Annotated in this window: 100 protein-coding genes and 2 tRNA genes (2 of these 102 cut by a window edge); 43 read left to right on the forward strand and 59 right to left on the reverse strand. The window is 72.3% G+C overall.

Annotated elements, in window-relative coordinates:
• Both BMX97_RS05365 and BMX97_RS05370 read left to right on the forward strand, forming a co-directional pair.
• Positions 1-622, forward strand: the 3' portion of a protein-coding gene (locus BMX97_RS05365; protein ID WP_060849734.1) for an adenylosuccinate synthase. 671 nt of this gene lie to the left of the window's left edge; the window shows 622 of its 1,293 coding nt (coding positions 672-1,293); the start codon falls outside the window, past its left edge; it ends in the stop codon at positions 620-622.
• A gap of 73 nt (positions 623-695) precedes the next feature.
• Positions 696-2,045 carry a histidine kinase gene (locus BMX97_RS05370; protein WP_091746285.1) on the forward strand — a complete coding sequence of 450 codons (1,350 nt, stop codon included), beginning with the start codon at positions 696-698 and terminating at the stop codon, positions 2,043-2,045.
• 327 nt (positions 2,046-2,372) lie between these two features.
• Here BMX97_RS05370 and BMX97_RS05375 read toward each other — a convergent pair whose 3' ends face one another.
• Complete coding sequence (locus BMX97_RS05375) at positions 2,373-4,151, reverse strand: PQQ-dependent dehydrogenase, methanol/ethanol family (protein WP_091746288.1); 1,779 nt, start codon at positions 4,149-4,151, stop codon at positions 2,373-2,375.
• A 60-nt stretch (positions 4,152-4,211) separates the two neighbouring features.
• Positions 4,212-4,871 carry a QcrA and Rieske domain-containing protein gene (locus BMX97_RS05380; protein WP_091746291.1) on the reverse strand — a complete coding sequence of 220 codons (660 nt, stop codon included), beginning with the start codon at positions 4,869-4,871 and terminating at the stop codon, positions 4,212-4,214.
• A gap of 466 nt (positions 4,872-5,337) precedes the next feature.
• Here BMX97_RS05380 and BMX97_RS05385 point away from each other — a divergent pair, with 466 nt between their 5' ends.
• Positions 5,338-5,727 carry a hypothetical protein gene (locus tag BMX97_RS05385; protein WP_091746294.1) on the forward strand — a complete coding sequence of 130 codons (390 nt, stop codon included), beginning with the start codon at positions 5,338-5,340 and terminating at the stop codon, positions 5,725-5,727.
• Positions 5,728-5,785: 58 nt separating this feature from the next.
• On the opposite strand, the gene BMX97_RS05390 is transcribed toward BMX97_RS05385, so the two are convergent.
• Positions 5,786-7,477, reverse strand: a complete 1,692-nt coding sequence (locus BMX97_RS05390) for a methyl-accepting chemotaxis protein (RefSeq protein ID WP_091746298.1) — start codon at positions 7,475-7,477, stop codon at positions 5,786-5,788.
• A 402-nt stretch (positions 7,478-7,879) separates the two neighbouring features.
• On the opposite strand from BMX97_RS05390, the gene BMX97_RS05395 reads away from it, so the two are divergent.
• Positions 7,880-8,812: an AEC family transporter gene (locus BMX97_RS05395; RefSeq protein WP_091746301.1), complete on the forward strand. Its 933-nt coding sequence runs from the start codon at positions 7,880-7,882 to the stop codon at positions 8,810-8,812.
• A gap of 66 nt (positions 8,813-8,878) precedes the next feature.
• Here the strand turns inward: BMX97_RS05395 and rpoH are convergent, their stop codons facing one another.
• Both rpoH and BMX97_RS05405 read right to left on the reverse strand, forming a co-directional pair.
• Positions 8,879-9,769 (reverse strand): RNA polymerase sigma factor RpoH, encoded by an 891-nt coding sequence (gene rpoH, locus BMX97_RS05400; RefSeq protein ID WP_060849727.1) that lies wholly within the window; start codon positions 9,767-9,769, stop codon positions 8,879-8,881.
• A gap of 285 nt (positions 9,770-10,054) precedes the next feature.
• Positions 10,055-11,044, reverse strand: a complete 990-nt coding sequence (locus BMX97_RS05405) for an RluA family pseudouridine synthase (RefSeq protein WP_244538295.1) — start codon at positions 11,042-11,044, stop codon at positions 10,055-10,057.
• A gap of 101 nt (positions 11,045-11,145) precedes the next feature.
• Between BMX97_RS05405 and BMX97_RS05410 the strand changes: the two genes are divergently transcribed.
• A tRNA-Glu gene (locus BMX97_RS05410) sits at positions 11,146-11,221 on the forward strand.
• Between the two features lie 71 nt (positions 11,222-11,292).
• Positions 11,293-11,368 (forward strand) — tRNA-Glu (locus BMX97_RS05415).
• Positions 11,369-11,699: 331 nt separating this feature from the next.
• Here BMX97_RS05415 and BMX97_RS05420 read toward each other — a convergent pair.
• Positions 11,700-12,878, reverse strand: coding sequence for a pyridoxal phosphate-dependent aminotransferase (locus BMX97_RS05420; protein WP_091746307.1), 1,179 nt, complete (start codon positions 12,876-12,878; stop codon positions 11,700-11,702).
• A gap of 216 nt (positions 12,879-13,094) precedes the next feature.
• Positions 13,095-13,307: a hypothetical protein gene (locus tag BMX97_RS05425; RefSeq protein WP_060849724.1), complete on the reverse strand. Its 213-nt coding sequence runs from the start codon at positions 13,305-13,307 to the stop codon at positions 13,095-13,097.
• Between the two features lie 226 nt (positions 13,308-13,533).
• Between BMX97_RS05425 and BMX97_RS05430 the strand changes: the two genes are divergently transcribed.
• The 5 genes from BMX97_RS05430 to denD all read left to right on the forward strand — a co-directional run bounded on the left by BMX97_RS05430 (position 13,534) and on the right by denD (position 19,623).
• Complete coding sequence (locus tag BMX97_RS05430) at positions 13,534-15,345, forward strand: IlvD/Edd family dehydratase (RefSeq protein WP_091746310.1); 1,812 nt, start codon at positions 13,534-13,536, stop codon at positions 15,343-15,345.
• 469 nt (positions 15,346-15,814) lie between these two features.
• A complete protein-coding gene (locus BMX97_RS05440; protein WP_091746317.1) occupies positions 15,815-16,666 on the forward strand; it encodes an isocitrate lyase/PEP mutase family protein in 852 nt (283 codons plus the stop codon).
• Complete coding sequence (locus BMX97_RS05445) at positions 16,663-17,823, forward strand: GNAT family N-acetyltransferase (protein WP_091746320.1); 1,161 nt, start codon at positions 16,663-16,665, stop codon at positions 17,821-17,823. Before BMX97_RS05440 ends, BMX97_RS05445 begins: the two co-directional genes overlap by 4 nt.
• Positions 17,824-17,879: 56 nt before the next feature.
• Positions 17,880-18,626, forward strand: coding sequence for an SDR family oxidoreductase (locus BMX97_RS05450; protein ID WP_091746323.1), 747 nt, complete (start codon positions 17,880-17,882; stop codon positions 18,624-18,626).
• Between the two features lie 13 nt (positions 18,627-18,639).
• The gene (gene denD / locus BMX97_RS05455; protein ID WP_091746326.1) at positions 18,640-19,623 is read left to right on the forward strand and encodes a D-erythronate dehydrogenase; all 984 of its coding nucleotides are present in this window, start codon (positions 18,640-18,642) and stop codon (positions 19,621-19,623) included.
• A gap of 564 nt (positions 19,624-20,187) precedes the next feature.
• Here denD and gltA read toward each other — a convergent pair.
• Both gltA and gltX read right to left on the reverse strand, forming a co-directional pair.
• The gene (gene gltA, locus BMX97_RS05460) at positions 20,188-21,480 is read right to left on the reverse strand and encodes a citrate synthase (RefSeq protein WP_091746329.1); all 1,293 of its coding nucleotides are present in this window, start codon (positions 21,478-21,480) and stop codon (positions 20,188-20,190) included.
• 243 nt (positions 21,481-21,723) lie between these two features.
• Positions 21,724-23,142 carry a glutamate--tRNA ligase gene (gene gltX / locus BMX97_RS05465; RefSeq protein ID WP_091746333.1) on the reverse strand — a complete coding sequence of 473 codons (1,419 nt, stop codon included), beginning with the start codon at positions 23,140-23,142 and terminating at the stop codon, positions 21,724-21,726.
• Between the two features lie 198 nt (positions 23,143-23,340).
• Here gltX and BMX97_RS05470 point away from each other — a divergent pair, with 198 nt between their 5' ends.
• The 3 genes from BMX97_RS05470 (at position 23,341) to BMX97_RS05480 (ending at position 26,321) form a co-directional block, all read left to right on the forward strand.
• Positions 23,341-25,611 carry a ComEC/Rec2 family competence protein gene (locus tag BMX97_RS05470; RefSeq protein WP_091746336.1) on the forward strand — a complete coding sequence of 757 codons (2,271 nt, stop codon included), beginning with the start codon at positions 23,341-23,343 and terminating at the stop codon, positions 25,609-25,611.
• A gap of 78 nt (positions 25,612-25,689) precedes the next feature.
• Positions 25,690-26,007, forward strand: coding sequence for a type II toxin-antitoxin system RelE/ParE family toxin (locus tag BMX97_RS05475; protein ID WP_244538296.1), 318 nt, complete (start codon positions 25,690-25,692; stop codon positions 26,005-26,007).
• A complete protein-coding gene (locus BMX97_RS05480) occupies positions 26,004-26,321 on the forward strand; it encodes a helix-turn-helix domain-containing protein (protein WP_091746340.1) in 318 nt (105 codons plus the stop codon). Before BMX97_RS05475 ends, BMX97_RS05480 begins: the two co-directional genes overlap by 4 nt.
• A gap of 25 nt (positions 26,322-26,346) precedes the next feature.
• Here BMX97_RS05480 and otnK read toward each other — a convergent pair whose 3' ends face one another.
• From otnK to ltnD, 3 genes are all read right to left on the reverse strand, one after another.
• Positions 26,347-27,615 carry a 3-oxo-tetronate kinase gene (gene otnK / locus BMX97_RS05485; RefSeq protein ID WP_091746343.1) on the reverse strand — a complete coding sequence of 423 codons (1,269 nt, stop codon included), beginning with the start codon at positions 27,613-27,615 and terminating at the stop codon, positions 26,347-26,349.
• On the reverse strand, positions 27,612-28,409 hold the full coding sequence (gene otnI / locus BMX97_RS05490) for a 2-oxo-tetronate isomerase (protein ID WP_091746350.1): 798 nt from the start codon (positions 28,407-28,409) through the stop codon (positions 27,612-27,614). Before otnI ends, otnK begins: the two co-directional genes overlap by 4 nt.
• Before the next feature lie 162 nt (positions 28,410-28,571).
• Positions 28,572-29,483: an L-threonate dehydrogenase gene (gene ltnD, locus BMX97_RS05495; RefSeq protein WP_091746356.1), complete on the reverse strand. Its 912-nt coding sequence runs from the start codon at positions 29,481-29,483 to the stop codon at positions 28,572-28,574.
• A gap of 265 nt (positions 29,484-29,748) precedes the next feature.
• Here ltnD and BMX97_RS05500 point away from each other — a divergent pair, with 265 nt between their 5' ends.
• Together BMX97_RS05500 and BMX97_RS05505 are read left to right on the forward strand one after the other, a co-directional pair.
• Positions 29,749-30,756: a LacI family DNA-binding transcriptional regulator gene (locus tag BMX97_RS05500; protein WP_091746362.1), complete on the forward strand. Its 1,008-nt coding sequence runs from the start codon at positions 29,749-29,751 to the stop codon at positions 30,754-30,756.
• 14 nt (positions 30,757-30,770) lie between these two features.
• A complete protein-coding gene (locus BMX97_RS05505) occupies positions 30,771-31,433 on the forward strand; it encodes a 3-oxo-tetronate 4-phosphate decarboxylase (RefSeq protein ID WP_091747007.1) in 663 nt (220 codons plus the stop codon).
• A gap of 268 nt (positions 31,434-31,701) precedes the next feature.
• Here the strand turns inward: BMX97_RS05505 and BMX97_RS05510 are convergent, their stop codons facing one another.
• Positions 31,702-32,544 carry a DUF1206 domain-containing protein gene (locus tag BMX97_RS05510; protein ID WP_091746369.1) on the reverse strand — a complete coding sequence of 281 codons (843 nt, stop codon included), beginning with the start codon at positions 32,542-32,544 and terminating at the stop codon, positions 31,702-31,704.
• Positions 32,545-32,556: 12 nt separating this feature from the next.
• A complete protein-coding gene (locus BMX97_RS05515) occupies positions 32,557-33,126 on the reverse strand; it encodes a DUF533 domain-containing protein (protein WP_091746375.1) in 570 nt (189 codons plus the stop codon).
• Positions 33,127-33,225: 99 nt separating this feature from the next.
• Between BMX97_RS05515 and BMX97_RS05520 the strand changes: the two genes are divergently transcribed.
• Together BMX97_RS05520 and BMX97_RS05525 are read left to right on the forward strand one after the other, a co-directional pair.
• Positions 33,226-34,023 carry a DUF3750 domain-containing protein gene (locus BMX97_RS05520; RefSeq protein WP_091746381.1) on the forward strand — a complete coding sequence of 266 codons (798 nt, stop codon included), beginning with the start codon at positions 33,226-33,228 and terminating at the stop codon, positions 34,021-34,023.
• An 87-nt stretch (positions 34,024-34,110) separates the two neighbouring features.
• Positions 34,111-34,326, forward strand: a complete 216-nt coding sequence (locus BMX97_RS05525; RefSeq protein WP_091746387.1) for a hypothetical protein — start codon at positions 34,111-34,113, stop codon at positions 34,324-34,326.
• Between the two features lie 37 nt (positions 34,327-34,363).
• On the opposite strand, the gene BMX97_RS05530 is transcribed toward BMX97_RS05525, so the two are convergent.
• Entirely contained in the window at positions 34,364-35,359 is a 996-nt protein-coding gene (locus BMX97_RS05530) for a LacI family DNA-binding transcriptional regulator (protein ID WP_091747010.1), read from the reverse strand.
• 47 nt (positions 35,360-35,406) lie between these two features.
• Positions 35,407-36,447 (reverse strand): L-idonate 5-dehydrogenase, encoded by a 1,041-nt coding sequence (locus BMX97_RS05535; protein WP_091746393.1) that lies wholly within the window; start codon positions 36,445-36,447, stop codon positions 35,407-35,409.
• A gap of 163 nt (positions 36,448-36,610) precedes the next feature.
• Here BMX97_RS05535 and BMX97_RS05540 point away from each other — a divergent pair, with 163 nt between their 5' ends.
• Positions 36,611-37,378: an SDR family oxidoreductase gene (locus tag BMX97_RS05540; protein ID WP_177202129.1), complete on the forward strand. Its 768-nt coding sequence runs from the start codon at positions 36,611-36,613 to the stop codon at positions 37,376-37,378.
• Between the two features lie 162 nt (positions 37,379-37,540).
• Here BMX97_RS05540 and BMX97_RS05545 read toward each other — a convergent pair whose 3' ends face one another.
• The gene (locus BMX97_RS05545; protein ID WP_091746399.1) at positions 37,541-38,245 is read right to left on the reverse strand and encodes a DNA-binding protein; all 705 of its coding nucleotides are present in this window, start codon (positions 38,243-38,245) and stop codon (positions 37,541-37,543) included.
• Positions 38,246-38,392: 147 nt separating this feature from the next.
• Between BMX97_RS05545 and BMX97_RS05550 the strand changes: the two genes are divergently transcribed.
• Together BMX97_RS05550 and BMX97_RS05555 are read left to right on the forward strand one after the other, a co-directional pair.
• Positions 38,393-39,061, forward strand: coding sequence for a response regulator (locus BMX97_RS05550; RefSeq protein ID WP_091746403.1), 669 nt, complete (start codon positions 38,393-38,395; stop codon positions 39,059-39,061).
• Complete coding sequence (locus BMX97_RS05555; RefSeq protein ID WP_091746406.1) at positions 39,058-40,383, forward strand: sensor histidine kinase; 1,326 nt, start codon at positions 39,058-39,060, stop codon at positions 40,381-40,383. The genes BMX97_RS05550 and BMX97_RS05555 overlap by 4 nt, the downstream gene beginning before the upstream one ends.
• A 277-nt stretch (positions 40,384-40,660) precedes the next feature.
• Here BMX97_RS05555 and BMX97_RS05560 read toward each other — a convergent pair whose 3' ends face one another.
• From BMX97_RS05560 to argE, 12 genes are all read right to left on the reverse strand, one after another.
• Positions 40,661-41,407, reverse strand: coding sequence for a YebC/PmpR family DNA-binding transcriptional regulator (locus BMX97_RS05560; RefSeq protein ID WP_048434141.1), 747 nt, complete (start codon positions 41,405-41,407; stop codon positions 40,661-40,663).
• Between the two features lie 204 nt (positions 41,408-41,611).
• A complete protein-coding gene (phnE, locus tag BMX97_RS05565) occupies positions 41,612-42,481 on the reverse strand; it encodes a phosphonate ABC transporter, permease protein PhnE (RefSeq protein WP_091746409.1) in 870 nt (289 codons plus the stop codon).
• Positions 42,478-43,362: a phosphonate ABC transporter, permease protein PhnE gene (phnE, locus tag BMX97_RS05570; protein WP_091746412.1), complete on the reverse strand. Its 885-nt coding sequence runs from the start codon at positions 43,360-43,362 to the stop codon at positions 42,478-42,480. The genes phnE (BMX97_RS05565) and phnE (BMX97_RS05570) overlap by 4 nt, the downstream gene beginning before the upstream one ends.
• A 278-nt stretch (positions 43,363-43,640) precedes the next feature.
• Positions 43,641-44,567, reverse strand: coding sequence for a phosphonate ABC transporter substrate-binding protein (phnD, locus tag BMX97_RS05575; protein ID WP_091746414.1), 927 nt, complete (start codon positions 44,565-44,567; stop codon positions 43,641-43,643).
• 32 nt (positions 44,568-44,599) lie between these two features.
• Positions 44,600-45,427: a phosphonate ABC transporter ATP-binding protein gene (gene phnC, locus BMX97_RS05580; protein WP_091746417.1), complete on the reverse strand. Its 828-nt coding sequence runs from the start codon at positions 45,425-45,427 to the stop codon at positions 44,600-44,602.
• Positions 45,428-45,501: 74 nt separating this feature from the next.
• On the reverse strand, positions 45,502-46,119 hold the full coding sequence (locus BMX97_RS05585; RefSeq protein ID WP_091746420.1) for an LbetaH domain-containing protein: 618 nt from the start codon (positions 46,117-46,119) through the stop codon (positions 45,502-45,504).
• 4 nt (positions 46,120-46,123) lie between these two features.
• Positions 46,124-46,801 (reverse strand): DUF1045 domain-containing protein, encoded by a 678-nt coding sequence (locus BMX97_RS05590; protein WP_091746423.1) that lies wholly within the window; start codon positions 46,799-46,801, stop codon positions 46,124-46,126.
• Between the two features lie 147 nt (positions 46,802-46,948).
• Positions 46,949-48,460, reverse strand: coding sequence for a fumarate hydratase (locus BMX97_RS05595; RefSeq protein ID WP_091746426.1), 1,512 nt, complete (start codon positions 48,458-48,460; stop codon positions 46,949-46,951).
• 226 nt (positions 48,461-48,686) lie between these two features.
• Positions 48,687-49,832: a CaiB/BaiF CoA transferase family protein gene (locus tag BMX97_RS05600; protein ID WP_091746428.1), complete on the reverse strand. Its 1,146-nt coding sequence runs from the start codon at positions 49,830-49,832 to the stop codon at positions 48,687-48,689.
• A 5-nt stretch (positions 49,833-49,837) separates the two neighbouring features.
• Complete coding sequence (locus BMX97_RS05605) at positions 49,838-51,274, reverse strand: aldehyde dehydrogenase family protein (protein ID WP_091746431.1); 1,437 nt, start codon at positions 51,272-51,274, stop codon at positions 49,838-49,840.
• A 146-nt stretch (positions 51,275-51,420) separates the two neighbouring features.
• Entirely contained in the window at positions 51,421-51,732 is a 312-nt protein-coding gene (locus tag BMX97_RS05610; protein ID WP_091746433.1) for a hypothetical protein, read from the reverse strand.
• 89 nt (positions 51,733-51,821) lie between these two features.
• The gene (argE, locus tag BMX97_RS05615; RefSeq protein ID WP_091747016.1) at positions 51,822-52,964 is read right to left on the reverse strand and encodes an acetylornithine deacetylase; all 1,143 of its coding nucleotides are present in this window, start codon (positions 52,962-52,964) and stop codon (positions 51,822-51,824) included.
• A 326-nt stretch (positions 52,965-53,290) separates the two neighbouring features.
• Here argE and BMX97_RS05620 point away from each other — a divergent pair, with 326 nt between their 5' ends.
• The 6 genes from BMX97_RS05620 (at position 53,291) to BMX97_RS05645 (ending at position 61,515) form a co-directional block, all read left to right on the forward strand.
• The gene (locus BMX97_RS05620) at positions 53,291-54,913 is read left to right on the forward strand and encodes an ABC transporter substrate-binding protein (RefSeq protein ID WP_091746436.1); all 1,623 of its coding nucleotides are present in this window, start codon (positions 53,291-53,293) and stop codon (positions 54,911-54,913) included.
• A gap of 192 nt (positions 54,914-55,105) precedes the next feature.
• Positions 55,106-56,062: an ABC transporter permease gene (locus BMX97_RS05625; protein WP_091746439.1), complete on the forward strand. Its 957-nt coding sequence runs from the start codon at positions 55,106-55,108 to the stop codon at positions 56,060-56,062.
• 76 nt (positions 56,063-56,138) lie between these two features.
• The gene (locus BMX97_RS05630; protein WP_091747019.1) at positions 56,139-56,930 is read left to right on the forward strand and encodes an ABC transporter permease; all 792 of its coding nucleotides are present in this window, start codon (positions 56,139-56,141) and stop codon (positions 56,928-56,930) included.
• A gap of 2 nt (positions 56,931-56,932) precedes the next feature.
• Complete coding sequence (locus BMX97_RS05635) at positions 56,933-58,594, forward strand: ABC transporter ATP-binding protein (RefSeq protein WP_091746442.1); 1,662 nt, start codon at positions 56,933-56,935, stop codon at positions 58,592-58,594.
• Positions 58,595-59,035: 441 nt separating this feature from the next.
• Positions 59,036-60,415, forward strand: coding sequence for an aspartate aminotransferase family protein (locus BMX97_RS05640; RefSeq protein WP_091746444.1), 1,380 nt, complete (start codon positions 59,036-59,038; stop codon positions 60,413-60,415).
• A gap of 14 nt (positions 60,416-60,429) precedes the next feature.
• Positions 60,430-61,515, forward strand: coding sequence for a tartrate dehydrogenase (locus BMX97_RS05645; protein WP_091746447.1), 1,086 nt, complete (start codon positions 60,430-60,432; stop codon positions 61,513-61,515).
• 109 nt (positions 61,516-61,624) lie between these two features.
• Here BMX97_RS05645 and BMX97_RS05650 read toward each other — a convergent pair whose 3' ends face one another.
• Positions 61,625-62,020 carry a rhodanese-like domain-containing protein gene (locus tag BMX97_RS05650; protein WP_091746450.1) on the reverse strand — a complete coding sequence of 132 codons (396 nt, stop codon included), beginning with the start codon at positions 62,018-62,020 and terminating at the stop codon, positions 61,625-61,627.
• Between the two features lie 103 nt (positions 62,021-62,123).
• Here BMX97_RS05650 and ftrA point away from each other — a divergent pair, with 103 nt between their 5' ends.
• A complete protein-coding gene (ftrA, locus tag BMX97_RS05655) occupies positions 62,124-63,119 on the forward strand; it encodes a transcriptional regulator FtrA (protein ID WP_244538297.1) in 996 nt (331 codons plus the stop codon).
• Here the strand turns inward: ftrA and BMX97_RS05660 are convergent.
• Positions 63,102-65,591 (reverse strand): hybrid sensor histidine kinase/response regulator, encoded by a 2,490-nt coding sequence (locus BMX97_RS05660; RefSeq protein ID WP_244538298.1) that lies wholly within the window; start codon positions 65,589-65,591, stop codon positions 63,102-63,104. The genes ftrA and BMX97_RS05660 overlap by 18 nt on opposite strands.
• 207 nt (positions 65,592-65,798) lie before the next feature.
• Here BMX97_RS05660 and BMX97_RS05665 point away from each other — a divergent pair, with 207 nt between their 5' ends.
• Positions 65,799-66,278, forward strand: a complete 480-nt coding sequence (locus BMX97_RS05665) for a MarR family winged helix-turn-helix transcriptional regulator (RefSeq protein WP_244538299.1) — start codon at positions 65,799-65,801, stop codon at positions 66,276-66,278.
• 136 nt (positions 66,279-66,414) lie between these two features.
• Here the strand turns inward: BMX97_RS05665 and BMX97_RS05670 are convergent, their stop codons facing one another.
• A complete protein-coding gene (locus BMX97_RS05670; RefSeq protein WP_091746458.1) occupies positions 66,415-68,151 on the reverse strand; it encodes a methyl-accepting chemotaxis protein in 1,737 nt (578 codons plus the stop codon).
• A 207-nt stretch (positions 68,152-68,358) separates the two neighbouring features.
• The gene (locus tag BMX97_RS05675) at positions 68,359-69,300 is read right to left on the reverse strand and encodes a LysR family transcriptional regulator (RefSeq protein ID WP_091746461.1); all 942 of its coding nucleotides are present in this window, start codon (positions 69,298-69,300) and stop codon (positions 68,359-68,361) included.
• Between the two features lie 63 nt (positions 69,301-69,363).
• Here BMX97_RS05675 and BMX97_RS05680 point away from each other — a divergent pair, with 63 nt between their 5' ends.
• The 3 genes from BMX97_RS05680 to BMX97_RS05690 all read left to right on the forward strand — a co-directional run bounded on the left by BMX97_RS05680 (position 69,364) and on the right by BMX97_RS05690 (position 73,310).
• Entirely contained in the window at positions 69,364-70,320 is a 957-nt protein-coding gene (locus BMX97_RS05680) for an NAD(P)-dependent oxidoreductase (RefSeq protein ID WP_280142787.1), read from the forward strand.
• A 15-nt stretch (positions 70,321-70,335) separates the two neighbouring features.
• Positions 70,336-71,865: an aldehyde dehydrogenase family protein gene (locus BMX97_RS05685; RefSeq protein WP_091746485.1), complete on the forward strand. Its 1,530-nt coding sequence runs from the start codon at positions 70,336-70,338 to the stop codon at positions 71,863-71,865.
• 62 nt (positions 71,866-71,927) lie between these two features.
• Positions 71,928-73,310 (forward strand): DUF3100 domain-containing protein, encoded by a 1,383-nt coding sequence (locus BMX97_RS05690; protein WP_091746488.1) that lies wholly within the window; start codon positions 71,928-71,930, stop codon positions 73,308-73,310.
• Between the two features lie 345 nt (positions 73,311-73,655).
• Here the strand turns inward: BMX97_RS05690 and BMX97_RS05695 are convergent, their stop codons facing one another.
• From BMX97_RS05695 to BMX97_RS05710, 4 genes are all read right to left on the reverse strand, one after another.
• Complete coding sequence (locus tag BMX97_RS05695) at positions 73,656-74,300, reverse strand: L,D-transpeptidase (protein WP_091746491.1); 645 nt, start codon at positions 74,298-74,300, stop codon at positions 73,656-73,658.
• A 113-nt stretch (positions 74,301-74,413) separates the two neighbouring features.
• Positions 74,414-76,873 (reverse strand): putative bifunctional diguanylate cyclase/phosphodiesterase, encoded by a 2,460-nt coding sequence (locus tag BMX97_RS05700; protein WP_177202130.1) that lies wholly within the window; start codon positions 76,871-76,873, stop codon positions 74,414-74,416.
• Between the two features lie 124 nt (positions 76,874-76,997).
• A complete protein-coding gene (locus BMX97_RS05705) occupies positions 76,998-78,548 on the reverse strand; it encodes an acetolactate synthase large subunit (protein ID WP_091746494.1) in 1,551 nt (516 codons plus the stop codon).
• Between the two features lie 159 nt (positions 78,549-78,707).
• Positions 78,708-79,643, reverse strand: a complete 936-nt coding sequence (locus BMX97_RS05710) for a glycine reductase (RefSeq protein ID WP_091746497.1) — start codon at positions 79,641-79,643, stop codon at positions 78,708-78,710.
• A 126-nt stretch (positions 79,644-79,769) separates the two neighbouring features.
• Between BMX97_RS05710 and BMX97_RS05715 the strand changes: the two genes are divergently transcribed.
• The 3 genes from BMX97_RS05715 to BMX97_RS05725 all read left to right on the forward strand — a co-directional run bounded on the left by BMX97_RS05715 (position 79,770) and on the right by BMX97_RS05725 (position 83,455).
• Positions 79,770-80,831 carry a zinc-binding metallopeptidase family protein gene (locus BMX97_RS05715; protein ID WP_091746500.1) on the forward strand — a complete coding sequence of 354 codons (1,062 nt, stop codon included), beginning with the start codon at positions 79,770-79,772 and terminating at the stop codon, positions 80,829-80,831.
• A 142-nt stretch (positions 80,832-80,973) separates the two neighbouring features.
• A complete protein-coding gene (locus BMX97_RS05720; RefSeq protein WP_091746503.1) occupies positions 80,974-81,972 on the forward strand; it encodes a fumarylacetoacetate hydrolase family protein in 999 nt (332 codons plus the stop codon).
• Between the two features lie 226 nt (positions 81,973-82,198).
• On the forward strand, positions 82,199-83,455 hold the full coding sequence (locus BMX97_RS05725) for a pilus assembly protein TadG-related protein (protein ID WP_091746506.1): 1,257 nt from the start codon (positions 82,199-82,201) through the stop codon (positions 83,453-83,455).
• Positions 83,456-83,476: 21 nt separating this feature from the next.
• On the opposite strand, the gene BMX97_RS05730 is transcribed toward BMX97_RS05725, so the two are convergent.
• Positions 83,477-84,811, reverse strand: coding sequence for an aminotransferase-like domain-containing protein (locus BMX97_RS05730; RefSeq protein ID WP_091746509.1), 1,335 nt, complete (start codon positions 84,809-84,811; stop codon positions 83,477-83,479).
• Between the two features lie 105 nt (positions 84,812-84,916).
• Here BMX97_RS05730 and BMX97_RS05735 point away from each other — a divergent pair, with 105 nt between their 5' ends.
• From BMX97_RS05735 to BMX97_RS05745, 3 genes are all read left to right on the forward strand, one after another.
• Entirely contained in the window at positions 84,917-85,114 is a 198-nt protein-coding gene (locus BMX97_RS05735; protein WP_091746512.1) for a DUF1127 domain-containing protein, read from the forward strand.
• Positions 85,115-85,231: 117 nt separating this feature from the next.
• Entirely contained in the window at positions 85,232-85,675 is a 444-nt protein-coding gene (locus tag BMX97_RS05740; protein ID WP_091746515.1) for a VOC family protein, read from the forward strand.
• Positions 85,676-85,831: 156 nt separating this feature from the next.
• A complete protein-coding gene (locus BMX97_RS05745) occupies positions 85,832-87,154 on the forward strand; it encodes a pilus assembly protein (RefSeq protein WP_091746518.1) in 1,323 nt (440 codons plus the stop codon).
• 10 nt (positions 87,155-87,164) lie between these two features.
• Here the strand turns inward: BMX97_RS05745 and BMX97_RS05750 are convergent, their stop codons facing one another.
• The 4 genes from BMX97_RS05750 to BMX97_RS05765 all read right to left on the reverse strand — a co-directional run bounded on the left by BMX97_RS05750 (position 87,165) and on the right by BMX97_RS05765 (position 92,025).
• Positions 87,165-87,926, reverse strand: a complete 762-nt coding sequence (locus BMX97_RS05750; RefSeq protein ID WP_091746521.1) for an SDR family NAD(P)-dependent oxidoreductase — start codon at positions 87,924-87,926, stop codon at positions 87,165-87,167.
• 113 nt (positions 87,927-88,039) lie between these two features.
• Entirely contained in the window at positions 88,040-88,486 is a 447-nt protein-coding gene (locus BMX97_RS05755) for a Crp/Fnr family transcriptional regulator (protein ID WP_091746525.1), read from the reverse strand.
• Complete coding sequence (locus BMX97_RS05760; RefSeq protein WP_091746528.1) at positions 88,483-91,674, reverse strand: ABC transporter transmembrane domain-containing protein; 3,192 nt, start codon at positions 91,672-91,674, stop codon at positions 88,483-88,485. The genes BMX97_RS05755 and BMX97_RS05760 overlap by 4 nt, the downstream gene beginning before the upstream one ends.
• 132 nt (positions 91,675-91,806) lie before the next feature.
• Positions 91,807-92,025 (reverse strand): hypothetical protein, encoded by a 219-nt coding sequence (locus BMX97_RS05765; protein WP_091746531.1) that lies wholly within the window; start codon positions 92,023-92,025, stop codon positions 91,807-91,809.
• Positions 92,026-92,327: 302 nt separating this feature from the next.
• Here BMX97_RS05765 and BMX97_RS05770 point away from each other — a divergent pair, with 302 nt between their 5' ends.
• On the forward strand, positions 92,328-92,522 hold the full coding sequence (locus tag BMX97_RS05770; protein WP_048429096.1) for a con-10 family general stress protein: 195 nt from the start codon (positions 92,328-92,330) through the stop codon (positions 92,520-92,522).
• Between the two features lie 209 nt (positions 92,523-92,731).
• Here the strand turns inward: BMX97_RS05770 and BMX97_RS05775 are convergent, their stop codons facing one another.
• The 3 genes from BMX97_RS05775 to BMX97_RS05785 form a co-directional block, all read right to left on the reverse strand.
• Entirely contained in the window at positions 92,732-92,938 is a 207-nt protein-coding gene (locus tag BMX97_RS05775; RefSeq protein WP_091746534.1) for a hypothetical protein, read from the reverse strand.
• A 37-nt stretch (positions 92,939-92,975) separates the two neighbouring features.
• Complete coding sequence (locus BMX97_RS05780; RefSeq protein ID WP_091746537.1) at positions 92,976-93,479, reverse strand: hypothetical protein; 504 nt, start codon at positions 93,477-93,479, stop codon at positions 92,976-92,978.
• 720 nt (positions 93,480-94,199) lie between these two features.
• Positions 94,200-95,003, reverse strand: a complete 804-nt coding sequence (locus tag BMX97_RS05785; RefSeq protein ID WP_060847017.1) for a response regulator — start codon at positions 95,001-95,003, stop codon at positions 94,200-94,202.
• 228 nt (positions 95,004-95,231) lie between these two features.
• On the opposite strand from BMX97_RS05785, the gene BMX97_RS05790 reads away from it, so the two are divergent.
• A complete protein-coding gene (locus BMX97_RS05790; RefSeq protein ID WP_091747027.1) occupies positions 95,232-95,507 on the forward strand; it encodes a NepR family anti-sigma factor in 276 nt (91 codons plus the stop codon).
• 162 nt (positions 95,508-95,669) lie between these two features.
• Here the strand turns inward: BMX97_RS05790 and BMX97_RS05795 are convergent, their stop codons facing one another.
• Entirely contained in the window at positions 95,670-95,846 is a 177-nt protein-coding gene (locus BMX97_RS05795; RefSeq protein ID WP_091746540.1) for a DUF1328 domain-containing protein, read from the reverse strand.
• 199 nt (positions 95,847-96,045) lie between these two features.
• Here BMX97_RS05795 and BMX97_RS05800 point away from each other — a divergent pair, with 199 nt between their 5' ends.
• The gene (locus tag BMX97_RS05800; protein ID WP_091746543.1) at positions 96,046-96,243 is read left to right on the forward strand and encodes a hypothetical protein; all 198 of its coding nucleotides are present in this window, start codon (positions 96,046-96,048) and stop codon (positions 96,241-96,243) included.
• A 122-nt stretch (positions 96,244-96,365) separates the two neighbouring features.
• Here the strand turns inward: BMX97_RS05800 and BMX97_RS05805 are convergent, their stop codons facing one another.
• The 8 genes from BMX97_RS05805 to murB all read right to left on the reverse strand — a co-directional run bounded on the left by BMX97_RS05805 (position 96,366) and on the right by murB (position 106,947).
• Positions 96,366-96,557, reverse strand: a complete 192-nt coding sequence (locus BMX97_RS05805; RefSeq protein WP_244538300.1) for a hypothetical protein — start codon at positions 96,555-96,557, stop codon at positions 96,366-96,368.
• A gap of 217 nt (positions 96,558-96,774) precedes the next feature.
• Positions 96,775-98,448 carry a DNA repair protein RecN gene (recN, locus tag BMX97_RS05810; protein WP_091746549.1) on the reverse strand — a complete coding sequence of 558 codons (1,674 nt, stop codon included), beginning with the start codon at positions 98,446-98,448 and terminating at the stop codon, positions 96,775-96,777.
• 124 nt (positions 98,449-98,572) lie between these two features.
• Positions 98,573-99,475, reverse strand: coding sequence for an outer membrane protein assembly factor BamD (locus BMX97_RS05815; RefSeq protein WP_091746552.1), 903 nt, complete (start codon positions 99,473-99,475; stop codon positions 98,573-98,575).
• A gap of 245 nt (positions 99,476-99,720) precedes the next feature.
• Positions 99,721-100,668, reverse strand: coding sequence for a UDP-3-O-acyl-N-acetylglucosamine deacetylase (lpxC, locus tag BMX97_RS05820; RefSeq protein ID WP_091746555.1), 948 nt, complete (start codon positions 100,666-100,668; stop codon positions 99,721-99,723).
• 432 nt (positions 100,669-101,100) lie between these two features.
• On the reverse strand, positions 101,101-102,945 hold the full coding sequence (gene ftsZ, locus BMX97_RS05825; RefSeq protein ID WP_091746558.1) for a cell division protein FtsZ: 1,845 nt from the start codon (positions 102,943-102,945) through the stop codon (positions 101,101-101,103).
• Positions 102,946-103,060: 115 nt separating this feature from the next.
• Positions 103,061-104,386, reverse strand: a complete 1,326-nt coding sequence (gene ftsA / locus BMX97_RS05830; RefSeq protein WP_091746561.1) for a cell division protein FtsA — start codon at positions 104,384-104,386, stop codon at positions 103,061-103,063.
• An 85-nt stretch (positions 104,387-104,471) separates the two neighbouring features.
• Complete coding sequence (locus tag BMX97_RS05835; RefSeq protein ID WP_091746565.1) at positions 104,472-105,464, reverse strand: cell division protein FtsQ/DivIB; 993 nt, start codon at positions 105,462-105,464, stop codon at positions 104,472-104,474.
• A gap of 565 nt (positions 105,465-106,029) precedes the next feature.
• The gene (gene murB / locus BMX97_RS05840) at positions 106,030-106,947 is read right to left on the reverse strand and encodes a UDP-N-acetylmuramate dehydrogenase (protein WP_091746568.1); all 918 of its coding nucleotides are present in this window, start codon (positions 106,945-106,947) and stop codon (positions 106,030-106,032) included.
• Between the two features lie 74 nt (positions 106,948-107,021).
• On the opposite strand from murB, the gene BMX97_RS05845 reads away from it, so the two are divergent.
• Entirely contained in the window at positions 107,022-107,276 is a 255-nt protein-coding gene (locus BMX97_RS05845) for a type II toxin-antitoxin system RelE family toxin (RefSeq protein ID WP_244538301.1), read from the forward strand.
• Between the two features lie 10 nt (positions 107,277-107,286).
• Entirely contained in the window at positions 107,287-107,670 is a 384-nt protein-coding gene (locus BMX97_RS05850) for a helix-turn-helix transcriptional regulator (RefSeq protein WP_091746574.1), read from the forward strand.
• A 10-nt stretch (positions 107,671-107,680) separates the two neighbouring features.
• On the opposite strand, the gene murC is transcribed toward BMX97_RS05850, so the two are convergent.
• From murC to BMX97_RS05875, 5 genes are all read right to left on the reverse strand, one after another.
• A complete protein-coding gene (murC, locus tag BMX97_RS05855; RefSeq protein ID WP_091746577.1) occupies positions 107,681-109,096 on the reverse strand; it encodes a UDP-N-acetylmuramate--L-alanine ligase in 1,416 nt (471 codons plus the stop codon).
• Between the two features lie 42 nt (positions 109,097-109,138).
• Positions 109,139-110,254: a UDP-N-acetylglucosamine--N-acetylmuramyl-(pentapeptide) pyrophosphoryl-undecaprenol N-acetylglucosamine transferase gene (locus tag BMX97_RS05860; protein ID WP_091746580.1), complete on the reverse strand. Its 1,116-nt coding sequence runs from the start codon at positions 110,252-110,254 to the stop codon at positions 109,139-109,141.
• 184 nt (positions 110,255-110,438) lie between these two features.
• On the reverse strand, positions 110,439-111,578 hold the full coding sequence (locus BMX97_RS05865) for an FtsW/RodA/SpoVE family cell cycle protein (protein ID WP_091746583.1): 1,140 nt from the start codon (positions 111,576-111,578) through the stop codon (positions 110,439-110,441).
• A gap of 121 nt (positions 111,579-111,699) precedes the next feature.
• Complete coding sequence (locus BMX97_RS05870) at positions 111,700-111,942, reverse strand: hypothetical protein (protein ID WP_091746586.1); 243 nt, start codon at positions 111,940-111,942, stop codon at positions 111,700-111,702.
• 189 nt (positions 111,943-112,131) lie between these two features.
• Positions 112,132-112,418, reverse strand: the final stretch of a protein-coding gene (locus BMX97_RS05875; protein WP_091746589.1) for a ParB-like protein. The gene runs 331 nt beyond the window's last position; 287 of the gene's 618 nt are visible here — the last part of the coding sequence; the start codon falls outside the window, past its right edge — the gene reads right to left on this strand; its stop codon occupies positions 112,132-112,134.

Genomic DNA, 112,418 nt, shown 5'->3' on the forward strand with positions numbered 1-112,418 from the left:
AGGAGCGCTCCTCGACGTCGACCACGGCACCTACCCGTACGTGACCTCCTCCAACATCGTGGCCGCGCAGGCGGCGACGGGGTCGGGCCTCGGCCCGGGCGCGATCGGCTACGTGCTCGGCATCGTCAAGGCCTACACCACCCGGGTCGGCGAGGGCCCGTTCCCGACCGAGCTCACCGACGCGATCGGCGAGCGGATCGGCGAGCGCGGCCGCGAGTTCGGCGTCGTCACCGGGCGCAAGCGCCGCTGCGGCTGGTTCGATGCCGCCCTGGTGCGCCAGACCGTGCGGACCTCCGGGATCAACGGCATCGCGCTCACCAAGCTCGACATCCTCGACGGCTTCGAGACGATCCAGATCTGTACCGGCTACCGCCTCGACGGCCGCGTGATCGACCACCTGCCGGCGAGCCAGGCCGACCAGGCCCGGGTCGAGCCGATCTACGAGGCCTTCGAGGGCTGGAGCGAGACCACCGCGGGCGGCCGCTCCTGGGCAGACCTGCCGGCCCAGGCGATCAAGTACGTGCGCCGCATCGAGGAGCTGATCGGCGCGCCGGTGGCGCTGCTCTCGACCTCGCCGGAGCGGGACGACACCATCCTGGTCCACAACCCCTTCGAGGATTGAGCGGAATCCCGCGCGCATCCCGGCGGGCGAAGCTTGACGCCCGCCGCCCCGCACGACAAGGCATGCGGCGACCATGGCCGACTATTACCCCCTGCTCGCCCGCGCCCTCGAGGCCCTGCCGGACCGTTCGCCCGATTTGCGGCACACGGTCTACGAGCGCGCCCGCGCGGCGCTGATCGGCCAGCTCCGCTCCCTCGACCCGCCGCTGTCGGAGGCCGACATCGAGGCCGAGCGGGTCTCGCTCGACCGGGCGATTGCCCGGCTCGAGACCGAGCATGGCGGCCAGCCGGAGCCCGCCCTCCCGGAGCCCCCGAAGGAGGCCGCGAAGGAACCCCCGCGCGACCCCGAGCCGGTCGCCGCGCAGGCGACCCCGCCGGCGGCGGCGGAGGCGAACGGCCTGCCCCGCGCCACGCCGCCCGCGCCGCTCCCCGCTCCCCCGGTCGCGCCGCCCGCCCCCTTCACCGCCGACGCCCTGCCGGAGGCCGGCCCCCCGGTCGAGCTGAAGCTGCCGCCGTCCCGCCCGCGCACGCCCGAGCCGGCCGCCGAGGACCCGGCCGGCGAGGCCGCCGGCTCCGGCCCGCAGCGCCCGCGCCTCGACGTGGTGGCGCCCAAGCGCGACCGCTCGCGGCTGGTGCGCAACGGCATCGTGGCGGCGGTGCTGGCGGCGGTGGTCGGCGCCATCGCGGTCACCGCCTGGTCCCTGCGCGACAACCCGGCCGCCCTGCCGACGGGCTTTGCCGAGAACGGCCCCAACCGGCCGGCCGAGAACCAGGATTCGAAGTTCGCCGACCGGGTCGGGGGCGATCGGGCCGCCCAGGCGCCCACTTCCCCACCGGCCGCGCCGCAGGGCGGGGCTGCCCGGCCCGCGCCGACGCCTGACATCGCGGTGGCGCAGCGCGGCACGCTCTACGAGGAGAACGGCCCGCAGGGCTCGGCCCCGAAGGCGACGCAGGCCCGGGTGGTCTGGCGCCTGGATGCCGTCAATGCCGGCCAGGGCCAGCCGCTCCAGACCGTGGTGCGGGCGACGATCGACGTGCCGGAGGCGGGCCTGAACCTCGCCCTGGTCCTGCGCCGCAACACCGACGCGACCCTGCCGGCCTCGCACATCATCGAGCTGACCTTCACGGCGAGCGACGCCAACCGCACGGTGCGCGACGTCGGGCTGATCCAGTTCAAGGACGACGAGACCGGCCGCGGCTCGCCGGTCTCCGGCCTGCCGGTGCCGGTGCGCGACAACCTGTTCCTGATCGGCCTGTCGAACCTGAAGGCCGACATCGAGCGCAACACCGACCTGCTGCTCAAGCGCAACTGGATCGACCTGCCGATCCGCTACGCCAACGGCAACCGGGCGATCCTGACCTTCGAGAAGGGCAATGCCGGCGAGAAGGTGATGCGCGAGGCGTTCGAGCAGTGGCAGCCGTGAGGCACCGGCGCGCCTGATCGCGCGCCCGCCACCGTTCCAAGGCAACGAGCGGCAGCGCCGTCGCGGGTTCCGGGGATCCGTCCCGAGCCGGCCTCGATTCCGCCCTCGCGCGGGCCCGGGTCGGTCGACGATCGACGGCTTCGCCAAGGCAGTCCGGCGGGCGGGCTTTCTCTGCAATCCGCACGCCGGGGCGGCCCGCCACGGGGACCGGGGGCCGGCCCCGGGCGAAGAAAAAAGGCGCCGGCCTCCGCTCTCCCCGCGGGCGCGAGGCCGTACGGGGAGAGCAGGAGGTCCGCGCGTCTCACGTCTCCGGGATACCGCGCCGGACTACCGGGTGGACGACCCGGCCTCGGCCCGCTTCTCCGGCGCCTTCTCGTCGTCGACGGCGAAGACCCAGACCGTCCCGCCCTGGGGGATGTCCTTCTCCCAGCCGTGCTCGTCGGCCATGATGCCCTGGACCAGGGCGGAATCGACGCCCCAGCCCGAGACGACCGCGATGTACTGCTTGCCGTCGATGGCGTAGCTGATCGGCGGCGAGATGATCCCGGAATTGGTCTTGAAGCTCCACAGCTCCTTGCCGGACTTGGCGTCGTAGGCCCGGAACATCCGGTCGCTGGTGCCGCCGGTGAAGATCAGGTCGGTGGCCGTCGACAGGATCGAGCCCCACATCCACGACTTCGCGTAGGTGTCGCGCCAGACCTCCTTGTTGGTGTTGACGTCGATGGCCTGGATGCCGCCGATATATTTCACGTCCTTGTCGATCAGGAGCTTGATGTCGGTGATGTCGACGCCGGCCGACCACTGGCCGGGGACCCGCTCCTGGACCTTGCCCTCGTAGGTCATGCAGTGGTTGTCGTTGAACGGGACGTAGAGCATCCCGGTCTTCGGGTTGAAGGACTCGTAGGGCCAGTCCTTGCCGCCCCACACGCTCGGGCAGTAGGTGCCGGCCCGGCCGGTGCCGGGCACGCCGGCCTGGTTGTAGGTCGGCCGGCCGGTCTTCGGGTCGACGCTAGAAAAGACCGTGTTCTTCACGAAGGGCCGGGCGTCCAGGAAGCTGATCTGGCCGCCATCGGTGCGGCCGAGACGGTAGAGATAGCCGTTGCGCTGGGCGCTGATCATCGCCGGCACCTTTTTGCCGTCGCGGTCGAGCTCGATCAGGGTCGGGGCGTTCATCGCGGCCCAGTCCCAGGAATCGTTCCAGTGGTACTGGAAGTGGCTCTTGATCGTGCCGTCCGCCGGGTTCAGCGCGACGACCGAGGCGACATAGAGGTTGTCGCCGGGCCGCTGGTCGCCGAGCCAGGGCGAGCCGTTGCCGACGCCCCAGTACAGCACCCCATTCTTGGCGTCGTAGTTGCCCGGCATCCACATCGTGCCTCCGCCGATCTTCCAGGCGTCCTTCCAGCGGCCCTCCTTCGGCCAGGTCTCGGAGCCCGGCTGGCCGGGAGCCGGCACGGCCCAGAAGGTCCAGTCCTCCTTGCCGGTCTCCGCGTCGAAGGCCTTCAGGAAGCCGCGCACGCCGAACTCGCCCCCGGACGGGCCGATCATGATCTTGCCGTTCACCGCGACCGGGGCCGAGGTGATGTAGGCGCCCTGCGTCCAGTCGCAGACCTCGGCCTCCCACGCCACCTTGCCGGTCTTCGCGTCGAGGGCGACGAGCCGGCAATCGAGGCCGGCGACGTAGACCTTGTCGCCCCACAGGGCGACGCCGCGATTGGTGTAGTGGAAGGCGCTGAAGCCCTCGGGGAAGTCGCGCTTGTAGCGCCAGACCGACTCGCCGGTCTTCGCATCCATGGCGATGACCTGGTTGTAGGGCGTGGCGACATACATGACGCCGTTGTTGACGATCGGCGGCGCCTCGTGGCCGGAGGTCACGCCGGTGGAGTAGCTCCAGACCGGCCGCAGCGACTTGACGTTGCCGGCATTGACCTGATCGAGCGGCGTATAGCTCCAGCCGGCATAGTTGCCCTTGGCCATCAGCCAGTTCTCGGGCTCCGGGTTGGAGAGCCGTTCCTGGGTGACCGTCGAATAGGTCTTCAGCGGCGCCGCCACGGCGAGGGCGGGCACGAGGACGGAGCCGAGCAGGGCCGCGGACAGGGTCTTGATCATGGCGTCGATCTCCCAGAAGCGTCGTTGTGGCGAAGGCGTCTGTCCGGTTCTCGCGACCGGTTATTGCTGCGACGGGGCCGCGCCGAGGGCGCCGACGAACCCGCCCGCGACCGTGACCGCCCCGTCGGTCACGGCGATCGGCAGTCCGGCGAGGCGGCGGGTGGCCGGGCCGGTCAGCACGGTGCCGTTGTCGGCGAGATCGAAGCGCGAGCCGTGGCAGGTGCAGACCACCGACCGGCCGTCCTCGTTGAGGAGCGTGATCGGGCAGCCGTTGTGGGTGCAGATCGCCGAATAGGCGACGAGGCCGTCAGCCCCGCGCGGCGCCGTGGCCGCGGTCAGGGCGGCGGGATCGGTGCGGATCAGCAGGATCTGGTTGACCCGCGAACCGCTGCGGATCGTCCCCGTCGCCGGATCGACCGGATAGACGAGGCGCGGCGGATCGCCGACCTTGAGGTCGGCCGCCATGACCTTCTGGTCCTTGGCCTCGCCGCTGAGATACGCGAAGGTATCGCCGGGCTGCGGGCGCATCGCCTTGGGATTCGGCGCCTTGACGGTCGATGCGTTGGCGGCCGGGACTTGGCCGCCGGCCGGCTCTCCGGCGGCGAGGGCGTCGGCGGGGGCGAGGAGCAGCGCGAGCCCCGCCGTGAGGAGGCTTCGGCGCGGCAACGGCGCCCCGGTGCATCCGCCCGCGCACGGCTCCTGCGTCGTCTCGTCGGTCATGGGTCCTCTCTCCGCGCAGGACATGTCGGGGAAGGGCCTCGGCCCCGCATCAGCGTGCGGTCGCCCGGCACGGCGCGCGTCAATGGACGCACGGTCGTCGCGGCCTCGACCCCGCAGCGCAACATGATGAGTTCAAGAAATATGTGCGTCGCACACGCGATCATGCCCGACTTATGCGGTTCTCGCGCATTCTATCCTCCCTGTCGTCTCGTCGGCCGGACGTGTCTCCGCCGGCTGGCGCCGCTTGAGGCGCCTTAAACGGACGATATCACCGCGATTTTCTTTCTTGCAACAATTCGAGACATAACAGATCCGACAATCTTATCATAATAAGATTATGATAAATCTATAATAATATAATAAAAACTGGTGACGCACTTTCCATTTGCGGGGCGTCTCTCCGCCCGGCAGGCTCGCGACGACGCGCGCACCGATACCTCGGCAGCGCCCCTGCGAAGGACCGAGCATGACGTTCCGACACGCGCTGGCCGGCCTCGCCCTCGTGCTCCAGCCCGTCGCGGCGCAGGCCGTCGAATGGAGCCGGCACGACCTCCTGACGGAGGCCGGGCGGCCGCTGCAGGTCGCGGCGACCGACGGCGCCGACGAGAAGGTGGGCATCGGCGAAACCCCGGCCTTCTTCCGGCGCATCACGGCCGGGGGCGCGGAATGCGAAGCCAAGGACGGCAAGACGGGTCGCATCCGGATCGTCTGCACCGGCGCGGGCGGCCATCCGGTCACCGTCTATATCGGGACGTTCGTCGGCGCCGGGCAGCTCCTGATCCAGCAGGTCGCCGTCGAGACGCGGATGCTCCCGGCCGCGGAGCGCGTCGCGCATATGCGCGCCGTCATGCGATGAAGGGCCGGCCCGACCGGCCGGCCCTTCATCGTGCAATCGCCGCGACGAGGCGGAGGGCCTACGCCGCCCGCACGGTATCGAGGAAGCGGTGGACCTCCGCCGAGAGCTGCTCGGACTGGCGCGACAGCTCGGAGGCCGAGGCGAGGACCTGCGTGGCGGCCGCGCCGGTATCCTCGGAGGCGCGGGCGACGCCCGCGATGTTGCCGGTGACCTCGCTCGTGCCGCTCGCGGCCTGGCTGACGTTGCGGACGATCTCCTGGGTCGCGGCGCCCTGCTGCTCCACCGCCGCGGCGATCGAGGCCGCGACGCCCGAGATCTCCTCGATCCGCCCGGCGATGCTGCCGATGGCGCCGACGGCCTGGGCGGTCACGCCCTGCACCTGTCCGATGCGCTGGCCGATCTCCTCGGTCGCCTTGGCGGTCTGGCTGGCGAGTTCCTTGACCTCGGCGGCGACGACCGCGAAGCCGCGCCCCGCCTCGCCGGCCCGCGCCGCCTCGATGGTGGCGTTGAGCGCGAGCAGATTGGTCTGCCCGGCGATGCCGGAGATCATGCCCACCATGGCGCCGATCTGCTCGGCGGCGCGACTGAGCTCCTGCACCAGCTGCGCGGTCCGGTCGGCCTCGGTCACGGCGGACCGGGCGAGATCGGCCGAGCCGGCGACCTGGCGGCCGATCTCCTGCACGGCGGCGCCGAGTTCCTCCGCCGCGGCCGCCACGGTGTTGACGTTGGCGGCGGCCTCCTCGGCGGCGGCCGCGACCGTGGTCGACTGGGACGCGGTCTCGGCGGCGGTCGAGGTCATCTGCTGGGCGGTCGCCTGCAGCTCGGTGGCGGAGGAGGAGACGACGCCGACGATGCCGCCCACCGCACGCTCGAACCCGTCGGCGAGCTCGACCATCGTGCGCTTGCGCTCGCGGGCGGCCGCCTCCTCGGCGATGCGCTCGATCTCGGCCTGCTCGGCCGCCTTGCGGGCCACCATCGCCTTGATGTCCTGCACGGCGCGGCCGACGGCGCCGATCTCGTCGCCGCGCGCCGCCTCCGCGATCTCGGCCTCGGCGTCGCCGCCGGCCATGCGCTGCAGCACCGCGACGAGCCGCCCGAGCGGACGGGTGATGCCGAACAGGCTGACGAGGAGCGCCGCCAGGAGCCCGACGAACAGGCCCGCGGCGCTGAAGGCCATCAGGCTGCGGCGGGTGGCGTTGGTCTCGTCGGTCAGGTCGTCCGAACGCTTCTCCATGTAGACCCGGATGTCCTCGGACAGCTGGGTGGCGCCCGCGACCATCGCCCTGAAGGTCGGGTCGACCTCCCGGTGCACGAGGGCGAGGGCCTCGGCGTTCCGCTTGGCGAGGCCGAGGCGGCGTACCTCTGCGACGGTCTCGACGAAGCGGGCGATGCGCGCGGCCTGCTCGTCGCTCCGGGTCGTGAAGGTCGGGGCTTCCCGGCGCAGGTCGCCGAGCATCTGGTCGATTTCGGGCAGGGCGGCCTCGAAGGCCGCATCGGCCTGCCGCATCTCCTGCGCATCGGTCTCGGCGATGATCCGGTAGACGTTGTAGTTGAGCTCGAAGACGACGCGGTTGAGGCGCCGTGCGGTGGCGACGGCGCGGGCCTCCCGCACGAGGAACAGGCTGTAGGCGTCGTCGATGTCGGTCATGCGCGCCTGCGCGTACCAGATGCAGCCGCCGACGATGGCCCCGATCAGCGCGATCACCCCTACCAGCTTGTGCAGGATCTTGATGTTGTGCAGGCCGGCCATGATTCCGCTCCGTGGGATCCAGCCCGCATAATTTTCATCGTCTAAAAAATTCCTAACGATGGATAACTGGCAGCGACATCGATCTCTTTCGACACCGAAAGCCGCGAGATCGTCGGTCATGCAGGAACAAAACTCGGATGAACAATTTATGCTCAATCGAATTACACGCCGGTCGTTCGACCTAGGCCGGTCGCACGGCGGCATGACCGGCCTGTGCAGGCGGGCCCGACCGCGTCCGGTGGCGGTTCGCACGACGCCCGCGGCGGATCGCCCACCGGGAGCGCATGGCCGCCTGCTCTGCGCCCGTCTGGGAGACCGCGCCCGACCGGGCTAAGCCTGCGGTGACGCCGGACGACCGGCCGCCCCTCCCGCCGAAGGCAGCCCTGCATTGACGCTCCCCTCATGACCGGCGCCGTCCTGCTGGCCCTCCTGCCGGTCGTCCTCCTCACCGCCCTCGGCTTCGCCCTGCGCCGCCGGCGCTTCCTCGCCGACGCGTTCTGGCCGCAGGCCGAGCGGCTGGGCTACTTCGTGCTGCTGCCGAGCCTGTTCTTCCACAGCCTCGCCACCGCCCGGGTCGAGGCGGTACCGGTGGGGGCGCTGGCCCTGACGCTCATCCTCTCGACGCTCCTTGTCGCGGGCCTCGCCGTCGCCCTGCGGCCGGTCCTCCGGGTCGACGGGCCGGCCTTCACCTCGGTGTTCCAGGGCAGCGTGCGCTTCAACAACTACGTCGGGTTGACGCTCGCCGCCGGGCTGTTCGGGCCGAAGGGCATCGCGCTCGCGGCGATCTGCAACGCGGCGATCGTGCCCACCGTCAACGTCCTGTGCGTGCTGGTCTTCGCACGCCACGGCGCGGCGCGGCTGACGCCGCGCGCCGTCGCCCGGCAGTTGGCGACGAACCCGCTGATCGTGTCGTCGCTCGCCGGCATGGCGGTCCAGCTCCTCGGCGGGGGCCTGCCGCCGGGGCTGGAGCCCGCTCTGCGCAGCCTCGGCGCCGCCTCGCTACCGATCGGCCTGCTCTGCGTCGGCGGCGCCCTCGATTTCTCGGGAGCGCGGCGCTGGGTCGGACCGGTGCTGTCGGCTTCGGCGATGAAGTTCCTGGCGATGCCGGCCGCGACCGTGCTGGTGGCGTACGGCCTCGGGCTGCACGGGCCGGCGCTGACCACGGCCGTGCTGTTCCAGGTGCTGCCGACCGCATCCTCGGCCTACATTCTGGCCCGCCAGCTCGGCGGCGATGCCCCGCTAATGGCCGGCATCACGGCGGTGCAGACCGTGCTGGCGCTCGTGGCGATGCCGCTGGTGCTGATCGGCCTCTCGGCCTTCGTGCCGATGGGATGAGGCCGATCCTGCAGATCGGGGCCGGCCCATGCGGGCCGGGCAGGTCCCGATGGCCGGTGCCGGCTTTCAGGCCGGCACCCCCGCCCGCGGCGCCTCGCGGGAGGCGAGGTTGCGCTTGACCGCGTCCTGCACCTTCTCGAAGGCCCGCACCTCGATCTGCCGCACCCGCTCGCGGGAGACGCCGAACTCGCTCGACAGGTCCTCGAGCGTGATCGGGTCGTCGGCCAGCCGCCTCGCCTCGAAGATCCGGCGCTCGCGCGGGTTGAGCACGCCCAGCGCGTCCTTGAGGGCGGCGAGGCGGTTCTGCCCCTCCTGCTCGCGGGCGAGCACCGTCTCCTGGGTCGGGCTGTCGTCGACGAGCCAGTCCTGCCACTCGCCCTCGCCCTCCTCGCGCAAGGGGGAGTTGAGCGACGCGTCGCCGCCGAGGCGACGATTCATGTCGATCACGTCCTGCTCGGGCACGCCGAGGCGGGTGGCGATCTGCTTGACCTGATCGGGGCGCAGGTCGCCCTCGTCGAGGGCGGAGATCCGGCCCTTGGCCTTGCGCAGGTTGAAGAACAGCTTCTTCTGGTTCGCGGTCGTGCCCATCTTCACGAGCGACCACGAGCGCAGGATGTATTCTTGAATCGCCGCCTTGATCCACCACATCGCGTAGGTGGCGAGGCGGAAGCCCTTGTCGGGGTCGAAGCGCTTGACGGCCTGCATCAGGCCGACATTGCCCTCGGACACCACCTCGCCGATCGGCAGGCCGTAGCCGCGATAGCCCATGGCGATCTTGGCCACGAGCCGCAGGTGGGAGGTCACGAGCTTGTGGGCGGCGTCGCGGTCGCCATGTTCGCGCCAGCTCTTGGCGAGCATGTACTCTTCCGTCGGCTCCAGCATCGGAAACCGGCGGATCTCGTCCAGGTAGCGCGACAGGCCCCCTTCATTGGCGAGCACGGGAAGTGCAGCAGCCATTCCAACCTCCTCAAAGCTCCCCTCGGTCAGGCGAGCGCGAACGGCCTCCCGTTGGCCGGCCGTTCGATCCGCCTTCTTAGCAGAGCGCGGCACAGCCGGGTAGCGACGGGTGTCGCCACTAACGCGCGAGGGGCCGTTTGGTGCGGCCGTGGCGGTTCGCCGCGTGCGGTCCCGCACGCTCCGGACGAGGCGGGCGCCGTCCCTGCCGGGCATCCTTGACTATAGAACGTACGAGCAGAGGCTTTCGTCCCCGTCGCCGGGCGCGACGCCTGTCCTACGACGGTCCTACGGTGTCAGCGCGGCGATGAGCCGGGCCATGTCGGCCGGCGGCGGGCTCTCGAACCGCAGCGTCTCGCCGCTGCGGGGATGGCGGAAGCCGAGGAGCGCGGCGTGCAGCGCCTGGCGCCCGAGATCGGCGAGGGCCTGGCGGGCCTCCGGCTCCAGGCGGTTGGCCTTGGTGAGGAACGCCGCGCCGTAGACCGCGTCGCCGAGCAGCGGATGGCCGCGATGGGCGAGGTGGACGCGGATCTGGTGGGTGCGCCCGGTCTCGAGCCGGCAGCGCACCAGGCCGACCGCCTCGCGCGCGCCGAGCACGTCTTCGGTGCGGTAATGGGTGATCGCGTGGCGCCCGCGGCCCTCGCGCACCACCGCGATCTTTTCCCGGTTGCGCTCCGAGCGGGCGAGCGCCGCGTCGATCGTGCCGTTGGCGGGGTCGGGCACGCCCCAGACCAGCGCCAGGTAGGCCCGCTCCAGCGGGCCGGTGCGGCCGTGATCGGCGAACTGCGCCGAGAGGTCCTGGTGGGCGAGGTCGGTCTTGGCCACGACCATCAGGCCGGTCGTGTCCTTGTCGAGGCGGTGGACGATGCCCGGCCGCGCGACGCCGCCGATGCCCGACAGGCTGGCGCCGCAATGCGCCAGCAGCGCGTTGACCAGGGTGCCGCTGTCGTTGCCCGCGCCCGGATGCACCACGAGGCCGGCCGGCTTGTCGATGACGATCAGGTCGTCGTCCTCGTACGCCACCGCGAGGTCGCGGGCCTCCGGCTCCGGCTCGGCCGGTCGCGGCGCCGGCACCGTCACGGCGACGCGCTGGCCGCCCACGACCTTGGCGGAGGGATCGCCCGCAGGGGCCGCGTCCAGCCTCACCTGGCCCTCGCGGATCAGCGCCTGCAGGCGGCTGCGCGACAGGTCCGGCCACAACCGCGCCAGGGCCCGGTCCAGGCGCTCGCTCCCCTCCCCCGGCGGGATCACGTCCTCCCGCACTTCGCCGTCGCTCAAACCCATCTCTCCCGTCGCGTCTCCGGAAACGCCGCCGGGATACGATTTCGGGCTTGTGCCCGTCCAGGCCCGTCGCTATACCGCCGCCATCCCGCCGGCAAGCTCCCATCGTCTAGCGGTCCAGGACGTCGCCCTCTCACGGCGAAAACAGGGGTTCGAGTCCCCTTGGGAGCGCCACGGGTTTCCTGACGACGGATGAAGTTCCGGTTTTCCTCGCGAAGACCTGTTCTCCGTGGTCCGGCCGGTCAGCTCCCATCGTCTAGCGGTCTAGGACGTCGCCCTCTCACGGCGAAAACAGGGGTTCGAGTCCCCTTGGGAGCGCCATTCCATCCTTCGGGGTGACGACGGCCTCATCGGCAGCCATCTTTCTCAGCCGCCATCGTTGTCGTGCCGTTGCTGCTTTACTGCGTCCTGCGCGAGCCATGCGCGTTTCCGCCAGTATTCGCCGGACTTGCAGCCTCGCTCCGGGACGCTCGCGATCGGCTGTGACGGCTTCGGCTCGATTCATCCGAAAAAAGACAAGGCGCCTCTCCCGTGTGGGAGAGGGGATCCCGGGCTTTGTTCGTCCCGGGGCGAAGCAGGCGGAAATCCTGCGTGCGCCCACAGGTCGGCGTCTCCCGATCTCGAACCGTCGTCGCGCCTGTCGACCGGGCTCTCAGCGCCGGTTTTGCTCCAGGAACGCCCCGATCCGCTCCAGGGCCCGAGAGATGTTCTCCGCCGAGTTGGCGTAGGACAGGCGCAGGTAGCCCTCGCCGTGGACGCCGAAATCCGGCCCGCCGATCGTCGCGACGCCGGCCTCCTCCAGGAGCGCCGAGGCGAGCGCCTTGGCCTTCCAGCCGGTCTGCCCGATGTTCGGAAAGGCGTAGAAGGCGCCTTTCGGGGTGATGCAGGAGACGCCCGGCAGCCGGTTCAGCCCCTCGACCACCAGGAGGCGGCGGCGGTCGAACTCGGCCATCATCGCGGCGACGCAGTCCTGCGGCCCGTCGAGGGCGGCGATGCCGGCCCATTGCGTCGCGGCGTTGACGCAGGAGAACGAGTTCACCGCGAGCTTGCGGGCGGCGTCGTAGAGCGGGGCCGGCCACACCGACCAGCCGAGGCGCCAGCCGGTCATCGCGTAGGTCTTCGAGGCGCCGTCGAGGTAGATCAGGCGGTCGCGAATCTCCGGATAGGCGAGCAGCGTGTGGTGGCGCTCGCCGTCATAGGTCATCGTGCCGTAGATCTCGTCCGACATAATCGCGACGTTCGGGTGCGCCGCGAGGCCGGCGACGAGCGTGTCGATCTCGGCCTTCGGGGTCACGCCGCCGGTCGGGTTGGCGGGAGAGTTGAGGATCAGCAGGCGGGTGCGCGGGGTGATCAGCCCCAGGGTCTCCTCGGCCGAGAAGGCGAACCCGTTCGCCTCGCGGATCGGCACCGGCACCGGCGTCGCGCCGGTGAACTCGATCATCGAGCGGTAGATCGGGAAGCCCGGATCCGGGTACAGGATCTCGGCCCCCGGCTCGCCGAACATCAGGATCGCCATGAACATGGTGACCTTGCCGCCCGGCACGATCATCACGCTGTCGGGCGAGACCTGGACGCCCAAGCGCCGGTCGAGGTCGCGCGACACTGCCTCGCGTAAAGGCAGGATGCCGGTCGCCGGAGTGTAGCCGTGGTGCCCGTCCTGCAGCGCCTTCACCGCCGCCTCGACGACGTGGGGCGGGGTCGGCATGTCGGGCTGGCCGATGCCGAGATTGATCACGTCGCGGCCGGCCTGGGCCAGCGCCGTGGCGCGGGCGAGGACCGCGAAGGCGTTCTCCTCCCCGATGCGCGAGAAGGCGGGAACGACGACGGGCATGGGCTTCTCTCGTTTCCTCGAAGGACGCCCGGTGCGGCGGGATCGGGCCCCGCCGCCGCGGCGTCGTCAGGGTCCCGCGGCCTTCCCGTGCCGTCGGGACGGATCGTCCGGGCCGTAAGCAGAGTTGCGCTGGCAGGCCGACGCCTCGCCCGCTCAAGTTCTTGTTCCGTCGCAGATTCTCGGTGTCGAACCGGCAACCGCTTCGGCGAAATCCGCTCAGCGCGAGCCGTTGCGCTCGGAGAGCCGGCTGACGCCGAACGACAGCGCGCCGCCGAGCACGATCAGGATGATGCCGGTCTTGATCGCGGCCCAGAGCAGCGAGCGCTCGATGCCCTGGTCGGTCAGCATGATGATCAGGCAGACGAGGACCGGGATCGACACCACGATGGCGATCGGCACCAGCGGGTTGGACGTCTTCTCTTGGCTCATTGGGCGGCTCCCCCGAACGATCGAGCGGTATGGTTCAGCCGGCCTCATAGCACCGCTCGACGGCGTTGCGACAGCGGCCGCGTGACAAACTTTAGGCTCGTCGGGGTCGCAGGACGCGGGGGCCCGGGCATGCACGCGGCGGTGTTGCCTTCCTGCACCGGGCGGGTCCATAGCTTCCCGAGAACGGTTCTCGACAAGAACGGACTTCGGGAAGGACGACCCCGCCATGGCCCAGACGCCGCGCCCCCGCATCGACGCCAGCCGCCTGCGTTCGCGCCTCTGGTTCGACAACCCGGACAACCCGGGCATGACCGCGCTCTACCTCGAGCGCTACCTCAATTTCGGCCTGACCGTCGGCGAGCTGCGCGGCGGCAAGCCGCTGATCGGCATCGCCCAGACCGGCTCCGACCTGTCACCCTGCAACCGCCACCACCTCGAGCTCGCCAAGCGCGTGCGCGAGGGCATCACGGCGGCCGGCGGCGTGGCGTTCGAGTTCCCGTGCCATCCGATCCAGGAGACCGGCAAGCGGCCGACGGCGTCCCTCGACCGCAACCTCGCCTACCTGTCGCTGGTCGAGGTGCTGTACGGCTATCCCCTCGACGGGGTCGTGCTGCTCACCGGCTGCGACAAGACCATGCCGGCCTGCCTGATGGCGGCCGCTACCGTGAACATCCCGACGATCTCGCTCAACGTCGGCCCGATGCTGAACGGCTGGAGCCGCGGCGAGCGCACGGGCTCGGGCACCGTGGTGTGGAAGGCCCGCGAGCGCCACGCCGCCGGCGACATCGACTACCAGCAGTTCCTCGACATCGTGGCCTCCTCGGCGCCCTCGACCGGGCATTGCAACACGATGGGCACCGCCTCGACCATGAACGCGCTGGCGGAAGCGCTCGGCATGGCGCTGCCGGGCTCGGCGGCGATCCCCGCGCCCTACCGCGAGCGGGGCCAGGCCGCCTACGCCACCGGCCAGCGCATCGTCGACATGGTGTGGGAGGACCTGAAGCCCTCCGACATCCTGACCCGCGAGGCGTTCGAGAACGCGATCGTCGCCAACACCGCCATCGGCGGCTCGACCAACGCGCCGATCCACATCAACGCCATCGCCAAGCTGATCGGGGTGCCGCTCTCCTGCGACGACTGGGAGCGTGTCGGCTACGACATCCCGCTCCTCGTCAACATGCAGCCCGCCGGCCAGTATCTCGGCGAGGAATATTATCGCGCCGGCGGCCTGCCGGCGGTGATGTCGGAGCTGCTCGAGGCCGGCAAGCTCCACGGCGAGGCGCTGACCTGCAACGGCCGCACCGTGGCGGAGAACTGCCAGGGCGCCCACACCTGGGACCGCGACGTCATCAAGCCCTACGGCGAGCCGATGCGCGAGCGCGCCGGCTTCCTCAACCTCAAGGGCTCGCTGTTCGATTCCGCGATCATGAAGACCAGCGTGATCAGCCGCGAGTTCTACGACCGCTACCTCGCCAACCCCGAGGACCCCTACGCCTTCGAGGGCCGGGTCGTGGTGTTCGACGGGCCGGAGGACTACCACCACCGCATCGACGATCCCGCACTGGAGATCGACGAGCACACGGTGCTGATCATGCGCGGCGCCGGCCCGATCGGCTATCCGGGCGCGGCCGAGGTCGTGAACATGCAGCCCCCGGGCGAGCTGATCCGCAGGGGCGTGCTGTCGCTGCCCTGCATCGGCGACGGGCGCCAGTCCGGCACCTCGGGCACGCCCTCGATCCTCAACGCCTCGCCGGAAGCCGCGGCCGGCGGCGGCCTCGCCTTGCTCCAGAACGGCGACCGGGTCCGGATCGACCTCAACAAGCGCACCGCCGACATCCTGCTCCCCGCGGAGGAGATCGCACGCCGCCGCGAGGACCTGGCGGCCCGGGGCGGCTACGCCTACCCGGCGAGCCAGACCCCCTGGCAGGCGATCCAGCGCGCGATGGTCGACCAGCTCTCCGAGGGCATGATCCTCAAGGGCTCCGAGGCCTTCCAGCGCATCGCCCAGACCCACGGCGTGCCGCGCGACAACCACTAGAGCATTTGCCGACGAAGTGGATACCGGTTCGTCGCAGAAAATGCGGCAAAAACAAGTGCTTAGAGAGCTTCGCGATTGCAGCGCGATCGTGAAGTGCTCTAAGACGTCCGGTTCCCGGATCCCGCCGGCGGGTGCGCATCTCCCCCTCTCCCCGCGGGCGGGGAGAAGGCTTTGGTGACCTTGCCGTTACCGAAGCGAGGCGGCAGCCGAGGGTGAGGGGGCGGCTCCGGATAAGCCTCTTCCGGAAATCCCCCCTCACCCTCGCCCTTCGGGCTACCTTCACCCCCGACGAGGGGGGTGAAGGCCTCTCCCCGCCCGGCGGGGAGAGGAGATCTTTCCGTACCTCATCCGGCCGGCTCGGATCGCGGTCCGCCCCGAAAGCCGGCAGGACCGATTTCGCCCGCCCAGGCGATTTACAGCCGCGCTCGCGGCGTGTGAGGAAGAATCCGGAACCCGGAGGGGAGCCCCGATGACCGATCTCGCCGCACGCCGCGCCGCCTTCCGGCGGCTCCACGACTCCGGCTGCTTCGTGATGCCGAACCCGTGGGACATCGGCACCACCCGCTACCTCGTGGCGATGGGGTTCCCGGCGCTCGCCACCACCAGCTCGGGCTTCGCCTTCACCCGGGCGCTCCCGGACACCGACTGGGCGGTGCCGGTCGACGCGATGCTGGCCCACGTCGCCGAGATCGTCGCCGCCACCGACCTGCCGGTGAACGCCGACTTCGAATCCGGCTACGCGCACGACCCCGAGGGCGTCGCCCGCAACGTGGCGGCCTGCGTCGCCACCGGGGTCGCCGGCCTGTCGATCGAGGATGCCACCGGCGATCCCGCCCGGCCGCTCTACGACATCGCCGAGGGCGCCGAGCGCATCCGCGCCGCCCGCGCGGCGATCGACGCCGCGGGCGCCGACGTGATGCTGACCGGCCGGGCCGAGTGCTACCTTACCGGCCATGCCGAGCCGCTGCCGGAGGCGATCCGCCGGCTCCAGGCCTATGCCGAGGCCGGCGCCGACGTGGTCTACGCGCCGGGGCCGAAGCGCCGCGAGGAGATCCGCACCCTCGTCGAGGCCCTGGCGCCGGTACCGGTCAACATCCTGATGAGCACCAATCCGGGCCTCAAGGTCGCCGACCTCGAAGCGCTCGGCGTGCGCCGGATCAGCGTCGGCTCGTCCCTGGCGCGGGCGGCCTGGACCGGCTTCATCCGTGCGGCCAGGCGCATCCACGACGAAGGCAGCTTCGGCGGCTTCGACGGCTCCGTCAGCTTCTCGGAGATCAACGGCTTCTTCCGCAAGGACCTTAAGGAACGGGATCCCGCATGAGCCCCGACCGCGATCCCGTCACCGGCCTGCCGATCGGCAGCCCCATCGCCGCGACCGGCCCGGCCCCCGCGCCGGAGCGCCTGCGGCTGGAGGGGCGCCACGTCACGCTCGTCCCGCTCGATGCGGGCGCCCACGCGGACGACCTCGCGGAGGGCGCGGTCGGGCCGGGCCGGGAGGCCCTGTGGCAGTACATGGCCGCCGGCCCGTTTCCCGACCGCGCCGGCTTCCGGACGTATCTCGCGGCCTGCGCGGCCTCCGCCGATCCGCTGTTCTTCGCCATCCTCGACGCGCGGACGGGCCGGGCGCTCGGCTACGCCTCGCTGATGCGGATCGACCGGGCGAACCGGGTGATCGAGGTCGGCAACATTCTCTACACCCCGGCGCTCCAGCGGACCCCCGGCGCCACCGAGGCGATGCGGCTCCTGGCCGGGTACGCCTTCGACCTCGGCTATCGCCGCTACGAGTGGAAGTGCAACGCCCTCAACGCGCCGTCGCGCGGCGCCGCGCAACGCCTCGGCTTCTCCTACGAGGGGCTGTTTCGCCAGGCGATGATCGTGAAGGGCCGCAACCGCGACACGGCCTGGTTCTCGATGCTCGACGGCGAGTGGCCGCAGATCCGCCAGGGCTTCGACCGCTGGCTCTCGCCCGAAAACCTCGAGGGAGGCCAGTCCCTGCGCCTCGGCGCGCTCAACCGGGCGACGATCCCGGGGCACGGCTTGCGCCGGGCGACCGCCGCCGACGAGGGCGCCCTCGCGGCCCTGCAGGAGGCCGCCTACGCGCCGAACCGTCCGCTCCTCGGCGTCGAGCCGGTGCCGCTCCTCACCCCCGCCGCCGAGGTGCTCGCGCGCTACGAGGTCTGGCTCGCCGACCATGAAGGCGCCCCAGCCGGCGCCCTGGTGCTCGATCCGCGGCCCGATCACCTGATGATCTGGAGCGTCGCGGTCGATCCGGCGCATCAGGGCTCGGGCCTCGGCAACGCCCTGCTGGCGGCGGCCGAGAGCCGGGCGCGGGACCTCGACCTGACAGAGCTGCGCCTCTACACCGGGGACAGGCTCGCGCGGAACATCGACTGGTACGCCCGGCGGGGCTACGCCACGGCGCGGGTCGAGACCCTGCCCGACCGGCGCCTGGTGCACATGCACAAGCGCCTCGGCTGAGCACGACACCAAGCCCCGCCGGACGAGCAGGGCACGACACGACGGGAGGATGAGACATGGCGGGACGGCTGACGGGCAAGCGCGCGGTCGTGACGGCGGCGGGACAGGGGATCGGCCGCGCCATCGCGGCGGCGTTCCTGGCCGAGGGCGCCGAGGTGCTGGCGACCGACCTCGACGCGGGCAAGCTCGACGGGCTGGCGGGCGCCCTCCCCTCCTCCCTCGACGTGCGCTCGGACGCGGCGGTGGCGGAGTTCGCGGGACGAGCCGGGCGGGTCGACGTGCTGGTGAACGCGGCGGGCTTCGTCCATCACGGCACCATCCTCGACTGCACCGATGCCGAGTGGGAACTGGCGTTCGACCTCAACGTACGCTCGATGCACCGCACCATCCGGGCCTTCCTGCCCGGCATGCTGGAGCGCGGCAACGGCTCGATCGTCAACATCGCGTCGGCGGTCGGTGCCGATGCCACGGCGCCGAACCGCTACGTCTACGGCGCCTCGAAGGCGGCGGTGGTGGGTCTCACCAAGGCGGTGGCGCGGGACTTCATCCGCAGCGGCGTGCGGGCCAACGCGATCTGCCCCGGCACGATCCAGTCGCCGTCCCTCGACGAGCGCATCGCGGCGCTCGCGGAGATGAACAAGACCTCGGTCGAGGCCGCCCGCCAGGCCTTCATCGACCGCCAGCCGATGGGCCGGCTCGGCACCACCGCGGAGATGGGGGCGCTCGCCGTCTACCTCGCCTCCGACGAGTCGCGCTTCACCACCGGCCAGACCCACGTCGCCGACGGCGGCTTCACGCTCTGAGGGAGACGGTTCGATGCATATCCTCATCCTCGGCGCCGCCGGCATGGTCGGCCGCAAGCTCCTGGCGCGGCTCGTCCAGGACGGCAGCTTGGGCGGCGAGACCATCTCGCGCCTGACCCTGCACGACGTGGTGCCGCCGGAAGCCCCGCCCGGCACCGCGATCCCGGTCGCGCTCTCGGCCTCCGACTTCTCCGAGCCCGGCGAGGCCGAGCGCCTGGTCGCCGGCCGGCCGGACGTGATCTTCCACCTCGCGGCCATCGTGTCCGGCGAGGCCGAGGCCGATTTCGACAAGGGCTACCGAATCAACCTCGACGGCACCCGCCGCCTCTACGACGCCGTGCGGGCGATCGGCGAGGGCTACAAGCCACGCTTCGTCTTCACCTCGTCGGTGGCGGTGTTCGGCGCGCCGATGCCCGAGCCGATCCCCGACGAGTACCTGACGGCGCCGCTCACCAGCTACGGCACCCAGAAGGCGATCGGCGAATTGCTGCTCTCCGACTACTCGCGCCGGGGCATCTTCGACGGCGTCGGCATCCGGCTGCCGACCATCTGCGTGCGGCCGGGCAAGCCCAACAAGGCGGCCTCGGGCTTCTTCTCGGGCATCATCCGCGAGCCGCTCGCCGGCCAGGACGCCGTCCTCCCGGTCTCCGACCAGGTCCGCCACTGGCACGCCTCGCCGCGCTCGGCGGTCGGCTTCCTGATCCACGCCGCGACGATCGACACCAAGCGCCTCGGCGACCGCCGCAACCTGACCATGCCGGGTGTCGGCGCGACCGTCGCCGAGCAGATCGAGGCCCTGCGCCGCGCCGCCGGCGACGCGGCGGTCGCCCGCATCCGCCGCGAGCCCGACCCCACCATCGAGCGCATCGTCGCCGGCTGGCCCCGCACCTTCGACGCCCGGCGGGCGCTGGAGCTGGGCTTCCGGGCCGAGCCCGACTTCGATGCCATCGTGCGGGCGCATATCGAGGACGAGCTGGGCGGGAAGGTGCCGGCGTAAGGGGCTCTCTTTCTCGAGAAGACGAGGCACGGGCTTTCCCCTCCCCCCTCTGCGGGGGAGGGTGCCCGGCTGCGAGTGCGAAGCACTCGTGCGCCGGGCGGGAGAGGGGCAGCGCGACGCTGATCCAGGGAGCGCCCGTCACCACGGTCACGATATCTCCGGAAGCGGCGTCCCCTCTCCCGGCTCTCTTGCGCTCGCCACCCTCCCCCGCAGAGGCAGGGCTGTCCGGGGGAAATCTCTTTAAGAATCAAGCGCGGGATTCCCTCTCCCGTGTGGGAGAGGGGTAGGGGCGATCGAAGATCGCGCGAGGGTGACACGTCTCCGTTTGAAGCGAAGAGCGTGGTGCTAGTAGCTGGACCTTCAGAGCCAGACACAGAACCGTAGCACCCTCACCCCCTGCCCCTCTCCCACACGGGAGAGGGGAGCCGCGCCACTTCTTTCCCCGGACAGCCCCGCCCCGCGGGGAGAGGCGCAACCCGCGCCAGACCTGCAAACCCTGCGAAGCACAAAAAGAAACGGGCGGCACTCGCGTGCCGCCCGTTCTCATGTCGCTGATTGGCAGCCTCAGCCGCGCTGGGCCGTCGTCACGTAGTCGCGCTTCGGAGCGCCGGTGTAGAGCTGGCGCGGGCGGCCGATCTTCTGGGACGGGTCCTCGATCATCTCGGCCCACTGGCTGATCCAGCCGACGGTGCGGGCAAGCGCGAACAGGACCGTGAACATCGAGGTCGGGAAGCCCATCGCCTTGAGCGTGATGCCCGAGTAGAAGTCGATGTTCGGGTAGAGCTTCTTCTCGATGAAGTACTCGTCCTTGAGGGCGATCTGCTCCAGCTCCATCGCGACGTCGAGCAGCGGATCGTCCTTGATGCCGAGCTCGCTCAGCACCTCGTGCGTGGTCTTCTGCATGATGCGGGCGCGCGGGTCGTAGTTCTTGTAGACCCGGTGACCGAAGCCCATCAGGCGGAAGGGATCGTTCTTGTCCTTGGCCTTGGCGACGTACTCGCCGACGCGCTCGGGCGTGCCGATCTCGGCCAGCATCTTCAGCGCCGCCTCGTTGGCGCCGCCATGGGCGGGGCCCCACAGGCAGGCGATGCCGGCGGCGATGCAGGCGAAGGGGTTGGCGCCCGAGGAGCCGGCCAGACGCACCGTCGAGGTCGAGGCGTTCTGCTCGTGGTCGGCGTGCAGGATGAAGATCCGGTCGAGCGCGCGCGACAGCACGGGGTTCGGCTGGTACTCCTCGCACGGCACCGCGAAGCACATCCGCAGGAAGTTCGAGGTGTAGTCGAGGTCGTTCTTCGGGTACACGAACGGCTGGCCGATCGAGTACTTGTAGGCCATGGCCGCGAGCGTCGGCATCTTGGCGATCATGCGCATGGAGGCGACCATGCGCTGCTTCTCGTCCGTGATGTCGGTCGAGTCGTGATAGAACGCCGAGAGCGCGCCGACGCAGGCCACCATCACCGCCATCGGGTGGGCGTCGCGGCGGAAGCCCTGGAAGAAGCGGTTCATCTGGTCATGCACCATGGTGTGGCGCGTGACGCGGTAGTCGAAATCGGCCTTCTGGGCCGCGGTCGGCAGCTCGCCGTACAGCAGCAGGTAGCAGGTCTCGAGGAAGTCGCCGTGCTCGGCCAGCTGCTCGATCGGGTAACCGCGATAGAGGAGCACGCCCTCGTCACCGTCGATATAGGTGATCTTGGACTCGCAGGACGCCGTCGAGGTGAAGCCCGGGTCGTAGGTGAACTGTCCGGTCTGCGCGTAGAGCTTGCTGATGTCGACGACACCCGGGCCGACCGTGCCGGCCTTGGTGGGCAGCTCGACCGTGCGACCGTTCACCGTGAGGGTGCTGGTGGGGAGGCTCATGGGGTTGCGGACCCTTTCCATCAACGTGACCGAGCGTCGGAGCCTCGACCGCGGCGCCCCGGGGGCAGGCGGCGACTTTGCTGCGGGTGCTCACTCGCCGTCCGGGTTAGCGGATCACCGCACCGGCATCAACCACACGTCCCCGCCCGGATGACAGAATTCAGATTCTGTTCAGGGGTCGTCGGGTCGGGCCGGCGAATCCCCCGCGAACCGGGCTCGCGGGAGTATCGGCCTGGTTGCGCCTCAGGCGGCCTGCTCGCGCAGGCGCTCCAGGCTCTCCTGGCGGCCGAGCACCGCCATCACGTCGAAGAGCGGCGGCGAGGTCGCCCGGCCGGTCAGCGCGGCACGCAGGGGCTGGGCGACCTGCCCGAGCTTGACCCCGGCGCTCTCCGCGAAGTGCCGCACCGCACCCTCGGTCGAGGCGGCGGACCACTCGGTCAGCGCCTCGAGGTGCGGCAGCGCCCCGGCGAGCCGCTCGCGCCCGCCGTTGCCGAGGAGGCCCGAGGCCTTCTCGTCGAGGGCGAGCGGGCGCGGCGCGTAGAGGTAGTAGGCGCTGTCGACGAGCTCGATCAGGGTCTTGGCCCGCTCCTTCAGCCCCGGCATCGCGGCGATGAACTTCTCGCGGATCTCCGGGGACAGCGGCGCGGAGAGGCCCCAGCGCGCGCCTTGCGTCGGCAGGATCGCCTCGATCGCCTCGACCAGCGCCTCGTTCGAGGACGAGCGGATGTAGTGGCCGTTCAGGTTCTCGAGCTTGGCGAAGTCGAACCGGGCCGGCGAGCGGCCGACCTGGGCGAGGTCGAAGGCCGCGACCATCTCGTCGGTAGAAAAAATCTCCTGGTCGCCGTGGCTCCAGCCGAGGCGCACGAGGTAGTTGCGGAGCGCCGCCGGCAGGTAGCCGAGGTCGCGGTAGGCATCGACGCCGAGGGCGCCGTGGCGCTTGGAGAGCTTGGCCCCGTCCGGCCCGTGGATCAGCGGGATGTGCGACATGTTCGGCACGTCCCAGCCCAGCGCCTGGTAGATCTGGGTCTGGCGGGCGCCGTTGGTCAGGTGGTCGTCGCCGCGGATGATGTGGGTCACGCCCATGTCGTGGTCGTCCACCACCACCGCCAGCATGTAGGTCGGCGTGCCGTCCGAGCGCAGCAGGACGAGGTCGTCGAGGTCCTTGTTCTGCCAGACCACCCGGCCCTGCACCGCGTCCTCGACCACGGTCTCGCCGTCGGTCGGCGCGCGCAGGCGAATGACCGGCTTGACGCCGGCCGGCGCCTCGGACGGATCGCGGTCGCGCCAGCGGCCGTCGTAGCGGATCGGCCGGCCCTCGCGACGCGCGCTCTCGCGCATCTCGGTCAGTTCCTCGGGCGTGGCGTAGCAGTGATAGGCCCGACCCGTTGCGAGCAGGCCCTCGGCCACCTCGCGGTGCCGGCCTGCCCGGGCGAACTGGTAGACCACGTCGCCGTCCCAATCGAGGCCGAGCCAGGCCAGCCCGTCGAGGATCGCGTCGATGGCGCCCTGCGTCGAGCGCTCGCGGTCGGTGTCCTCGATGCGCAGCAGCATCCGGCCGCCGTGCCGGCGCGCGTAGAGCCAGTTGAACAAAGCCGTGCGACCCCCGCCGATGTGGAGGAAGCCCGTGGGCGACGGGGCAAAGCGGGTGACGACGGAGGACATGCGCTTCGAGAACCGGGGTGAGAGCGAAAAAAAACGATGTGGCCGGGGCCGTCGGGGCAGGGTCGGGCGAGTCGACCCGCCGGCGCCGGGTCCTGTAGCATGCGCGAGACGAGCCGTTAAGAAACCGTCATCGGGGCCGGGCTCACGCCCGGGGCCCGGGGGAGCGGCGGTTGCGCGCAGCCTCGTCGGGGCGGGGCGATGGCGGGGCCGGGCGCAGGAACGGGGATCGTGGCACGCGCCGCCGGCGCGCTGCCGGCGCCCGTGCTGCTCTTGCCCGCGCTCGGCGCCCGGATCGCCGGCTGCCTCGCCGCGGAGGCCGCGCAGCGCCGGCTGTTTCCCTGGCTGGCGGTGGCCTTCGGCGCCGGCGCGCTCCTGTTCCTCACCGTCGCGGACGGGCCGGTCGTCCTCGCCGCCCCGCTGGGCGCCGGGCTCGCGCTGGCGGGCGGCGCGGTGGCGCTGCGGGCCAGGGCGGTCGCGCCGGCCCTGTTGCTCGCGGCGTCCTTCGTCTTCCTGGGCTTCGCGGCCGCCGCCTACCGCACGACGAGCGTCGCCGCGCCGGTCCTCGCCCGCACGGTGATCGCGCCGCTGCACGGCTTCGTCGAGGCGCTGGAGGAGCGGGAGGAGGGCGCGCGGCTGGTGGTGCGGGTCCTGCGCCTCGGCGAGATGCCGGCGGCCGAGCGCCCGGTGCGGGTGCGCGTCTCCTACCGCCGCGGCGACGCGCTGCGGCCGGGCGACTACATCGAGGCCAAGGCGCGCCTGCTGCCCCCACCCGAGCCGGCGCGGCCCGGCGGCTACGATTTCGCCCGCGACGCGTATTTTCGCGGCATCGGCGCGGTGGGCTCGCTGCTCGGCGCCGCCGCCGTCAAGCCGCCGCCCGAGCCGGCGCCCTGGAGCCTGCGGCTCGCCGCCGGCCTCGACGACGCCCGCAACGCGCTGACGCGGCGCATCGCCGAATCGAACGGCGACAAGGGCGGCGTCACCCAGGCCGGCGCGGTGGCGGCGGCCCTCGTCACCGGCAAGCGCGGGCTCATCGACCAGGACACCAACGACACCCTGCGGGCGGCCGGGATCTATCACGTCGTCTCGATCTCGGGCCTCCACATGGTGCTGGCGGCCGGGGTGGTGTTCTGGCTCGTGCGGGCGCTGCTCGCCCTCGTCCCGGGCCTGGCGCTGGCCTGGCCGATCAAGAAGATCGCGGCCTTCCTGGCGATGATCGCGGTCACCGGCTACTGCGCCTTCTCGGGCTGGGACCTCGCGGCCGAGCGCTCGCTCGTCATGACCCTGGTGATGCTCGGCGCGGTCCTGGTCGACCGGCCGGCGCTCAGCCTGCGCAACCTGGCGCTGGCGGCGCTGATCTCGCTCGTCCGCGAGCCGGAAGGGCTCTTGGGCCCGAGCTTCCAGATGTCGTTCGGGGCGGTGGCCGGGCTCGTCGCCTGCGCCCGGCTGATCGAGGGGCGGCTGTGGAACCCGGAGGGCGGCGGGCCGATGACCCGGGCGCTCGCCTGGGGCCTCGCGACGGTGGTCGGCACGCTCGCCACCACGCTGGTCGCCCAGATCGCCACCGCGCCCTTCGCCACCTACCATTTCCAGACCGTCCAGCCCTTCGGCGTCGTCGGCAACGCACTCACCCTGCCGCTCGTCTCGCTGGTGGTGATGCCGGCGGCGGTGCTCGGCATGCTGGCCCATCCCTTCGCCCTCGACCGGCCGGTCTGGTGGGCGATGGGGCTGGCGGTGCGCGGCATGCTCGACATCTCGGCCTGGATCGAGGGCTTCGACCGCGCGACCGTGGTGCTGCCGGCCTTCGGACCCGGCGCGCTCGGGCTGATGACGGTGGCCCTCCTGCTTCTGGTGCTGCCGGTCTCCGGCCTGCGCTGGCTCGGCCTCGCCCCCGGCCTCCTCGGCGTGGCGCTCGCGGCCGCACCGGTGCGGCCCGACCTCTACGTCGACCGCGAGGGCGGCGGCGCGGCCCTGCGCGGGGCCGACGGGCGCCTCGTGGTGCTGGGCAAGCCCCCCGGCTTCGTGCTGGAGCAGTGGCTCAAGGCCGACGGCGACGGCCGCTCCCGCGACGATCCCGGGCTGGGCACGCAAGCCCGCTGCGACAAGCTCGGCTGCGTCGGCCGCGGGCCGCGGGGGATCAGCGTGGCGCTGGTGCGCGACAAGCGCGCCTTCCCGGAGGATTGCGCCCGCGCCGACGTGGTGGTGAGCCGTCTCGAGGCGCCGCCGGGCTGTGCGGCCAAGCACGTCCTCGACCGCACCTTCCTGGCGGCGCACGGCGCGACCACCCTGCGCTTCACACCGGAGGGCCCGGCGGTCGAGACCGCCAAGCGGCCGGGGGAGACGCGGCCGTGGCGACCGGCGAAGGCGCCCGCGAAGCCGGTGCCCGCCGCGCCGGGGCCGACCACGCCCGCTGCCCCGTCGCCCCCACCCGCGCCGGAGGGCGACGAGGCGGAGGCGGGAGCGGAGCCCTGACGCCGCATCGTTCCCTTGCGTCACGTTGACAAGTTCGTCATCGCCCGCCTCATGCGTGACACGCGGCCGATCTCGTGGGTGAAGGGAGCGCTGAAGGCGTTCGAGGGATTTCCGACCGCCGTGCAGGACGAGATCCTGGACGCGCTGACCCTCGTGGCCGACGGTGGACTGCCGGATACGGCAAAGCCGTTCAAAGGTGTGGGCAGCGGTGTCTTCGAGATCGCGATACGGCACCGCGGCGACGCCTATCGCTCGATCTACGCCGTCCAAATCGCCGATGCGGTCTGGGTCATCGATGCGTTCCAGAAGAAGTCGACTCGCGGGATCAAAACGCCGCAGGTCGACGTCGAACGGATCAAGCAGCGTCTGAAGAGGGTGCAGGAGGCCTTGCGATGAGCGACGACGATCTCGACCTCGTCCATGGAAGCGGCAACGTCTATCGCGACCTGAAACGGCCGCACGCGGATCTCGCGCAGGCGCGCGCGCTCGTCGCCGCACAGATCGTGCGGTCGCTCGATGCGCGCGGCCTGACCACCCGCGACGCCGAGGCGGCGACCGGGGTGGCGCACAGCGAGTTCTCCCGCATCCGCAACGCGCAGCTACGGCGCTTCACCCTCGACCGCCTGATGACGATTCTGGACAAGCTCGACGGCGACCTGGAGGTGAGGCTGGTGGTCCGGCCCCGCCGCCCGGAGGCGCGCGCGTCCTGACCGGGCGGCGTCCGGCCAGGACGGGTCACGGCATCAGCCGCAGCGCGTCGGCAAAGAAGTCCGGCCCGCCGAAATTGCCCGACTTGAGCGCCAGCCACATGTCGCGGTCGGTGGTGCGCAGGACCGGCACGCCGGCGGCGATCTCGGGGCCGACCCGGAAGGCCGGCAGCCCGAGGCGGTCGACCACCGCGCCCGAGGTCTCGCCGCCCGCCACCACGAGGCGGCGCACCCCGTGGGCCACCAGCCCCTCGGCGATCCGCGCCATGGCGGCCTCGATGGCGTGGCCGGCGGCGTCGCGGCCGTAGCGCGCCTGGACCGCCGCCACCTCGTCGGGGCCGGCGCTGCTGGCGATCAGGACCGGGCCGTCGCCGATCCGCTCCATCGCCCAGGTCAGCGCCGCCCCGGCCTCGTCCTCGCCGGCGAGCAGCCGCGCCGGATCGAGGCGGCGCACCGGCATCGCGGCCTCGGCCCGGGCGATCTGGCCGAGGGTCGCCTGCGAGCAGCTGCCGGCGAGGCAGGCCGCCGGGCCGCCGATCGGCCCGCCGAGATCGGCCGCCGTGGCGGCGGGCGCGACGCGCCCGGCCGCCACCAGGGCGCGGGCGAGCCCCAGCCCGAGGCCCGAGGCGCCCGTCGAGACCTTGCGGGTGAGCGCCGCGGCGCCCAGCACCGCGAGGTCGCGGTCGAGCACCGCATCGGCGATGGCCGCCCCCTTGCCCTCGCGGGCGAGCGCGTCGAGCCGGGCGCCCACCGCCTCGGCGCCCTGCGCCACCGTGGCGAGGTCGATGAGGCCCACCTCCGCCCGGCTCTGGCGCGCCAGCACCCGCACGAGGTTCGAATCCCGCATCGGGTTGAGGGGATGGTCCTTGAGCGGGCTCTCGGCGAGCGGGACCATGCCGACGAAGAGGTGGCCGAGATAGACCGTGCGCGCCGTCTCCGGGAAGGCCGGGGTGACGAGCGCGATGGCCTCGCCGGCATCCTCGCGCAGGGCGTCGGTAACCGGGCCGATATTGCCGGCATCGGTCGAATCGAAGGTCGAGCAGACCTTGAACAGCAGGTGGCCGGCGCCCCGGGCGTTCAGCCACGCGGCGGCCTCGCGCGAGCGGGCCACCGCCTCCCCGGCGGGGATCGACCGGCTCTTGAGCGAGACCACCACGGCGTCGACCTCGGGCAGCGCGAGATCGTCCGCCGGCACCCCGATGGTCTGGACCGTGCGCAGGCCCGCCTTGGTCAGGGTGTTGGCGAGGTCGGAGGCGCCGGTATAGTCGTCGGCGATGCAGCCCAGTGCCAGGGTCATGCGCGGGCTCCCTTGGAGGCGTCGGACTTGTAGGCGTCGAACCAGCCCAGGCCCTCGCGGGTGCCGGCGCGCGGGTTGTACTCGCAGCCGACGAAGCCGTCGTAGCCGAGGCGGTCGAGCTCGGCGAACAGGAAGGCGTCGTTCATCTCGCCGCTGCCGGGCTCGTGCCGCTCGGGCACGCTCGCGGTCTGGACGTGGCCGACCATCGGCATCAGGGCCCGCAGCCGCATGGTCACGTCGCCGTGCAGGATCTGGCAGTGGTAGAGGTCGAACTGCAGCTTCAGGTTCGGCAGCGCCAGCGCGCGGATCAGGTCGGCGGCATAATCGAAATCGTCGAGGAAGTAGCCCGGCATGTTGCGGGCGTTGATCGGCTCGAGCACGAGGTCGAGCCCCTCGCGGCCGACCCGCTCCGCCGCCCAGGCGACGGCGCGGCGGTAGGAATCCCGCGCCGCGGCATCGTTGCGGTCGGCCATGCCGGCCATCAGGTGCAGGCGCTTCACGCCGGTGGCGCGGGCGTAGGCGAGCGCCGTCTCGACGCCGGCCTTCAGCTCCTCGAACCGGTCGGGCAGGGCCGCCAAGCCCCGCTCGCCCGCCGCCCAGTCGCCCGGGGGCAGGTTGAACAGGGCCTGGGTCAGGCCGTTCGCCCTCAGGCGCTCGCCGATCGCCTCGGGCGGATGCTCGTAGGGAAACAGGAACTCGACCGCCTCGAACCCGGCCTCCGCGGCCTCGGCGAACCGGTCGAGGAACGGGACTTCGGTGAACATCAGGGTCAGGTTCGCGGCAAAGCGCGGCATGAAGGTTCTCCCTCCCGGGCGTCTTGATGGGCTTATCCTGGCAGGCCGGCAAAGCCGGTCCAGCGGCCACTCGCATCACCACCTCTCGGGGCCATCCCGGGGCTGCGAAGCGGAGCCCGGAACGACCCGGTGGATGTCATTTCGGTGGATGGGAGCCGACAGTCACCCCGCCCCGCCCGGCAGCGTGGTCCCGGTCACCTGGGCGTAGATCCGCGCCACCGAGGCGTCGTCGTCCCGGCCCATGCCGGCGCCGGAGGCCATCAGGAACATCTGCAGGGCCGCCGCCGCCACCGGCACCGGGAATTTCTGCGTGCGGGCCATGTCCTGCACGATGCCGAGATCTTTCACGAAGATGTCGACGGCGCTGCGCGGCGCGTAGTCGCCGTCGAGGACGTGCGGCATCCGGTTCTCGAACATCCAGGAATTGCCGGCCGAGGCGGTGATCACCTCGTAGACGCGCCTCAGATCGAGCCCCTGGCGGGCCGCGAAGGCCATCGCCTCGCTCGCCGCCGCGATGTGGACGCCGGCGAGCAGCTGGTTGATCATCTTGAAGGCCGCGCCCGCGCCGGCGGCGTCGCCGAGCTCGTAGAGCTTGGCCGCCATGGCGTCGAGGGCGGGCTTGGCCCGGGCGAAGGCCGCCGGGCTGCCCGAGGCCAGGATCGTCAGCTCCCCTTGCGCGGCGCGCTGGGCGCCGCCGCTGATCGGTGCGTCGAGGTAGTGCCGGCCGGTGGCTTCGAGCCGGGCGGCCAGCCGCCGGGCGACCTCCGGGTCCATGGTGGCGCAGGAGACGAAGACCGCGCCCTCGGGCATGGCGGCGGCGACGCCGTCGGGCCCGAACAGGACCGCCTCGGTCTGGGCGGCATTGACGACGACGCAGACCACGATGCCGGCATCCGCGGCGGCCCGGGCCGGGCTCTCGGCCCCCCGGCCGCCCTCGGCGGCGAAGCGCGCGACGCTCTCGGACGAGACGTCGCTGCCGGCGACGTCGAGGCCGGCGCGCCGCAGGGCCTGGGCCATGCCGTAGCCCATCGAGCCGAGGCCGATCACCGCGACGCGGGCGGGTGTGTCGCTCATGCCGTTTCCTCCTGCGGATCGATCCAGCGATCCGCTGTCCCGCGCGATCTGGCGCCGCGCCCTCGTCCCAGGCTCTAGCACCGTATTGGCAGCGCTGCCAATACGGACCAACGATCCGTTGAGCCGGCCCGGGAACCATGACATCGTGGCGCTGCCGCGCGGCGATGACAAGACGCGGCGCGTCGGGGGACGAGGGATGGACGAGGGAGGCAACGAGGCCTTCGCGAGGGGGGACTTCGGGAAGGGAGACTCTGTGACGGGGGACATGGAGCCGTTCGACGGGGCCGGCCGGCGCCCGATCACCCTCGCGGACGTCGCCCGCGAGGCGCGGGTCGGCGAGAGCACGGTGTCGCGGGTCCTGCGCAGCCACGGCTCGTTCTCGGAGAAGACCCGGGCCCGCGTCGAGGCGGCGGTGGCGCGCCTCGGCTACGTACCGAACCGGATCGCCGGCACCCTCGCCTCGACCGGCTCGCGGCTGATCGGCATCGTCATCCCGTCGCTCACCAACATCGTGTTTCCCGACCTCCTGCGCGGCGCGACCGCGGCCCTGGAGCAGGAGGGCTTCCAGTCGGTCATCGCGGTGACCGACTACGACCAGGACCGCGAGGAGGCGGTGGTCGGCTCGCTCCTGAGCTGGCGTCCGGCCGGGCTGATCGTCACCGGGCTCGAGCACAATCCCGGCACGCGGCGGCGCCTCGCGGCGAGCGGCGTGCGGGTGGCCGAGCTCCTTGACACCGACGGGCCGGGCCTCGACATCGTGGTCGGCTATTCGAACCGCGCCGCCGGCGAGGCGAGCGCCCGCCACCTCGTCGGCCGCGGCTACCGCCGCATCGGCTATATCGGCCACGACCTGACCAAGGACCGGCGCGCCGCCAAGCGCTACGCGGGCTTTCGCGATGCCCTGCGCGAGACCGGAATGGGGCCGGCCGGCGAGGAACGGGTGGCGAGCCCATCCTCGGTCGAGGCCGGGCGGCAGGGTCTCGCCGCCCTGCTGGAGCGGGTGCCGGACCTCGACGCGGCCTATTTCTCGAACGACGACATGGCGCTCGGCGGCTATTTCCACTGCCTGGCCCACGGCATCGCGGTGCCGGGGCGGCTCGCCCTGTTCGGCTATAACGGCCTCGACGTCGGCCGGCTGATGCCGCAGCCGCTCGCCACCATCCGCACCCCGCGGGTCGAGGCCGGCGCCACGGCGGCGCGGCTGCTCTGCACGGGGAGCCCGGCGGCGGTGGTGGATCTCGGCTTCGAACTGATCGAGGGAGCGACCGCGTGACGGACGTGTCGACCATGGGCGAGTCCGCCCTGCGCGAGGCGATCTGCCGGTTCGGGCGCTCGCTGTTCGAGCGCGGCCTGACGCCCGGCTCGTCGGGCAACATCTCGCTGCGGCTCGACGACGGCGGCTGGCTGGTGACGCCGACCAACGCCTCGCTCGGCTTCCTCGACCCAGCCCGGATCTCGCGCCTCGACCGCGACGGCAAGCTCCTGTCGGGCGACAAGCCGACGAAGGAGATCCCGCTCCACGGCGCTCTCTACGACAGCCGCTCGTCGGCCCGGGCGATCGTCCACCTGCACTCGACCCATGCCGTCGCGGTCTCGATGCTGCCGGAGATCGACCCCCGCGCCGTACTGCCGCCGCTCACCCCCTACAGCCTGATGCGGGCCGGCGCGGTGGCGCTAGTGCCCTATTTCCGCCCCGGCGACCCGGCGGTGGCCGACGCGATCCGGGGGCTCGCCGGGCAATATTCCTCGGTGCTGCTCGCCAATCACGGCCCGGTGGTGGCCGGCGACACCCTGGAAGCCGCGGTCTTCGCCACCGAGGAGCTGGAGGAGACCGCCAAGCTCTACCTGCTCCTGCGCAACCTCAACCCGCGCCACCTGACCCCGGCCCAGGTCCAGGACCTGGTGGCGCATTTCGGCCTGACGCTGCCGGAGCACGGGCACGACCATTGAGGGCTCGTTCGCCGCAAAAACCAGGTTTTCGATCGTTCCTCCATCCCTCCTCGACCTCGTCCTGAGCCGTTGGCGATCGGAGCTGGATCGACCTCGAAAGGCGAGGTCGAGCGTGGAACGAGGTCCTCGACTCGGATCGATCGGGCTCCGGCATCCGCCCTCGGTCCCAAGCGGACTTGCGTTGGCAGGCCAGCGCTTCGCCCGCTCAGGCTGTTGGTCTGACGCAGATTTTCTGCGCCGAACCGGTCACCACTTCGGCGAAATCTGCTTATCGCGCGATCTCCGTCACGGCCCGACGCGCGGCGTCGAGGTCCGGCGGGTCGATGTGGCGGTAGCGGGCCTGGACGAGGCCGAACATCCCGAAGGCCGCGAGGCCGGCCGCGGTCAGCCCGAGGAGCACCCAGCCGTAGGGCTCGTCGCGCAGGGCCTGGAGGGCGCCGCCGAGGCCCTTCACGTCGCTCGACCGGCTCTCGACCGCGGCCGCGATCAGGAAGCCGCCGATCAGCCCGAAGGTCAGCGCCCGGGCGGCGTAGCCGAAGCGGCCGACATGCCGGACCCAGTCGCGGGCGTCGTGCGGTACCGAGAGACGCTTGCACACGTCGCCCTTCCAGGCCTTGGCCGCGAAGGCGAGGCCCGCGCCGATCACCACGAGGCCGACCGCGCCGACGAGCCACTGGCCGAAGGGCTGCTGCAGCAGCCAGGCGGTCCAGTCGCGGGCGCCCTGGTCCTCGGCCTGGCGCGCCGTGCCGCGGCCGAGCGCCGCCGTCATCATCGAGAGGCCGAGGCCGCCATAGGTCACGCCGCTGACGAGGTGCCCGGCCCGGGTCGCCAGTCCCTTGGCCGAGCGGCCGTAGCGGTCGGCGTCGGTCACCGCCTCGACCACGCGCCACAGCGCGAAGGCGGCGAGCCCGAGGGCCACGACGCCGAGCAGGATCCAGCCGAACGGCCGCTCCAGCAGGATCAGCAGGGCGCTGCGGCTGCCCCCGGTCTGGCCGCCGACGCCGATGGCCGCCAGCACCGCGAGGCCGCCGACGAGGCAGTAGGTGACCCCGCGGGCGCCGTAGCCGAGGCGGGCGAGCAGTTCGAGGGCTTGCCGGCCGTCGAGGCGCATCGGGGTTGCCGATCAGGCCGCGAGGCCGGATTCGACCCGGGCGACCGCGTCGTCGTCGAGGTCGAGGGCGTCGGCCAGCATGCGCAGGAAGGCGCGCTCCTGCATCGTGTCGGGATCGATGGCGAGGCGGGCCGCGGCGTAGACCCGGGCGCCGGCTTCGGGAGTGGCGACCCGGTCGGCGATCTCGTCGATGGTCGCCGGATCCTCGAGTTCGCGGGCGAGCCACTGGCGGCCGGCGAGGTCGAGACCGGATTCGGCGACCGCGGCGTCCAGCCGCTCGCGCTCGCGGGCGTCGATCACCCCGTCGGCGGCGGAGGCCGCCACCATGATCCGCAGGCACAGCGTCGCCTCGTCGTCGCTGAGCGCGCCGGCCTCGAAGGGCGTCGCGGCCGGGGCGCGGACCGTGTCCGGGGCCTGCGGGGCTCCCGCCCCTCGCGCCGGCTCCGCCCCGGGCTCGCCGCGCTGCGTCGCCCGCACGGCGAGGCCGGCGATGAGCGCCAGACCGCCGAGGGCGGAGGCCGCCGCGAGCCCGCCGCTGCGGCTGCGCACCAGGGCGTCCAGCACCCGCTTCACCTCGGCCATCGCGTTCTCCCGTACCCGTCCGCAGTACTCGTTGCAGGCCGACAACGGTCTCACCCGGCCGCGGTTGCGCCGCCCCGCTCCGACGACCATCTTCACGTCATGCTGCTCGCCCTGGCCTGGTGTGCGCGCACCCTGGTGCTGGCGCTCGTCCTCCTGTTCCTGCTGCCGCTCGCCGCCCACGCCCTGTGGTGGTGGAGCCGCGACGACCTCGCCCCCGACTGGGCCACCGCCGACTGGTCGAGCGCGCGGCTCCTGCCCGCACCCGCCGCGGCGCCAGAGGCCCTGGTGCGGATCTACGCCGCCCGGGTCGGGCGCTGGCGGGGCATCTTCGCCCATCACACCTGGATCGTGGTCAAGGAGGCCGGCGCCCCGCGCTACACCCGCTACGACGTGGTCGGCTGGGGCCTGCCGGTGCGCAAGGACGCCTACGCGGCGGATGCGCGCTGGTTCGGCAACCCGCCGCAGGTCGTGCTCGCCCTCGACGGCGAGGCGGCGGCCGCCGCGGTGCCGCGGATCCACGCCGCCGTCGCGACCTACCCGCACCGGGCGGCGGGCAGCTACAGCGCCTGGCCGGGGCCGAACTCCAACACCTTCGTGGCCCATGTCCTGCGCGCCGTGCCCGACCTCGCCGTCGCGCTGCCGCCGACGGCCCTCGGCAAGGACTTCTCGGAGCGCACCGTCGCCTGGACGCCGAGCCGCACCGGCCTGCAGCTCTCGGCCCGGGGCTATCTCGGCCTGACCCTCGGCTGGGTCGAGGGGTTCGAGGTCAACGTGCTCGGCGCGGTGGCGGGACTGGACCTGCGCCGCCCGGCCCTGAAGCTCCCGGGCTGGGGCCGCATCGGCATGGATCCGGCCGGCGCCGCCGAGACCTTGATCGCCCCGACGCCGAGCCGCTGAAGGCCGGCCCGGCGATCGTCGGGCCTGCGCGTTGAACCAAATCGTGTTGCGGCGCGTTAACGCTCACCCACAGGTTTGCAGTGCGACATGTCCAGCTCCCGTTTCGTCAAGGCCGACACGGCCCCCTCCCCGTTCGCCGGTCCCTTCGCGCCGGTGCTCGCCGGCGTCTCGCGCGGGTTGCAGGACCTGTTTCCGCTGGTCGAGCAGCCCCGGGCCGCCCAACGCAGCCCGGCGGACGAGGAGCACGACGCCGTCGCCCCGGTGCTGCGGCCCCGCCCGGCGCCCCGGCCGCGCCTGGCCTGATCCGCGAGGGCCGCGACCTCGGCGCCCATCGCCAACCCTACCCGGTGCTCTCCCGCAGGAGCAGCCTGAACCCGAGGTCGATCACCGCCGGCTCGCCCGCCCCGCCGTCGAGGAGCCCGAGCAGCAGCGCGCCGGTGCGCCGGCCGATCTCGTCGGGATCGACCGCGATGGTGGAGAGGCGCGGCACGCTTTGGCGGCCGATCTCGAAATCGCCGAAGCCCAGGAGCCTCACGTCCTGCGGCACCCGGATCCCGCGGCGCTGGCACTCCATCAGGGCCCCGAAGGCCGAGATGTCGGAGACGAGGAAGACCGCCTCGGCGCCGCCGCGGGCGACGAGTTCCGCCAGCGCCTCGGCCCCGTGCGCGAAGGCGCCGGCCGCGCGGCCGTGATGCAGGACCAGGTCGTCCGGACGGCCCGCCTCGGCGAGGCCGTCGCGAAAGCCGCGCAGGCGCTCCTCGCCGCGGAAATCCCGGACCTCGCCGGTGCGCTCCGGCCCGAGGCCGGCGATGCGGGCGGCGCCGAGACCCGCGAGGGTCTCTGCCGCCAGCCGTCCGACCTCGTAGTTCGAGAAGCCCACCGCCCGGTCGATCGGCGCCTCCGGCCGGTCCCAGATCTCCACCACCGGCACGCCGGCCCGGGCGAGGAGGTCGCGGGCGCGCGACGAGCGGTGCATCCCCGACACCACGATCGCGTCCGGGCGGCGCGACAGCATCGCGCGCAGGACCGCCTCCTCCTCCGCGACCGAGTAGCCGGTGACCCCGATCAGCGGCTGGTAGCCGCGCGGGCGCAGCACGGCGGTGAGGCCGGCGGCGGTGTCGGCGAAGTTCGGGTTGGTCAGGGTCGGGACGATCAGGGCGACGAAGCCGGTGCGCCGCGACGACAGGCTCCCGGCGCCGCGGTCCGGCACGTAGCCGAGCCGGTCCACCGCCGCCAGCACCCGCGCCCGCGTCTCCTGCGAGACGCGGGCGGGCGCGGCCAGCGTGCGCGAGACCGTCATCGGCGAGACGCCGGCGAGGCGCGACACGTCGCGCATCGTCGGCGCCCGGCGCGGGGGCGTGGACCCGTCGGCCACGGCGGCGCCTAGAAGGCGAGGTGGACCTTGATCGCCCGGCTGCGGTCGGCGGCGAGCGCGAAGGCCTCGTCGGCCCGGGACATCGGCAGTTCGGCCGACAGGATCGGCGCGACGTCGATCCGGCCGGAGGCCAGGAGCGCGATGGCGGTGCGGTACTCCTCGTGGAAGCGGAAGGCGCCGACGAAATCGATCTCGCGGGCCATCAGGAGGTTGGCCGGCACCGGCACGTCGCCCGGCGGCATCATGCCGAGTTGCACCACCCGGCCGCCGGGCCGCACCACCCGGAACAGCGAGGCGAGCGCCGCGGGCGCGCCGGTGGCTTCCAGCGCGACGTCGAAGGTGCCCTTGTCGGCCTCGTAGGCGGCGAGCCGCTCGGGCTGCGAGGCGACGTCGATGGTCTCGGCCGCGCCGATCTCGCGGGCGATGGCGAGCGGCGCCTCGGCGAGATCGGTGCAGACGATCCGGCGCGCGCCCGCGAGCCGCGCCGCCATCAGGCACAGGAGCCCGATCGGCCCGGCCCCGGCGATGAGGACGTGGCGGCCCAGGAGCTCGCCGGCCCGCCGGATCCCGTGGAGCGCCACCGCCAGGGGCTCGCCGCAGGCCGCGACCCGCATCGGCATCGCGTCGGGGATCGGCACGCACTGGTCGGCCCGGGCGAGGAAGAGCTCGCTGAAGCCGCCCTGGACATGCGGGAAGATCGCCGCCGAGCCGAAGAACCGCATGTTGCGGCACAGGTTCGAGCGGCCGGCGCGGCAATAGTCGCAAGCCAGGCACGGACGGCTCGGATCGACCGCGACCCGGTCGCCCGGCTTCACGCCGGTGACGGCCTTGCCCACCCGCGTCACCGTGCCGGCGACCTCGTGGCCGAGCACCATCGGTTCGCGCAAGCTGAAATCTCCGACCCGGCCCTTGCCGTAATAGGACAGGTCCGAGCCGCAGATGCCGCCCGCGCCGAGCGCGACCACGACCTCGTCCGCCTCCGGCTCGCGCAGGGAGATCGTCTCGACCCGCAGGTCCTTGGCGGCGTGGATGCGCGCGGCGAGCGTCATGGCCAAACATCTCCTCCCGGTGGGCTCGCTGGCGGCCGGATCACCGGCGCCGCGATGCCGCTTGCCTTGGTATCGGTACCATGCTTCCCTTCCGGCACGAGCGCAACTGCAAGGAGCGGCCCCGAAGGTCGCCGGCCGGAGCGCGTCGGGGAGGAGTTCGCCGGTGTCGACCGCCTTGTTCGATCTGTCGGGCCGCCGTGCCCTGGTGACCGGCTCCAGCCAGGGCATCGGCCTGTCGCTGGCGCTCGGCCTCGGCCGCGCGGGAGCGGCGATCGTGCTCAACGGCCGCGATGCGGCAAAGCTCGACGGCGCCGTGGCGGAGCTGCGGAAGGAAGGGATCGCGACGCAAGCCGCGGCCTTCGACGTGTCGGATGCGGCCGCCGTGAAGGCGGGCGTCGACCGGATCGAGGCCGAGATCGGCCCCCTCGACATCCTGGTCAACAATGCCGGCATCCAGCGCCGCGCGCCGCTCGAGGAGTATTCCGTCGAGACCTGGCACGAGCTGATGCGGGTCAACCTCGACAGCGTGTTCTATGTCGGCCAGGCGGTGGCCCGGCACATGATCGGGCGCAAGCGGGGCAAGATCATCAACATCGCCAGCCTCCAGAGCGAGGCGGCGCGCTACTCGATCGCGCCCTACACCGCCTCGAAGGGCGCGGTGAAGAACCTGACCAAGGGCATGTGCACCGACTGGGCCCGCCACGGCCTGCAGGTGAACGGCATCGGCCCGGGCTACTTCGCGACGCCGCTCAACCAGGCCCTGATCGACAACCCCGAATTCGACGCCTGGCTGAAGAACCGCACCCCGGCCGGGCGCTGGGGCCGGGTGGAGGAGCTGCAGGGCGCGGCGATCTTCCTGGCCTCGTCCGCCTCGGATTTCGTCAACGGCCAGATCCTCTACGTGGACGGGGGCGTGCTGGCGACGTTGTGACGGGGCCTTACCCGGCCGGGCGCCGCCGACAAGCCCCTGCGCCGACGCGGGTTTCCCCCTCTCCCCGCGGGCGGGGAGAGGAGAAGCCCGCGCCTCTCCTTCGTCGGACGGCCCGCTTCAGCTATGCTGCCCGACACTGTCGGGCCGGGCCCGCCGCGCCCCTCAGAACACCCGCTTCTCGCGGATCTGCCCGTCGAAGCCGACATGGAGCATCCGCTCCTTGCCGTCCTGGCCCTTGGCCGCCACGTCGAGGTGGCGCGGGCCGCGGCCGGCGACGCGCACGTCCGAGTAGCCGGCATCGGTGACCGCCTTGGTGAGGGCCGGGACGTCGATGGTCGGCCCCAGGCCGGCCTTGTCCTTCGCCCAGTCGAGGCCGCCGGGGGGCGGGCCCATCGGGCGCAGGGGTTCGATCTTGCCGTCGGCCCGGGTGAGCGCGCTGGCATGGAGGAAGCCGTTCTCGAACCGGCCCTGCACCGTCACGCTCTCGCCCTTGGCGACCAGGGTGCCGCCCTCGCCGGCCCGGCCGGTCTCGACCAGCGCGCGGCCGGTGCCGTCCTGGAGGATGAACTTGTTGCCGAACACCTCGGCGACCTCGCCCTTGGCGGCGGTGGCGCCCGACGGCACCAGAGCGCTCACGGTGACGGGAGCGACGGGGGTGAGCGGGGTCTGCGCCGGCTTTGCGAGAGAGAGCCCGACGGCGCCGAGCGCCAGCGGCACCGCGACGGCGCCGACGAGGAGGCCGCGGCGGGGCTTGGTGCGCGGGGCGGGCGCGACGGTCTCGGTCGTACCGGTCTCGGTCGTGCCGGTCTCGACCTTGGCGGTCTCGATCTCGGTGGCCTTGCCCTCGATGGTGGTGTGGTCGGTCATCGGTGTGCTCCTGTCGTCGAGGCCCTTCCGGGTTGGCGCTCTTCTACGTCGGGGCCCGGGAACCGGGCCTGAACCTCGCCGTTCAGGTTCGGTTAAACCGCCGGGAATACGGCGGAATCCGCGTTCCCACCTCCGAGTCATCCGCCCATGAAGCTCCTGCTCGTCGAGGACGACGCGGCGCTGGCCGCCGAGATCCTGCGGGTCCTGCGCGCCGAGAACTGCGCCGTCGACCACGCCCGCAACGGCGAGGACGGCGCGCATCTCGGCGACACCGAGACCTACGACGCGGCGGTGCTCGATCTCGGCCTTCCCAAGCGCGACGGGATCGCGGTGCTGCAGGGCTGGCGGGCGGCGGGCCGCACCCTGCCGGTGCTGATCCTCACCGCGCGGGACGCCTGGAGCGACAAGGTGGCGGGCTTCAAGGCCGGGGCCGACGATTACCTGGTCAAGCCGTTCCGGGTCGAGGAGCTGGTGATCCGCCTACGCGCCCTGGTGCGCCGCGCCGCCGCCCACGGGGCGACGAGCATCGCCTGCGGCCCGGTCACGTTCGATCCCGGCCTCGGCGCCTTCACCCGCGACGGGCTGCCGCTCAAGCTCACCGCCCTCGAATGGCGGGTCCTGTCCTGCCTGATCCTGCGCCGCGACGGGGTGGTGCCCCGGGGCGAATTGCTGGAGCGGGTCTACGAGGGCGACGCGGAGGTCGATTCGAACTCGGTCGAGGTCATCATCACGCGCTTGCGCCGCAAGATCGCCCCGGCCCGGATCGAGACCGTGCGCGGGCACGGCTACCGGCTCACCGCGGGCGAGGCGGCGTGACGGGCTTGGGCCAGATCGGCTCCCTGCGCCGGCGCCTGCTCCTCGCGGCGCTGGCGCTGATCGTGGCGGCGCTGGTGGTGGCGGGCCTCGCCATCGGGCTGATCCTCGCGCGCTTCGTGCGCGGGCAGATCGAGTCCCGGCTCGACGCGCAGATCGTCTCCCTGGTCTCGGGGCTGGAGCCGGGCCCGGCCTTGCGCTTGTCGCGCGACCTCGACGCGCCGCCCTTCGACCGACCGGGCTCGGGCTGGGCCTGGCAGGTGCGGCGGGGCGGGGCGACGCTCGGCTCCGCCTCCCTCGCCGGGCGCGACCTCGCCCCGCCGCAGGTCCCGGAAGCGGACGACGACCGGCCCCGCCCGGCGGACGGAATCGGCCCGCGCGGCGAGGCGCTGATCCTGCGGGTCCTGTCCCTCCCGGACGGCACCGTGGTCCTTGCAAGCGCACCGCGCGCCGCCCTCTGGGGGCCGCTGCGCGAGGCGGGCCTGGCGCTCGCGGCGAGCCTCGGGGTGCTGGGCCTGTGCCTCGCCGCCGGCGCGGTAGCGCAGGTGCGGCTCGGCCTCAAGCCCCTCGACCGGCTGCGCCGGGAACTCGAAGCGGTGCGGGCCGGGCAGCGCGAGCGGGTGCCCGATTCCCAGCCGGCGGAGGTCCGGCCGCTCGCCGCCGAGATCAACGCCCTCCTCGACCAGAACGCCGCGCAGCTCGCCCAGGCCCGCACCCATGTGGCGAACCTCGCCCACGGCCTGAAGACGCCGCTCGCCACCCTGAGCCTCGCCCTGTCGGAGCCCGGCCGCGATCCGGACGGGCGCCTGACGCACCTCGTCGGCAGCCTCGACCGCGGCGTGCGTCACCACCTGCGCCGGGCCCGCAGCGCCGCGCTGACCGGGGCGACCCGGACCCGCACGGAGCTGGCCGGCCCGGTCGCCGACCTCGCGGCGGCCCTGGAGCGGCTGCACGCCGAGAAGGGCGTGCGGATCACGTGCGCGATCCCGCCCGGCCTCGCGGCGGCCTGCGACCCGCAGGACCTCGACGAGATGCTGGGCAACCTGGTCGACAATGCCTGCACCTGGTGCACCCGCGCGGTGCGGGTGTCGGCCGACGCCGCGGGCAGCGACATCGTGGTCCGGATCGAGGATGACGGGCCGGGCCTCGGGCCGGAGGCCCTGGCGGCGGTAGCGCAGCGGGGCAAACGCCTCGACGAAACCGTGCCGGGCCACGGCTTCGGGCTCGCCATCACCACGGAACTGGCCGAGCTCTACGGCGGCGGGCTGGAGCTCGACAGGTCGGCGATGGGGGGCTTGCGGGCGCGGCTGCGGCTGCCGGGGTGAGTGGGTCGGGCGAAAGCCGAAGCAGGCGACAGGTCCCACCCTCCCACCTCGTCCTGAGGTGTTAGTCGATCAAAGATCGACTGACCTCGAAGGAGGGCTCCAGAAATCTCCGCGATCCCTGGAGCCCTCCTTCGAGGCTCAGCGATCTTCGATCGCCCGCACCTCAGGATGAGATCGTGGGTGGGGCAGAACAATCTTGCGAAAAATTACTGTCATCAGGGGCAGGGATGACCCTGTGAGGCTCAAGGAGCGGCCATGGATGACCGCCCCTTCAGCCTCACCCCTGCATCTTCGCCATCATCGCGTCGGACACCGCGAAGTTCACGAAGACGTTCTGCACGTCGTCCTGGTCCTCGATGGTCTCGACGAGGCGGATCAGCTTCTCGGCGGTCTCGTCGTCGACGTCGACGGTGTTCTGGGCGCGCCAGATCAGGGCGGTGCGGCGGGGTTCGCCGAAGCGGGCCTCGAGGGTCTTGGAGACCTCGCCCATCGCGCCCTGCTCGCAGATGACCTCGTGGCCGCCCTCGTCCGACTTCACGTCGTCGGCGCCGGCCTCGATGGCGGCTTCCAGCATCGTATCGGCATCGGCCACCTTGGCGTCGAAGGCGACGAGGCCGACATGGTCGAACATGAACGACACGGCGCCGGTCTCGGCGAGGCTGCCGCCGGACTTGGTGAAGGCCGAGCGGACGTCGGACGCGGTGCGGTTGCGGTTGTCGGTCTGCGCCTCGACGATCAGCGCGGCGCCGCCGGGGCCGTAGCCCTCGTAGCGGACCTCCTCGTAGTTCTCCGCGTCGCCCCCGGCCGCCTTCTTGATGGCGCGCTCGATGTTGTCCTTGGGCATGTTCTCGGCCCGGGCCGCGAGGATCGCGGCGCGCAGGCGCGGGTTCATCGAGGGGTCGGGCGTGCCGAGCTTGGCCGCCACGGTGATCTCGCGGGCGAGCTTGGAAAACACCTTCGAACGGACCGCGTCGACGCGGCCCTTGCGGTGCATGATGTTCTTGAACTGTGAATGCCCGGCCATGGCGCTCCCCGGCGGATTGATCGCCCCGGCGCGCGGAGAGCGCCCGGCGAGGCTCTCGACGCCGCAAGGGACGGATGAGACAGCCGGCTTATAGGCGCCGCTCCCGGGGGAAGACAATCGGGAAGACACGCGCGCCGCGCGAGGTTTCCGCAAGCCGTCGCGCCTGCGAAAACCCGGTGGAATCAGGCCCCTAACCCCTCGGGGTCAGTGCGCCGCGCCCCCGATGATCGCCCGGCGCAGGCGGCCCGAGACGAGGTCGATCAGCGCCACGGTGACGAGGATCATCAGCACCAGGAAGGCGACCTGCTGCATCTCCAGCACCCGGATCAGCTCGGTCAGGTACTGGCCGATGCCGCCCGCCCCGACGATGCCGATGATGGTGGCCGAGCGGGTGTTCGATTCGAAGAAGTACAGAACCTGGCTCGCCAGCACCGGCAGCACCGCCGGCACCAGGCCGAAGCGCACCCGGTGCAGCCGCGAGCCGCCCGACGCGGTGACGCCCTCCGACGCCCTGCGGTCGGCGGTCTCGATCGCCTCAGAGAAGAGTTTGCCGAGCGCCCCGAAATCCGAGCAGGCGATGGCGAGCGCCCCGGCGAAGGGGCCGAGGCCGACGACGTTGATCCAGATCAGCGCCCAGATCAGCACGTCGACGGAGCGGATCACGTCGAAGCCGCGGCGCACCCCGAAGCGCAGGAAGGGGTTGGGCACCACGTTGCGGGCGGCGAGGAACGCGACCGGAAAGGCGAGGCAGGCCGCCGTCAGCGTGCCGAGGAACGCGATCGCCAGGGTCTCGCCGAGCGCCGACAGGAACAGGCCGAAGCGCCCTTCCGCCGAGGGCGGCAGCATCATGCCGGCGAACTCGCCCAGCCGATGCAGGCCGTGGACGATGCGCAGGAGCGAGAAATCGAGCCGGACCATCGCGACGACCGCGAGGCCGAGGACCGCGGCGAGGGTGCCGATCACCGCGGCGCGGCGCGGCCACGAGGGCCGGAAGACCGCCGGGTGGCGGGCGCGCAGGCCGTCGAGGTCGGCGAGCGCGGCCCGACGCAGGGCGGAAGGGGGGCGGCGCGTCACGCGTGGGCCTCCCGGCCGAGGAGGTGGTGGCGCAGACGCTCGGTGCCGAGATCGATCGCCACGACGGTGAGGATGATGAGGACGAGGATCGCGCTCACGTCCGAGTAGTAGAAGTTGCGGATCGCGACCAGGAACTCCTGGCCGATGCCGCCGGCCCCGACGAAGCCCATCACGCCGGCACCCCGCACGTTGATCTCGAAGCGCAGCAGCGCATAGGAGGCGAAGTTCGAGAGCACCTGCGGCACCACCGCGAAGCGCACCGTCTCGAGGAAGCCCGCCCCCGTCCCGGTCAGCCCCTCGACCGGCTTCATGTCGATGTTCTCGACCACCTCGGAGAAGAGCTTGCCGAGCGCGCCGGTGGTGTGGATGGCGAGCGCCAGCACGCCGACCATCGGCCCGAGCCCGAAGGCGATGACGAAGATCAGCGCGAACACCACCTCGGGCACCGTGCGGCACACCTCCAGGAAGCGCCGGGCGCAGAAGCGGATCGCGGGCGAGCGCACCAGGTTGGCCGAGGCGAGGAAGCACAGGCAAAAGGCCGCGATGCCGCCGAACAGCGTACCGAGATAGGCCATCAGGATCGTCTCGCCCAAGAGCGAGAGCCATTTCGGCAGGCCCCAGTACCAGGCGGCAAGGTCCGCCGGCAGGTTGTCCAGCGTCAGGACCGGCAGGATCTGGCCGAGATAGGCGGTGAAGTTGTGGATGTTGTCGAGGAACGTGAGCGGCCGCACCTCGGCCATCCAGCCGGCGAGGAGGTACAGCGCCACGACGACGACGAAGACCCCGAGCGTGCGCCAGCGCGTCGAGGCGACGGCACCGGAATAGGCGGCGAGCAGCGTCGTCTCGCGCTCGGGCGGCAGTTTCTCGATGCGGACGGTCACGGGGTTCTTGAGTCTCCGGTGCCGGACGCCTCTCACTTCAGAGGCACATCCAGCGAAATGCGGAGCGCGGGATCCCCTCTCCCGTGTGGGAGAGGGGTAGGGGTGAGGGTGATACGTTTCCGAGTAGAGCCCAGGTCGTCACGCTGCCAGCACGACGGTCACAGCTTTACACTGAAGCGCGCCACCCTCACCCCCGGCCCCTCTCCCACACGGGAGAGGGGAGACCCGCGCCTCTTTCGTTTTCGTCGACCCTTCTCACAGGAGGAGGGCTTTGCGCCTTACGACCGCTTGCGCTGGTCGTCGTTGTGGCGGAGCATCTCGATGATCGGCTGGTAGTCCTTCAGCGTCACCGGGGTGAGGCCGAGGTCCTTGCCGTCCGAGAGCTTGTCGAAGGCGGCCTTGTCCTTGGTCGGGAACTCGATGAAGGCCTGGCGGATCGTCTGCTTCAGGTCGTCCGGCAGGCTGGCGAGGACCGCGAACGGGCCCTCGGGCAGGAACTCGGACTTGAAGATGACGCGGAAATCCGACTGCTTCATCGGCGTGCCGTCGGCGTTCTTCACCATGCCCTTGGTCAGCATCCTGGTCAGGTTGCTGTCGGTGTCGGAATTCCAGAAGTTGGCGGCGGCGTCCGCGGTGCCCTGGGCGAGCGCCAGCACGGCGTTCTCGTGGCTGCCGGCGTAGAAAGTCTTGCCGAAGAACTTGTCGACGTCGTGGCCGGCCTTGTGCAGGAAGAAGCGCGGGGCCTGGTTGCCGGAGGTCGAGTTCGGGTCGACCAGCGCCAGGCTCTTGCCCTTCAGGTCCTCGATCGACTTGTACGGGCTGTCGGCCCGCACGTAGATCACCGAGTAGTAGCCCGACACGCCGGTCTCGTGCTTCTGGTTGACCACCGGCTCGATCTTCACGCCGGTGATGACGGCGCGGGCGAAGGAGGCCGGGCCGTAGAAGGCGATCTGGATGTTGCCGGCGCGCTGGCCCTCGATCACCGCTGCGTAATCGTTGGCGACCCGCAGCTTCACCGGCACGCCGAGTTCCTTGGTGAGGTAGGCGGTGAGCGGGGTCCAGCGGTCGACGGTGCCCGACGCGTTTTCGGCCGGGATCACACCGAGCGTCAGCTCGGGATACTTGGCCTTCCAGTCCTGCGCGAAGGCGGGGCCGGCGGCGAGCATCAGGGCGGCGGCGCCCACGAGGGTGCGACGGGTCAGCATCGGTCGAATCCTTGTCTGGAGTCTCGGAAAGATCAGGCGCTCAGCGCCTCGGCGTGGCGGATCGGCGCGCGCACGGGGGCCAGCGCCGGCGCCGTCTCGGGCTCGCCGCGGTCCATCACCTCGCCGGCCTCGAGGCCGTAGAGGGTGCGGGCGACGTCCTCGGTGAGGTCGAAGCCGCGGCCGTCGAACACCACCCGGCCGGCCGAGAGGCCGATCAAGCGGTCGCAATAGGCGCGGGCGAGATCGAGGGAGTGCAGGTTGCACAACACGGTGATGCCGTAGCGCTTGTTGGCGTCGGCGAGCGCGTCCATCACCAGGCGGGTGTTGCGCGGATCGAGGGAGGCCACCGGCTCGTCGGCCAGGATGATCTCCGGCTCCTGGACGAGGGCGCGGGCGATGGCGACGCGCTGCTGCTGGCCGCCCGAGAGCTGGTCGGCCCGGTTGGCGGCGAACGCCCCCATGTCGAAGCTCTCCAGCGCGGCGAGCGCCAGCGCCCGGTCCTCCTCGCTCCACAGCTTCAGGAGCGAGCGGTGCGTCGGCACCTGGTCGAGCCGGCCCATCAGCACGTTCGTCATCACGTCGAGCCGGCCGACGAGGTTGAACTGCTGGAAGATCATCGCGCAGCGGGCACGCCAGGCGCGCAGGTCGCGGCCGCGGAGCGCCGTCACGTCGGTGCCGTCGAAGAGGATGCGCCCGGCCGTCGGGTCGGCGAGGCGGTTGAGCATCCGCAGCAGGGTCGACTTGCCGGCACCCGAGCGTCCGATCACGCCGACGAAGCTGCCGCGCTCGATCGACAGGCTGACGCCGTCCACCGCACGGCGCGCCCCGTATTGACGCGTAAGGTTCTCGACAACCAGCATCCGCCCGCCCGATTTGACTGTTCGGCGAACGTAAACGCTCGTTAAACGACAACAGGATGACAGCGCGTCAGTGCTTAGCCGGCATACTTATCAAGGAAGGATTCGATCGGCAACTGACGGAAGTCCGGGAGCGCCGTGCGCAACCGCTCGTGGTCCCAGTCCCACCAGGCCAGCCGCAGCAGGCGCTCGGCACTCGCCTCGTCGAAGCGGCGGCGCACGGGGCGGGCCGGGTTGCCGACCACGATGGTGTAGGGCGCGACGTCCCGGGTGACGATGGCGCCCGCGCCGACCACCGCCCCGGTGCCGATGGTGCGGCCGGGCAGCACCACGACCCCGTGGCCGATCCAGACGTCGTGCCCGATCGTGACGGGCAGGGCTCGGCGCCGCTCGAAGAAGGCCGGCTCGTTCGCCTCCTGCGGCCAGTACGAGGCGGCCCGGTAGGTGAAGTGGCTCTGCGAGGCCCGTTCCATCGGGTGGTTGCCGGGATTGATCCGCACCATCGCGGCGATCGAGCAGAACTTGCCGATCGTCGTGTAGATCACCTCGCCGTCGTTGCCGATGTAGGAATAGTCGTCGAGCACGGTCTCGGCGAGTTGGGTGCGGGGGCCGATTTCGGTGTAGCGGCCCAGGCGGCACTCCCGGACCGTGGCGGTCGGGTCGATGACGGGCTCGAGGCCCAGCTGTCCGGCCATCGCGTCAGCCTCCGAGGGGAATGCGCCGCAGCACCCGGAACGGGGCGGCGCCGTCCTGGCGCAGCACCGACAGGGCGTCGAGCACGAGGGGGGCGCCCGCGCCGTAGGCCGCCGCCAGGCGCTCGCGCCAGGCCGCGCGGGCCTCCTCCGGCAGGGCGTCGGTCAGGGTCATGTGGAAGCGGAATTCCTCGAAGACGTGCGGGTAGCCCCAGGCCGCGAGCAGCGCCCGGCCCCGGGGGCTCAGGCGCTCGGGCCTGCGGCGCGCCACCTCGGCCTCGGTGAGGGAGGCGCGGAACGGCTCGAAGGCGGCGACGCATTCGGCGGCGAACAGGCCGAGTTCGGGGGGCGCCGCGTCGGGGATCAGGGCCGTGAAGGCGCCGAGCGTCGCGACCCGCAGGAGGCCGACCGGGACCGGCGGATGGTCCGCCGCCAGCGTCTCCGCCGCGGCGAGCAGATCGGCCTCGGCGGTGCCTGGAGCGAGCCGCATCGGCGCCTTCAGGGTGGCGTGGAAGCCGTAGCGGCGGGGGGAATCGGTCACGTCCGCGAGGTCGGCCATTCCCCCGGGGCGGGGAACCTCGGCGCCGGTGTGGTTGTCGTATCCGAGCACGGCGTTGCCGAACCGGGCGAGGTCGGTGCCGGGCTTCGGCGTGAAGTAGAGGGCGTAGCGAGGGGCGCCGGTCACGCGGTTCTCCTTTTTCGCCCGATTCACAGCACGCGGGCGTGACTGGACGGTGACGGCAAAGGGTAAGACGCGACAGCGGTGAGCCGGTCCCCTCCCCCGCAGAAGGGAGGGAGATGCCCGCGCTCGGCCGAACGATCGATCCCGGCGTTACGCCGGCGCCGTCTCCCGCACCGGCCGGCGCCAGCGCGCCGGGCCGTCGCGGTGGACCGAGGTGCCGGCGGCGTCGACCGCGACCGTCACCGGCATGTCCTCGACCACGAATTCGTGGATCGCCTCCATGCCGAGATCGGCGAAAGCGAGCACCCGGGCCGACTTGATCGCCTTCGAGACGAGGTAGGCCGCCCCACCCACCGCGATCAGGTAGGCGGCGCCGTGGCGCGCGATGGTCTCGACGGCGGCCGGGCCGCGCTCGGCCTTGCCGACCATGACGAGGAGGCCGGTCCGCGACAGGATCGGCTCCAGGAACTTGTCCATCCGGGTGGCGGTGGTGGGGCCGGCGGGACCCACCGCCTCGTCGCCGACGGCATCGACCGGCCCGACATAGTAGATCGCCCGGTCGCGCAGATCGACCGGCAGCTCCTCGCCGGCCTCCAGCATCCGGGTCAGGCGCAGGTGCGCCGCATCGCGCCCGGTGAGGAGGTGGCCCGACAGCAGCAGGGTCTCGCCGGCCCGCCAGGTCGCCACCTCCTCGCGGGTCAGCCGGTCGAGGTCGACCCGCCGCCCGGCCGCGGTGGCGACGCTGACGTCCTGCGGCCAGAGATCGAGGGAGGGCGGGGTGAAGGCTGCCGGGCCGCTGCCGTCGAGGGTGAAATGGGCGTGCCGGTCGGCGGCGCATTGCGGGATCAGGCCGACGGGGAGCGAGGCGGCGTGGACCGGGAAGGTCTTGAGCTTGACGTCGAGCACGGTGGTGAGGCCGCCGAGGCCCTGCGCGCCGATGCCGAGGGCGTTGACCCGCTCGAAGATCTCGAGCCGCAGCTCCTCCTCCTTGGAGGACGGCCCGCGGGCGCGGATCTGCGGCAGGTCGATCGGATCGAGGAGCGAGAGCTTGGCCAGCGTCATCGCCTTCTCGGGCGAGCCGCCGACGCCGATGCCGAGCATGCCGGGCGGGCACCAGCCGGCCCCCAGCGTCTCGACGGTGCGCACCACCCAGTCGGCGACGGAATCGCTCGGGTTGAGGGCGGCGAACTTCGCCTTGTTCTCCGAGCCGCCGCCCTTCGCCGCGACGTGGACCTCGACCTGCTCACCCGCCACCATCTCGACATGGAGCATGGCCGGCGCGTTGTCGCCGGTGTTGCGGCGCCCGAACAGCGGCTCGGAGACCACGGAGGCGCGCAGCGGGTTGCGCTCCTCGCGCCAGGCCCGGCGCACGCCCTCGTCGACGATCTCCTGGAGCGAGCGATTCGAGACGATGCGGGCGCCGAGCCCGACCTTCATGAAGATCTGCGCCGTGCCGGTATCCTGGCAGATCGGCCGGCGGCCGAAGGCGGCCATGCGCGAATTGACCAGGATCTGCGCCATCGCGTCCCGGGCCGCCGGGCTCTCCTCGCGCCGCCAGGCCTCGGCGAGGTTCTCGATGTAGTCGGCCGGGTGGTAGTACGAGATGAATTGCAGCGCGTCGGCGATGGAAGCGACCAGGTCGTCTTCGCGGATGGTGGCCATGGTGGTCGTCCTCTCAGGCCGTGCGCCCGTCTGTTCGGTTTATCCAGAGGCGAACCTCATCCTGAGGTGCTTGCGAAGCAAGCCTCGAAGGAGGGCTCCAGCGAACTCCGCGCCTCCTGGAGCCCTCCTTCGAGGCCCGGCGATCTTCGATCGCCGGGCACCTCAGGATGAGGCGGTGGGTGGGATCGATCGCATGACCGCCAACTGGTCTACACCGCCAAGTGGCCTACGCGGCCGCGAATTCCCGCCGGATCGCCTCGCTGTGCTCGCCGATGCCCGGCACCCGCCCCAGCACCGGGGCCTGGCCGTTGCGCAAGGCCGGCGGCGCCACGATCGAGGCCGGGCCGGCATGGGTCTCGACGGTCACCCGCCGGAGCGCCGGATGCGAGACGAGGTCGGACAGGCCGTTGACGAAGCCGTAGGCGGTGCCGGCGGCTCTCAATCGGTCGGCGGCCTCGTCGCGGCTCAACTCCGAGAAGACCCGCGCCACCACGGCATCGACCTCGGGCCGGTTCGCCACCCGGGCGGTGTTGCTCTCGAAGCCCGGGCGCGACGGCAGGTCGGGCTGGCGCAGGAACGCGGCGCAGAACTTGACCCATTCGCGCTCGTTCTGGATCGAGAGCAGCACCAGGGCCCCGTCCCGGGTCGGGAAGGCGCCGTAGGGGCAGATCGACGGGTGGGCCAGGCCCACCCGCTGCGGTGCCCGGCCGGTGCCCTCGAAGTAGAGCAGCGGCACGTTCATCCAGTCGGCCATGCCGTCGAACAGGCTGACCTCGAGCTTCGCCCCCTCGCCGGTGATGCCCCGGGCGATCAGCGCCTCCAGCACGGCGGAATGGGCCGCCATGCCGCAGGCGATGTCGCAGACCGACACCCCGACCCGGCCGGGACCCGCCGGATGGCCGGTGATCTCGGCCAGGCCGCTCTCGGCCTGAACCAGGAGGTCGTAGGCCTTCATGTCCGAATAGGCGTGGCCCGAGCCGTAGCCGGTGACATCCACGGTGATGAGCCGCGGGTAGCGGGCGCGCAGCTCGTCCGAGCCGAACCCGGCGCGGGCCGCGGCGCCGGGCGCGAGGTTCTGGATGAACACGTCGGCCTTGGCGAGCACCGCGTGCAGGAGCCGGGCATCGCCCGGGTCCTTGATGTCGGCGACCAGGCTCTCCTTGCCGCGGTTGAGCCAGACGAAGTAGCTCGCCAGCCCGTTCACCGCCGCATCGTAGCCGCGGGCGAAATCGCCCTCCGGCCGCTCGATCTTGATGACGCGGGCGCCCGCGTCGGCCAGGCGCGAGGAGCAGTAGGGTGCCGCCACCGCCTGCTCGAGCGCCACCACGGTCAGGCCCTCGAGCGGCCTGACCCTACCACTCCCCGCCGCCATGACCGTCAGACCCCGTGCTTGATCGCGATCATCTTCATCGAGCCGAAGCCGTAGAGGGCCTCGAAGCCCTTCTCGCGGCCGTGGCCCGAGCCCTTCACGCCGCCGAAGGGCAGCTCGACGCCGCCGCCCGCGCCGTAATTGTTGACGAAGACCTGGCCCGACTTGATGCCCTTCGACAGGCGAAGCGCCTTGCCGAGATCCTGGGTCCAGATGCCGGCGGCCAGTCCGTACTCGGTGCCGTTCGCGACCTTGAGAGCCTCGGCCTCGTCGCGCACCCGGATCGCCACCAGGACGGGCCCGAAGATCTCTTCCTGGGCGAGGCGGTGGTCCGGCGGCACGTCGCCGATCAGGGTCGGGCGGACGTAGTAGCCGTCGCCCGGCACGTTGGTGCCGAGCTCGCCCTCGGCCAGGATGGTCAGGCCGTCGCGGCGCGCCAGATCGATGTAGCCCTGCACCCGCTCGCACTGCTTGGCGTTGACCACGGGGCCGAGGTCGAGGTCCTGCTCGCCCGAGCCGACGCGCAGGTCCTTGAAGCGCTTGGCGAGGTCGGCGACGAAGCTGTCGTAGATCGCGTCCTCGATCACCACGCGCGAACCGGCCGAGCAGGTCTGGCCGGCATTCTGGGTGATCGCCTTGACGATGACGGTGCCGGCCTCCGACAGGTCGGCATCGGCGAACACCACCTGGGGCGACTTGCCGCCGAGTTCCAGCGTCACCGGGATCGTGTTCTTCGCCGCGGCCGTCTGGATCAGGGTTCCGACCTCGCGCGAGCCGGTGAAGCTGATGTGGTGGATGCCCTTGTGCGCGGCGAGCGCGGCGCCCGCCTCCTCGCCGAGCCCCGTCACCACGTTGAGGCTGCCGGACGGGAAGCCGGCCTCGGCCGCGAGCTTGGCCAGGTGCAGCGCCGACAGAGAGGTGTCCTCGGCGGGTTTCAGCACCACGGCGTTGCCCATGGCGAGCGCCGGGGCGACCGAGCGGCCGGTCATCTGGAGGGGATAGTTCCACGGCACGATCACGCCGACGACGCCGTGCGGCTCGTACACGGTCATGACGGTGAAGCCGTTCTGGAACGGGATCGTGTCGCCGTGCACCTTGTCGGCGGCGCCGCCGTAATACTCGAAGTAGCGGGCGCAGACCTGGGCGTCGTTGCGGGCGAGGGTGATCGGCTTGCCGACGTCCTCGCTCTCCATCTTCGCCAGGATCTCGGCGTCGCGGCGGATCAGCTCGGCGAGCTTGAGGAGCAGGCGGCCGCGGGACGCGGCGTCGAGGCGGCCCCACTCGCCGTCCATGGCGGCGTGGCCGGCCTGGACGGCGGCGTCGATCTCCTTGGCGCCGCCCCGGGCGATGCGGGCCATCTCCTGGCCGTGCGACGGGTTGACCACCGGCAGGGTCGCCTCGCTGCCGGTCCAGGTGCCGCCGATGAAGTGCTGGTGGGCGTTCATGCTGTCAAACCTCCCGTGGCGACCGGCCGCCGATTCAAGGCGGCCGGCCTGCTCTTGGGCGCGGTGTTACCGCGGCGGGAGGGGCATTTCCAATACCATCGACGGGCGGACGCGATAGGATCGCGATATGGCCCGCCCGGGAGCGCTCAGCGGCTGCCGCTGCCGGCGCTGCCCTGCGGCACCGCCCGGGACGGCTGCCCGGCATTGCCGCCGGCGGCCGAGTTGCCGGTGACGGTCGAGGCGCCGGTCGGGCCGGGCGCCACGACGCCGCCGGCGCTGCCGCCGGTGTTGTTCGGCATCGGCGCGACGGTGCCGGTCGCGGCCGGGCCGGTGCCCATGCTCGATCCGGTGCCGGGGCCGGGGGTGGCCATCGGGGCGGTCGAGGGGGCGGCGGTCTGGGCCGAGGCGGCACCGGCGACGAGAAGGCCGGCGGCGAGTCCTGCGAGAATCGAACGCATGCTGCTCTCCTGTCGGATCCTGGATTTGTGAGATCCTGGACCCGACAACGTGCGCCGACTGGTGCGGTTCACCTGGCTTCCACCTAACTTCAACTTTGTTGCGCGATGACGCGGCGCAGCATCGCACAGCATTCGTCGAGATCGGCAAGCCCGATCGATTCGTCCGGCCGGTGCGCCTCGGCGATGCGGCCGGGCCCGCAGATGATCGACGGGATGCCGGCGGCCTGGAACAGGCCGGCCTCGGTGCCGTAGCTCACCGCCCCGAGGGCGGCGTGGCCCGACCACGCCTCGGCGAGGCTCCGCAACGGCGCGTCGTCGGGGAGATCGAGGGCGGGATAGGCCGACAGGACCTCGCTCTCGACCGCGACCTCGCGGCCGGCCGCCCGCAGGGGGTCGACCAGGCCGGCGACCCGGGCGAGGAGGGCGTCGTGGATCGTCATCGGGTCGGTGCCCGGCACCGCGCGGGCCTCCCAGTCGATCCGGCAGGTATCGGGCACGACGTTGACGCCGGTGCCGCCGGCGATGACCCCGACCTGCAGGGTCGAGGAGGCCGGCGTGAACATGTCGTGGAACGGGCCCCGCGCGACGAAATCCTCGTGCAGGCCGCGCACCAGCCCGACGAGGTCGGCGGCGAGGTGCACGGCGTTGTCGGCGAGGTCCGGCCGCGAGGAATGGCCGGCGCGCCCCCGCACCGTGAGGCGTCCGGCCACCTTGCCCTTGTGGCGCAGGACCGGGCGCATCTCCGAGGGCTCGCCGACGAGGCAGGCGGTGGGGGTGGCGCAGAGCTCGGGCAGCCGGGCGATCATGTGGCGCACGCCGACGCAGCCGACCTCCTCGTCGTAGGACAGGGCGAGGTGGATCGGCCGGGCGAGCGGCGCCCGCACCATCTCGGGCACGAGCGCCAGCAGGCAGGCGACGAAGCCCTTCATGTCGACGGCGCCGCGCCCGACCAGGCGCTCGCCGGCCTGCCGCAGGGCGAAGGGGTCGCCGGTCCAGCCCTCGCCCGCCGGCACCACGTCGAGATGGCCCGACAGGACGATCCCCGGCACGTCGCGCGGGCCGATCGTCGCGAACAGGTTGGCCCGGTCGCCCTCCGGCCCCGGCAGGACCGCCGCCTCGACGCCGTGGCGGGCGAGGTGGTCGCGCACCAGCGCGACGATCGCGCCGTTCGGCGTGCGGCACACCGAGGGGATCGCCACGAGGGCGGACAGGAGGGCGGCGGCGTCGGACATCGGGCTCTCGCGGATCGGCGGACTGCCCGAATCATACCGCCGGAGCGCCGCCGCGCCCCGGTCGAAGGCGGGGAGCGGCACCGCAGAAGCTGCCGCCGGAGACGCTCCGTACGGCATGAAGGCACGGTCGGACCGCGGCGGGGGCCCGGGTCCGGCCCGCGCCGCCGGGAGCCACGGCCGCGAACGATTCAGATTGTTGACAATCCTACGAAGATGGTGATGATTGTTTGTGCCGAACGGATTATGCCCAATATTTCGGCGGTGCGGCATGGCGCCATCGCACCGCACAATACCGGCGCAGCCAGGCTTGGCCCGAGGGGAAGACGATGTCGCAGCTGGACGCAGACGCCTTTGAGACCATGAGCCCCGCCGACCGCGGCCGCGTCCTCGACGGCCTGCGCCGGGGAGCGTCGCGGCGCGACATCCTGGGCCTGCTCGGCTCGGCCGGCATGGGCCTTCTCGCCGGCGGCGCGGTGTTCGGCAGCGCCACGAAGGCGCTGGCCCAGACGCCGAAGCGCGGCGGCAACATCCGGGTCTGCACCTATACCAGCTCGACCTCCGACACGCTCGACCCGGCCAAGCAGTCGAACGCGAGCGACTACGTCCGCTGCAACTTCTTCTACAACAAGCTCGTCCGCATCGACCAGACCGGCGCCCCGGGCCCGGAGCTGGCCGAGAGCTACGACAGCCCCGACGCCAAGACCTGGACCTTCAAGCTCCGCAAGGGCGTGACCTTCCACGACGGGAAGGCGCTGACGGTGGAGGACGTGCTCTTCTCGCTCAAGCGCCACCTCGACCCGGCGGTGGGCTCCAAGGCCAACACGCTGGCCAAGCAGATGACCGCGATCGAGGCCGCGGGCCCGAACGAGGTCCGCATCGTGCTCAGCGGCGCCAACGCCGACTGGCCGACCATCCTCGGCACCGCCCACTTCCACATCGTCCAGGCCGGCACGACCGATTTCTCGAAGGGCATCGGTACCGGTCCCTTCAAGTGCAAGGAGTTCACCCCGGGCGTGCGCACGATGGCTGTGCGCAACGGCGAGTACTGGCGCCAGCCCGGCCCGTTCCTCGACAGCATCGAGTTCTTCGGCCTGCCCGACGAGCAGTCGCGGGTGAATGCCCTCATGTCCGGCGACGTGCAGATCGCCGCGGTGATCAACCCGCGCTCGCTGCGGGTGATCGAGAGCATGGGCGGCTTCGGCATCCTGGAGACCAAGGCCGGCCTCTACACCAACCTGATCGCCCGCCTCGACGAGGGCCCGGGCGCCAACCCGGACTTCGTGCTCGGCATGAAGTACCTGCTCAACCGCACCCAGATGCGCAGCGCGGTCTTCCGCGGCTACGCCGAGGTCGCCAACGACCACCCGATCCCGTCCTCGAACCGCTACCACGCCGCCGACATCCCGCAGCGGCCCTACGACCCCGAGAAGGCCAAGTTCCACTTCAACAAGGCCGGGGTGCTGGGCTCGACCATCCCGCTCGTCGCCTCGCCGGCGGCCGACGCCTCGGTCGAGATGGCGGTGCTGATGCAGCAGGACGCCAAGAAGCTCGGCCTCAACATCGACGTCCAGCGGGTGCCGTCGGACGGCTACTGGTCGAACTACTGGATGAAGAGCCCGTTCTGCTTCGGCAACATCAATCCGCGCCCGACCGCCGACCTGCTGTTCAGCCTGTTCTTCAAGTCGGACGCGGCCTGGAACGAGTCGCGCTGGAAGAACGAGAAGTTCGACCAGCTCATCGTCGCCGCCCGGGCCGAGCGCGACGAGGCCAAGCGCAAGCAGATGTACCACGACGCGCAGGTGCTGGTGCACGACGAGGCCGGCATCGGCATCCCGGCCTTCATCAGCAACATCGATTGCTACTCCAGCAAGATCAAGGGCCTGCACCCGATCCCGACCGGCGGCCTGATGGGCTACACCTTCGGCGAGTACGCCTGGCTCGACGCCTGATCGTCTCCCGGGACGGGGTACGCCCCGTCCCCCGCCCGGGCCCGACCTGCCGGGGGTTCCGGCGCGTCCGGGGGACCGGCCGCGCGGCGTCGCGGAACCGCGGCGCCGAACTTGCACAGAAAAACTCGCACAGAAACCTGCAACGACACGCCCGCCCGGGAGGGCCGGCCACCCAGGGATCAGGGAGGGCGCATGAGCCGCCGCATGTTGACGATGATCGCGGGCCGCGTGCTCGTCGCCGCCGCGACGCTGCTCTTCGTCTCGGTGGTCGTGTTCGGGGCGACCCAGCTCCTGCCGGGCGACGTCGCCCAGGCGATCCTGGGCCAGAGCGCGACCCCGGAGGCGGTGGCGGGCCTGCGCCAGGCGCTCGGCCTCGACGCCCCGGCGCTGCAGCGCTTCGCCACCTGGCTCGGCGGCCTTCTCACCGGCAATGCCGGCACCTCGCTGGTCAGCCGCCAGCCGGTCGGCGACCTGATCTGGGCCCGGCTGTCGAGCTCGCTCATCCTCGCCGGCATCGTGACGGCGATCTCGGTGCCGGTGGCGCTGACCCTCGGCATCACGGCGGCGGTCTGGCGCGGCTCGGTCTACGATCGGGCGGTCGGCATCCTGACGATCGCGGCGGTGTCGATCCCCGAATTCCTGGTCGCCACCCTGGCGGTGCTGCTCTTCGCCGTGCAGCTGCACTGGCTGCCCGCCCTCTCCTTCGTGCCGCGCTCGGCGACCCCGCTGGAATTCCTGCGCGCCGTGGCGATGCCGGTGATGAGCCTGTCCTTCGTGGTCATCACCCAGATGGTGCGGATGACCCGCGCCGCGGTGATCGAGGCGATGAAGGCGCCCTACGTCGAGATGGCGGCGCTCAAGGGCGCGAGCCCGGCCCGGGTGGTCCTGCGCCACGTCCTGCCGAACACGGTCGGCGCCATCGCCAACGCGGTCGCGCTCAGCCTGTCCTACCTGCTCGGCGGCGTCATCATCGTCGAGACGATCTTCAACTATCCGGGCATCGCCAAGCTGATGGTCGACAGCGTGTCGATGCGCGACATGCCGGTGGTGCAGGCCTGCGCCATCGTGTTCTGCGCCGTCTACCTGCTGCTGGTGACCACCGCCGACATCGTCGCCATCCTGTCCAACCCGAGGCTGCGCCATGCGTGACCAGAATCTTGGCCTCGGCGAGACCGTGCCGGAGATCGCCCCGGCGGCCCCGCGGCTGCGCCTGCGGCTCTCCCCCATGGCGTGCCTGGGCGCCGGCATCGTGCTCGCCGGCATCGCGATGGCAATCCTGGGCCAGGCGCTCAGCCCCTACGATGCCGGCGCGATCGTCGACACCGACGTGTTCGGGCCGATGAGCCACGCCTTCCCCCTCGGCACCGACTATCTCGGCCGCGACATGCTGAGCCGGATCCTGCTCGGCGCCCGCTACACGGTCGGCATCGCGGCGCTCGCCACCGCGCTCGCCTGCACCGCCGGCATCGGGCTCGGCCTGTTCGCCGCGGTGGTCGGCGGCTGGACCGACAGCGCGCTGAGCCGGCTCCTCGACGCGCTGACCTCGATCCCCTCGAAGATGCTGGCGCTGGTGCTGATCGCCGGCCTCGGCTCGTCGCTGCCGATCCTGGTGCTGACCATGGCGTTCATCTACGTGCCGGGCTGCTACCGGATCACCCGGGCGCTCGCCGTCAACATCGCGGCCGAGGATTTCGTGCTCGCCGCGAAGGCCCGCGGCGAGGGCCGCGGCTACATCATGCTGCGCGAGGTGATGCCCAACATGGTCGGGCCGCTCGCCACCGATTTCGGCCTGCGCTTCGTCTTCGTGGTGCTGCTGCTCTCGAGCCTGTCGTTCCTCGGGCTCGGCGTGCAGCCGCCCTACGCCGATTGGGGCTCGCTGGTGCGCGAGAACGTGGCGGGCCTGAGCTACGGCGCCCCGGCGGTGGTGATGCCGGCCGTCGCCATCGCGATCCTGACCATCGGGGTGAACCTCCTGGTCGACAACCTGCCCGGCCGGGCGAGAGCGGGAGGGCGCTGATCATGGCGCACGCGCACAAGAGCGGCACCGTCCGGGTCGAGGCCCTGAAGGTCGCCGCCAAGGCCGAGGACGGCCGCGAGACGACGATCGTCCACGAGGTCGGGTTCGAGATCGCCCGCGGCGAGGTCCTGGCGCTGATCGGCGAATCGGGCTCGGGCAAGACCACGATCGCGCTCGCCATGATGGGCTATGCCCGCAAGGGCTGCGCCATCCGCGGCGGCAGCGTCGACGTGTTCGGGACGCAGGTCCTAGCCTCGTCGCCCTCCGAGCTGCGGGCGCTCCGCGGCAACCGCATCGCCTACATCGCCCAGTCGGCCGCGGCCTCGTTCAACCCCGCCCGCACCATCATGGCGCAGGTGATCGAGAGCGCGCTCATCCACGGCTCGCTCAAGGCGGAGGCCGCCACCGCCAAGGCCAAGACCCTGTTTGCCGAGCTCGCCCTGCCGAACCCGGACACGATCGGCGACCGCTACCCCCACCAGGTCTCGGGCGGGCAGCTCCAGCGGCTGCTCGCCGCCATGGCGCTCCTCAACGATCCCGACCTCGTGATCTTCGACGAGCCGACCACGGCGCTCGACGTCACGACCCAGATCGAGGTGCTGGTCTCGTTCAAGGCGGCGATCCGCGAGCGCGGCATCACCGGCATCTACGTCAGCCACGACCTCGCGGTGGTGGCCCAGATCGCCGACCGGATCGCGGTCCTACGCCACGGTCGCCTCGCCGAGATCGGCGCGGTCGACCAGATGGTGAGGGCGCCGGCCCATCCCTATACCCGCCAGCTCATCGCGGCCGCCTCCCCGGTCAAGCGCAAGGGCGCGGAGGCTGCGCCAGAGACCGGCGAGGCCCCGGTGCTGGCCGCCACCGGCATCACCGCCGGCTACGGCCCGGTCGGGGCCGACGGCCTGCCGCGGGTCAAGATCCTGCACGACGTCGGCTTCTCGCTGCGCCGCGGCGAGACCCTCGGGATCATCGGCGAATCGGGCTCGGGCAAGAGCACGCTCGCCCGCGTCGTCTCCGGCATCGTGCCGGCCGCCCGCGGCGAGGTGCGGCTCGACGGCAAGGCCTTGGCCCCGGCGCTCGGCCGGCGCGACCGCGAGACCCTGCGGCGGATCCAGATCGTGTTCCAGAACGCCGACACGGTGCTGAACCCGGCCCAGAGCATCGCCCAGATCCTCGAGCGGCCGCTGGCCTTCTACCACCGCCTCGGGGCCTCGGCCCGCCGCCAGCGGCTGATGCAGCTCCTCGACCAGGTCCGCCTGCCCCGCAGCGTCGCCGAGCGGCGCCCGGGCGAGCTCTCGGGCGGCCAGAAGCAGCGCATCAACCTCGCCCGCGCGCTCGCCGCCGAGCCCGACGTGATCCTGTGCGACGAGGTCACCTCCGCCCTCGACACGGTGGTGGGCGAGGCGGTGCTCGACCTCCTGGTCGAGATCCAGCGCGACCTCAACGTGGCCTACGTCTTCATCAGCCACGACCTCGGGGTGATCCGCTCGATCAGCGACGCCGTGATGGTGCTCCAGCACGGCCGCGTGGTCGAGGCCGGCCCGACCGAGGCGCTGCTCGCCGCCCCGAAGGAACCCTATACGCGGCTGCTCCTGTCCTCGGTGCCGGAATTGCGGACCGGGTGGCTCGACGAGGTGTGCGCCGGGCGCGGGGTCGCGGCGTAGCGCGCCTTCTTCGCGGACGGCGATCTGTCCCAAGACAATGCAAGCGCGGGATCCACTCTCCCGTGTGGGAGAGGGGTAGGGGTGAGGGTGCTACGGTTCTGAATAAAGCCCAGCCCGTCGTGCTGGCGGCTAACCGCTGAGCGCTTCAAACGGAACCGTAGCACCCTCACCCCCGGCCCCTCTCCCACACGGGAGAGGGGAGACGCGCCACTTCTTTTCCCCGGGCAGCCCTGCGCCCGCGGGGAGAGGGGAGACTCGCGCCTCTGACGGGCATTCGCGCATCGCACGCCCGGGCCGTCCGCCGGATCCCTCCCCCGCCGATTCTGCCGCCCCGCCCCGTCCAAACCCGCTCCCCGCGCGGTGCCGCCCGCCCATCTCGGCAAAAAATCCCGCGGCCCCCCGGGCATCCTGCAACTCACGCCGCCCCGGAGCCTCTGAGCCATGCGCCCCAATTCCCTGATCGAGCTCGACCGCGACCACCTCATCCACCCGGTGATCTCGTGGAAGGGCCACGAGGCGCGCGGCGCCACGGTGCTGCAATCGGCCAAGGGCGCGTATCTCACCGATGCCGAGGGCCACACCCTGCTCGACGGGTTCTCGGGCCTGTGGTGCGTCAATGTCGGCTACGGCCACGAGTCGATCGTGGAGGTCGCGGCCGAGCAGATGCGCCGGCTGCCCTACGCCACCGGCTACTTCCACTTCTCGAGCGAGCCGGCGATCCGGCTCGCCGCCCGCCTCGCCGAGCTGGCGCCGGGCGACCTCAACCACGTCTACTTCACGCTCGGCGGCTCGGACGCGGTCGATTCGGCGGTGCGGTTCATCCGCTACTACTACAACGTCACCGGCCGGCCGACGAAGAAGCACATGATCGCCCTGGAGCGGGGCTATCACGGCTCCTCGACTATCGGCGCCGGGCTGACCGCGATTCAGTCCTTCCACGACAACTTCGACGCGCCGACCACGCTCCAGCACCACATTCCCTCGCCCTATCCCTACCGCAACCCGGCCGGCGACGACGATGCGACGGTGATCGCCTCATCAGTCGCGGCGCTGAAGGCCAAGGTCGAGGAACTCGGGGCCGACAACGTCGCGGCGTTCTTCGCCGAGCCGATCCAGGGCTCCGGCGGCGTGATCGTCCCGCCGGACGGCTGGCTGAAGGCGATGCACGAGGCGGCCCGCGAGCTCGACATCCTGTTCGTCGCCGACGAGGTCATCACCGGCTTCGGCCGCACCGGCCCGCTCTTCGGCTGCGAGCATGACGGCGTGGTGCCGGACCTGATGACCACCGCCAAGGGCCTGACCTCGGGCTACAGCCCGATGGGCGCGGTGCTGATGTCGGATCGGATTTACCGCGCCATCGCCGACGGGGCCCCGGCCGGCAAGCCGATCGGCCACGGCTTCACCTACTCGGCCCATCCGGTCAGCGCCGCGGTCGGCCTCGAAGTGCTGCGGCTCTACACCGAGGGCGGCATCCTGGAGAACGGGCGGCGCGCCGGCGAGCGCTTCACCGCGGGCCTGAAACGCCTCGCCGACCATCCCCTCGTCGGCGACGTGCGGGTGCGGGGCCTGCTCGCGGGCATCGAGCTCGTCACCGACAAGGCGAAGCGCACCAAGCCCTCGGCCGATCTCGGCATCTCGGGCCACCTCGCCCGGTTCGGCTACAGGAACGGCGTGATCTTCCGCGCCTTCGCCGACGACATCGTCGGCTTCGCCCCGCCGCTCTGCTGCACGGACGAGGACATCGACACCCTGCTCGCCCGCTTCGAGCAGACGCTGAACGACGTCCTCGACGTCGCCGACGTGCGCGCCGCGCTGGCGTGAGAGGGCATTTCGACATGACCGACACGAATCGTCACTACCGCATCGCGGTCATCCCCGGCGACGGCATCGGCAAGGAGGTGGTGCCGGAGGGCGTCCGCCTCCTCGAGGCCGCCGCGGAGAAGTACGGCTTTCGCCTCGACCTCGAGCACCACACCTTCGGCTCCTGCGACTACTACGCCGAGCACGGCACGATGCTGCCGGCGAACTGGAAGGAGATCCTGACGCCGACCGACGCGATCTTCTTCGGCGCCGTCGGCTGGCCGGCCACGGTGCCGGACCACGTCTCGCTCTGGGGCTCGCTCCTGCAGTTCCGGCGCGAGTTCGACCAGTACGTCAACCTGCGCCCCGTCCGGCTGATGCCGTGCGTGCCCTGCCCGCTCGCCGGCCGCGAGCCCGGCGACATCGACTTCTATGTCGTGCGCGAGAACACCGAGGGCGAGTATTCGTCCGTCGGCGGCACGATGTATCCGGGCACCGAACGGGAGATCGTGATCCAGGAGACGGTGATGAGCCGTCACGGCGTCGACCGGATCCTGAAATTCGCCTTCGACCTGGCGCAGTCGCGGCCGAAGAAGCACCTGACCTCGGCCACCAAGTCGAACGGCATCGCCATCACGATGCCGTACTGGGACCAGCGGGTCGAGGCGATGGGCGAGCGCTACCCTGACGTCCGGCGCGACAAGTACCACATCGACATCCTCACCGCCCATTTCGTGCTGAACCCGGACCGGTTCGACGTGGTGGTGGGCTCCAACCTCTTCGGCGACATCCTGTCGGATCTCGGCCCCGCCTGCACCGGCACGATCGGCATCGCGCCGTCGGCCAACATCAACCCGGAGGGGCGCTTCCCCTCGCTGTTCGAGCCCGTCCACGGCTCGGCGCCGGACATCGCCGGCCAGGGCATCGCCAACCCGGTCGGCCAGATCTGGACCGCCGCGATGATGCTGGAACACCTCGGCGAGGTGGACGCCGCGAACGCCATCGTGGCGGCGATCGAGACGGCGCTCCGCGAGCCGGCGTCGCGCACCCGCGACCTCAAGGGCACGGCGACCACCCGCGAGGCGGCCGACGCGGTGCTGCGGGCTTTCACGGCGGCGTGAGAAGGATCGGGGCCGGACGCTGCATCGTGTCCGGTCCCGACGCCGATACGACGTCGTCACACAGCGTCGTATGATCGGGCGCGAAACGAGAGCGCCCGGTTCAGTCCGGTCAGGACTCCGCTAACACGAAGCCCTCGTCCACCCAGCCGGTCACTCCACCGATCATCACCTTCACGGGCAGCCCGAGCCCGGCCAGATGCAGGGCGGCCTTGTCGGTCCCGTTGCAGTGCGGACCGGCGCAATAGACCACGATCAGCGTGCCGGTCGGCCACTCGGCCATGCGCCGGGGCGTCATCTTGCCCCGCGGCAGGTTGAGGGCGCCGGGGACGTGGCCCCTGGCGTAGAGGGCCGGCCCGCGCACGTCGAGGAGCACGAAACCCGGCTCGGCCCCCGCGAGCGCCGCGTGCACGTCGGCGCAGTCGGTCTCGAAGGCGAGGCGGCGGGCGTAATGCGCCGCGACCTCGGCGGCGGGGGCGGGCGGGATCGCGGTGACGGGGTTCGACATCGCTGTGCTCGACATGGTGGCTTCGCTTTCCTCTCGACCGGGCTATCCTGCCCCCTCCCCCGCCGGTCCGCCTCCGGGCCGGCCGCCGTTCTGCGTCGAGATCGTGCCAAACCGCCCCGCCTTCCCGTGCCTCACCTCCGGCCCGCGCGTCGCGGTCCTGGCCTATGACGGGCTGTGCACCTTCGAGTTCGGCGTCGCCTTCGAGGTGTTCGGGCTGCCGCGGCCGGAGGCCGGCCCGGGCTGGTACCGCTACGCGGCCTGCGCGGCCGAGCCGAGCCCGTTGCGCGCCGCCGGCGGCCTCACGGTCGCGGTCGAGGGCGGGCTCGACCTCGTCGCGGAGGCCGACCTCGTGGTGGTGCCGGGCTGGCGCGGGATCGACGCGCCCGTGCCGCCGGCCCTGGTCCGGGCGCTTGTCGACGCCCATGCCCGCGGCGCGCGGCTGATGTCGCTGTGCTCCGGCCTCGCGGTGCTGGCGGCGACCGGGCTCCTCGACGGCCGCCGGGCCACCACCCACTGGCGCTACGCCGACGCGATCCGGGCGCGCTACCCGGCGATCGCCCTCGATTCCCGGGTGCTCTACGTCGGCGAGGGGCGGATCCTCACCGCGGCGGGCAGCGCCGCCGGGATCGACCTGTGCCTTCATGTCGTGCGCGGGGATTTCGGGCCCGACCTCGCCAACGCCGTGGCGCGCCGCCTCGTCGTGCCGCCGCACCGGGAGGGCGGCCAGGCCCAGTTCATCGAGGCGCCGGTGCTGCGCGGGCATGAGGCAGCCCGCCTCGGGCCGGCGATCGAGGCGATGCGGGCGAACCTTCGCGAGGACCGGCCACTCGCCGCCATGGCGCGCCTCGCCGGCATGAGCCTGCGCACCTTCCAGCGCCGCTTCGCCGCGGCGACCGGGCTGCCGCCGGGCGAGTGGATCGTCGCCGAGCGGCTGCGCCTCGCCCGGGAGCTGCTGGAGCGGCCGGGTCGGGTGTCGCTTGCCGAGGTCGCCGAGGCGAGCGGGTTCCGCAGCCCGGCGGGCCTGCGCCACCATTTCCGTACCCGCCTCGGCACCAGCCCGGCGGCGTACCGCCGGAGCTTCTCAGGGAGCCGGGCCTGAGACCGGGCCGCCCGGCGCCGCCGGCCGCCGCTGCCCGATCGCGCTCGCCAGCATCCTGGAGAGCTGCTCGGCCGAGTAGGGCTTGTGCAGCAGCGGGAAGCCGTGGGAGCCTTCTTGCGCCAGGACGTGGCTGTAGCCGGAGGTGAGCAGCACCGGCAGGCCCGGATGGCGCCGGCGCAGGGTCTTGGCGAGCTCGATGCCGCCCATGCCGGGCATCACCACGTCGGAGAAGACCGCGTCGTAGGCGGCGTCCTCGCCGAGCACGTCGAGGGCGGCCTCGGCGTTGGTGACCCAGGTGGCGACGTAGCCGAGGTCGCCGAGGATCTGCGCGGCGAAGCGGCCGACGCCGACATTGTCCTCGACGAGGAGCACCCGCTGCCCGGCGCGGGCCGGCGCCATTCCCTCGTCCGCCGGGGCCGCGCGCCCGGGCTCGGCCGGGGCGGCCACCTCCGGCAGGTACAGGATGAAGGTGGAGCCCTGCCCAACCCGGCTCGCCACGTCGACGTCGCCGCCCGACTGCTTGGCGAAGCCGAACACCTGCGACAGGCCGAGACCCGTACCCTTGCCGACCTCCTTGGTGGTGAAGAACGGCTCGAAGATCTTGTCGATCACCGCCGGGCTCATGCCGGTGCCGGTATCGGTGAGCGAGATCGCCGCGAAGGGCCCCCTCGCCGCGGCGTGGCCGCGGATCTCGGGCTTCTCCGCCCCGCAGGCGACCGCCAGGGTGAGGGTCCCCTCTCCCTCCATGGCGTCGCGGGCGTTGACCGCCATGTTGATGAGCGCGGTCTCGAACTGGCTCAGGTCCGCGCGCACGAAGCAGGGCCGGTCGGGGCCCTCGGTCACCACGCGGATGCGCGCGCCCGTCACCGTGTCGAGCATGTCGGCAACGCCCTGGAGACGGGCGACGACGTCGAACACCTCGGGCGCCAGCGCCTGGCGGCGGGCGAAGGCGAGGAGCTGGCCGGTGAGCTTAGCCGCCCGGTCCACCGTGTCGGAGACCGCGTCGAGGTAGCGGCGTTTGCGCGCCTCCGGCAGCTCGGGCCGGCGCAGGAAATCCACCGACGAGCGGATGATGGTCAGCAGGTTGTTGAAGTCGTGGGCGACCCCGCCGGTGAGCTGGCCCACCGCCTCCATCTTCTGCGACTGGCGCAGGGCCTCCTCGGCCTGGACGAGGCGCTGGGCCCGCTCGCGCTGGTCGGTGACGTCGCGGGCGACGCAGTACAGGCTGCCCTCGAACGGCACCGCCCGCCACGACAGGGTACGGTAGCTCCCGTCCCGGGTGCGGAACCGGTTCTCGAACGACAGGGTCGGCTCGCCGGCGGCCAGGCGCCGGATCTCGTCGCGGGTCCGGTCCTGGTCGTCCGGGTGCTCGAGCCAGGCGGAGCTGCGGCCCACCACCTCCTCGGGCTGCCAGCCGAGGGCCGCGGTCCAGGCCGGGTTGACGCTGAGCCAGACGCCCGCGGCGTCGGCGACGCCGAGCATGTCGCGGCTGACCTGCCAGATCCGGTCGCGCTCGGCGGTGCGCACGGCGACCTGGCGCTCCAGGGTCTCGTTGAGGCCACGCAGCGCCTCCTCGAGCCGGCGCTGCGCGGTCACGTCGTTGAACAGGACCGCGACGTGGTGGGCCTCCGGCGGATCGACCCGGAAGGCGTGGACCTCGTACCAGCGATCCCCCAGCGCCCGGGCCGGCTGCACGAAGCGGACCGACTCGCCCGTCCGCGCCACCCGGCCGTAGAGGTCGAACCAGTGCCGCTCGTGGTCGGGGGCGAGGTCGCGTATCCAGCGCCCGGCCGCACCCGTCAGGCCGGTATGGCGCTCGAAGGCGGGATTCACCTCGAGGAAGCGGTAATCCTCGGCCCGGCCGTCGGCGTCGAAGCGCAGGGCGATGACGCAGAAGCCGGCGTCGATCGCCTCGAACAGCGCGCGGTAGCGCGCCTCGCTGCGCCGCAGCGCCTCCTCGGTCCGGCGCCGGTCGGTGATGTCGATGATGAACTCGAAGCCGTTGCCGTCGTCGAGCCGGGTCGCCGCGCACAGGCCCCAGAACCGCGAGCCGTCCCGGCGCAGGTACTCGCGCTCGGTCGAGTCCGAGCGGCCCCGCGCCTGGAGCTCGGCGATGACGCGGCGGGACACCGCCTGCCATTCCGGCGGCACCAGGGTGGCGCCGGTGAGACGGCCCAGGGCGAGGTCGTCGCGGTCGTAGCCGCTCATCGCCAGGAAGGTGTCGTTGGCCTCCAGCACCCGGCCCGCCATGTCGAACACGATCACCCCGACGGTGGCGATGCCGAGCGCCGCCCGCAGGCGCGGGTCGCCGAGGAACCCGCCCGGGCGGGCGGTCCCGGCCGGAACGCCGCGTGGCGAGGAGGTCCCGGCCGCCCGGGCCTCGGCCCGCGCCGCGTCCCGCTCGCGCTCGGCCGTCGCCAGCCCGGCGCGCAGGCGCGCGTTCTCCGCTTCGAGGTCCGGGCGCTGCGTCATCCGTCTCCCATCCGTCCGGGCGCCTGCGCGGTCATGCCGGGTGGGGCCCGACCGCGTCGGCCGCTGCATATAGCGGAGCCCGTCACCCCGTCTTCCCCCGAACCCCCGCGACGTTCGGCGCGGGCGCATTGCGGCGGCGTGCGCCAGGCTGCATACCCGAGGATGCTCCCGAGCGGCCGCAGGGCGCCGGGATGCGGAGGCCCGCCCGTGACGATCAAGCCGACCCGCTGCAGCAACGCGGCCCTGCGCCGGGCGACGCGCAGCGTCGGGCAGCTCTACGACGAGGCGCTGGCGCCCTGCGGGCTGCGCGCGACGCAGTTCGGCCTGCTCGCGACGATCCGCGGCCTCGGCACCCCGACCATAGGGACCCTCGCCGAGGCCATGGTGATGGACCTCTCCGGGCTCGCCCACACCCTCAAGCCCCTGACCCGGGACGGCTATGTCAGCGTCGTGCCGGACCCGCACGACCGCCGGGCCCGCCGCGTCGCGCTGACCGAGGCCGGCACCGCCAAGCTCGCCGAGGCGACCCCGCTGTGGCACGAGGTCCAGGCCCGCTTCGACGCGGCCTTCGGCCCCGAGCGGGCAGGCCTGCTGCGCGACCTCCTGCACGTGCTCGCCCTGCCGGACTTCCGCGCGGCCCTCGGACGGGCGGTCGAGGAACCGGGCCCGATCTCCCCGCCCGCCTGAGTGTCTCTCGCAAAACTCCCGATCACCGCCTCGGCTTGCTGTGGCGGCGACATTGCGGCGGGAGTTTTGTGAGATGCACTGAGAACCACCGGGCGGCACGCGGGCCCCCGTCGGCGGTCGGATCCGCGCAGGCCCATCAGGCCGCCCGCACGGTGGCGAGGAAGCGCGCCACCTCGGCGGAGAGACGCTCCGACTGGTGCGACAGCGCGGAGGCCGAGGTCAGGACCCGGCCCGCGGCCGCGCCCGTCTCCTCCGCCGCGCCCGCGACCCCGGCGATGGTCCCGGTGACCTCGCCGGTGCCGGTCGCAGCCTGGGAGACGTTGCGGACGATCTCGCGGGTCGCCGCGCCCTGCTCCTCCACGGCGTCCGCGATCGCCGCCGACACGCCGCTGATCTCGTCGATCCGCCCACCGATGCCCGCCATCGCGGTGGTCGCCCGGCCAGTCGCGGCCTGGATGGCGGCGATCTGGCCGGTGATCTCGTCCGTGGCCTTGGCGGTCTGGCCGGCGAGTTCCTTCACCTCCGCCGCCACCACGGCGAAGCCGCGGCCGGCCGCCCCGGCGCGCGCCGCCTCGATGGTGGCGTTGAGCGCGAGCAAATTGGTCTGGCTGGCGATCGACGAGATCAGCCCGACCACGTCGCCGATGCGGTTCACCGCCAGGCTGAGGTCGCGCACCACCCCGGCGGTCGCGCCGGCCTCCGCGGCGGCGGTGCGGGCGAGGCTGGCCGAGCCGTCGACCTGGCGGCCGATCTCCGCCACCGAGGCGCCGAGCTCCTCGGCCGCCGCCGCCACGGTGCCGACATTGGACGAGGCCTCCTCGGCGGCGGCGGCCACGGCGGTCGATTGCGCGGCGGTCCGGGTCGCGGTCGCCGTCATGGTCCGGGCGGTGACCTGCAGCTCGGTCGCCGAGGCCGCGACCTGGCCGACGATGCCGCCGACCGCCGTCTCGAAGGCGTCCGCCATCTGGCGCATGCCGGCGCGGCGCTGCTCCTCGGCGGAAGCGCGGGCGAGCCTCGTCTCCTCCTTCAGCGCCCGGGCCCGGATCAGGCCGTCCTTGAACACCTGGACGGCATCGGCCATGCCGCCGATCTCGTCGCGCCGGCCGGCGCCGGGGATCTCCGCGGCGAGGTCGTGGCCGGCGAGCCGGCCCATCGCCGCGGTCATGCCGCGGATCGGCCGGATCACGCCGCGATGCAGGAGCAGCAGCGACAGCGCCGCCGCCGCGACCATCACGGCGAACCCGACGAGGCTGGCGAGGCGCGATTGCCGCACGGCGGCCGCGGAGGCCGCCCGGCGCTCGTCCAGGAGCGTCTGCTCGACCGCCGCGAGCGCGGCGGCCTTGGCGCGGATCGCGTCCATCACCGCCTTGCCGGCGCCCGAGGCCTCGATCCGCCGCGCCGCCTCCCGCGTCGCCGGATCCTCCATCAGAGCGATCGCCCGCGCGGCGACCTCACCGGTCCATTGCTGCTCGAGCACCCCCAGGGCGTCGAGATGGGCACGCTGCTCCGGGTTGTCGGCCACCAGCGCCCGGGCCCGCCCGAGGGCGGCGGCGAAGTCCGCCTCGCCGGCGCGGTAGGGCGCCAGGAACGACGCCTCGCCCGACAGGAGGAAGCCGCGCAGGCCCGATTCGCGGTTGACCATGGCGAGGACCGTGCGGTCGACGTTCTGCATCACCTCGCGGGTATGCGCCGACCAGGCGGTCGTCTCCTCGACGGTCTCGAGGTTGCGCCACGACACCACCGCGACGGCGAGGCTGAGGCACAGGAGCAGGACGGGCGCCGCCGCGATCTTGGCGGCGAGCGGCAGGTTCACCAGGCGACGCGACGGGGCACGAGACGGCGCGGCGCGAGACGAGATTGTGCGGGACGACATGAGCGAACACTCGTGGAGGTCCCGGGACGGGCCGTTCCGGCCACCATCGGGACAGCATAGGGTGGACGGACGCTGCGGCAGAGATCCTAATGCAGCGTGAATATCGTCACCTCTACATTGCCGGGCGCCGCCGGAATTCCACGCCCGACGACGGCCGGGAAAGTTCCAACGTCCCCCGTGATTTTTACCGACTGCGCCGGCTCCGCATCACCTCGGGGAAGACGGCCTGCGAGCCCCGCTCCTCGCCTCCCCGGCCATCCCGCGGGCGAGGTGCTGGAGCAGCGTGCCGGCGGCCGGCGAGAGCTGGCGGCCGAGGCGGGTGACGATCTGGGCCTCGACGCCGTCGAGGCCGGGATCGGCGAGGGGGAGCGCCACCAGGCTGCCCGCCGAGATCTCCTGGGCGGCGCAGAAGGCCGGCAGCAGGGTCACGCCGATGCCGGAGGCGACGAACTGCTTGAGCACGCCGATCGAGCCGGTGATCAGGACGGGATCGAGCCGCACGCCCTCGGCCCGCTCGGCCGCCGCGATGATCTGCCGGATGCCGTAGGCCGGGTGCATCGTGCCGAGGCGGTGCCCGGCGAGGTCGGCGAGCCGCACCGGGCCCGGATGGGCGGCGAGCGGATGGTCGGCCCGCACCAGCAGCCGGATCGGGTGGGGCATCGCCAGGTGGGTGCGCAGCCGCGGCTCGGGCGGCGGGTTGTAGACGAGGCCGAGATGCGCCTCGTCCTCGACGACCCGGCGCACCACGTCGTTGGTCGCGGCGAGGTCGAGGGTCATGGTCAGGTCGGGGTGGCGGGCCCAGAACCCCTGGAGCAGGCCCGACATCAGGTCGCCGACGAAGCCCTCGCCCAGCACCACGTCGATATGGCCGCGGCGCAGGCCCTTCAGCTCGGTGAGCTTGGCCAGGATGTCCTCCCGGTCGGAGGCCTGGCGCCGGTAGTAATCGAGGAGGAGCGAGCCGGCCGGCGTCGCCCGCACGCCGCGGCGGTGGCGCTCGATCAGCGGCGTGGCGAGCTGCCCCTCCATCTGGACGATCTGGCGGCTCACCGCCGAGGCGTTGACGTTGAGCTTGTCGGCCGCGGCGCGGACCGACCCGCAGCCGACCGCCTCCGCAAGGTAGCGCAGGCAGCGCTCGTCGAGGCTCTGCATCGGACGTCTTCCCTCCCCACCCGCCGGGTGCGTTGCCGGCAAGTCAACGCAAAATACCTGCCAGTGCCGTTCTGCTCAACGCCGGCCTGCCTCACTCTCCGGTTCCCAGGAGGCGCCGCGGCCAACGATCCCGGCGCCCACGGGAGACATCAGGACATGCGCACGATCGGCGTCGTCGGGCTCGGCAACATGGGCCGGGGCATGGCCCTCTCGCTGCGGCGGGGCGGTTTCGAGGTCATCGGCTACGACCCCGCCCCCGCCGCCCGCGCGGCCCTCGCGGCGGACGGGATCACGATCGCCGACACCCCCGCGACCCTGTGGCGGGAGTGCGACGCGGTGGTGCTGTCGCTGCCGACCCCCGAGGTGGTGGAGGCGGTGCTGCTCGGTGCCGACGGGCCTCTCCACGGAGCGAAGGCGGACCTCCTGATCGTCGACACCTCGACCTCGCACCCGGACGTCACCCGGCGGATCGCGGCGGCGCTGGAGCCCGCCGGCCTCGACCTGATCGACGCCCCGGTGAGCGGCGGCCCGAAGGGCGCGCACGCCGCGACGCTGACGATGGTGCTCGGCGGCAGCGACGGGGCGGTGGTCCGGGCCGAGCCGGTGCTCGCCGCGATGAGCGCGACGCGGGTCCATGTCGGCGGCGTCGGCGCCGGCCACGTCACCAAGCTCGCCAACAATCTGCTGTGCGCCGCCCACCTGATCACCGCCGCGGAAGCCGTGCGGATGGCGCGGGATGCCGGCGTCGAGCCGGCGCGCCTGCTGGCCGGCATCAATGCCGGGTCGGGCCGCAGCGGCGTCACGCAGGTCAACTTCCCGACCTGGGTGCTCAACGGTGCCTTCGATTCCGGCTTCACCATGAAGCTGATGCGCAAGGACGTGCGGCTCGCCGGCGAGCTGATCGCCGCCCTCGACCTCGACCTGCCGCTGTCGGCGCGGGCCGTCCGGCTGTGGCGCGACAGCGCCGAGATCGCGGACGACGCCGACTTCAACGCCATCGTCAAGCTCCAGCTCGCCTGACCGGAAGGACCCGTCATGACCGAGACCCGTCCCCAGACCCTGGCCGCCCTGATGCGGCCTTTCTTCCCCGAGACCTCCGTTATCGGCTCCTGGGTGAACGGCCGCATGGTGCCGGGTACCGGCGAGGCGATCCGCCTCGTCGATCCCTCCACCGGCCTGACGCTGGCCGAATACCCGGATGCCGGCGCCCCGGTCGCCGCCGAGGCCGCGCGGGCGGCGGCCGCCGGCCAGGCCCGCTGGGCCGCGCTCACCGGCGCCGCCCGCGGCCGGGTGATGCAGGAGATCGCCCGCACGATCCGGGGCGAGATCGAGCCCCTCGCCCGCCTCGAGGCCCTGAACGCCGGCAAGCCGATCCGCGATTGCCGCGTCGAGGCGACCAAGGTCGCCGAGATGTTCGAGTATTACGCCGGCTGGGCCGACAAGCTGCACGGCGAGGTGATCCCGGTCCCGACCAGCCACCTCAACTACACCCGCCGCGAGCCCCTCGGCGTGGTGCTGCAGATCACGCCCTGGAACGCCCCGGTCTTCACCTGCGGCTGGCAGCTCGCCCCGGCGTTGGCAGCTGGCAACGCGGTGCTGCTCAAGCCCTCCGAGCTGACCCCCCTCACCTCGCTCGCCGTGGCGGCGCTCGCCGAGCGGGCCGGGCTGCCGGCGGGCGTCGTCAACGTGCTGTCGGGCTACGGCCACACCACCGGGCAGGCGGCGCTCGCCGAGCCGGCGGTGGCCAAGGTGGTCTTCGTCGGCTCGCCGGCCACCGGCGCGAAGATCGCCGAGGCCGCGGCGCGTTACCTCAAGCCCTGCGTGCTCGAGCTCGGCGGCAAGTCGGCCAACATCGTGTTCGCCGATGCCGACCTCGAGCGGGCGTGCCTGGGCGCGCAGGCCGCGATCTTCGCGGGCGCCGGCCAGTCCTGCGTCGCCGGCTCGCGGCTCCTCGTCGAGCGCCCGGTCCACGACCGCTTCGTCGCCATGCTGGCCGAGGGCGCGGACCGCATCCGCGTCGGCGATCCGCTCGATCCGCAGACCGAGGTCGGGCCGATCAACAATGCCGCCCAGTACCGCCACGTGCTGGCGATGATCCGCGGCGGCCTCGACCAGGGCGCCCGGCTCGCCGCCGGCAGCGACGGCCACCCGGCGGAGGGCGGCTTCTACGTCCGCCCGACGGTGCTGTCGGGCGCCGACAACTCCATGGACTGCGCCCGCACCGAGATCTTCGGGCCGGTGGTGACGGTGATCCCGTTCGACACGGAAGAGGAGGCGGTCGCCATCGCCAACGATTCCGCGTTCGGGCTCGCCGGCGCGGTCTGGACCCGCGACGTCGGCCGCGCCCACCGGATGGCGGCCCTGGTCCGGGCCGGCACCTTCTGGATCAACGCCTACAAGACGATCCACGTCTCCTCGCCCTTCGGCGGCTCGGGGATGAGCGGCTACGGCCGCTCCAGCGGCCTCGAGGCCCTGCACGAATACACCCAGGTCAAGAGCGTCTGGGTCGAGACCGCCGCCGCCCCCGCCGCCTCCTTCGGCTACGCCCCCGGCGTCGGCGCCTGACACCCCACCCGGTCCGGGGGGCGGCCCCCGGACCGCCCCCCTCGCACCGGAGACGTCACCCCATGACAAGCGGTACCCTCGCGAGCGGCGGCCCGGCCGTCGCGCCCACGACCCATGCCGGGCGCACCGGCATCCTGACGCTCTTCCTCCTCGCCCTCGTGGTGGTGACGCTGGCCGAGCTGATCGGCAACGTCTCGATCCCGCTCGGCCACGGCAAGATCATCCTGCTGCCGCTGCTCTGGGCGCTGCTGATGGGCGGGGGCCTCGGGCTCGCCGCGCCGCGCCTGCCGCCGGCCCTGCGGCTGCCGGTGTCGCTCCAGCACGCGGCGGGCGCGATCCTGCAGCCGGCCCTGCTGCTCTTCGTCGCCAAGCTCGGGCTCCTCGTCGGCGGGTCGCTGCCGAAGATCCTCGGCGCCGGCTGGGCCCTGGTGTTCCAGGAATTCGGCCACTTCTTCGGCACGATGGTGTTCGGCCTGCCGGTGGCGCTCCTGCTCGGCCTCAAGCGCGAGGCGATCGGCGCCACCTTCTCGGTCGGGCGCGAGCCCAGTCTCGCGATCATCGGCGAGCGCTACGGCATGGATTCGCCGGAGGGCCGCGGCGTGCTCGCCGAGTACCTCACCGGCACGGTGTTCGGGGCGGTGTTCATCGCGGTGCTGGCCGGGCTGATCGCGAGCCTCGGGATCTTCAACCCGCTGGCGCTCGCCATGGGCGCGGGCGTCGGCTCGGGCAGCATGATGGCGGCGGCCGCCGGCGCCATCGCGGCGCAGCAGACCCCCGAGATGGCGAAGGAGGTCGCCACCTTCGCGGCGGCGAGCAACCTCATCACCACCACCATCGGCACCTACTTCACCCTGTTCCTGTCCCTGCCCTTCACGATCTGGGCCTACGGCGTGCTGGAGCCGATCCTCGGCCGGGGTCGCGGGCGGATCGAGACCGCCCCCGCGCCCGCGCCGTCCGGGACGGTCGCGGCCCATGCCGCCCCGGCCCATGCCGCCCCGGCCTTCGGCCTGCCGGCCCTGGTGCTGATCTGGATCGCCACGGCGGCGCTCGGCCTCATCGGCAACGGGCTCACCTACGGCACGAAACCCGACGGGCAGGTGCTCGCCGGCGCCGCCATCATCGTCGCCGTGGTGATCGTCGGCGAGGTGCTCTACCGCCTGGCCGGGCGCCGGCTGCCGGCGGTGGTGTGGGCGTCGCTGATCGGCATGGCGCTGACCTATCCGGGCACGCCGTTCTCGGCCGAGATCGCCGCGGCCACGGGCCGGATCAACTTCCTGGCGCTCGCCACCCCGATCCTCGCCTTCGCGGGCCTGTCGCTCGCCAAGGACTTCCCGGCCTTCCGGCGCCTCGGCTGGCGCATCGTGGTGGTGTCGTTCATGGCGAATGCCGGCACCTTCCTCGGCGCGGCGCTGATCGCCCAGTTCTGGATGCACCCGCCGGTGTGAGGAGGGGCGCAACCCGCCAAAAACCTCCCCCTCTGCGCAGGGCTGTCCGAGGACAAGGATGGCGCAGGACTTCTCCTCTCCCCGCGGGCGGGGAGAGGGACGTGTCACCGTCCAGGTGACGCGGCAAGCGGAGGCGAAAGCCGGAGCGAGGGTGAGGGGGTGTCGACGCGTGAGGCTCCTCCGGCAACACCCCCTCACCCCCGGCTGACGCCTCGCTGTGTTCCCTGGACGGGAACACAGCCCTCTCCCCGCCCGCGGGGAGAGGGGAAACCTGCGCCTCTTCTTTCCCCGAACAGCATTGCGAAGAGGGAGGAGGGTCCACGCGCGGCCCGACGACGCTTGCCCCTAAACCCGGTACTTCCCGTTCCGCTTCACCATCACGGTCGTGCCCACCGGCACGCGCTCGTAGAGATCGACCACGTCCTCGTTGAGCATGCGCACGCAGCCCGAGGACATCTGCTCGCCGATGCTCCAGGGCTCGTTGGTGCCGTGGATGCGGAACAGGATGTCGCGGCCGCCCTGGTAGAGGTAGAGGGCGCGGGCGCCCAGCGGGTTGTCGACGCCGCCTTTGCGCGTGCGCGGCAGGTCGGGGTTGAGGCTGACCATCTTGGCGGTCGGGCCCCAATCGGGCCAGACGCCCTTGCGGCCGACCGTGGCGGTGCCCTTCCAGGAGAAGCCGAGCTTGCCGACGCCGACGCCGTAGCGGCGCGCCTGACCGCCCTCCTGGACGAGGTAAAGGAAGCGCTCGTCGATATCGACCACCACGGTGCCGGGCTTCTCCAGCCCCGTATAGGCGACGGTCTGGGGCCGGTATTTCGGCTCCATCCGGCTGCGGTCGACCAGCGGCACGTCGTAGGGCTGGTCGGGCATGGTGCCGATGTACCAGGCCGCATCCGGATCGACCGCCGCGACCTGGGCGGGCCCGCGGGCGTTGCAGGCCGCGAGCGGCAGCCCGGCGAGGAGGGCGAGGACGAGGCGGCGCGGGGGCATGGCGACCTTTCGGCGGGACGGGCCGGTCCGGCGGCCCGTCGGGAGACGTTGCCCATGCCTAGCCGCTCCCGCCGCCGCAGGTTGTGTCCCGCCGGACTCAGGCTCGGGGAAAGTCAGGCGGCCGCCCGCCAGGGGAGCGCGGCGGAGACGAGGGCGCGCAGGTCGGCCGCCGGGACCGGACGGCTGAACAGGAAGCCCTGCACCTCGTCGCAGCCGCTGCGCCGCAGGAGGGCGAGCTGCGCCTCGGTCTCGACCCCCTCCGCCACCGTGGTGGTACCGAGGCTGGCGCCGAGCCCGATCACCGCCTGCACCACCGCCAGGGCGGCGGCCTCCTGGCCGAGCGCCGCGGTGAACGAGCGGTCGATCTTGATCTTGTCGAACGGGAAGGCGCGCAGGTAGCTCAGCGAGGCGTAGCCGGTGCCGAAATCGTCGATCGCGATGCGCACCCCGAGGCCGCGCAGCCGGTGCAGCACCGCGATGTTGGCGGCGCTCTCCTCCAGCATCACCTGCTCGGTGATCTCGAGCTCGAGGCGCGCCGGGTCGAGGCCCGATTCCGCCAGCGCCCGGGCCACGGTGCCGACGAGGTCGGGGGCGCGAAACTGGACCGGCGACAGGTTGACGGCGATCCGCGCCGGGCGCGGCCAGCCGGCCGCCTCGCGGCAGGCCCGGGCCAGCACCCACTCGCCCAGGGATGCGATCAACCCGGTCTCCTCGGCGACCGGGATGAAGTCGGCCGGCGAGACGAAGCCGCGCTCGGGGTGGCGCCAGCGCAGCAGCGCCTCGCAGCCGGTCACCGCGAGGGTCCTGGCGTCGACGAGGGGCTGGTAGTGGACCTCGAGCGCCTCGGAGGCGATCGCCGCCCGCAGGTCGCGCTCGAGGGCGCGGCGGGCCTGGAGCGCCGCGTCCATGGCGGGCTCGAACAGGCGTCGGGTGCCCCGCCCGTCGGCCTTGGCGGCGTAGAGGGCGGTGTCGGCCTTGCGCAGGAGCCCGTCCGGGTCGTCGCCGTGCTCGGGCGCGAGGGCGATACCGATGCTGACCCCGACCGTGACGTCCTGGCCGTCGAGCGCGAAGGGCCGGCAGAGCGCGGCGATGATCCGGTCGGCGAGCGCGACGAGCGCCGGCCGCTCGGCGCGGTGGAGGACCGCGAATTCGTCGCCGCCGAGGCGCGCCACCAGCCCGTGCCCGCCCAGGCAGGCGCGCAGGCGCTCGGCGACCTGGCGCAGCAGCGCGTCGCCTGCCGGATGGCCGAGGGTGTCGTTGACGAGCTTGAAGTGGTCGAGGTCGAGGCAGAGCAGGCCAGCCGGGGCCCGCTCCGCCACCAGGGCGGCCAGGCGCTCGTGGAACAGCACGCGGTTCGGCAGGCCCGTGAGGGCGTCGTGATGGGCCATGTGGGCGATGCGCCGCTCGGCCCGGCGCTGCTCCGTCACGTCGACGCACGCCGTCAGGGTGGCGCTCAGGCCCTCGAACGGGATCGGACCGGAGAACACCTCGACGTCGATGACGCCGCCGTCCCGCCGGCGGTGGCGCTGGGCCGGCCCCGCGGCGCCCGGCATCACGAGATCGCCGGCGGACAGGCGCAGGAAATCCTCGCGCGGGAAGCCGTAATGGCCGGTGGCGGCGTCGTTGACCGCCAGCACGGCCCCGTCCTTGCCCGAGAGCCACATCGGCACCGGGTTGTGCTCGAACAGGAGGCGCGCCGACGCCTCGCGGGCCTTCAGGTCGCCGATATCCGTGAGGGTCACGCCGAGGAGGTCGCCGATCGCCGCGATCTCGACCCGGACGTGCAGCGGGCTCCCGTCGGGCCGGGTGTAGGAGGTCTCGTAGTGGCGCCGGTCGCCGGACAGGGCGGCGTTCAGGCGCGCCAGCATCGGCCCGACGGTGGCGGCGGGCAGCAGCGTCGACAGGCGCCGCCACTGGGCCCGCTCGATGGTGGTGCGCATCATCGCCGCGGCGGCGTCGTTGAGGGACAGGATGCGGAAATCCACCACCGTGCCGGCGCCGTCGCGCAGCGCCGTGACCGCGGCCATGCCCTGCCGGGTGGAGCGAAACAGGGTCTTGAGCAGGTTCGTCCGCACGGTCCGGCCGGCTAGGCACAGGAGCACCAGGCGCCCGGACGGGCCCGCGAGCGGCAGACCGGCCACTTCGGTGGTGTAGGCGACGCCGCCCGCCACCCGGGCACAGGGCGTGCTGACCGGCGCGCCGCCGGCGAGCGCGTCGGCGACGATCTCCTGCAGCGGGTGGGAGAGCCCACCCGGCACGGCCTCGAGGAGGCGGCCGGCCCAAGAATCGGGAAATGTATCGGGAAATGAATCTGAGAATGTATCGGAGGATGCCTCGGACGACGCCACGCGCGACGCCTGGCACGGGCCGAGCCAGTCCTCGAACGCCTCGCCGACCCAGAGCAGGCGGGGGCGGCCGGGCGAGGCGTCCACCAGGGCGGCCCGGCTCGCCATACGGCCGAGATTGCCCAGGACCATGTCCTCGTAGGCCGGCAGCCCGCGGGCGGCGGTGCGCGCGGCGTGCCAGCGGTGCAGCAGCCCCTCGGAGCCGTCTCGCGTCGCGTTCCCGCTCATCCCGTCCGATCCGCAACCGCAGCGCCCGAGCCGTATCGGGCGTGCGACTTCCAGACCGTTAAACCGAGCCGGCTCGCTATCGCGATTCGCGCCGGCCGGGACGGAGGATCCGCGCGGCCCGGCGTCAGGTTAGCGCTACCTCGATCAGGAACGGGCCGCGGCGGGCGAGCGCGCCCTTCAGGGCGTCGACGAACGCCGCCAGGGTCTCGACCCGACGCGCCTCGACGCCGTAGCCCTTCGACAGGCTGACCCAGTCGATCGGCGGGTCGTCGAGGGTCAGCATGTCGATCGCCTTGCGGCCCGGATTGGCGCCGACATTGGTCAGCTCGTGGCGCAGGATCGCGTAGGAGCGGTTCGACCAGATCAGCGTCACCACGTCGAGGCGCTCGCGCGCCTGGGTCCACAGCGCCTGGGCGGTGTAGAGGCCGCTGCCGTCGGCCTGGAGCGAGATCACCTTGCGGTCCGGGCAGGCCACCGCCGCGCCGGTCGCCATCGGGATGCCGAGGCCGATCGAGCCGCCGGTGAGCTGGAGCCAGGTATGGGGCGCCGCCGCATGCGTGGCGGGGAAGAAGTTGCGCCCGGTCGTGACCGACTCGTCGCAGACGATCGCGCCCTCGGGCATCAGCGCGCCGAGCACCCGGGCGATTGAATCCTGGTCGAGGCGCCCCTCCCCCGGCAGTTCCGGTCGGGGGCCGGCGGGCACCGGCACCTCGGCCGGCGCGCCGACCGCCTCGGCGAGGCGCGCGAGCGCGTCGACCTGGTCCTGCTCCGGGGTGGCCAGCGCGAAGACGTCGCAGGTCGGCGGGGCGAGCGCGCTCGGCTTGCCCGGATAGGCGAAGAACGCCACCGGCAGGGTCGCGCCGACGAGGATGACGTGCTTGTAGGGCGCCAATACCTCGCGGGCCGGATCGACCGGATAGGGCAGGCGCTCGATCGGCACCGTGCCCGCACCCCGGTCGATGCGGGCGTTCGACGTCATGGCGAGCAGCTTCGCCCCGGTCTTCCTCGCGATCCGCTCGGCGATCCGCCGGCCCTCGTCGCGCACCGCCCGGTCGCCGAGATGGAGCAGCACCGGCTCGCCGCTGCGGAGCGCCGCGACCGCGTGCGCGATCGCCTCGTCGCTCGCCCGCGGGCGCGCAGGCATCGCCGGCAGGGGGGCGATGCCGCTCCCCTCCTCCCAGGCGGTGTCGGCGGGCAGGATCAGGGTGGCGACGCCGCCGGGTGCCGTGCGGGCGGCGACGATCGCGTCGGCCCCGTCCGCCGCTACCGCCTTGGCGCTCATCCCCGTGCGGACCCAGGCCGAGACGGGACCGGCCAGCCCCTCGATGTCGGAGGTGAGCGGCGCGTCGAAGGTGCGGTGGTAGGTGGCGTGCTCGCCCACGATGTTGACCAGCGGCGAGCGGGCGCGGCGCGCGTTGTGCAGGTTGGCGATGCCGTTGCCGAGGCCGGGCCCGAGATGGAGCAGCGTCGAGGCCGGCTTGTCGGCCATGCGGGCGTAGCCGTCGGCCGCGCCCGTGGCGCCGCCCTCGAACAGGCACAGGACCGCCCGCATCCCCTCGACCCGGTCGAGGGCGGCGACGAAGTGCATCTCCGAGGTGCCCGGATTGGTGAAGCACACCTCGACGCCCCCCGCCACCAGGGTGCGCACCAGGCTCTCGGCCCCGTTCATCGCCATCGGCATCTCCTCGTCGCACGGGCATCTGACGGCCCGGTTCGTGTTCGCGGTACGGTGATAGGGGATTTCGGGGGTGGGGTGTGAGGGCCTCGAAGGCATGGGGGGTGGGCGCTGCCGCACCGGACCGAGACGGTGGTCCCGTCGGGATGGACCCGATCGTCAGGAGGCTGCCGGTCCGGACGCCCCGCGCCCGGGCCGCGCCCGGTGCTTCTCGCCCTCGAACTCCGCGCGGCGGCGCGCGATCTCTTCGGGCGAGAGGCGAGCGAGGCTCGCGTAATCCGCCTTCCAGGACGGATCGGGACGCCAGATCTGGGGCGACTGCACCGTCGTGCGCGCCGCCACGGCCGATTCGAGGAGCGCGAGGGCGAGGCGCAGCGTCGCCTCCTGCGAGGCGGGGTCGTGCGGCCGGCCGGCGGCGTTGCCGAGGGGAAAGTCGCTGAACAGGAAGCGCGGCACGCCGCAATGCTCGACGACGTCCTTGGCGCAGCCCATTAGCACCGTGGCGATGCCGGCGGCTTCGAGCACCCGGGCGGCGAGCACGAGCGACTGGTGGCAGACCGGGCAGTTCGCCACCAGGATCGCGGCATCCGCCCCATCGGCGCGGATCCGGGCGAGGAGCTCCGGCGCGTCGACCGCGCTCGTCGTGCGTTGGCTGCGGTTCGTCGGCAGGCCGTGGAAGCGGGCCGCGACGCGCCCGATCCGTCCCGCCGCGGCGGCCGCCTTCAGGGCCGCGAGCGGGAAGTAGGTGCCGGGATCGTCCGCACGCGTGTGGTCGCGGTCGTAGGCGATGTGGGCGATGCGCAGGTCCGGGCTCCCGTCCGCCGGGGCCGAGTACACCGAGAAGAACTTGGCCGCGCCGTTATAGGGCGCGCGCGGCCCCTGGTCTCCCTTGTCCGGCTGGTAGGGCGCCGCCGTCGTGACGAGGGCGATGCAGCTCTCGCCGAGGGATTTGCCGAGAGAGGCGAAGGGCACGTCGCCGGGATGCGCCCAATGGTAGGGCGGGTAGCCCAGCGCCCCGTAATAGGCCCGCGTGCGCGCCATGTAGGGGATCGGCTCGTCCAGCTCGGCGCTCGCATCCATCATGATCGTCCTCATGCCCCCGGTCTCACGACCGAAGGCAGACCCTCGGCCCGCGCAACGCGGCGGGCCCGCCGCAACCCCCGCCCCCCTAGCACGTTCGTTGCACCGTGCGGCGGGCGGTCGCGCCCGGTGGAGAGCCCGATGAAACTGTTCCAGTGCCAGTCCTGCGGCAACATCCTGTACTTCGAGAATCGGACCTGCCAGCGCTGCGGCCACACCCTGGCCTACCTGCCCGAGACCCGCACGCTCTCGGCGCTCGCGCCGGCCGGGGGCGAGGACTGGAGCCCGCTCGCGGTGCCGGAGCGGCCGAGCCGGTTCTGCGCCAACGCGGTGCACGATGCCTGCAACTGGCTGGTGCCGCCGGGATCCGGGGACGCCTTCTGCCTCGCCTGCCGGCACAACGGCACGATTCCCGACGTCTCGAACCCGGAATACCTCGCCAAGTGGCGCGAGCTGGAGTTCGCCAAGCACCGGCTGTTCTACACCCTGCTGCGCTGGAACCTGCCGCTGAAGACTCGGGCCGAGGACCCGGAGCACGGGCTGATCTTCCACTTCCTGGCCGACCCGCCGGAGAACCAGGGCCCGAAGGTGATGACCGGGCACGACAACGGCGTCATCACGATCGCGCTGGCCGAGGCCGACGATGCCGAGCGCGAGAAGCGGCGGCGCGAGATGGGCGAGCCCTACCGCACGCTGCTCGGGCATTTCCGCCACGAGGTCGGGCACCATTACTGGGACATCCTGGTGCGCGACGCCGGGCGGCTCGACGCCTGCCGGGCGGTGTTCGGCGACGATTCGCAGGACTACAACGCGGCGCTCCAGCGCCACTACGAGCAGGGCACCCCGGCCAACTGGCAGGAGACCCACGTCTCGGCCTACGCCACCACCCATCCGTGGGAGGACTTCGCCGAGACCTGGGCGCATTACCTGCACATCGTCGACACGCTGGAGATGGCGAGCGCCTTCGGCATGCAGGTCCACCCGCTCCTCGACGCCAACGGCGAGCTCGCGGCGCGGATCGACTTCGATCCCTACGAGGCGCAGAGCATCGAGCAGATCGTGGCGGCCTGGCTGCCCTTCGTGTTCGCGCTGAACAGCGTCAACCGGGCGATGGGCCAGGGCGACCTCTACCCCTTCGTGCTGGCGCCGCCGGTCATCGCCAAGCTCGGCTTCATCCACGGCCTCGTCCACGGGGCGATCTGACATAAGGGAAGCTCGACCCCGGCCGTAGCCTCCGCGGCCGGGGCGGTCCATGATGACCGACGTGCCCGACGAACAGGGCCGCAGGCCTGCCGTTTCGGCAGGCTCGAACGCCCGCAACAGCGGGCGACAGGAGGGACGCCGAATGAAGCTCGCCAGCCTCAAGCACGGCCGCGACGGCCGCCTCGTCGTGGTCTCGCGCGACCTGACCCGCGCCACCGACGCCTTCATCGTGGTGCCGACGCTCCAGCAGGCCCTCGATGACTGGGAGCGCTACGCCCCGGCGCTCGCCGCCCTCGCCGAGCAGCTCGAGCACGGCTCGGTGCCGTCGTTCCGCTTCCACGAGCACGATTGCGTCGCCCCCCTGCCCCGCGCCTATGCCCGCCGGCACGCCGCCGCCTGGCCGGGCTATCCGGCCCTGCTGCGCCAGGCCGCCGGCGCCGAGGCGGCGGGGAGCGAGGCGGGCCGCCTGCGCCACGCCCCCTCGGACGGGTTCCTCGCCCCCCGCGAGACCCTGGTCGCCGACGACCCGGCGGCCTCCCTCGACCTCTCGGCGGGGCTGGCGGTGATCACCGGCGACCTGCCCCGGGGCGCCGGGGCGGGCGAGGCCGAGGGCGCGATCCGGCTGGTGACGCTGGTGGCGGAGGTGATCCGCCACGACCGGCTGCGGCCCGACGGACTCGACCTCGACGGCGCCGTGGCGCCGGCGCTCGCCGCGAGCCTCGCCCCGGTGGCGGTGACGCCCGACGAGCTCGGGACCGTCTGGCGCGAGGGCGCGCTCCACCGACCGCTCCTGGTGAGCCGCAACGGCAAGGCGCTCGGCTGCCCGGAGGCGGGCGCCGACCTGGCCCAGGGCCTCGTCGCCCTGGTGGCGGAGGCGGCGCGCGACCGGCCGATCGGCGCCGGCACCCTGGTCAGCGCCGGCCCGGTCTCGAACCGCGGCATCGACGGCGGTCCGGGCCGGGCCGTTGCCGAGGGCGGGGTCGGCTATGCCTGCCTCGCCGAGGCGCGGGCCGCGGAGGCCCTGACCGGCGGCTGGGCGCGCACGCCCTACCTCGCGGCGGGCGATCGCCTGCGGGTCGAGATGAAGGATGCCGGCGGGCACTCGATCTTCGGGGCGATCGAGCACGACGTCGCCGGCTGACCCAGAGATAACCCGGCGCGGCGAACCTGTGCCGCGCCGGATCCGGGACCCAGGACACAAGTCCGAGCTGCAACTAACCCCGTAAGCTTGCAACCGGGCAACGGCGTTAGGCTTTTGTTCGGATTCCGGCGGCAGAGATGGGGCGTGCCGACGTTGTAAGACCCGAAAAAACAACTGCCGATAGCAGTTTTTCGGGCCACAACCTGGATGGCCGCCCGCCGCGCCGATGAAAGCCTGCCTGAACCTCGCCCCGCTCCTCCTCGACCGCTTCCGGCGCTGCCGGCGCGGCTCGGTCATCGTCGTGCTGAGCCTGCTGCTGCCGCTCCTGGGAATGGCGGCAGTGGGCGTCGCCGAGGTCTCGGAGGTGATGCTGGCGAAGTCGAAGCTCCAGAGCTACGTCGATGCCGCGGCGATCCAGGGTGCGGGCGAGTTCGGCGTCGACCAGTCCGCCGCCACGATGGAGCGCGCCCGCCTCGCCGCCGACGGGATGGCCGCCGCCCTGCGGTTGCGCTGGACGATCACGTCGACCGCCGCGATCGACGCCGCGGCGCGCACGGTCACGGTGCGCCAGACCGGGCACCGGGCCTCGTTCTTCCGCAACATGCTGCCGCCGGGCGGCTGGACCATCGAGGCCAGCGCGACGGCGATCCGCACCGCGCGAAAGCCGCTCTGCGTGCTGGGCTCCCAGGACTCCACCGGCTTCGGCGCGCCGGTCGCCGTCGGCCTGGACGGCAGCTCGGCGATCACCGCCAACGACTGCCTCGTGCAGAGCAACGCCAACCTGTCGGCGGGGATGGGCACGGCCCTGTGGGCGGGCGAGGTGCGGGCGGCGGGCAGCGCCACCGGCCCGGTCCGCCCGGTCCCGGTCACCGACGCCCCGACGATGGCGGACCCGTTCGCCAAGATGCGCATCGACGTGCCGCTCCTGTGCGACGACCTGCTCACGATCAACATCGGCAGCGGCACCACCTACCTCAATCCCGGCGTGCATTGCGGCGAGCTGACCCTGCTGGGGATGACGAACATCGTGCTCCAGCCCGGCGAGCACTATTTCGTCGGCCCGATCCTCAACCTCCTCGGGCAGTCCACCATCACCGGCACCGACGTGGTGCTGATCTTCAAGGGCCTCTTGTCGGCCCAGGTGATCGGCATGGCCAAGCTCGAGATCGAGGGCCGCAAGAGCGGGCCCTATGCGGGCTTCGCCCTGATCACCGACCGCAGCTATTACGGCGATTTCGGCATCTCGACCAACAACGCCCGCAAGATCGTCGGCACGATCTACCTGCCGAATGCGAGCCTCACGGTGAGCGGATACGGCAACAAGATCGCCGACCAGTCGCCCTGGACGGTCGTGGTCGCCAAGTCGATCCGCACCTCCGGCAGCGCCAACCTGATGATCAACGCCAACTACAACTCATCGGCCGTGCCGGTGCCCTCGGGCGTCGGCCCGGCGAAGGACCAGCCGGTGCGCCTGGCGCAGTGAGAGCCCGCCGGGAGGCGCCGCCTACTCGACCACCTGATCGTCCCCCGCGAGGGCGAGGCGGCGCAGCGCGTCGAGCGCCCGCGCGAGGTCGTCCCGCGCCGGCGCCGCGAGGGCGAGCCGGACGGCGTTCGGGGCGTGGCCCGGGCTGACCGCGAAGGAGGAGGCCGGGATGAGGGCGATGCCGCGCCGCAGGGCCGCCGCAGCGTAGGCCTCGGCCCGCCACGTCTCCGGCAGGGTGAGCCAGAGGTGATAGGCCGCCGCGTCGCCCGTCACCGGCAGGCCGGCGAGGCGGTCCCGGGCGATCGCCTGCCGCTCGGCCGCGTCGGCCCGCTTGGCGCGGGCGAGCCGGGCGGCGGAGCCGTCCTCCATCCAGCGCGTGCCGGCGGCGAGCGCGACCCCCGGGGCGCTCCACCCGCCCTGGCGCACCGAGGCCGCGAGGCGGTCCGTCATCTCGGGCGGGCTCACGATCATCCCGACGGTCAGGCCCGGCATCACGCGCTTCGACAGGCTGTCGACCAGGATCGTGCGTTCGGGCGCCAGGGCGGCGATGGCCGTGGTGTCGCGCAGGAAGCCGTAGACCGCATCCTCCACGAGCGTGAGCCCCGTCCGCGCCAGGACCGCGGCGATCTCCGCCCGGCGCCCGGGGCCCATCGTCGCCCCGAGCGGGTTCTGCAGCGTCGGCTGGAGGTAGAGCCCGCTCAGCGGCGCGGCGCGGTGGGCCTGGAGGATGGCCTCGGGCCGCACGCCCTCCCCGTCGAGGGGCAGCGGCACGAGGGCGATGCCGAGCCGCGCCGCGATGCCCTTGACCACCGGATAGGTCAGCGGCTCGCAGCCGATGCGCTCCCCCGGCGGGGCCAGCATCGCCAGGGCGGCGGCGAGCCCCTGGCGCCCGTTGCCGGTGAACAGGATCCCGTGCGGATCGGGGGCGAAGCCGTCCTGCGCCAGGAAGCGCGCGGCGACGCCACGCGCCTGCGGCGTGCCGGCCGGGCCGTACTGGGTCAGCGCCGCCTCGACCGCGCCGCGCCCCAGCCCCGCCAGGGTCTCGGCGAGCAGGGCCTCCTGCTCGGGCAGGCGGGACATCGTGCGCTGGAGGTCGAGGGCGGCCGGCGGCGGCTCCGGGCGGATCGGCTCGGAGGCCCCGAGATCGGAGCGGATGTATGTGCCGCGCCCGACCTCGCCGAGAACGAGGCCGCGCCGCGCCAGCTCGGCATAGACCCGGCTCGCCGTCGAGACCGCGATGCCGCGGGCATAGGCGAAGTCGCGCTGCGGCGGCAGCCTCTCGCCCGGACGCAGCCGCCCGTCGGCGATCTCCGCCGCCACCGTGTCGGCGAGCCCGCGATAGTCGAGTCCGGCCATCATTGCTCCGAGCGCAATGTTTCGATTGCACCGATATTCGTATCGATACAATCCTGGCGGCGCAATCCCGGCCGGACTGCTCCCTCCCCGCTCGGATCGACCCCCATGCCCGCCTTCTCCCTGCCCTTCCCCGATTCCGTCTCAGGCCCTCGGCCGCCCCGCCCGACCCTCCTCGGCCTCTGGTGGCGGCGGGCCCGGGACCGCCAGGTCCTCGCCGCGCTGACGCCCGCGCAGATGCGCGATACCGGCCTCGACCCCGACACGGTGCGGCAGGAGAGCCTCAAGCCGTTCTGGCGCGCCTGACCGGAGCGTCGCGGTGGCGCGACATTTCCCGCCGGCCCGCTGTTCACCGGCGCCGGCGCCGCGTTACCTTCAGTCGCGTGCAAGACCTTGAACCGCGTACAAGCCCGGAGGCCCGCGATGCCGGACACCGAGACCCTTCCCGACCTCGCGCCCGCCGCGCCGGTGACCGGCGTCGCCCCGGCGATCCACCTCGACCATTGCGTCATCCACGTCTCGGACTGGGAGCGCTCGACCGCCTTCTACCGCGACGTGGTCGGGGCCGAGGTGATCCCGGTCGGGCGGGGCTACGCCTATCGCTTCGGCGGCGTGCAGCTGAACTGCCACGGGCCTGGCCAGATCGGCGAGCCCCGGGCCCGGCTGCCGGTGGCGCCCGGCAACAGCGACCTGTGCTTCCGCTGGCCCGGCCCGATCGAGGAGGCGGCGGCCCATCTCGAACGCCACGGCGTGCCGGTCGAGCTCGGCCCGGTGCCGCGCCGCGGGGCCGTCGGCGAGGGCATCAGCGTCTACTTTCGCGATCCCGACGGGTCGCTTCTGGAGTTCATCACCTATCCGACGGCGTGAGGCCGGCCAGCGGCGAACATAGCCTTCTGATAGACTGACTCAGGGTCAAGAAGATCCCGCTCCCGCGATCGTAGAGCGGTGGATTTCGACGACCGCGTTCACGGCGGGGAAACGCCCGCCGGGGCAGGATGGCGGACGCCTCCCGGTCGGTTCATCATGCCCCTGCCTCCCCTCCCGCTCACCCTGACGACGCCGATCCGGGCCTTCCGGCACGACCGGCGCGGCAGCGTCGCGATGCTGGTCGGCCTGACCTTCCTGGTGCTGCTGATCCTGGCCGGCGCCGGGTTCGACTTCGCCCGCTCGCGCCAGGACCGCTCGCGCCTCGACGCCGCCCTCGATGCCGCGGTGCTGGCCGGCGCCCAGGCGGTGCGGGCGGCGGATGCCAAGGGCCAGTCGGACTCCGCGATCCGCCAGGCCGGGATGGACACCGCCACGCAGGTCTTCGCCACGGTGGCCCCGAAGGTGGTCGCCGCCACGGCGGCGCGGGCGCGCTTCACCGTCGCCCTGGCGGGCCGCAGCGTCACCGTCTCGGGGACCTACGCCGCCTCGACCAAGACGACCCTGATGGGGGTCATCGGCACCGCGGCGATGCCGTACGACGGCGCGTCGCAGGCCAGCGCCGACCTGTCGCCCCTGATCGACGTCTACCTGCTGATCGACGTGTCGGGCTCGATGGCGCTGGGGGCGACGAGCGCCGATATCGCGGCGCTCCAGGCCAACCTGAACGGGTGCGCCTTCGCCTGCCACGACGGCCAGCCGGTGAAGAACACCAGCCTGGACAGCTACCAGTGGGCCAAGGCGAACGGCATCACGCTACGCCTCGACGAGATGAACCAGGGCATCCTCGACTTCGTCGCCTCGCTGCGCCGGCAGGAGGCGGCGAGCAAGCGGGTGCGGGTCGCGATCTACGCCTTCAGCACCCAGCTCACCAAGGTGCTCGACCCGACGAGCGACCTGTCCAAGGTGGCCCGCAACCTGCCCAAGACGCCGAGCGCCTCGGGCGAGAGCGAGGGGGCGACGCTGTTTTCGGGCATCATGCCGGCCTTCACCCAGGCGGTGGGCCCGAGCGGCGACGGCATCACCACGCCGAAAAAGCTCGTGATCCTGGCGACCGACGGCGTCGCCGATCCGGGCCGGTCCTGGACCTGGGACGTGCCGAAGCGCGCCCTCGTCGCGCCGTTCGACCCGGCGCAATGCGCCGCCCTCAAGGCGCCGGGCGGCAGCGCCAAGCTGCCGGTCTGGGTCGGGGTGATCTACACGCCCTACCTGCCGATGACCTGGGACTGGGGCTACAACGCGACCCTCGGCCAGCCGAGCCAGATCCGCGGCCGGGGCACGCGCCTCGACGACATCCCGTCCCAGCTCGCCGCCTGCGCGACCAGCGGCGACTTCTACATGGAGGCGGGCAAGACCGGCGCGATCGGCGATGCGATGACGAAGCTGTTCAACACCTTCGCGCAGGTCCGGCTGACGAACTGAGGCGAGCGGATCAGAGCCCCGAGACGAGGTGGCCGCCATCGACCGGCAGGGTCGCGCCGGTCATCCAGCCCGAGGCGTCGCCCGCGAGCAGCAGGAAGGCGCCGTCGAGGTCCTCCGGGCGGCCCAGCCGCCGCATCGGGATGCGCTTGAGCATCGCCTGGCCGGGGGGCGTCTCGAAGAACTCGCGGTTGATGTCGGTGCCGATATAGCCCGGGGCCAGCGCGTTGACCCGTATGCCGTAGCGCGCCCATTCGAGGCCGAGCGCCTGGGTCATCTGCACCACGCCGGCCTTCGACACGGTGTAGGGCCCGACCCCACCGGTAACCCGGAGGCCGAGGATCGACGCGACGTTGACGATCACGCCGCCGCGGCCGGCATCGCGCCAGGCCCGGGCCGCGGTGACGGACATCGCCCAGACGCCGCGCAGGTTGGTGTCGATCACCCGGTCGAAGGTCGCGATGTCGACGTCGATCGCCGCCCCGCCCTCGGCGATGCCGGCATTGTTGACCACCACGTCCGGCAGGGCGTGCAGGGCCGCGAAGGCGGCCGTCACCGAATCCGGATCGGCGACGTCGAGGGCGACCGCCCGGGCCTCCGGCGCACCGGCGGCGAGGAGGTCGCGCACCAGGGCGTCGAGCTTTTCCTTGCGCCGCGCCGCCACCGTGACGGCGGCGCCGCACGACGCGCAGAGCCGGGCGAAATGGTCGCCGAGGCCGCCCGAGGCCCCGGTCACGAGGACGTGGCGGCCCTTCAGGCCGGCTGCGAGGTCCATGGTCTCCCCCCGAATCACTGTCCGGGCCGGCCTCGTTCGCGGGACGGCCTCGTCGGTCGTGTCATACGGCTCCCGACCGATCGCTTTCCGGCAGGGATCTTCCGGAAAGCGTGTCAGCCGGTCCGCGTCTGAGCGAGCTGCTGGTTGGTCATCTCGAGGCGGTGGGCGAGTTCGCGCATCACCGCGATGGCGATCTGCGGGAACTGGCTCAGGAGCTCGAGGAAGACCCGGCGGTCGATGCGAAGCGCCGTCGTCGCCACCACCGCGGTCACGGTGGCGGAGCGCGGCTGGTCGGCCAGGATGCCCATCTCACCGACGAGGGCGTTGGCGCCGAGCAGCGCCAGGCGGATCGGCCCCTGCGGCCCGTCCAGGGTGACGGCCGCCTCGCCCTCCAGGATCAGGTAGGCCGCGTCCGCCGCGTCGCCCCGGTCGAAGAAACGCTGGCCGTCGGCGAAATGCACCCGCTCGCTGGTGAAGGCGAGGAGCTTCAGGCGGGCCGGGTCCACCTCGCGGAACATCGGCACTTGGCGCAGCGACTGCACCTCGGTCTCAAGCGTCATGCCTTCACATCCTGCTCGACGCGCGCCGGTTCCGGCCCCGTCTCGTTGTCGGCGCGCCGGGAGACTGCCGCAGCCGGCGCCGCAACGCCAGCCCCCGCCGGCACCACTCCGCCGGAAGCGCTGCTTCCGGTGCCGGAAGCGCTGCTTCCGGTGCCGGAAGCGCCGCCTCCCGCGCCGGGCGCATCGGCCCCGGCGAAGGCGTCCCGTTCGGCCCGGCGCGCCTCCTCCGGGTCGGGATCGGTGGCACCGGGCTCCGGGCCGTCCGCCAGGGCGCCGCCGTCGGCGGGCGCCAATTCCCGCGCCGCCGCGTCTTCCCGCGCTGCCGCGTCTTGCCGCGCCGCCGCATCTTGCCGCGGCACGTCGTCCTGCCGCGCCGGCGGCGCCTCCGGCCCGTGGATCTGCGTGCCGACAGCCCGCAGCACCAGGGCGAAGCGGTCGGCCACCCGGTCGTTGGGGAGCACCGCCACGAGGCTGTTCTCGCGGCCGAACCGCTCCAGCAGGAGCTCCAGGACCGTGCGGGCCCGGGTCTCGCCCATCGGCGAGAGGGCGCCGTCGAGGACGAGGAGGTCGGGCCGGCGCACGAGGGCGCGGACCAGGCTCACCACCGCGCGCTGGCTGCCCGACAGGAAGCGTCCCTCTGGACCGACCTGATGGTCGAGGCCGACCCGGGTGATGGCGGGGGCGAGCTGCATCTCCTGGACGAGGGCGGTACCGGTCTTCGTCACGGTCTCGACGGCATCGGCGACCGACTGGTTGACGCGGCCGAACAGCAGGTTGTCGCGCAAGGGGGCCGCCGCGCAGACCCGGTCGGGGTCGTAGAAGTCGACGCCGCCGAGGCCGGCTTCGTCGAGGGTGGTGCGCAGCTCCCCCCGCGCCTCGACCAGCCGCTCGCGGAACGCGTCGTCGATGAGGCCGAGGCGGTGGCGCGGCTCGATATAGGCGAGCGGCAGGGCGATGAGCCGGGTCGCGTCGGCCGAGCCGTAGCGGCCCAGCCCGATCCAGCGCCGGCGGAGCCGTTCGAAGGTCGAGGTGCCGTGGCGCTCGGCCGACGCCTCGGTGGCGGTGCGGCGGGCGAGGATCGCCTCGTATTCCGGCAGCTCGTCGGCGGAGAGGAACGAGAACTGCTCGAACAGCGGATGCCCGCTCGGCAGGCCGCGGAAGATCTCCAGCATGGTGGCGGCGATCCGCTCGCCCATGGTGACGAGGTCGTCGGCGAGCCCGGTCCGATCGAGGACGACGCGGACCACCGGGTGCTCGGCCAGCGCCCGGCCGGTGAGCGCCGTGGTGGTCGGCACGCCGAACAGCAGGTTCTCCGCCACCGTCGCCTGCCGGTTGTAGCGGGCGGGATCGAACGGCTCGACGAGGTGGGCGTGCCCCTCCGCCGCCAGGCGCTCGCGGAAGGCGATCCGCGCCTCGATCAGCCGGGCGGCGAGGTCGGGATGGCGCTCGGGATCGACCTGGCCGAGGAGGCCGAAGCGGTACACCTCCTCGCCCATGCCGATGCGGGTGAGCCAGTCGAGGATCAGCGCGTCGAGTTCGCCCGCATCGGCGACGCCGGCCTGGGCGTAGTCGATCCAGTCGGCCGGGAACGGTGCGACCGGGTTGCCGGTGCGGTGCGCCTCGGCGAGCGCCTTGGCGTCGGTCACGGCGGAATCCGGCGGGCGGCGGTTGAGGCCGTACACGATGTTCTCGCGCAGGGACCCCGGGAACAGGATCGGGTCGACGCCCGCGAAGGCGATGCGCCGGGTCAGCGCGGCGCCCGCCCAGTCGGCGAGGTCGTGGCCCTCGAGGGTGACCCGGCCGGAGGTCGGCACCGTCCGGCGCGCCAGCACCCGCGCGAAGGTCGAGGCGGCGGGACCGCCGTCGCTGACGATGCCGACGAGCGCCGGCAGCGGCAGGGCGAGGGAGACGTTGGTCAGCACCGGCCCGTGCGGTTCCTGCACGCCGACGCCCTCGGCGGCCAGCCGCCCGCACAGCGGCTCGTCGCGGCCGGGCGTATCGAGCCCGAGCAGGCGCTCGGGCAGGAATTGCTGCAGCACCTGCTCGTACTTCACCTGGACGTCGAGGCGCTGCTGGTCCCAGTCGATCAGCTCCTTCAAGGGCGGCGGCAGGTCGCGATAGGCGGCGATCACCGCCACCAGCTGGCCGATACTGAGCTGACCCTTGAGCGCGAAGTAGCCGCCGATGCAGTAGAACAGGAACGGCGTCATCTGGGCGAGCAGGTTGTTCAGGAACTTGACCATGAACTTGCGCCGGTAGATGCGCAGGCGCAGGTCGAACAACCCGCCGAGGCGGTGGCCGATCTCGGCCCGCTCCCAGGCCTCGGCCCCGTTGGAATGCACCGCCGCGATGCCGTCCACCACCTCGCCGACCCGGCCGGCGAGGCGGCGCGAGGCGAGCTGGCGCTGGCGCCCGAGGCGCAGGAGCTCGCGCCGCAGGCGCGGGATGACCACGAACTGCACCCCCACCACCCCGGCGGCGAGCAGCCCGAGCCAGACGTTCTGGAGCAGGATGAACGTCATCGCGGTGGCGGCCTGGGTGCCGAGGAAGGCCGGCAGGATGTAGGCGTCGCCGATGAAGCCGCCGATCGGCTCGACCTCGTCGCGGATGATGGTGGCGACCTCGGAGGCCTTGGTGTGGCGCAGCGCGTCCGGCGAGAAGCGCATGATCAGCGAGAACAGCTGGAAGCGCAGGCGCCGCAGCATGCGCTCGCCGAGTGCCCCCTTGGCCACGTTGATCCAGTACTTGAAGGCGCCGTTGATCAGCACCAGCAGCAGGAACATCGACGAGAGGCCGAACAGGAGCTCGAACCGGTCGACGTCGAAGCCGGAGAACAGCATGCGCTCGCCGCCGAACCAGTCCGGCATCTGCAGGCGCAGGATCAGGAACTTGGCGGTCTCGTTGCCCTTCTCGAAGGCGTGGCCCTGGATCGCCTCGTTGACGATGCGGCGCGGCAGGTCGAGGGAGGCGAAGTAGAGCGGCAGCGAGGCGAGCACGACGGCGCAGATCAGGATCTGGTCGCGCTTCGAGTGCCGCCAGATGTAGCGGAACAGGCTGCGGTCGAGGCCGCCGGAGGCGTCGCCCGCCTCCGGGTCGTTCCCGGCCCTGGCGGGGATCGCCTCGCGGCGCGGCGCCCGATCATCCCCGTCCCGGCCGCCGGCCGGGCGGTCGCCCGCGTCCCGGGCCATCCCGCCGGCCGTGCCCTCCGCTGCTCCCGCCCCGCCGCTCATCGTCCGCCGCCCCATCCCGCCTGCCTGTGTAGAGGGACGGAGCGGGGCTGGGAACCGCTGCCGTGCCGGCCCCACCGGCCGGGTCGCGCTTTAATCCTTGCGCGGTCGCTCTTTTCGCGTGGTCAGGCCGCCGACCGGCTCGTCGCCGAACTGGCGGTTGGGCTGGGGCGAGTCGCCCGGCTCCTCGGTCGTGGTCGGTCGCGGGCTGCCCTCCTCGGCCGGCATCGCCGGCGCGGCGTCCCGGTTGGGGGCCGGGGCGGTCTCGGGGTGCGCGGCGGCCTCACGGGTCACCATGGTCCTGTTGGTCATCGGGGTCTCCGGACTGGACGGGCTTTCGACGGCGAAGGGCGGCGGTGGAGCCGCCTGCCGCGGGGTCCCGGGCGAACGCCGGCCCGCCGGACGGGTTCCCGGCCCGGGCCGTCTCCAAGGCCAAGCTTTCCCCTCGGCTGCGGCGTGTTGACTCAAGTGGCCGGCCGGCGCCGGCCCTTCGCGGCGGAGCCTGTACTGGCCCGTTTCGGGACCATCACGACGGCTTGCCTCGCATGCGTGGCAGGAACCAACATTTCCGCTGAAGGTTGTTCGGTCTGAGAACACCGGCCAAGGAGGCACTCATGGCTACCGGAAATTCGACTTCGAAGCGCGGCTTCGCATCCATGGATCTGGAGCGTCAGCGCGAGATTGCCAGCAAGGGCGGCCGCAGCGTGCCGGCCGAGAAGCGCTCTTTCTCGCAGGACCGCGAACTGGCCTCGTCGGCCGGCCGCAAGGGCGGACAGGCCTCGGGCAGCGGACGCGCCACCGACGAGTGACGTGTCGATCCGATCCGGGCGTCCGCAATCGATCCGGACGGGGCCCGATCGGCACGATTGACGGTTCGAGACCTATCCTCATGCGCCGGAGGGAGCCTTTCCCCTCCGGCGCATCAGCGTGGGCCGCTTTCGTCATCCGCACGCACGACGACGCTCCCAGGGGCATAGTCCCCGGGGAGCGTCGTTGTATGATCGATGGCAGCCTGAACTCAGGCGGCGAGGGGACGGGCCGTGACCACGAGGTTGCGTCTCGCGAGAGCGGCGCAGATCACGTCGTCGACGGGCCGGACTGCCGTGAGGCCGGCCAGCAGGCTGGCGAGCCGATCGATGTCCGGCTCGACCTGCCCGTCGCGGTGGACCCGCTCCAGGGGCAGCGGCTCGGGCGAAGGAAGCTCGTATTCGCGCGGATCGGTCATGATTGAGCAGTCCGTGATCGAAGAGGGGCGTCGGGCCTCAGAGCGCCACGACGCGGAACGGCAGCGCGTCGCCGGCATCGGCAAGGCAGCGGCTCGGCAACAGGCGGCGGGCCTCGTGGCCGGCCAGGCCGCTGATCGCCCCCTCGCAGCCCTCCGGCATCCGGCGCACCGCCTGGCCGGCCTGGCCGACGTCGCGCTGCGCCACCGAGGCGCCGGCGCGTTCGCGCACGGTGACCTGCGGGATGCTGGTGTCGCGGGCGACCAGCGTCGTGTTGCGGTGCGCGTCGGCCTGGTAGACCACGTCGCCCGCCTCGTTGCGCAGGGTGACCTTGGCGGCGCCGAGCCCGGTGATCTCGACCGCCACCGGCACCTGCACCTTCGCGGCCGGACGGACCGGCCCGAGGCGGTCGCCCTTGATCGCCGCCTGCTCGACGGCCGGACGGGCGAAGGCCTCGACGGAGTGCTGGACCAGCGGCTGACCGACCAGCGCGACGAACGCGGCGGGAACCGTAATTCCGAAGAAGAAGTGGGGGCGGAGCATACGCGTGGCCCTCGCGGCGAAGCTTGATAATGCTTCCTTAACGCGCGTCCAGCGGCAGTAGTTCCCGCCGACGTGCCTGTCCGGGACAGTTCATGCCGACAAGGCGATGCGTCGCGGCAACCGCTCGTTAACCAGCCGGACGCGGCGGGCGCCCCGCTCCGGGCGGGGTATTTTCGCCACATGCAACGACAAACGAACGATCTCGCACCGCGTCGGAACCTTTCCGGTGGGATTCCCGTTGATATGGCAACCCGGCCACCTGGTCCTCCCCGCATTCCCCTTGTGCATTGGCCGGAAACTCTTCCAACGGGCCGGATCCTGATCCGGCCCGTTCTTTTGTATTGGGACGGCCACGGCACACTGTTTCAAGTCTAGCCGAAGCAAGGCGCCGAGACTGCGGCCCGGCCCTGTGCCGCGCCCCCGCATGCGTCGACCGGCCGTTCGATGACGCGGGCCGGATCGAGCCGACCCCTTGGCGGCATCGATGGCGCTCCGCGGCCGGCAGCTTTTCCCGGCGACGCCCTTGCCGGCGCAACAGCAGTTGGTCTCACGGCGAGGACGAGACCGGAGCAGGGGGAATGGGGCGGCCGGCGTTGATGCCGGCAACCGGTCCGAACGTCCCTTTGCCGCCCAAGAACGACGAAATCCCGGCACCCGCCTCGCGGCGGGCCCGGGACTGCAATTCGGAAGGCCGCGCCGCCCGGGGGCGGCGCTATGGCGTCACGCGCTCGCGCGGGCCTCGCGGCGACGGGCGCTCTGCTGGAAGAACAGCGCCTGGCTGATCACCGCCGAGACGTTGGCGGGCTGGAACGGCTTGGCGATGAGGAAGGCCGGCTCCGGCCGCTCGCCGGTGAGGAAGCGCTCCGGGTACGCGGTGATGAAGATCACCGGCACCTCGAACGATTTCAGGAGGTCGTTCACCGCGTCGAGGCCCGAGGAGCCGTCGGCGAGCTGGATGTCGGCGAGGATCAGGCCCGGCCGCTTGGTCGAGGCGAGCTTGACCGCCTCGGTGCGGGTGCGGGCGACACCCGTGACGTTGTGGCCGAGGCCTTCCACCAGGGCCTCGAGGTCCATGGCGATCAGCGGCTCGTCCTCGATGATGAGGATCTCGGTCGCCATGTCGGCGGCGAGCTCGCGGCCGGCCTCGTCCACCAGGTCGCGGACCTCCGACACGTCGACGCCCAGGATGGTCGCGGCATCCTCCTCGGAGAAACCTTCGAGGCAGGAGAGCAGGAAGGCCTGGCGCGGCAGCGGGGTGATCTGGCCCAGCCGCACCTCGGCCGGCAGGTCGTGCTGCGTCTGGTCGGTCTGGCCGTTGACCGAGAGCGAGTTCCAGATCCGGGTGAAGACGCGGAACAGGTCGGCCTTGACGTTGGTGCTGCGCCCGAGGGTCTCGGGCTCGTTCACGAGCGTCTCGAGCGTCGCCGCCACGTAGGCATCGCCGGCCACCTGGCTGCCCGTGAGGGCGCGCGCGTAGCGACGCAGGTAAGGCAGGTGCTGCACCACGAGTTGTGCTGTCGACATTCAGATCCCCTTGGTCTTATCGTTCCGCTCGGGTCTTATCGTTTCGCTCGTCGGACCTCGTGCCTTCAACGCCGCGTCGTCGCATTCGTTCCGAACCGGCGCGGAACTGATTCCTTCGACCCGCGTTGTCGCCGCAAGCGCGCGACCCGGCATACCGGGCGCCATGGCATCGCCCTGTCCGCATGTCCAGGACGGGCGAAGGGGAATGGTATGAACGATGGCAAGGGGATGCAGGATTCGGGCGTGCCCGGTCCGCAGTCGTCCCATCAGTCCCCGGAGGATGGGGACGGTCCCGCCGCCGGGTCCGGCGAGCCCACGCTCGACCGCGGCGTCCAGGGACGCATCGGGTCGCACCTGCGCGCCATGTACGACGAGATGATGCAGCAACCGATTCCCGACCGCTTCCTCGATCTCCTCGCCAGCCTCGAACGCAGCGACGGCAAGACACCGCACGGCAAGATACCGGACGAGACGGCTTCCGACGGAACGCCGGCCGAGGAGTGATCCGCCGGGCGGTGTATCCGCTTCGAGGCGACACGGTGCCCGTCAAACGGAACACCCGACTGAGAAACGCCGCCCCTCGCGGGGAGGGACGGCGCTCGGTCTCGTCATCGGTTCAAAGCTTATCGTCGGCTCTGAGACCCATGGTCGTCTGGAGCCCGGCCGTCACAGCGTCGGCGAGCGACCCCGCATCAGGCCGACCACGGCCGAGATGGCGAAGAGCACGACGGCGATGAAGAAGATAAGCTTGGCGGCCTCGACGGCCGTCCCGGCGATGCCGCCGAAGCCGAACAGCGCGGCGACCAGCGCCACGACGAGGAAAGTGACAGCCCAACCCAGCATGGCGTAACCCCTCTTGTCAGATCTCTCGGCCCGCGGCCGATCATGGCAAGATAACGGCAAGCCTGACCGTAGGTTCCACCGTGTCGCAGGTAGCGCAATCGCCTCGGACACCCCACATTCGGATGGCACGGCCGGCGAGGCCGGCGCGGAACTCGGGTTTCGCGCCACACGTTCTCACCGGCGTCTGGATGGAGGCTTGATGATGATCCGTTCCAATGCCCTGCGTGCCGGCTTCGTGCTGCTCGCCCTGCTGGCGGGTCTTCTGACGGCCTCGCCGATGGTGATCACCGGTATCCTCACGGCGCTCGGCCTCGCCGGCGCCCTCGCGGTGGCCGGCGCCCGGGCGCAAGCGCCCGCTCTCGTCCCGGTGCGGGTGCGCGACCGTCGGCGGCGCTGACGCACCCTCCCCTCTTCACCGGGGGGATCCTCGAGAACAGCGTTCGCCGGCATTGTCGACGCTCCGCCGTCCAGCAGAGCGCCCATTCAGCGGGCGCCCGTCGTCCGCCTTGGGCGGACCGTTCAGCGGTGGCGCAACAATTCGCGCTCGCGATGGCGCAGCCGCAGCAGCAGGTCGACCTGATCGAGAGGGATCGGCTGCCGGTCCACCGTGCGCTCGTAGAGTGACCGCAGCGTCCGTCCGAGGCGTCGTTGCGCCTCCGCGCCGAGCGCCGGCAGGCCCGTCTCCTCGACGCGATCCCGGGACGAACTCACTTCCTGTTTCATCGGACCACAGGCCCCGTGCCGGTTGCGCGGATCCGAGGGAAGGCTGATCCGCGCCGAGACGAAACACTCTCGGTCGACATGGTAAAGATTTCGTTAAAATTTCTCTTTCGTTCACCATGTCGGCAGCGGCAGCGCGGCCAGGGCGAATCGCACCGCGAGCTTGACCATACAGCAGGATGTGCCGCGTGGGCACACCCGCATGCGGTCAGGCCTCGGCGGCCTGCAGCAGGCGGGCGGCGGCGGCCCGGGCCTCCTCGGTCACCGTGGCGCCGGCGAGCATCCGGGCGATCTCCTCCTGGCGCGGCATCGCAGCAAGCGGCTTCACCCGGGTGGCGACCCGGTCCGAACCCTTCACCGCCTCCTTGGCGATCAGGAAGTGCGTCGAGGCGCGGGCCGCGACCTGGGGCGCGTGGGTGACCGCCACGGTCTGCACCCGGGCCGAGAGCCGGGCGAGGCGGGCGCCGATCGCGTCCGCCACCGCGCCGCCGACGCCGGTGTCGATCTCGTCGAAGATCAGGGTCGGGGCCGAGCCCTTGTCCGCCAGCACCACCTTGAGGGCGAGCATGAACCGCGACAGCTCGCCGCCCGACGCCACCTTCATCATCGGGCCGGGCCGGGTGCCCGGATTGGTTTGGGCCCAGAACTCGACCCGGTCGAGGCCGGCGGGGTCGCGGGCCTCCGGGTCGGTGGCGATCTCGGTGATGAAGCGGGCGCGCTCCAGCTTCAGCGGCGGCAACTCGGCCTGCACCGCCTTGTCGAGGGCGGAGGCCGCCTTGCGCCGGCCCTTGCTCAGGGCCTCGGCCTTCTCGAGATAGGCCGCGTCGGCACTGGCGAGCGTCGCCTCCAGCCGGCCGAGGGCCTCCTCGCCGGCATCGATCACCGCGACGTCGCCCTCGTAGCGCTCGCGCAGGGCCGCGAGGTCGTCGACCGGGACGTTGTACTTGCGGGCGGCGGCGCGCAGGCCGAACAGCCGCTCCTCGACCCGCTCCAGTTCGCGCGGGTCGAACTCCGCCGCCTGGAGCGCGTCCTCCAGGCTGGTGCGGGCCTCGTCGAGGGCGACGAGCGCGTTGTCGAGGGCGTTGATGCTGGGCTCGACCAGGGCCGGCGCCTGCGCGGCGCGGCGCTCGAGCTTGCGCAGCGCTGCCGAGAGATGCGCGGTCGGCGAGCCCTGGCCGGCGACGGCGTCGAGGGCCTCGTTGAGCTCGCGGGCGACCTTCTCGCCCTGCTGCATCAGGGTGCGGCGCTCGGCGAGCTCGGTCTCCTCGCCGGGCTTCGGATCGAGGGCGGCGAGTTCCTCCACCGCGTGGCGCAGGAAGTCGACCTCCTTGCGGGCAGCCTCGACCCGGGCGCGGTGCTCCGACAGCGCGGTGCGGGCCTGGCGCACCCGGCGCGCGGCCTCAGCCACCGCGGCCTGTCGGGTACCGAGGCCCCCGAAGGCGTCGAGGATCGCCCGGTGGGTGGTGGAATCCGACAGGGCCCGGTCGTCGTGCTGGCCGTGGATCTCGACGAGCGCCGCCCCGATGGCGCGAAGCACCTGCACGCCGACCGGCTGGTCGTTGACGAAAGCGCGGGTGCGCCCGTCAGCGACCTGGATGCGGCGCAGGATCAGGTCGCCCTCGGTGTCGATGTCGGAGGCGGCCGCGATGGTCCGTGCCGGATGGTCGGGGGCGACGTCGAACACCGCCGTGACCTGCCCCTGCGCCTCGCCCTGGCGCACCAGGCGCCCGTCGCCGCGCCCGCCGAGCGCCAGCGTGAAGGCGTCGAGGAGGATCGACTTGCCGGCGCCGGTCTCCCCGGTCAGGACGCTCAGGCCTTCGCGAAAGTTCAGCTCGAGCTTATCGATCAGGACGATGTCGCGGATCGCGAGCTGAACCAGCATGCCACCCTTGCCGGGACGTGGAGGAGGAAGGGACGAGGAGGGACGGGCGGGTATCTACAGCCGAAAGGGCCGCGGCGCGAGTGCGCGCCACGGCCGCATGTCCCGGGGTCGGGCCGCGAGGCCCTTACTGCGCCTCGGCGGTGCGGGTGTCCATCCCGATCACGCCGCGGAACGCCTTGCTGATCCAGGAGGCCTTCTCCTCGCGCGGCTGCAGGCCGCCGCTCTGGAGCAGGTTGTAGGCGTCCTTGTACCAGGGCGAATCGGGGAAGTTGTGGCCGAGCACCGCAGCGGCGGTCTGGGCCTCGCCGGCGATGCCGAGCGCCATGTAGGCCTCGGCCAGGCGCTCCAGCGCCTCCTCGACGTGGCGGGTCGTCTGGTACTTGCTCACCACGTCGCGGAAGCGGTTGATCGCCGCCGGGAAGTTGCGCCGCTCGAGGTAGTAGCGGCCGATCTCCATCTCCTTGCCGGCGAGCTGGTCGCGGGTGATCTGGATCTTGGCCTTGGCGTCGGCGGCGTATTCCGAGGTCGGGTACTTCTGCACCAGCTCGGTGAGCGCCACGAGGGCCTTCTCGGAGCGGTCCTGGTCGCGGGTCACGTCCGGGATCTGCTTGTAGTGCGACATCGCCAGCAGGTACTGGGCGTAGGCCGCGTCCTTCGAGCCCGGGTGGCGCTGCAGGTAGCGCTTCGAGGCGGTGATCGCGTCCTCGTAGCGGCCGCCCTCGTAGTTCGAGTAGGCGGTCATCAGCACCGCCTTCCGCGACCAGTCGGAATAGGCGTACTGCTTGTCGAGATCCTCGAACCGCTTCGTCGCGCCCTCGTAGTCCCGGTCCTCGAGCTTGGCGAGGCCCTGGCTGTAGAGCTTGTCGGCCGGGACGTCGGGGACGACCTCGGTCTTGTACTTCTCGCTGGCGAACGGGTTGATGGAGTCGATCGTGTCGCAGCCGGCGAGCCCCAGGCCGCATGCCGCGAGCAGCGCGGTCCGCAGGACGGTCACCTTCGCGGCGCGAAGCGGGTGGGCGAACGGCATTCGGGTTCTTCCCCAAGCAGGCGGCTCTTCACGCCGCTGATCCACGAGCCCCTTAGCCCAGGCCGGCGCGGTGCGCCAAGCCCGTGACGGCCACACTGCGGAAGCGGGCGGCCATCGGTCGGGGACTTCCTTAACCCTGTGGGGCGAATAGGGCGCCAAGACGGCGCGGAGAGGCGCGAGACCTGGTAACACCGGCACCCGGCGCCGAAAGCCGCCGGCTGTGGCCCGGCCGCAACGGTCCGGGCTCAGAGCTCCGGCGCGTAGACCGCGGCGCCCAGGCCGACGCCGAACTCGGCGAAGGCCGGCTCGCGACGGGCGGCGGCGCCCTCGACGATGGCGTAGTTCGACCGGTCGGCGAAGAGGGCGGTCAGGACCGCGACGTTCAGGCCGTGGCCGCCGCAGAAGGACTGGTAGGCGCCGAGGATCGGCAGGCCGGCCAGCGCCAGGTCGCCGACGGCGTCGAGGATCTTGTGGCGGACGAATTCGTCCGGATAGCGCAGGCCTTCCGGGTTGACCACGCCGCCGTCGCCGACCGCGACGGTGTTCTCCAGCGAGGCGCCCAGCGCGAAGCCGGCCTTCCAGTAGCGCTCGACGTCGCGCATCATCCCGAAGGTGCGGGCGCGGGCGATCTCGCGGCGGTAGGCGGCGGGGGTGAGGGTCAGCGCCTTGCGGCTGCGGCCGATCACCGGGCTCTCGAAGTCGATCTCGACGTCGAGGTGGAAGCCGCGCTCGAACGGGCGCAGCTCGGAATAGGCGCGGCCCTTCTCGGTGCGGACGGTCTTGAGCACCTTGATGAAGCGGCGGGGCGTGCCGCAGGAGGCGGTGCCGACCGCCTCGATCGCCGCCACGAAGGGGGCGGCGCTGCCGTCGAGGATCGGCATCTCGGGCCCGTCGATCTCGACGAGGCAATTGTCGATGCCGAGCCCGTAGAGGGCGGACATCAGGTGCTCGATGGTGGCGACGGCGCCGGTCTCGCGGCTGCCGATGACGGTGCAGAGCTCGGTGGCGCTGACCTGGGCGTGGTGGGCCTGGATCAGGCGGTCGCGGTCGTCGGGAAGGCCGGTGCGCAGGAAGGCGATGCCGTGATGCGCCTCCGCGGGATGGAGCGTGATCGAGACGGGGTTACCGGAGTGGACGCCGATGCCGGAGAGGCTCGCGGCGGAGCGTAGGGTCGTCTGTTGACTTGTTCTCATTACCTCAGCCCTCGGCCGCGACTCACCATCATGTCCCGTTGTCCAGGCCACGTTTCGAGGCGATCCGTCCGTTGCTTGAAGCCCCTGTGGGTGTCAGTGCCGGCAGTCGCTCGGCCTTCGCCCTTGTGCGTAGATCACCTATAGTCGCGCTCGGAAGCACGGCCAAATCACGGATTCTTACGCTCTGTAACAATTCCGGGGACCGGCGCCGGACTCGAAAAGCCCTTACCCTTCAGCATCTTATCGAACGCGTCGACCCCGAGGCCGGGGGGCCTCGGGGTGTGTCATTTGGGCGGCACTGCGGGGCTCGCGCGGCCCGGTCGAGGCGGTGTCCGGACCCCGCGGGGGCACCGCCTGCCGGCGACGCCCCCCGGGGCGGGTGCCCCGCGACCCGATCGCGGCGATCAGTTCGCCGCGATCAGTTCGCCGCTATCAGTTCGCTTGGCGGCGCAGGAAGGCCGGGATCTCGAGCTGGTCGTCGTCCATCATGCGGGTGCCGGCCGGCACCGCGCGGCCCTGCGCGTCGAGGTTGCCCTGCGCCGGGCGGTAGCCCTGGGGCTGGGCCGGGTAGCCGGCCTGCGGGGCGTATTGCGGCGCGGGCTGGCGCGGGGCGGCCGGGGCGTGCTGGACCGGCGCCTGGTGGACCGGAGCCTGCGGCATCGGCCGGGGCGCCGGCTGCGGCGCGGCATGCGCCATCGGGGCCGCCGGAGCCTGGACCGGCTGGCCGGCCTCGTCCTCGCGCCGGCCGCCGAAGCCGACGGTGGCGAGGCGGCGCAGCAGCGAGGTGCGCTTGGCATCCGGCGTCACCTGCTGGACCGGCTCCTCGCCGCGGCTGGCGCGGATCTGGTTCTGGGCCGGCATCGGCAGGTCCTGGACCCGCGGCATGCGCGGCGCGCGCACCACCGCCGGGGACGGCGGGATGAACGGGCCGGAGGCCATCGGCATCTGCGGCTCGGGCGCGGGCGCCGGGGCCGGCTCGTAGACCGGGGCCTGGCGCGGCTGGGCCGGGGTGATCTGGACCTCGTCGCGCATGAGGCTGGCGGCCTGGTGGGCGGCGGACAGATCCATCCGGGCCGGCTCGGGCGCGGCGGTCTGGGTGTGCATCGGAGCATGCATCATCGGGGCGTGCGCCACCGGCTCCGGTGCCGGGGCCCGCGCTACCGGGGCCTCGGCGGGACGAAAGGAGGGGGCGGGCGCCGCCGGGGCGGCGGCCCGGGCCCGCGCCTCGGCCCGCAGGCGCTCGGCGACCTCGGCGATGCGCTGCTCGGTCTGGGCGATCTCCGGCGAGCCGATGGCGTTGGCGTTGATCAGCGCCGGCTCGATGCCGGTGGCGACGACCGAGACCCGGATGATGCCGTCGAGGCTCTCGTCGAAGGTGGCGCCCAGGATGATGTTGGCGTCGGAATCGACCTCCTCGCGAATGCGGGTGGCGGCCTCGTCGAGCTCGTAGAGGGTGAGGTCGTTGCCGCCGGTGATCGAGATCAAGAGGCCGCGGGCGCCCTTCATCGAGACGTCGTCGAGGAGCGGGTTGGCGATCGCGGCTTCCGCGGCGCGGTTGGCGCGCTTCTCGCCGGACGCCTCGCCGGTGCCCATCATCGCCTTGCCCATGCCGCGCATGATCGCCCGTACGTCGGCGAAGTCGAGGTTGATGAGACCCTCCTTCACCATCAGGTCGGTGATGCAGGCGACGCCCGAGTAGAGCACCTGGTCGGCCATCGCGAAGGCATCCGCGAAGGTGGTCTTCTCGTTGGCGACCCGGAACAGGTTCTGGTTCGGGATCACGATCAGGGTGTCGACGGCCTGCTGCAGCTCGTTGATGCCCGACTCGGCGGTGCGCATCCGGCGCACGCCCTCGAACTGGAACGGCTTCGTCACCACGCCGACCGTCAGGATGCCCATGTCGCGGGCGGTGCGGGCGATGACCGGGGCCGCGCCGGTGCCGGTGCCGCCGCCCATGCCGGCGGTGATGAAGCACATGTGGGCGCCCGAGAGCTGGTCGCGGATCTCGTCGATCACCTCCTCGGCGGCGGCGCGGCCGACCTCGGGCTGCGAGCCGGCGCCGAGCCCTTGCGTCACCCCGATGCCCATCTGGATCACGCGCTCGGCCTTCGAGGAGGTCAGCGCCTGGGCGTCGGTGTTGGCGACTACGAACTCGCAGCCGAGCAGGCCCGACTCGATCATGTTGTTGACGGCGTTGCCGCCGGCGCCGCCGACGCCGAACACGGTGATGCGGGGCTTCAGTTCGCGGATGTCCGGAGCTTGCAGGGAGATGGCCATGATGCGCGAGCCTCTGGTGATCGTTTCGTTTCTGGTGGCGCGGTAGCGGCGCCGTTTGCCGTCCCGCCTCTCCGGCGCGGCCCGTTTCCGGGGCCCGCGCCGGGAGGCGATCTCGTTAGAAGCTCTCCCGGATCCAGCGTCCGACCTTGGAGAGGTACGTATCGGAACCGAGGCCCGCATGGCCGGACTGGCCGCGCGGCTCGAAATGCTCGACGTGCGAGACCTGGGGGTAGACCAGGAGCCCGACGGCGGCCGAGAAGGCCGGGCCCTTGGCGGCCTCGGGCAATCCCTTGATGCCGAGCGGCCGGCCGATCCGGACCTGGCCCTGCAGGATGCGGCGGGCGACCTCCGGCAGGCCGACGAGCTGGCTGGCGCCTCCCGTCAGCACCACCCGGCGCCCGGCCTGGGCGGCGAAGCCCGCGTTGCGCAGGCGGTCGCGCACCAGCTCCAGCACCTCCTCGACCCGCGGGCGGATGATCCGCACGAGGTGCGACTTCGGGATGTGGTGGGGCAGGTCGCGCTCGTCCTCGTCGACGCCGTGGACCGCGATCATGTCGCGCTCGTCCGACGCCGTCGCCATGGCGGCGCCGTACAGGGTCTTGAGCCGCTCGGCCGCCGCCACCCGGGTCGAGAGCCCGCGGGCGATGTCCATGGTGACGTGGTGGCCGCCGACCGCGAGCGCGTCGCAATGGACGAGGTGGCCGCCCGAGAACACGCCGACGCTGGTGGTGCCGCCGCCCATGTCGACGACGGCCACGCCCATCTCGGCCTCGTCGTCGACCAGCGCCGAGAGGCCCGAGGCGTAGGGCGTCGCGATCACCGCCTCGACGCGCAGGTGGGTGTTCTCCACCGCCAGCATCAGGTTGCGGGCCGCCGCGATCTCGGCGGTGACGACGTGGAGGTCGACGCCGAGCCGCTCGCCGAGCATGCCCGACGGATCGACCACCGCGCTCTGCTGGTCGAGGGAGTAGCCGGTCGGCAGGGCGTGCAGCACGGCGCGGCCCGGGCTGATGCTGTGGGTGCTCGCCGCCTCCAGCACGCGCTGCACGTCCGAGCCGGTGACGGCGCCGGTGCGCACCGGGACCTTGGCGTCGAAGTGCTGCGAGCCGAGCCGGCCGCCCGACAGGCTGACGATGACCGACTGGACCTCGACCCGGGCCATGCGCTCGGCGGCGTGGACCGCCTGGCGGATCGAGGTCTCGGCCGCCTCGAGGTCGACCACGGCGCCGCCCTTGAGGCCGAGCGAGCGCTGGTGGCCGATGCCGATGATCCGGGCGAGGTGGGTGCGGCCGCGCAGGGTCGCCAGCGTCTCGACCGGCTGCAGCTCGGCGACGAGGCAGACGATCTTGCTGGTGCCGATGTCGAGCACCGACAGGGTCGCGCTCCGGCGCGCCGAGAGCGGCTTTAAGCGCGGCGTGAGACCGTGCTGGAGGAGACTCATGACGCGACGCTCACCGGGGATGAAAGGGGGATCTGGGGGCTGCGGGAACCGGGCAGACCGGCGGGCGTCACGTCTCGCGCGCGGGTCATGTCTCGGTCCCCTTGGGCTTCTTCTGCTGCTTCTTCTGGGCCTCCAGGCGCGCCGCCGCGCCCTCCTCGGTCAGCCGCACCACCACCCGGTCGGGCAGCCGCAGGTCGACCGCGATGATGTCCTTCTCGAGCAGGCTCGACTCGGCCTCGAGCTTGACGAGGCGGGCCACCGCCTCGCGGGCGCCGGTCTCGGGCAGGCGCACGTCGATGCCGTCGAGCTTGAGGGTCCAGCGGCGGCCCGAGACCAGGGTGCCGGCGCGGATCCGGTCCTTGAGCGGGCCCGCGGCCTCGAGGAGCGCGAGGTATTCCTTGGTGCGCAGGTTGGCCTCCTCGCCCACCACCAGGGGCAGGTCGGAGAAGCGGCCGTCGCGCATCTGGTCGATCACCGTGCCGTCGGCGGCGATCACGGCGATCTCGCCGTTGCGCTGCCACAGGGCGCTCGGCTCGCGCTCGGTGAGCGTGATCAGGAGCTCGCGCGGGTAGATCTTGCGCACCGAGACCGCGCCGATGAGCGGCACGGTGGACAGGCGGTCGCGCACGTCGACCACGCTGAGGAAGGGCAGCGAGTTGCGCTGGTCGATGCCGGCGGCCTGGAGGATCTCGGCCGAGCGCAGCTGCACCAGGCCCGAGATCGTCACCTTGTCGAGGCCAAAGCCGAGCGCCCGGGCCGCCATGTCGAGGGGCGTGCCGGAGCGGGCCGCCATCTCGGCGTAACCGCCGCCCGACACGAAGCCTGCCCCGGCGACGAGGCCGAAGAACCCGAAGGCCAGGCCCATCCCGAGGTGGCGCGGCATCCGCCGCTCGATCGGCACCGCCACCGACGAGCGGCGCGGGCGCAGGAACCGCGGCAGGTAGCGGGCCAGGCGCGACTCGCGCGCAGGGCCGCCCCAGGCCGGCGCCGTCCCCGGAAGGGGAGCGGGCGTGCCGGCATCCCCGCCGGCGTAACCGGCGGCGATCGGCGGCTCAGGGAAGCGTCCTCCACCATCCATTGGACGAGTTCACCGAAACTGGACCCGGCACGGGCTGCGATCTCCGGCGCGAGGGAGCGGTCTCGAATCGTCCGGGGCCTGGCGGCCGGCCCTCGCGGATCACGGGCTCACCGGGGCGGAGAGCCCGGTGGTCGTCGTGGCGGAGGGTCGGCACGGCTGGCGTCCCGGCGTCCAAGTGCTTGATGCGCCGTTAACGCCAACTCTCGAACTCGCTGGTAAATATCCGGTAAAATTTTCGCCCCGGGCACGGGAATCGCGCGCCTCCCGGGCCCCGGCGTGGCGCCGCGGCGACCCCCGGTGCCGGGCTCCGATCGGGCCTCGGGCGAAGTCCGGGACCGGCCGGCGCGGGCCTCGCCCCGCGCTCCGATCACTCTGGTCTTGCAATCACTTACCGCAGGGCCGGACGGTCCGGCGGCGCGAGGGCGACGGCGCCGCCGGCGCCCCGCGGAGCCTGCCGTCGCGGCCCGCGGCGGCCGGTCCGCCGCCGCGGGCGCGGCACATCCGCCACAGGGTCGGTCATGCCGCGGAGCCGCGCGGGTGGTTAACGCGCGGGCCGATTCGCGAATCAGCGGGCGGGCACGCCGATGCGCTTGATCTCCCAGTGCAGCTCGACCCCGGAGGTCTCGCGGACGCGCTTCCGCACCTCCTCGCCCAGGCCCTCGATGTCGGCCGCGGTGGCGCCGCCCCGGTTGATCAGGAAGTTGCAGTGCATCTCCGAGACCTGGGCGCCGCCGCGGGTGAGCCCGCGGCAGCCGGCGGCGTCGACGAGCTGCCAGGCCTTGCCCCCGTCCGGGTTCTTGAAGGTCGAGCCGCCGGTGCGCTCGCGGATCGGCTGCGCCGCCTCCCGGGCCGCGGTGACCCGGTCCATCTCGGCCTCGATCAAAGCCCGGTCGCCGGGCCGTCCGCGATAGGTCGCCTGGGTGAAGATCAGGTCGGCGGGCGCCGCGCAGTGGCGGTAGGCGAAGCCCATCTCGGCGTGGGAGAGGACGTGCAGGGCGCCCTTGCGGTCGACGGCGCGCGCCTCGACCAGCACGTCGGTGGTCTCGCCGCCATGCGCCCCGGCATTCATCCTGAGCGCCCCCCCGATCGAGCCCGGGATGCCGCGGTAGAAGGCGAGGCCGTCGAGGCCGGCCTCCGCCGCGGCGCGGGCGAGCTTCATGTCGGGCACGGCCGTGCCGGCCCGGATCGTCTCACCCTCGACGTGAATCGACCCGAAGGCCTTGCCGCCGAGGCGGATGACGAGGCCGGGCACGCCGCCGTCGCGCACGATCAGGTTCGAGCCGAGCCCGATCACCGTCACGGGCACCTCCGCCGGCAGGGCGGCGAGCGCCGCGGCGAGGTCGTCCTCGTCGGCGGGGGTGAACAGCACGTCGGCCGGCCCCCCGACCCGGAACCAGGTCAGGTCGGCGAGCGGATGGTCGGGCAGGAGGCGACCGCGCAGGGCGGCGGGGGCCAGGGCGGCGAGGATGGCGGCGGAGGTCATGGTGCGGTTCCGGCTCGACGCGCAGGGGCGGAGCGCTCTAGAGTTGACGCAAGGACAATCGGAGGCCGGTCTGCGTGGCCAGGACCGTCGTCTACACGCGAAAGGCGGCTCGCGCTCTCGCCCGGATGCCGCCCGACACGGAGGCGCTGATCCGGGCCAAGCTCGATCAGGTCGCCCGGGACCCTGCGTCGCTCGCCCAGAACATCCGGGCGATGAAGGGCGTGCCGGGCCACCGGCTGCGGGTCGGGGATTGGCGCGCCCTCTTCACGAGCGAGGACGAGCGGATCATTGTGCACGATGTCGGGCCGCGCGGCTCGATCTACGAGTAGGGCCCAGGGCATGACCATCGTCCGCACCAGGACGCCCTCCGGCGAGGCGATCGTGATCCTGCCGGAGGCCGAGTTCGAGCGCCTCAGCGACCTCGCCGCGGAGGCCGCGGATGGCCGCACCCTCGCCGCCTCGCTGGCGCGCCTGGATGCCGGCGATGAGGAACTCCTGAGCGGCGACGACCTCGACGCGCTTCGTGCGGCGCCGACCCCCCTTGCCTTCTGGCGCGCCAAGCGGGCCATGGACGCGGCCGAACTCGCCCGGCAGGCAGGCGCGCCGGAGGAGCATGTCGGCGCGGTCGAGCGCGGCGAGAGCATCGGCGACGTCCAGCTCTACCGGCGGCTCGCCCGGGCGCTCCGGGTCGAGATCGAGGATCTCGTCCCGGACGCCGGGTGAGCGCACCGCCTCACGCCGCCTTCTCGCCGCTCGCGGCGAGCTCGCCCGGCAGCGCATAGGCCCATTGGGTGATGTTGCCGGCGCCCAGGCACACCACGTAGTCGCCCGGGCGCGCGAGACCGCCGACGATGCCGGCGAGGTCCTCGGTGCGCTCGAGCGCGATGGCGTTGCGGTGGCCGCGGGAGGTGAGGCCCGCCACCAGGGCATCGCGGTCGATGCCCTCGATCGGCGCCTCGCCGGCGGCGTAGACCGGGGCGACGATCACCGTGTCGGCGTCGTTGAAGCAGGTGCAGAAATCGTCGAACAGCGAGGCCAGCCGCGAGTAGCGGTGCGGCTGCACCACCGCGATCACGCCGCCATCGGTGGAGGCGCGGGCGGCCTTGAGCACCGCCCGGATCTCGACCGGGTGGTGGCCGTAATCGTCGAAGATCTGGACGCCGTTCCACTCGCCGGTGCGGGTGAAGCGCCGCTTGACGCCGCCGAAATTGGCCAGCGCCTTGCGGATCGCCTCGGGCGAGACGCCGAGCTCGTGGGCCACCGCCAGCGCCGCGGTGGCGTTGAGCGCGTTGTGCTTGCCCGGCATCGGCAGGACGAGGTCCTCCATCTCCAGGCGGAATCCGGGGCGGCGGTCGCGGATCATCACCCGGAACCGGCTCTGGCCGCCCTTCAGGTCGACGTCGATCAGGCGCACGTCGGCCTGCGGGTTCTCGCCGTAGGTGACGATGCGCCGGTCCTCGATGCGCCCGACGAGGTCCTGCACCGTCGGGTGGTCGATGCACATCACGGCGAAGCCGTAGAACGGGATGTTGTCGATGAAGGCCCGGAAGGCGTCCTTGATCGCGTCGAACGAGCCGAAATGGTCGAGGTGCTCGGGATCGATGTTGGTGACGATGGCGATGTCGGCCGGCAGCTTCAGGAAGGTGCCGTCGGATTCGTCGGCCTCGACCACCATCCAGTCGCCCTCGCCCATGCGGGCGTTGGTGCCGTAGGCGTTGATGATGCCGCCGTTGATGACGGTGGGATCGAGCTCGCCGGCGTCGAGCAGGGTGGCGACGAGCGAGGTGGTGGTGGTCTTGCCGTGGGTGCCGGCCACCGCCACGCAGGACTTGAAGCGCATCAGCTCGGCCAGCATCTCGGCCCGGCGCACCACCGGCAGGCGGCGCTCGCGGGCGGAGACCAGCTCCGGGTTGTCGCGGCGGATCGCGGTCGAGACCACGACGAGGGCTGCGTCGGCCAGGTTCTCGGCCCGGTGGCCCACGAAGGCGCGGATGCCCTTCTCGTTCAGCCGGCGCACGTTGGCGTTGTCGGAGGCGTCCGAGCCCTGCACCGTGTAGCCGAGATTGTGCATCACCTCGGCGATGCCGGACATGCCGATGCCGCCGATGCCGATGAAGTGGATGGGTCCGAGCTTGTTCGGCAGCTTCATGGAAGTCGGGGTCCTTCGCGTGTCTTCTTGTTCGAACGGCCGTCAGCGGGCCGAGAGGGCGGTCTCGACCACCAGGGCGGCGAGGCGCTCGGCGGCGTCGGGCAGGCCGGCCCCCTTGGCGGCGGCCGCCGCCGTGGCGAGCCGGGCCGGATCGCCGAGCAGCGCGCCGAGGTCGCCGGCGAGCCGCTCAGGGGTGAAGTCCGTTTGTGGTGTGGGAAAGGCGGCGCCGATCCGCCCCAGCACCGCGGCGTTGGCCGCCTGGTCCTGGTCGAGGGCGCCGGGCAGCGGCACCAGGATCGCCGGGCGGCCGATCACCGCGAGCTCCGCCACCGTCGAGGCGCCCGAGCGGGCCACGACGAGGTGGGAGGTCGCCATCTTGGCCGGCAGGTCCTTGAAGAACGGCGCCACCGTGAAGGCGGAAAGCCCCGCGCCCTCGTAGAGCGCCTGGACCCGGGCGAGATCCTCCGCGCGGGCCTGCTGGATCACGGTGAGGCGGGCGCGCAGGGAGGCCGGCAGCCGCACCACGGCGTCCGGCACCACGTCGCTCATCACCCGGGCGCCCTGGCTGCCGCCGAAGGCGAGGAGCTGGAGCGGGGCGTCCGCACCGACCGCAGGATAGGGCATCTCGCCGGCCGCCAGCACCGCCGGACGCACCGGGTTGCCGGTATGGACGCGCCGGGCGGTGGCCTTGGCGGGCACGCCCCGCACCTCGGGGAAGCCGGTGGCGATGATCGTGGCGCCGCGGGCCAGGAACCCGTTGGCGCGGCCCATCACGGCGTTCTGCTCGTGCAGCAGCGTCGGCACCCGCAGCATCTGGGCGGCCAGCAGCGGCGGCACGGTCGGGTAGCCACCGAAGCCGACGACGACCGCCGGGTTGAGGCGGCGCACCTCCCGGATCGCCGCCGCGAAGCCGCGCCCGAGGGTCGCGAAGGCGGCGAGCCGGCGCAGGGGCGAGCGCCCGCTCGACGGGGTGGCGGAGGGGACCGCGACGATCTCCGAGGCCGGGAACTCGCCCGACAGCGCCGCGACCCGGCTGTCGGTGGCGAGCGCGACGCGGATGCCGCGCTCGCGCAGGCGCAAGGCCAGGGCCTCGGCCGGAAACAGGTGGCCGCCGGTGCCGCCCGCCGCGAGCAGGACGAGGGGTTGGGCGACCGTCATCGGGCGGCCTGGGCGGGGCGGAGGAAGGACATGCGGTCTCCGGTCGGGTCGGGTCGCCCCCCGTGTGTCACGGCGGGGCGGCGAGGTCACCCCTTGCGGGCGTCCCCGCGGGGATCGGGTCGGGCGGCGGGGCGCCCGTTCGGCGCGCCCTTGATCAGCAGGCTTCCGATCAGTGCGCCTGCGATCAGTGGGCCTGGCCCTCGTCGCGGCTGAGGAGCGTCGTGCGCGGCCGGCGCCGGGTGAGGGCGACGAGGAAGCCCATGCCGAGGGCGAGCGAGATCAGCGACGAGCCGCCGTAGGAGATGAACGGCAGGGTCATGCCCTTGGCGGGCATCATCCGGGTGTTCACCGCCATGTTGATGCAGGCCTGCAGCCCGAACAGCGCGGTCAGCCCGGTGATGGCCAGCCGGCAGAAGATGTCGTCGCTGCGCCGGGCCAGGGTCAGGCCCCGCATCACGATGAAGGCGAACAGCAGCACGATGGCGATGCAGACGATGACGCCGAACTCCTCGCCCGCCACCGAGAAGATGAAGTCGGTATGGGCGTCGGGCAGATGGCGCTTGGCGACGCCCTCGCCCGGGCCGGTGCCGAGCCAGCCGCCGGAGTTGAAGGATTCCTGCGACCAGAAGGTCTGGAAGTTGTCACCCGAATCCTTGTCCATGAAGCGCTGGATGCGGGCGCGCACGTGGGGCAGGAACTCGTAGGCCGCCGCCACGCCGAGGAGGCCGGCGCCGCCGAGGCCCGCGACCCAGAACCAGTGCAGCCCGGCGACGAACACCATCGAGCACCACACCATCGTGACCAGCATGGTCTGGCCGAAATCCGGCTGCAGGATCAGCGGCACGATGGTCATCGGCAGGAGCAGCACGGCGAGCGTGCCGCCCGGCATGTCGCGCCGGCGCGCGCCCTCGGCGAAGGCCCAGGCAGCCAGGATCACGAAGGCGGGCTTCACGAACTCGGAGGGCTGGACGCCGATCGAGCCGAACTGGATCCAGCGATGCGCGCCCTTGATCTCCGGCCCGTACTTGGTGGCCGCGATACACAGCACGATGCCGAGCCCGTAGGTCACCAGCGCCATGCGCCGGATGTGGCGCAGGGACAGGAACGACACCGCCAGGATCAGGGCGATGGTCGGCAGCAGGTACATCACCTGCCGGTTGAGGAAGTGGAAGGTCGGCAGGCCCAGGCGCTCGGCCACGGGCGGACCGCCGGCCATCAGGAAGACCAGCCCGGCCGTCATCAGAACGCCGAGGCCGGCGAGCAGCGCCCGGTCGACCGTCCACCACCAGTCGCCCAGATGCGAGCGTTCCGCGCGGGACATCATGGCTTGCAAGGACCCTCGTTCACCAGCCGCGACCATCGGACGGAATGGTAAACCGAGTGTTGCCGCCTCGCCGCAGCGGCCGGGAAAGCCGGGACGCCCCTTGGACGTCGCCCGGCGCCCGTCAGCCCTGGAACATGCCGTGCGGGGCCGGCGCGAAGTGCCGGGCGTACTCCTCCTCCAGGGTCTCCCACGGCATCAGCATCACCCCGTGCAGCGGGGCCGCCCCGGCGGCGAGCGCCCCGAAGCGCCGCAGGATCAGGGCGAGCTCGTAGGCGGTGATGTCGGGCTTGGGCTCGAAGCGGTAGAAGTGGGTCTCGTTGTCGACCGGCTCGGCGCCGATGCTCTTCAGGAGCGAATCGAACATCGCGAACGTCCCCCCGTCTGCGGCGCGTCGCGCGCCGACGGAGAGGTTAGGCCGGATGGGGGAGTGCGGCAAATGAACTTGATGGGAGGCGGGCGCCTTTGCGTCACCGCCCCCGGGGCGGCCCACCCCGGGGACCGCGTTTGCACCGCGCGCTCGACGCGCCGGACCCTTTGGCGTCCGAAGACCGCCCTATCCCTCGTGCGGCCCGCTCCAGCCCGGCAGGTACGCGGCGTCCTTCGAGCGGGCGAGCTCCATCGCCTCGTTGAGGGCGTCGGAGAAATCGTCCTTCACGTCCTTGCGCTTGATGTTGCGGCGCAGGAAATCGGCCCACAGGAACTCGCTGAACGGCGTCGTGTCCTTGGCGAAGCCCCCGGCCCGGCGCAGCTCGCCGGCGAGGCTGCGGAAGGGATCGTCGGCGAGGTCCTCGATCCGCTTGGGCATGTCGCCGACGTCGCGGCGCAGGCCGTGGGAGTCGT

Source organism: Methylobacterium sp. ap11, assembly GCF_900110515.1.
Lineage (GTDB): Bacteria > Pseudomonadota > Alphaproteobacteria > Rhizobiales > Beijerinckiaceae > Methylobacterium > Methylobacterium ajmalii.

Bases quoted from the DNA above. Each gene is read 5' to 3' on its own strand.
- recN (WP_091746549.1), bottom strand. From the start codon at position 98,448: ATGCTGGTTCAGCTCGCGATCCGCGACATCGTCCTGATCGATAAGCTC.
- ftsA (WP_091746561.1), bottom strand. From the start codon at position 104,386: ATGAGTCTCCTCCAGCACGGTCTCACGCCGCGCTTAAAGCCGCTCTCG.
- BMX97_RS05705 (WP_091746494.1), bottom strand. From the start codon at position 78,548: ATGGCGATGAACGGGGCCGAGAGCCTGGTGCGCACCCTGGTGGCGGGG.
- BMX97_RS05520 (WP_091746381.1), top strand. From the start codon at position 33,226: ATGCTGCTCGCCCTGGCCTGGTGTGCGCGCACCCTGGTGCTGGCGCTC.
- BMX97_RS05870 (WP_091746586.1), bottom strand. From the start codon at position 111,942: ATGTTCGATTCGCTCCTGAAGAGCATCGGCGCCGAGCCGGTCGACAAC.
- BMX97_RS05560 (WP_048434141.1), bottom strand. From the start codon at position 41,407: ATGGCCGGGCATTCACAGTTCAAGAACATCATGCACCGCAAGGGCCGC.
- BMX97_RS05620 (WP_091746436.1), top strand. From the start codon at position 53,291: ATGTCGCAGCTGGACGCAGACGCCTTTGAGACCATGAGCCCCGCCGAC.
- BMX97_RS05370 (WP_091746285.1), top strand. From the start codon at position 696: ATGGCCGACTATTACCCCCTGCTCGCCCGCGCCCTCGAGGCCCTGCCG.
- BMX97_RS05735 (WP_091746512.1), top strand. From the start codon at position 84,917: ATGCCCGCCTTCTCCCTGCCCTTCCCCGATTCCGTCTCAGGCCCTCGG.
- BMX97_RS05775 (WP_091746534.1), bottom strand. From the start codon at position 92,938: ATGACCGATCCGCGCGAATACGAGCTTCCTTCGCCCGAGCCGCTGCCC.
- BMX97_RS05835 (WP_091746565.1), bottom strand. From the start codon at position 105,464: ATGGATGGTGGAGGACGCTTCCCTGAGCCGCCGATCGCCGCCGGTTAC.
- BMX97_RS05380 (WP_091746291.1), bottom strand. From the start codon at position 4,871: ATGACCGACGAGACGACGCAGGAGCCGTGCGCGGGCGGATGCACCGGG.
- murC (WP_091746577.1), bottom strand. From the start codon at position 109,096: ATGAAGCTGCCGAACAAGCTCGGACCCATCCACTTCATCGGCATCGGC.
- ftsZ (WP_091746558.1), bottom strand. From the start codon at position 102,945: ATGGCCATCTCCCTGCAAGCTCCGGACATCCGCGAACTGAAGCCCCGC.
- BMX97_RS05510 (WP_091746369.1), bottom strand. From the start codon at position 32,544: ATGCGCCTCGACGGCCGGCAAGCCCTCGAACTGCTCGCCCGCCTCGGC.
- BMX97_RS05685 (WP_091746485.1), top strand. From the start codon at position 70,336: ATGACCGAGACCCGTCCCCAGACCCTGGCCGCCCTGATGCGGCCTTTC.
- BMX97_RS05710 (WP_091746497.1), bottom strand. From the start codon at position 79,643: ATGAGGACGATCATGATGGATGCGAGCGCCGAGCTGGACGAGCCGATC.
- BMX97_RS05395 (WP_091746301.1), top strand. From the start codon at position 7,880: ATGACCGGCGCCGTCCTGCTGGCCCTCCTGCCGGTCGTCCTCCTCACC.
- BMX97_RS05730 (WP_091746509.1), bottom strand. From the start codon at position 84,811: ATGGCCGGACTCGACTATCGCGGGCTCGCCGACACGGTGGCGGCGGAG.
- BMX97_RS05440 (WP_091746317.1), top strand. From the start codon at position 15,815: ATGACCGATCTCGCCGCACGCCGCGCCGCCTTCCGGCGGCTCCACGAC.
- BMX97_RS05525 (WP_091746387.1), top strand. From the start codon at position 34,111: ATGTCCAGCTCCCGTTTCGTCAAGGCCGACACGGCCCCCTCCCCGTTC.
- BMX97_RS05605 (WP_091746431.1), bottom strand. From the start codon at position 51,274: ATGAACGCCCACCAGCACTTCATCGGCGGCACCTGGACCGGCAGCGAG.
- BMX97_RS05595 (WP_091746426.1), bottom strand. From the start codon at position 48,460: ATGGCCACCATCCGCGAAGACGACCTGGTCGCTTCCATCGCCGACGCG.
- BMX97_RS05800 (WP_091746543.1), top strand. From the start codon at position 96,046: ATGATGATCCGTTCCAATGCCCTGCGTGCCGGCTTCGTGCTGCTCGCC.
- phnC (WP_091746417.1), bottom strand. From the start codon at position 45,427: ATGCTGGTTGTCGAGAACCTTACGCGTCAATACGGGGCGCGCCGTGCG.
- BMX97_RS05790 (WP_091747027.1), top strand. From the start codon at position 95,232: ATGCAGGATTCGGGCGTGCCCGGTCCGCAGTCGTCCCATCAGTCCCCG.
- BMX97_RS05375 (WP_091746288.1), bottom strand. From the start codon at position 4,151: ATGATCAAGACCCTGTCCGCGGCCCTGCTCGGCTCCGTCCTCGTGCCC.
- BMX97_RS05470 (WP_091746336.1), top strand. From the start codon at position 23,341: ATGGCGGGGCCGGGCGCAGGAACGGGGATCGTGGCACGCGCCGCCGGC.
- BMX97_RS05700 (WP_177202130.1), bottom strand. From the start codon at position 76,873: ATGAGCGGGAACGCGACGCGAGACGGCTCCGAGGGGCTGCTGCACCGC.
- BMX97_RS05760 (WP_091746528.1), bottom strand. From the start codon at position 91,674: ATGGCCCGGGACGCGGGCGACCGCCCGGCCGGCGGCCGGGACGGGGAT.
- BMX97_RS05725 (WP_091746506.1), top strand. From the start codon at position 82,199: ATGAAAGCCTGCCTGAACCTCGCCCCGCTCCTCCTCGACCGCTTCCGG.
- BMX97_RS05670 (WP_091746458.1), bottom strand. From the start codon at position 68,151: ATGTCGTCCCGCACAATCTCGTCTCGCGCCGCGCCGTCTCGTGCCCCG.
- phnD (WP_091746414.1), bottom strand. From the start codon at position 44,567: ATGCTGACCCGTCGCACCCTCGTGGGCGCCGCCGCCCTGATGCTCGCC.
- lpxC (WP_091746555.1), bottom strand. From the start codon at position 100,668: ATGAGAACAAGTCAACAGACGACCCTACGCTCCGCCGCGAGCCTCTCC.
- BMX97_RS05660 (WP_244538298.1), bottom strand. From the start codon at position 65,591: ATGACGCAGCGCCCGGACCTCGAAGCGGAGAACGCGCGCCTGCGCGCC.
- BMX97_RS05385 (WP_091746294.1), top strand. From the start codon at position 5,338: ATGACGTTCCGACACGCGCTGGCCGGCCTCGCCCTCGTGCTCCAGCCC.
- BMX97_RS05535 (WP_091746393.1), bottom strand. From the start codon at position 36,447: ATGACGCTCGCCGCGCGCATCCACGCCGCCAAGGACCTGCGGGTCGAG.
- BMX97_RS05500 (WP_091746362.1), top strand. From the start codon at position 29,749: ATGGAGCCGTTCGACGGGGCCGGCCGGCGCCCGATCACCCTCGCGGAC.
- BMX97_RS05740 (WP_091746515.1), top strand. From the start codon at position 85,232: ATGCCGGACACCGAGACCCTTCCCGACCTCGCGCCCGCCGCGCCGGTG.
- murB (WP_091746568.1), bottom strand. From the start codon at position 106,947: ATGACCTCCGCCGCCATCCTCGCCGCCCTGGCCCCCGCCGCCCTGCGC.
- BMX97_RS05745 (WP_091746518.1), top strand. From the start codon at position 85,832: ATGCCCCTGCCTCCCCTCCCGCTCACCCTGACGACGCCGATCCGGGCC.
- BMX97_RS05420 (WP_091746307.1), bottom strand. From the start codon at position 12,878: ATGCCCGTCGTCGTTCCCGCCTTCTCGCGCATCGGGGAGGAGAACGCC.
- BMX97_RS05545 (WP_091746399.1), bottom strand. From the start codon at position 38,245: ATGACCGACCACACCACCATCGAGGGCAAGGCCACCGAGATCGAGACC.
- argE (WP_091747016.1), bottom strand. From the start codon at position 52,964: ATGTCCGACGCCGCCGCCCTCCTGTCCGCCCTCGTGGCGATCCCCTCG.
- BMX97_RS05505 (WP_091747007.1), top strand. From the start codon at position 30,771: ATGGGCGAGTCCGCCCTGCGCGAGGCGATCTGCCGGTTCGGGCGCTCG.
- BMX97_RS05795 (WP_091746540.1), bottom strand. From the start codon at position 95,846: ATGCTGGGTTGGGCTGTCACTTTCCTCGTCGTGGCGCTGGTCGCCGCG.
- BMX97_RS05755 (WP_091746525.1), bottom strand. From the start codon at position 88,486: ATGACGCTTGAGACCGAGGTGCAGTCGCTGCGCCAAGTGCCGATGTTC.
- BMX97_RS05815 (WP_091746552.1), bottom strand. From the start codon at position 99,475: ATGCCGTTCGCCCACCCGCTTCGCGCCGCGAAGGTGACCGTCCTGCGG.
- gltA (WP_091746329.1), bottom strand. From the start codon at position 21,480: ATGAGCCTCCCCACCAGCACCCTCACGGTGAACGGTCGCACGGTCGAG.
- BMX97_RS05675 (WP_091746461.1), bottom strand. From the start codon at position 69,300: ATGCAGAGCCTCGACGAGCGCTGCCTGCGCTACCTTGCGGAGGCGGTC.
- BMX97_RS05425 (WP_060849724.1), bottom strand. From the start codon at position 13,307: ATGAGCCAAGAGAAGACGTCCAACCCGCTGGTGCCGATCGCCATCGTG.
- BMX97_RS05865 (WP_091746583.1), bottom strand. From the start codon at position 111,578: ATGATGTCCCGCGCGGAACGCTCGCATCTGGGCGACTGGTGGTGGACG.
- BMX97_RS05780 (WP_091746537.1), bottom strand. From the start codon at position 93,479: ATGCTCCGCCCCCACTTCTTCTTCGGAATTACGGTTCCCGCCGCGTTC.
- otnK (WP_091746343.1), bottom strand. From the start codon at position 27,615: ATGACCCTGGCACTGGGCTGCATCGCCGACGACTATACCGGCGCCTCC.
- BMX97_RS05640 (WP_091746444.1), top strand. From the start codon at position 59,036: ATGCGCCCCAATTCCCTGATCGAGCTCGACCGCGACCACCTCATCCAC.
- BMX97_RS05695 (WP_091746491.1), bottom strand. From the start codon at position 74,300: ATGCCCCCGCGCCGCCTCGTCCTCGCCCTCCTCGCCGGGCTGCCGCTC.
- rpoH (WP_060849727.1), bottom strand. From the start codon at position 9,769: ATGGCTGCTGCACTTCCCGTGCTCGCCAATGAAGGGGGCCTGTCGCGC.
- BMX97_RS05650 (WP_091746450.1), bottom strand. From the start codon at position 62,020: ATGTCGAACCCCGTCACCGCGATCCCGCCCGCCCCCGCCGCCGAGGTC.
- BMX97_RS05610 (WP_091746433.1), bottom strand. From the start codon at position 51,732: ATGCGTTCGATTCTCGCAGGACTCGCCGCCGGCCTTCTCGTCGCCGGT.
- BMX97_RS05430 (WP_091746310.1), top strand. From the start codon at position 13,534: ATGGCCCAGACGCCGCGCCCCCGCATCGACGCCAGCCGCCTGCGTTCG.
- ltnD (WP_091746356.1), bottom strand. From the start codon at position 29,483: ATGAGCGACACACCCGCCCGCGTCGCGGTGATCGGCCTCGGCTCGATG.
- BMX97_RS05450 (WP_091746323.1), top strand. From the start codon at position 17,880: ATGGCGGGACGGCTGACGGGCAAGCGCGCGGTCGTGACGGCGGCGGGA.
- BMX97_RS05750 (WP_091746521.1), bottom strand. From the start codon at position 87,926: ATGGACCTCGCAGCCGGCCTGAAGGGCCGCCACGTCCTCGTGACCGGG.
- BMX97_RS05635 (WP_091746442.1), top strand. From the start codon at position 56,933: ATGGCGCACGCGCACAAGAGCGGCACCGTCCGGGTCGAGGCCCTGAAG.
- BMX97_RS05715 (WP_091746500.1), top strand. From the start codon at position 79,770: ATGAAACTGTTCCAGTGCCAGTCCTGCGGCAACATCCTGTACTTCGAG.
- BMX97_RS05630 (WP_091747019.1), top strand. From the start codon at position 56,139: ATGGCGTGCCTGGGCGCCGGCATCGTGCTCGCCGGCATCGCGATGGCA.
- BMX97_RS05690 (WP_091746488.1), top strand. From the start codon at position 71,928: ATGACAAGCGGTACCCTCGCGAGCGGCGGCCCGGCCGTCGCGCCCACG.
- BMX97_RS05785 (WP_060847017.1), bottom strand. From the start codon at position 95,003: ATGTCGACAGCACAACTCGTGGTGCAGCACCTGCCTTACCTGCGTCGC.
- BMX97_RS05550 (WP_091746403.1), top strand. From the start codon at position 38,393: ATGAAGCTCCTGCTCGTCGAGGACGACGCGGCGCTGGCCGCCGAGATC.
- BMX97_RS05600 (WP_091746428.1), bottom strand. From the start codon at position 49,832: ATGGCGGCGGGGAGTGGTAGGGTCAGGCCGCTCGAGGGCCTGACCGTG.
- BMX97_RS05625 (WP_091746439.1), top strand. From the start codon at position 55,106: ATGAGCCGCCGCATGTTGACGATGATCGCGGGCCGCGTGCTCGTCGCC.
- BMX97_RS05850 (WP_091746574.1), top strand. From the start codon at position 107,287: ATGACCATCGTCCGCACCAGGACGCCCTCCGGCGAGGCGATCGTGATC.
- BMX97_RS05720 (WP_091746503.1), top strand. From the start codon at position 80,974: ATGAAGCTCGCCAGCCTCAAGCACGGCCGCGACGGCCGCCTCGTCGTG.
- BMX97_RS05445 (WP_091746320.1), top strand. From the start codon at position 16,663: ATGAGCCCCGACCGCGATCCCGTCACCGGCCTGCCGATCGGCAGCCCC.
- BMX97_RS05645 (WP_091746447.1), top strand. From the start codon at position 60,430: ATGACCGACACGAATCGTCACTACCGCATCGCGGTCATCCCCGGCGAC.
- denD (WP_091746326.1), top strand. From the start codon at position 18,640: ATGCATATCCTCATCCTCGGCGCCGCCGGCATGGTCGGCCGCAAGCTC.
- BMX97_RS05515 (WP_091746375.1), bottom strand. From the start codon at position 33,126: ATGGCCGAGGTGAAGCGGGTGCTGGACGCCCTGGTGCGCAGCCGCAGC.
- otnI (WP_091746350.1), bottom strand. From the start codon at position 28,409: ATGCCGCGCTTTGCCGCGAACCTGACCCTGATGTTCACCGAAGTCCCG.
- BMX97_RS05765 (WP_091746531.1), bottom strand. From the start codon at position 92,025: ATGACCAACAGGACCATGGTGACCCGTGAGGCCGCCGCGCACCCCGAG.
- BMX97_RS05390 (WP_091746298.1), bottom strand. From the start codon at position 7,477: ATGGCCGGCCTGCACAACATCAAGATCCTGCACAAGCTGGTAGGGGTG.
- BMX97_RS05480 (WP_091746340.1), top strand. From the start codon at position 26,004: ATGAGCGACGACGATCTCGACCTCGTCCATGGAAGCGGCAACGTCTAT.
- BMX97_RS05585 (WP_091746420.1), bottom strand. From the start codon at position 46,119: ATGGCCGGACAGCTGGGCCTCGAGCCCGTCATCGACCCGACCGCCACG.
- BMX97_RS05860 (WP_091746580.1), bottom strand. From the start codon at position 110,254: ATGACGGTCGCCCAACCCCTCGTCCTGCTCGCGGCGGGCGGCACCGGC.
- BMX97_RS05530 (WP_091747010.1), bottom strand. From the start codon at position 35,359: ATGCGCGACGTGTCGCGCCTCGCCGGCGTCTCGCCGATGACGGTCTCG.
- BMX97_RS05770 (WP_048429096.1), top strand. From the start codon at position 92,328: ATGGCTACCGGAAATTCGACTTCGAAGCGCGGCTTCGCATCCATGGAT.
- gltX (WP_091746333.1), bottom strand. From the start codon at position 23,142: ATGTCCTCCGTCGTCACCCGCTTTGCCCCGTCGCCCACGGGCTTCCTC.